Origin of the sequence: Mammaliicoccus sp. B-M6, from assembly GCF_022386965.1 — a bacterium.
Lineage (GTDB): Bacteria > Bacillota > Bacilli > Staphylococcales > Staphylococcaceae > Mammaliicoccus > Mammaliicoccus sciuri_A.
Genome location: NZ_JAJNHJ010000002.1, coordinates 1 through 115,343 on the forward strand (window position 1 = coordinate 1; position 115,343 = coordinate 115,343).

A 115,343-nucleotide genomic window follows, 5' to 3' on the forward strand; every position below is an offset into this window, starting at 1 on the left:
TACTTTCAGTACTCAATTATTGGAATTAACGTTGACATATTGTCATTCAGTTTTCAATGTTCATTTTGTCTCACAAGAAACTATTATACACACTTCTTAATTCGAAGTCAACAACTTTTTAAAATTAATTTTCAAAGTGTTTTGATGTTTTATTTATCTCTCGCTCACAAGATATAACTATACACGCTAAATACCCTTTACTCAAGCATAAAAATTACACCAAAACACTCAATACTCTCAAATAAGCTTAATTCTCAACATATTCTTTTAATTTATCGTATATTTTTTCAGCATCTTTATATCCTTGTTTGTATAAAGCATCTAATTTTCTAGGGTTTTTCTCGATTCTATCAACAGATAATGAATCAGAAGGTCTGATAACAAACAAATTACCTTTCTCTTCTTCCGCTTCTATCCATTCTAAAGTCTGATTATAATGTTTATATCTAATTGCCATTAGGTGATTTATTTTAGGATATGCTTTCAATCTGAATACTTTTGAAAATTTACTTTGTTTTTTGCGATAGCCTTTCGGTCTTGTCAAAATCAAAACATTTTTCTTATAGCCTTCTTCAATTGCTTTATCAATTGGAATAGGATTGACGATACCACCATCTAATAAAGTATGACCTTTATATTGAACTGGGTTGGCCATCATTGGTAAAGAACTTGTTGCCTCTAGAGCAGTCAATATAGAACCTTCTGTTTCTTTCTTATTGAAATAAACCGCTTCTCCTGTGTCACAGTCTGTCGTTACAACAACAAACTCTTCCTCTGCTTGATCAAACTTTTCAAAGTCAAAAGGTTCCAAGTAAGTTGGTATATAATGATACACAAAGTCCATACCAAATATCTCTTTATTTTTTACATAATTTGATAGCGAAATATAGCGCTTATCTTTAATGTATTTAGTTGTGACACGATGATTGCGTCTAAATTGTCGAGATATATAACTTGCAGCCATAGATGCGCCGGCAGAAACGCCAATATTGTATTTAAAATACAAATCTTTCTTAATGAAGAAATCTAGCACACCTGCTGTGTACATACTTCTCATTCCGCCACCTTCTAATATTAATGCTGTGTCTTTTATCATAGTTACACTTCTTTCTATATTATTAGTTGAATGAAAGCGAGGCTGAGACATTCTTCATTGTCCCAGCCTCAATTATAATTATTAAATTTCTGTTCTTCCAGTTATAGCTTTCGAAAGTGTTACTTCATCAGCGTATTCTAAATCCCCACCTACTGGTAGACCATGTGCTAGTCTAGTTGTCTTAATACCAATCGGTTTAACTAGTCTAGATATATACATTGCTGTTGATTCACCTTCTATATTAGGATTAGTCGCTAATATAATTTCTTCGATTTCATCATTCTTCAATCGTTCTAATAATGAAGGAATATTAATATCTTCAGGTCCAATACCTTCCATTGGAGATATCGCTCCATGTAATACATGGTATAACCCTTTATATTCACGCATTTTTTCCATAGCTATGACATCTTTAGAATCTTGAACAACACACACAACTGAACGGTCTCTTTGTTTATCTTGGCATATATGACAAGGCGAAACATCCGTAATGTGTCCGCAAGTTTCACAATAAGTCAGTTCTCTCTTAACATCTACAAGAGATTTGGCAAAAAGTACAACGTCGTCTTCCTTCATATCTAATACGTGGAAAGCTAAACGTTGTGCAGTCTTCGGACCTATTCCCGGCAATTTCATAAAGCTATCGATGAGTTTAGATATTGGTTCTGGGTAGAACATCATTACATCATTCCAGGAATGTTTAGACCTTTTGTATGTTTACCTAAACGATCTGCTGTTACATCATCTGCTTTAGATAAAGCGTCATTTGTTGCTGCTAATACTAAATCTTGTAGCATTTCAATATCTTCAGGGTCTACTACATCTTCTTTAATGATAACGTCTAATACTTCTTTATGACCAGATACAACAACTGTAACCATTCCGCCACCAGCTGTTCCTTCGATTCTTTCTTCTTTTAGTTTTTCTTGTTCCTCAGCCATTTTCTTTTGCATTTTTTGCATTTGTTTCATCATTTGTTGCATATTTCCGCCACCGCGCATAATTTCGTCCTCCTAATTTCTAATTTATACATTTAAGATTATTAATTTTTGTCATATTTATTATACATGCCTTTAGAGGCGATGTCATGTATTACTCATCCGTAACATGTACGGTATCTTCACCAAACAACTCTTGAGCTTTCTTTACAACATCCGCTTCTTCTGGCTTTTCTTCTTGCTCAACTTCACCTTGAGCCGTATTCGCTTTTTTAGATTGAATATACTGTTGACGAACTTGTAACCATTGTGAATTTGGTACGCCAACAACTTTTACATTCTTGTTCACAATCTCGCATACAATCGCTTCGATATGATTTCTTTTTTCATCATTCTTATTCACGATTTCACAATGAATATCCTCGTCAAATTTCACGAGCACATGATCTTCACTTGCTGCAACAGGTTCCGAGTTTAAGAGCAGACTGACTAGCGCTCTTTGTTCTTTCTCTTTAACCGATTCAATTACTGCTTGCCATTTTTCCTTAAGTAAATTCAAGTCATCACGGTTAGCATGGTCAAGCACACGTTCGATTTGTCGAATAGAGAAGACATGCTTAGATTGTTTACGAGAGATATTTTGTTTATTTTCAACTGGTTTAGCCTTTTGACTTACACCGTTTTGAGCTAGCTGCTGAATCGTCGCTTCAAGTTGTTGAATTTTATCCATCACTTCACTAGAGCCAGCGTTTTGGTTTGAACTGACAGATGCTGTTTGTCCACTATTATTCTGATCAATTAATTCTGTTAACTTAACGATTAGTATTTCTATATGAACATTTTGGTTAATTGCAAATCTCATTGAAACTAATGTGTCATTAATACAATCAATCATTTTGTACATTGTATTTAAGTCTACTTGATTCAGTGCGTGGTCGTCTTCAACTTGTTCAGTAGTCTTAGCGACAATTGAATCTCTTATGAAATAAATCATATCATTTACAAGTCTATTCACTTCTTTACCAGCAGATATAAATTCATGATACCTAGTAAAAGCTTGTTTAATATCTTTAGCCACCATGTCATTAAACAAAGCATTTAAAGCCGCTTTATCGACACTACCCGTTACATTCAAAGCATGTTCGAGTGATAAGTGCCCATCTCCAAAAGCGATTGCTTGGTCCATGATACTTAATGCATCTCGCATACCACCTTCTGAAACTTGAGCAATAAATGCCAAAGCTTCTTCTTCGTAGGTAATGTTCTGCTCATCTGCGACAAACGCGAGTCTACTTTCTATTTCACCAGAATGGATGGCTTTAAAATCAAATCTCTGACATCTAGATATAATAGTAGGTGGTATCTTGTGAGGTTCAGTAGTTGCGAGTATAAAAATAGCATGACTTGGTGGTTCTTCAAGTGTCTTTAAAAGTGCATTGAAAGCACCTGTTGTCAGCATATGCACTTCATCTATAATATAGACTTTAAATTTAGATTCACTTGGTGCATATTTTACTTTATCTCTAATATTACGTATTTCATCTACACCGTTATTACTGGCAGCATCAATTTCAATGACATCTGAATTTGTTCCTTGTGTAATGCCTTTACAAATCGCGCATTCATTACAAGGTTCCCCATTCGTATTCTCTGTACAGTTAATTGCTTTAGCGAAGATTTTAGCAATACTTGTCTTACCAGTTCCACGTGGGCCATTAAACAAGTAAGCATGTGATTGCTTTTCTTTTTGGATGGCGTTTCTTAATGTTTTTGTGACATGTTTTTGACCGACAACATCTGCAAATGATTGTGGTCTATACATTCGATACAAAGCCTGGTAGTTCAAAGTGGCACCTCCAAAATTTAATAAGATATTGGCTATATTATATCATGAATCAATAGGTACACCCTATTATTAATTATCAAAAGCTTCTGGGTAGTGAACAGTGCCTTTAATTTCTTTTGTTGGATGATCCCATAAATATTTAAACATGAAATTCTCATCTTGCACTTCAAATGGTGAGTATATATTAAACTCTGAAGCTGCATGATAACCTAATTTATGATAATAAGCTGCATGACCTAGTACGACTACACCGACATAGCCATTTTCATAAGCTCTATATTCTAAAGCTTCTATTAAAGCTTTCCCTATTCCTTTATTTTGATACTCTGGCAAAACCGAAACTGGCGCAAGCGCTAATACTGTATGCGCTTCTTCATCAGAACTAACGGTCACTTCTGACATCATGGCATGCCCCAGAACTTTGCCTGATTCTGTCTTCGCTACAACTTCAAGTTCTGCATTATAATTCATTGATTTTCGTATTTTACCGATTAATTCGTGTTCTGTTCCATCAGAATAACGTTCATTTTCGAATGCTGCTTTAACGACTTCTTTAGCTAATTCATATTCCGATTCTATAATCGTTCCAATTAGTAATTGCGTCATGTATAAAATATCCCCCTGATATTAGAAAAAGGGTGACCGCGGTCACCCTTTTGAATTTATATATAATTTGATAAGTTTATAAAATTTAAAACCGTGCACCTTTGCTTTGAACAAACATCACAAGCGTTACCTCAGTCGTTAGCTAAACTTCGGCTACCCTACGGCACATACAATGATCCACTTAATGCTGCTTCCTTCCGGACCTGACATGATTCATGGGTTTGTATTGCATAGGACCGACGTCTTCAGACACCACGTGCTGAGGGCAGACCTCACAATAATATGTCCGCGGCAAAGGAATTCAGTCTTGCATAAGCGGATTTCAAGTACAGGGAACCGCTACCTCCCCACTTAGCACGGCAATATATATACTACAACAAAATGTTACGATTTGGCAAGAAAAAACTACTTCAATCAAAGTGTTTTATGAATCACTCTGCGAGAAAAATCTACAAACTTGAATTCCGTCGCGATGTGTCTTGAAATATTATATTGAAATTTTTCTGCATTATTAAGATACACAGTACCTCTAACTGTTGCTGTATAAGGCGGATTCAACTTCCCAAAGTATAATATTTCATTCTCCGTCATCTCTTCAAATGTAATAGACTTGTTCGAGTAACTGATTTCTACATTCATTTCTTGTTCAATAAATTTATAGATGGATTCAGCCGCGAGTTCTTTGGTGAGTTGAGGAATAACCTGACATATAAAGTAATCCTCATCCATAATATGCACAGCGTCATCTTTCGTTCTCGTTCTAATGACATGCCACAACTTATCTTGATCTCGTAGTTCAAGGGCATGTTGAACGACAGGAACGTCTTTAGCATCTATAACCTCAAGTAATTCAACTTTAGTTTCATAATCAAGTCCTAAACGTTTATTAATTTCTTGAAAACTCACCATTTCCGATATTGGAAATTGAATAACATCTTCATAAATAACGACAGACCCTTTGCCTCTTAACTTTTGAATATAACCTTTTTCTTGCAATAAATTTAAAGCTTTCCTTACAGTCTCTCTAGAAGTTGAATATATCTTTGTTAATTCATTTTCTGAAGGTAGTTGCTGTAAATGAGCATATTCACCATTTAAAATTTTTTCACAAATAGATTGGTAGATTTTCATATACTTGTTCATGCGTTCACCTCTATACCTTCAACATCAATTAGTCACCACTTACTTTTACGACAAAAGCATCGAATGGTTGCAAAGCATTACCATTTAAATCATTATTTGCAATCATGATTTCACCCTCTAAATCGATATCTTCTGGGATATCAACGATTTGATCAGAGTAGTTTGCAACAACTAACCAAGTTTCATTATTTAAATGTCTCTTGTAAACGAACAACTCTGGATGCTCCATATGAAGTGGTTCAACTTCTCCATACGTTATCACATCGTGTTCATGACGTAATTGTATTAACTTTTGATAAGTATAGAAAATAGAATCTTTATCTTCCAATGCCGCTTCAACATTAATATGCTTATAATTTTCCGGGATACCAATCCATGGTTCTCCAGTTGTAAAGCCTGCCTCAGCATGCGCATTCCATTGAATAGGCGTTCTAGAATTATCTCTAGATTTCTGACCTATTACTTTCATAATCATTTGTTCATCCATACCGCGTTCTTTTAATAATTTGTATGCATTAAGCGATTCGACATCTTTATATTGATCAATATCCGTGAAACCTGGATCTGTCATGCCAATTTCTTCACCTTGATAAATATACGGCGTACCTTGAAGCATGTGTAATGATATCGCAAGCATCTTAGCAGATTTAACTCTTTCCGCTTCTGTATCGTCTTTACCGAATCTCGTTACGACTCTAGGTTGATCATGGTTACACCAGAAAATAGCATTCCATCCGTTACCTTTTGCGATATTCACTTGCCAATCCATTAAGATACGTTTCAGTACAAGAAAATCAAATTTCATATCTGACCACTTTTCACCATCTTTATAATCTACTTTTAAATGATGAAAATTAAACACACTACTTAACTCATTACGTTCTGGATTTGTATATTTAATACAATTATCAATCGTTGTTGATGACATTTCTCCAACCGTCATAATGTCTTTATTGCCAAATGTTTGTTTATTCAGTTCTTGTAAATACTCATGGACTTTTGGTCCATCTGTATAAAATTCTTTACCGATTGCTGTTGAATTTTCGAAAGCACCTTTGGAAATTAAGTTAATGACATCAAATCTGAAACCATCTACGCCAAAATCAATCCAATAATTAATCATTTCATATATTTCAGCCTTTAAATTGTCATTCTCCCAATTTAAATCAGCTTGAGAAACATCAAATAATCTTAAATAATAACTTTCGGTTTGTTCATCATAAGTCCAAGCATTACCACCAAACTTAGACTCCCAGTTAGTTGGGGGCTCTTCTTTAGTGCCTTCTTTCCAAATATAATAATCACGATACGGATTATCTTTAGACTTGCGAGATTCTACAAACCAGTTATGAGATGTCGAAGTGTGATTGATCACAATATCGAGCATCACTTTAATACCTAAACTGTGCGCTTCATCTAGTAATGTTTTGACATCTTCCTTTGTACCAAAATCAGGATTAATTTGATAATAATCACTAATATCGTATCCATTATCGTTCATTGGTGATTGATAAATTGGTGTTAACCAAATGTAATCTACACCTAACGTTTGTAAATAAGGTAATTTTTCTATAATACCTGGTATGTCACCTTGTCCATTTCCAGTCGTATCATTGAATGACTTTGGATAAATTTGATAAACAACGGACTTCTTCCAATCTGAAACTGCCATATAGGTATACTCCTTTATTTATATATATTATTCTTGAACCATTTCTTTAGCTTTTTCATTAGCAAAGTTTGAAAGCACAATCGTTAGTATAGCTGGTAATACTACCGCAATCAATGTCGCAATACCGAACACACCCCAATATTCTCTTTGAATAGAGATAATTGCAGGTACACCGCCTACACCTACGCTACCTAACACTTTATTAGCACCAATAAACGCACCTAGTAAACTAGACGAAATAATTGCTGCAAAGAACGGATATTTCAATGGTAAGTTGACACCGAACATTGCTGGCTCAGTTACACCTAAGAATGCTGAAATACCAGATGTAGCCGCTAAACCTTGTTCTTTAACCATTTTACGTTGTTTGTATACTACCCAAGCGCCGAACGCTGCTGAACCTTGACAAATATTAGATATTGCCACAATTGGCCATAAATACGTGCCGCCTAAAGGACTTCCCATGAGTTGGAAATCTACCGCTAAGAACATATGGTGTAATCCTGTAATAACAAGAGGTGCATAGAATAATCCATACACTGCGCCACCTAACCAGCCAGCAGTTTCGAAAATCGCTTTAATACCATTTGTAATTAACGTACCTAACTCTAACGCCAATGGACCAATAACGATAAATGCTAAAAATCCAGTAATTAATAACGCTACAGGACCTACTACAAGCATTTTAATAGAATCATGTACACGTTTAGCTAAGAATTTCTCAATAATAGATAATATCCATGTTGCGAATAATATCGGTAATACTTGACCTTGATAGTTTAATTGCTTAATTTCTAAACCAAATATGTGCCATACAGGAATTTCACTCGATTTACCGCCACCTAAATCATACTGAGAAGCAAGTTGCGGATGTAACAAGATTAGACCTAATACTAAACCTAGAATTGGGCTACCACCAAATACACGCATAGCTGACCAACCAATTAAAGCTGGCAAGAAGATAAATGCGGTACTTGCGATAACGTTAATGATGTTTGCAAAGTCTGCAAGCCATGCATATTGTTCAACAAGTGGCTTAGCGCCAAATAAATTTTCTGCTGTTAATACATTGTTTAAACCTAATAGTAAACCTGCTGTTACGATTGCAGGTAAGATTGGAATGAATACATCACCCAACAATTTAATTAAACGTTGAAATGGATTCATCTTCTGCTCAGAAGCTTTCTTCACGTCATCTTTCGAACTTTCTTCAACACCTGTTTCTTGTTGGAAAATTTCATAAGCCTCATCAACAGTTCCCGGTCCAATTACAATTTGAAATTGGTTGTTTGCTGAGAAGGACCCCTTCACTAAATCTATTTGATCTAATGCATCTTTATTAACTTTACTTTCATCATTTAATACAAGTCTTAACCGTGTCACACAGTGGGTTGCAGCATTTACATTGTCTTGCCCACCAATAGCATCAATAATCTGCTTTACATCTTCTCTATTCACAGCCATTAAACTCACTCCCCTAACTTTATTTAGTTGAATTATAACTTGTATATACAAGTATGTAAAGGCTTACAATTAATATTATATAAATAATGTAGTATGATTGTGTAAAGGAGGTTTTTCATATGTCTTTTTTAACACATGAATATATCGATCATGACAACGTTGCACTCGATTTTGCAAAAGGAGATTCTATCATTTTCACAAACCATCACCACGAAAAAATATTTGAATCAGCAAGTTTAATTAAATTGCCTATTATGATTTATATTTATGAAAGCACGACTCAAGAAGATAGAAAAGCACTCGTTCAAATCAATCATAAAGTTGGCGGCAGTGGCGTTCTAAAAAATATGACTATCGATCAACTGAGCGTTCAAGATTTAATCTACTTAATGATCGTTGTTTCGGACAATACGGCAACGAATACATTAATCGATCATTTCGGACTTCAACACATTAACTTATTTATTCAGGAAACATTGCAATGTGAACAAACGCAGTTAAATCGATATATGATGGATGCAGAAGCAATAAGTGAAGGCAAACAGAATACAACGTCTTCTCAAGATATGATTCATATACTACGCTTTATTGCAGAGCATAAACATCATCAAGACATGATGAACATCATGAATGACCAACATTTAAACGATAAAGTTTCAATCTATCGATCATTTTACGAAGATACACTTAATTTCCACTCTAAGACAGGTGAGTACGACAACGTTGTAAATGATGTAGGTATTATCCAACATGAAGGCGAGCTATATTATTATTGTTTCTTATCCAACACAAATAAACCCAAAAAGGCGATTGATTTCTCTCACCAATTTGGGTCATATATTATTCAATCTATATTAGATATTTGATAATCGTGCAGCTTTAGCTAATATCTTTTGATAATAACTACCTGATAACTTAATGATTTCGATACTTTTCGGTGTATGCGGCGCATGAATCATCATGTCTTCTCCCATGTATATGCCAACATGTGATAAAAAGCCTTTATCTTCTGGTTTACTGAAGAACAGTAAATCACCTGGCAAAAAGTCATGTGATGCTATTGAAATATCCGTCATTGCTTCATATTGTTCATCAGCATCTCGGGGGATGTGGAAGTTTTGACTTTTGTACATTTGGAAACATAATCCTGAACAATCATAACCATAACTAGACATCCCTCCCCATAAATAAGGCAAGTCTAAAAATCGCTTCGCATTTTCAATGACACCTGCCATTGTGCCAATTTCGAATGCACCAGATTCGTCACTGAATTCTACATCATTCGCACTAATAAGACCCTTGCCTTCAGGTGTATCAACTTCAATAAAAGGCTCATCTTTCTTAATAATAGGTAAAATCGTATTAAATGACAGAATTTGTTTCGTAGTAAAATCTAAATTAAACAATGTCGTCTTAGGTACATTAACACGAAGGCGCGGATGTGTATCGTACGCCTTCATCTCACCTAATTGACTCGTAGGAATAAATCCTGGATATCCTTTTGGATTCTGTTTAGAAGGTTGCTCTAAACAGATAACGTAACTCCAGCCATCTTGTTCTTCTACGACTTCTACTTTTTCGCCATAAAGAATTTGCGTATCTATTCTACTATCTTCCGTAAAAGATAATTTCTGTTCTAAATTAAGTTCAAGTAACCAACGTTGAATATCTGCTGGATACATGATACCGTCTCTATCAATTTCTCTAGCTTTATCAAAGCTTCTCCATATTGTCCCAACATTTACTCTGCAATATTTAATCATGAGCTCACCTTCTTATATAAAGATTCACGATCTATTCCTAACCCTGTACCTTCTGAAACGGTTACTTTAGCACCTTCATAAGTAATACCACCTTCAACTTGTCGCTCAACTACCATTAAAGGCGCATCAAAATCAACACGATTCACTTGTTCTGCTGCCAAACTAAAATGCAAAGCTGACGTAACGGACACATGTGTTTCCATCATACATCCAACCATGCAAGGTATCGCTTCACTTTTAGCAATATCATGTATTTTTAAAGCTTGATGAATACCACCAGTCTTCATCAGTTTAATATTCCATATATTTGTCGCACCAACTTCTACAAGTCTCTCTGCATCATGTATACTAAACAATCCTTCATCTACCATTAAAGGTATTTTGAATTCTTGAGATAGCGCACCTAGTACCTTATACTCATATCTCCCTACAGGTTGTTCAATACTCTCAATATTCAAATCTGCTTCATCAAAATGTTTCAATGCATGACGCGCACCTTTTTCATCCCATGCTTGGTTTGCATCCGCACTTAAAATAACCTCACTTGGTAAAGAAGATCGTAATGCTTGTAATCTATTTAAATCTGTTGAGACATCATCTTTACCCACTTTTATCTTCAAATGGTTAAAGCCATCTTCTACATATCGCAAACCATCTTCTACCATTTCGTCAGCATCATTTAAACTCACGGTATAACACGTTTCTAACGATTTATTTCCCGGGTTATGATTGATATATTGATATAAAGGCAATTCTGCTTCTTGTGCTAATAAGTCATAAAGTGCGATATCTATTGCAGCTTTAGCACTTGTATTACCTACTACGACTTGATGAATTTCATCTAGTAAGTCTTTCGTTAATGGTCGGTTAATTAATAGTGGCTTAAAGACCTCTTCAATCGCAGCTTCTATACCACCTTTTGTATCACCGGTAATAACATATGTAGGTACTGCTTCACCAACACCTATAACATCCTCATAATTCGTTTCAATAAATACATATATACTTTCAATAACCTCTACTGTTCTCAGTGCTGTTTTAAAAGGTTTCTTCAAAGGTGTTTCATATCTATAGTATTTTATATCTGTTATAAACATATAACTTCCCCTTTATTCTATAATTACACCTGACTCTATATTTAATATTTTATTGTCCACATCTAATGTAGCTTCTGTTCCAAACGGTATCGCAAAATGCGGCGTGCAATGCCCAATATCCAAATCATATGCTGCTGGTTTATTTAATGGTGTTATAAAATCATCTAACACTTCTTTCATCGTTAAAGATTTCTTTGGATTTTTAGGCTCGCTATCTGTGAATGGCCCGAAAATAAATCCAGAAGCATCATCTAACTTGCCAGCAGATTTAAGTTGTTGTAAAAATCCATCTACCTTATAAGGCACTTCACCAATATCTTCTATAAATAAAATTTTGCCCTTAGTGTCGATTTCATATGGTGTTCCTAAACTCGAAACAAGTAAAGATAAACATCCACCAACAATTTCTCCTTCAACGTGACCACCAACCAACGATTTAAACGTTAATTGATCTGTAGGATAATACACAGCTTCACCATTAAATAACTGCTCAAAGCTCCCAATAGAAATCTCATTAAAAGTATCTCCTATATCAGACGCGATCATAGGACCTTGAAACGTTACCAATCCCGTTTGCTGTCTAATAGCATTATGTAAGCATGTTATATCACTATATCCCCATATAATTTTAGGATGTGCTTTTACAAGATTATAATCAATACGTTCTACAATTCTTGGTGTACCATAACCACCGCAAGCACATATAATACCTTTCACTTCATCATCTTCTAACATGTCATGCAAACTATCTAATCGTTCATCATCCGTTCCCGCTAAATGACCATGAACGCGGTCTATATTTTTCGCTAGTTTAAACCGAATACCATATTTCTCTTCTAAAAGTTTCAACCCGTTCTTTAAATGCTTTTGGTTTGGCGGACTCGCTAATGCTACAACACCCACCACATCTCCTCTATTTAATCCCTTTGCTTTCATTAAGACACGACCTTTTATCAGAATATTCTTATATTATAGCAAAGTTGTTATCCTTTTGTGAAAACAAAAGAAATTGTTATAAACGCATGACGATATGAGGTTGGACATATGCGCGAGTTAGGTTGGAGTCTGGTCCGAGTAACTTCCATTATTTCGAATTCTGGTAATTAGAATGCGCTAACTATCATTATTCTGGATTCTGGTAGTTAGAACGGTGTAACTTCCATTATTTCGAATTGTGGTAGTTAGGAGGGCGCTCTCTTACGGACACTTCTCGGAATTCTGTCCCTAACAAAAACCCTTATATCGATATCCCCTATATTTCCACCTGCAATATTCCACCCTGCAACTCAATCTCCACTCCGCGCCCAATTCCACATCCAACCTCAATATTTTTTCACAACAAAAAACACTGCCCACAAAAGTGGACAGTGTTCTTTATATATATAGTCTTGGATATTTTAAAAATAATGGCGGAGGAAGAGGGATTCGAACCCCCGCGAGCCGTTAAGCCCCTGTCGGTTTTCAAGACCGATCCCTTCAGCCGGACTTGGGTATTCCTCCAAATAAGACAATATTTATCTTATAACATGCCATTACTGATGTCAACAAAAATCACAAAATTTAAATTGTAATTTTTTTCTTTAAGGATTCATCTACAGCTTTTGCAACTGCACGACCTTCTTTTATTGCCCAAACGACTAAACTTTGACCTTTTCTTGCATCTCCAGCTACAAATACTTTATCTTGATTTGTTCTGAAGTCTTTTTCATTTGCTACGATTTTATTTCGTTCTGTCTTTAAGTTGAATGAATGTGGTACTAAATGTTCTGTACCTTCAAAACCAATTGATAATAGGACTAAATCTGCTGGCCAATGACGTTCTGTACCTTCGACAATCACCATGCCGTCTTCAGTTTCTTCTAACACTTGCGTATAAAGACCGCGAATATTACCATTTTCATCAACATCGTAACGCATTGTTTGAATACCATATGCTCTTGGTTCGAAGCCGAATTTTTCACGATATTCTTTATGCGCATAGTCTAACTTGAAAATTGGCATTGGTAATGGCCATGCTGTATTTTGTTCCATTTTATCTGTTAGTCTTACATATTTATTAAATTGAACGACTGATTTACAGTCATCTCTTAATGCTGTTGCTACGCAGTCAGCACCTGTATCACCCGCACCGATTACAATCACATTTTTACCTTTTGCTGTTATAGTTGGTTCGTCAATTTCTCCCATTTGTAATTGTGTTTGCTCTGTTAAATATTCCATCGCAAAATGTATACCGAAGCTCATACGTCCTTCTAATGGTAGGTCTCGTCCTTTTTGTGAGCCTGTACAAACAATAATTGCATCATACTGTTCATCTAGTTCCTCTTTCGTGATGTCTTTCCCCACATTAACATCTGTTTTAAAGACGATACCCGCTTCTTCCATTAGTTTCACACGGCGTTCGATAACCTCTTTATCTAATTTCATACTTGGGATGCCGTACATAAGCAAACCACCTGGACGATGGTTACGCTCATATACAGTCACATTATAGCCAAGTAAATTTAATTCTTCTGCAGCTGTTAAGCCTGCTGGACCACTACCGATAATGGCAACTTTTTCTTCTAAGCGATGCTCAGGAAACTTAGGTTTCACAAGTCCCATATCATACGCTTCATCTATTATTGTACGTTCTATCCCTTTGATTGCGACTGAATCATTATTAATCGCTAAGACACATGAAGATTCACATGGTGCTGGACATACACGACCTGTAAATTCAGGAAAGTTATTTGTTTCTGATAGTCTTGCATATGCTTCTTCATAATCTTTGCGATACACTAAGTCGTTCCACTCTGGTATATAGTTACCTATTGGACAACCTATTGTATCTCTACCGAATGATGAGCCTGTTTGACAAAATGGTGTTCCGCAATCCATACAACGCGCACCTTGTGTAGCTGCGTCTTCTTTAGTAAAACGTTGTTGGAATGCGTCATATCCTTTAATTCTATCTTTTAACGGCAACTCATCAAGTTGTTGCTTAGGATACTTCATAAAACCTTTAAATTCACCCATAATATGCCCTCCTTCTTAATATACCGAAGCCAGTTCTTCTTCATCACCAATAGATTTTCGATCATCAAAGAATGCATTTAACAGTGCATCTTCTTCGTTTTCTAATTTGTGTAGTGAAATCTTCTGCATCATAAGTTTGTAGTCTTTCGGAATCACTTTAACCACTTTGTCTACAATTGTGTCAAATGACGCTAGCACTGCTTGTGCTTTTTTACTATTTGTATATCGAACATGTTCTTCTAACATATGTCTTAAATTCGCAATTTCATCTGGATCTTTTAATGTTTCAAACTCTAAAGTGTCAAGTTCATTATCTTTTTTAAATGCTTCAACATCTGTTGGCAATGCGTAACATACACCACCACTCATACCTTGACCAAAGTTACGTCCTACATCACCTAAAATGACAACACGTCCACCAGTCATGTATTCTAATCCGTGGTCGCCGACACCTTCAACAACGACGTTAACGCCACTATTTCTTACACAGAAACGTTCACCAGCTCTACCGTTAATATATGATGTTCCACTTGTTGCACCGTAGAAACAAACGTTACCGACAATGATATTGTCTTCTCTATCTTCGTTAGGTGCGTTTAAGATTAATTTACCTCCGGATAAGCCTTTACCAAAGTAATCGTTAGCGTCACCAGTATGATGTAACGTCATACCTTTAGGCGTGAATGCACCATAACTTTGTCCAGCATGTTTAAATGTCTTAACACTTATTGTATCTTCTGGTAAACCAGGTTCACCATGCACTTCTGTAATATAACTACCTGTAATAACACCAACATCTCTTTCAGTATTTCGAACGTTATAACTACCAACAAATTTTTCACCATGATCGATTGATGCTTTTGCATCTTCATATAATTTCGTTAAATCGAAACCGACATCAAGGTGATGATTTTGATTCATAGAGCGGTATCTTTCACCTTCATTTACAAATAAAAGTGCCTCTAAATCAAGTTCTCTCGCTTTAGGATGAGAGTAATATCTGTTTGATACTGATAACAAGTCCGTTCTACCTACAAGTTCATCCATTGTTTTTAAGCCTAATGAAGCTAGAATCTCTCTTATTTCCTCGGCAATAAAATACATGAAGTTTACGATGTGATCTGCTTTACCTGTATATAATTTTCTTAAGTCACCATTTTGAGTCGCAATACCAACCGGGCATGTATCTTTATGACATACTCTCATCATAATACAGCCAAGCACGACTAAAGGTGCTGTCGCAAATGCAAACTCTTCTGCACCTAACGCACAAGCGAGCGCAACATCACGACCAGTCATTAATTTACCGTCAGTTTCTAACGTTACACGTGAACGAAGACCGTTTAACATAAGTGTCTGATGTGTTTCAGATAAACCAATCTCCCATGGTAACCCAGCATGTTGAATACTCGTCTTAGGTGATGCACCTGTACCACCGTCATATCCACTGATGACAATTTTATCGGCAAAAGCTTTTGCAACACCTGCTGCAATTGTACCTACACCAGATTTAGAAACGAGCTTAACACTGATGTCTGCTTTTCTATTTGCATTCTTCAAGTCATGAATTAGTTGTGCTAAGTCCTCAATAGAATATATATCATGGTGAGGTGGTGGTGAAATTAATCCTACACCTGGTGTTGAACCACGTACTTCAGCTACCCACGGATAAACTTTTGTACCAGGTAATTGTCCACCTTCACCAGGTTTAGCACCTTGTGCGACTTTAATTTGAATTTCTTTAGCATGTTGTAAATAATCGCTCGTTACTCCAAAGCGACCTGATGCGACTTGCTTAATGGCACTCATATAATTTGTGCCATCCGGCTTAATAATAAAGCGTTCTGGATTTTCTCCACCTTCACCGCTATTACTACGTCCACCAATTCTATTCATTGCTTCTGCTAAAGTTTGATGCGCTTCTTGAGAAATAGAACCGAAACTCATTGCACCTGTCTTAAAGCGTTTCACAATTTGGTCAGCAGATTCTACATCTTTTAAATCAATTGCGCGATCTGATTTAAAATCAAGTAAGTTTCTTAAGTGACTCATACGTTCACTATCTGCAGCTTCAGAATATTCTTTAAACATTTCAAAATTATTATCTCTACATGCATGTTGTAATAAATGAATTGTTTTAGGGTTGAACGCATGATATTCACCTTGTTGACGCCATTGGAAAGTACTACCTGAATTTAAATATTTAATCTGTTCAGATTGTCTCGCTTTATTCTCTTTATCAATCGTATCAATTGATATACCAGAAAGTTTAGACGGTGTACCTGTAAAGTATTGATCGATAACATCTTTACCTAACCCAATTGCTTCAAAGATTTGTGCACCTTGATAACTTTGAACAGTTGAAATACCCATTTTAGCCATTACTTTAATCACACCAGCTGATAACGTTTGACTAAACGTATCAATATTCTGTTCAACTGTACCTTCAAGACGTCCCGCAGCAGTTAAGTCTTCAATCGTATAATGTGCTAAGTATGGTACAACAGCATTCGCACCATATCCTATTAATGTAGCTAAATGATGTACTTCACGACACTCACCAGAATACGCCACAATACTTGTATCTAAACGTTGACCCGTTCTAATCAAGTGTTGATGAATGTGACTAACCGCTAATAATATCGGCATTGCAAACACCGCTTCTAAATCTTCAACAGACTCATCTTCTAAGACAATAATCTCAGCACCATTTTTAACAGCTTTTGAAACAGTTTGCCCTAAGTCATCTAGAGCTTCTTTAAGTGAACCTGTGTAAGTCGTCGGAATCACCGCAACGTTAAATTCACTATCTTGAATTTGTTCAAGTTGCGCTTTCGATAATACTGGATGATTTAATTGAATTCTTCTCGTGTTATCTTGATGTGGTTGTAGCAAGTTACCTTCTTTACCTAAGTAAACCAATTCACTTGTAACGATTTTCTCTCTATATGAGTCAATAGGTGGGTTTGTTACTTGAGCAAAATGTTGTTTAAAGTAATTAAATAATGATTCTGGTCTCGTACTCAACACGGCAACAGGTGTATCAAAGCCCATCGCACCAATTGGATCTTTCTTCTCACTCACAAGTTCTGACATGTATTTATTAATTTCTTCTTTTGTATATCCGAATCGACGTTGTAATTGGAATAATTTTTCTTCTTCAACATGTGAAGGTGTCGCCACTGTATCATTTACGTTTAACGCTTTATGGCTTACCCATTCATCATAAGGATATTCACTTGCGATTCGTTGTTTTAATTCATCATTTTCGATAACTTTATTCTCTTTAAAATCCACTAATAAAAGTTTACCTGGGTTGAGTTGCCCTTTATAAACAACATGTTCTTCTTCAACGTCAATAACGCCTACTTCTGAAGAAAATATAATTTCATTTGAATCTGTAATTGTGTAACGACCAGGTCTTAAACCATTACGGTCTGTTAATGCGCCAAGTTTATCTCCATCACAGAAACTAATCATTGTTGGACCGTCCCAAGGTTCCATTAAATAACTATAATATTCATAGAATGCTCTAATTTTAGGATCTTGTGTTTCGTTATATAACCATGGTTCAGGAATCAATAACATTGCTGCTTGTTCTGGAGGAATGCTTAAACTTAAGAACTCTAGTGCATTATCAACGATTGATGAGTCACTTCCTGATTCATCTAGCACTGTTCCAATCTTATCTTTCACATCACCAAAGATTGTTTCAATTAATCTGTCTTGTCTTGCACGCATCCAGTTAACATTACCTTTAATCGTGTTAATTTCACCATTATGCATTAATAATCTATTAGGATGCGCTCTTTTCCAACTTGGAAATGTATTCGTACTAAATCTCGAATGTACAGAACCAAATTTAGAAACATAATCTTCATCTAACAAATCAATATATAAACCTTTAATTTGGTCTGAACGCAACCAACCTTTATATACGATTGTGCGTCTAGATAAACTTGCAAAGTATAAATCTAAATCTTGTTCATCGCCATATCTTTCAATTTGTTTACGCGCAATGAATAATGAACGATCAAAGTGTTCACTTGAATGATTTTCAACAAACACTTGTTGAATACAAGGCATTGTCGCTTCAACATGTTCTGCCAATACTGACGTATCTAATGGAACATCTCTGTATCCAATAACTTTTAATCCTTCTTCTTCAAAGTACGCATTAAACTTCTTTTCATGTTCACTGCCAGCTATTTTTTCATCAGTGAAAAACATACCTACTGCGTAATGTTCTTCTTCAGGTAAATTTAATTTTAATTTTTGTTTAAAATAGAGGTGAGGGACTTCTGTCATAATACCAGCGCCATCACCAGTAATTCCGTCAGCTCCAACTCCACCTCTATGATCTAACCTACAAAGCATTTCAATTGATTTTAGTACAATTTCATGTGACCTTTTGTTGTCCATATTGGCGTAAAAGCCAATCCCGCAAGCATCATGCTCGTCCATCGAATCATATAGGCCAAGTTGTCTTCTATCTTTCTTAAATGACATACGACATCACCTCAACAATAAATTTCAGAATCTTCAATAATTGATAGTCTATATCATACTTTACAAGGACTTATCTTAACAATATATAAAATAGATGAAATATATCTAAAAATTAGATAATATAAATAATGAGGTGTTGAATATGGAGATAAAACAATTAATTTATTTTAGAGAAGTTGCTTTAAGAGAGCATATTTCAGAGGCTGCGCTCGAGCTAGAGATTGCCCAATCTGCGGTCAGTAGACAAATCGCAAATTTAGAAAAAGAATTAAACACGACGTTATTTTTAAGAGAAGGCAGAAATGTAAAATTAACGGACAGTGGCGAACTCTTACTTACACAAACAAATAGAATTTTAAATTTAATAGAAGAAACGAAAGATTTATTTATACATCAAGAACATTCAGATAGACGTTCTATTAAACTCGCTTATACAGAAAGTTATGTATCACAAGCATTACCGGCTATTATTAAGACTTACGAGCGAGATTTCAAAATAGAAGTTAGACCTATGATGATGACACCCTTAGAAATCGAAGAAGGTTTATTATCTCACCAAATAGATGTCGCGTTAAGCGAACTCACACCGAAACTTACAAACAATAAACATACTATTAAACATACACTATTCGAAGAAACATATAATTTATACGTTCATAATAACAACGATTTATCAATGAACCCTAAACCGCCTTTATCACAATTGAGCCAGCAATACATTTACCATTTCAACACATTACCTGATCAAATATCACAATTAATACGTAAACATGCATCACAGAAGACTTACCCGATTTCAAATTTTGCATTATTACGACAAACATTACTATCTGAAAAAGGCGTACTCATCGTGCCAGATTATTTAAGTAATGGCATTGAAAATGAACAACTTACAAAAATCCCGTTAACACATACCGAACTTAAAAGAACGATTAACATTGTTTATCAAGACAATAATCAAAACAGTAAATTGAAGACTTTTATTGAACATACACGTTCTTTATTACAAAGACAAGCAACGTATCATTAAGGAGGATATTTTCAAAATGGATTTTATCAATAGAACGACTGAAGAAATTGCTGCTGACTTACTCGGTGTCAAAATCATTCACGAAACAGACGATATCGTATATACAGGTTATATCGTTGAAACGGAAGCTTATGTTGGTAAACACGATCAAGCAGCCCATTCGTTCAATGGCAGAAATACTAAAAGCGTGAAATCTTTGTATTGTGAAGGTGGAACGATTTATGCACACTCTATGCACAAACAACTACTGATTAACTTTGTTACACAAGTTGAAGGTGAACCTCAAGGTGTCTTAATTAGAGCGATAGAACCTGAACATGGCATTGAACAAATGGCACTGAACCGTAACGGCAAAACAGGTATAGAATTAACTAATGGACCTGGCAAATTCACGCAAGCGATGCAAATATCTAAAGCATTAGACGGCACTAAACTCAATAACAATTGCTTAAAAATTGATACAACAAATAGAAGATACCCTAAACAAATCGAACGTTCAGCAAGAATCGGCGTCCCAAATAAGGGTATTTGGACTGACAAACCTTTACGTTTCACAGTAACAAGACATCCGTATGTCTCAAAAGCTAGAAAACGCGATTCACTACCTTGTGCTGAAACATGGAAATAATTGAAGTACACCTCTTATGTACGTATACTATAGTATGTTCAAATCAAAGAAAAATGATGGTGGCAAAACATGAATGACAAAATCAAACAACAATTAACGAAACCATTTAATGTTGCGATACTCATATTTATTGTATGCGTTGTAATAGCCTATATATTCACCCGGCATAATGCTCAATATTACAAAACACCGATTGGTCAAATTACGGATATCACACATCAATCTTCACAAACAACGATTGACCAAAATAAAAATAAAGATACGTTACATAAAGAACAAATCCATTTAGAGATTCAGAACGGTCAGCATAAAGGAGACCGCATTACGGTTCCTCATAAATACACGGACTCTTTAACGGATTCTGAGAAATACCATGTAAACGACCAAGTCCTCTTATCCTATAAAGGTAAAGAAGACACCGCTATTATAAAAGGCTTAAAACGAGATGGCGCTGTCACGTTAATGACTGGTTTGTTCTTATTAACCTTACTTATCGTCGGTAGAAAATCAGGACTATATTCCATTATTTCACTCATTATTAATGTCACAGTCCTACTATTAATGATTGATTATTTCATGAAGCATAATAATCATCACTTCTTTATATTAATGACAGCAACAGTTATATTCTCAACAATCGTATCCTTATTGCTCGTTAGTGGCTTTAAGCGGAGAACTTTTGTTGCGATAATTTCAACTTTATTAGGTACATTTTTAAGTATTGGTATCGCTCAACTTGTCATGATGTTTACGAATGGTGACGGTGTTAAATATGAAACGATGAGTTTCTTAACGATTCAACCGACACAAATATTCCTTGCGTCTGTGCTAATAGGCTCGCTCGGCGCGGTTATGGATGTTGCCATTACGTTAACAAGTTCCTTATATGAAATTAAAGCACAACATCCCGAAATTTCATTGAAACAATTGCGTCAATCTGGCACAAACATTGGTAAAGATATTATGGGTACAATGACGAATATCTTATTCTTCGCTTATTTATCTGGTAGCATTCCGATGATTATTCTTTACTTTAAAAATAGCAATACAATCACGTATACCTTATCCATGAATTGGTCATTAGAAATTACAAGAGCACTCATGGGTGGCATTGGTATTGTGATTACGATACCTATCACAATATTTGTTGCAATGATGTTCATGCAACGAGAGGAGGCTAAATAATGACGACATTTATTTTAGCCAGTATATTACTCGTTATTATGATCATCGTTGGTGGAAAGAAAGGATTTAGATCGTTCGTAACTTTATTTTTAAACTTGCTGACGTTGTTTATTGCGCTATTACTCATCATTTATAAAGCGCCTATATTCATCGTATTAATCATCTTCTGTTTAATTATTACATGCATTAACTTGTTCTATATTAATGCATATAATACTAAGACAGTTGCTGCCTTTTTCGCGACCATTATATCTACGCTTATCTTAATAGGATTAATATATTTCATTGTAGACATTTCAATGTTGCAAGGTTTCACTGAAGAAGAACAAGATGAAACGTATATATTTTCAATGAATGTAGGTATAAACTATGCTGAACTTATGGTATTTACAGTTGTATTAGCTGTAATCGCAGCAGTGATAGATTTAACAATATCCATTAGTTCTCCAATGTACGAACTATATGAAGCACATCCAAAAATATCATTACAACAACTATTCAAGTCTGGCTTAACAATAGGAAGAGACATCCTATCAACAACAACCAATACAATTTATTTCGCCTATATAGGCGGACAAATCACGTTATTTTTCTGGTTTGGTAAATTAAATTACACCTTTGGCGAAATAATCAATGCTAAAATATTTGCAGCTGAAATCATAACCATATTATTAGGCGGTATTGCTGTAAGTATCGCCATTCCAATCACCTCGTTTATCACAGTGAGATTAATAAAGAAACAGCAACGTAAAATATAGATAAAAGCACCTTTTGACCGAGTCAAAAGGTGCTTTTGTTTGTATATATGAACCGCTAACGATCTTGTTTGTGTTTCTTGAGCGTTAGAATTTCTAACGATCTTGTTTTTCACTCTTGAGCGTTAGAACCCCTATATTCTACTATTAAATAGGTTCTAAATTACTTTCAATTTCTGCTCTTCTTGATTCTAAAAATCCTGGTAAGTCCAGCTGTTGTCCAAGTTGCGACACATCATCATATGGCATACCTGGTCCTTCTGTCGCAAATTCGATTAATATATGTGAATGTCTATAATATAAGCTTTTAAAGAAATCTCTATCCACTATTCCAGAATGTACAACGCCTTTTTCGTCTAATAATTCTTTAACTTTATTTAATTCTTCTTCGTCTGCTACAGATAATGCAAGATGGTGAATACTTCCTTTACCAGGTCTTTCTCTTTCACCTTCTACTTCTTTCAATATAATATCGCTATACAATCCTTCAAAATCAATCGTATATAATAGCTCGCTTTCAGAATCTACTAACTCAAAATGCAAATCATTTTCCAGGAAATTTTTCATTTCTGAAACATCATCAATTTTAAATTCTACAGGACCCATACCCATAATTTGATGTTCTTCTGGTACATCTGTGTACCTGTTATGACGCCAACTTTGCGGAACTTTACGTTCACCATTAGGTAATAACACCATTTCCAATCCTTCGTGATCTCTAAAATGTAAAGCTGTCATACCGTTATAAATACCAATAGCGTCATGATCAACATCAAGCTTTTCAAAACGATCTTTCCAATAATTCAAGCTTTCTTCACTTGGTACTAACAAGCCTATTCTTGAAATAGAGTTCGTACCTTTATAAGTTTGTCCCATCGGTTTAAGTTCGAAAAATGTTAAAGAAGTACCAGGCGAACCAACCTCATCACCATAGAACAAATGATACATAGAAGGGTCATCTTGATTCACTGTTTTTAAATATAAACGTAGCCCTAATTTTTCCACATAAAAATCTTTATTCAACTTAGCATCTTTCGTAAGCATCGAAATATGGTGGTGCCCTAAAATTTCTATCATAATCGTACCTCCCATTAATTTAACTACATTATACGCGCATCAGAATCATCTTTTCAAAAATTATACTCACATGTAAATATATAGACACCAGTCATAGTGACGTCACTATGACTGGTGTCTAGCTATGCATATTTTTTATATAAATAGTCGTATATTTTTTCGAATCCTTCAACCCAATATTCCTCAACCATGTCTTTAATATAGTCTTGGTAAAAATTCATATATTGAGCAACCGCTTCTCTATGCTTTATAGAATTATTACAATCATTTATATGATTTAACTTTGAATAAATATCAGCAGGCAGATGATGAGCAGCTTTTTTACCTAGAACTGCTTTCTCAGGATAATATTTATATAACAACACTTTAATTGCATGATTAAGTGCATTATCAATCATTTGAGTCGTCCATAAATATTGCCCTCTTCCAACTATGTGATCATATTGAAAGATAAACCAACAACTATCTAATGCTGAATCTATAAATACTTCTTCAGTTATACTTAAATCTTTTTTATCATATTCCTTCAATTTACCGTTAGGGTCATACATCACTTTTATATCATCTGTTTGAGGATAATCATGTTCATGAACAATATAACAATCTATATGTAACATATCTTCAAATATACCAACAATTTGAGGACAAATAATTTCCACTAATTCTTTAAATAGCAGTGGTTGATATTGCTCAAGTGCATCTACAATACTGTCATATACTTCTTCAACTTGTACATCGCTTTCTAACATGACATAAATATCTAAATCAGAATATGCATCATTTTCCCCTCTAGCAATAGACCCCTTTAAAAATATTGATAAAACTCCATTTACCTTTTTCAAAGCCGGTACAATTTTCTCTAAAGCTATTTCGTATCTCATATTCCCACCCCTTACTTAAAAATTCAGATTATTATAATATATCACAATTACAATTGAATAATATATGCATATTTTTCGAAAAATGATTTTTTTAGCGTTATGATTATTGTTGTAGGGAGAGATACAATATGACAAGTGAACAGAAAAAGAGATCTATTTCATTATTATTAGCAGGATTCATCATTTTTTCTAGCCTTTATGTCACGCAACCGATATTTAATGGGCTTAGTCAATATTTTAACGTGTCGCTATCTGATATCAGTTTAACTTTATCCGTTTCTACTTTTATGCTTGGTATAGGTTTAATTTTAGTACCAATGCTAAACAATATTGAGAAGAAACGTATGATGTCTATTTCTGTATTACTTGTAAGTGTATTATCTATCATCAGTGTTTTCGTAACGAACTTCCATATATTTCTCGTCATTCGTGGTCTGATGGGATTAGCTTTAAGTGGTGTGCCTTCTATCGCAATGACATATATAGCTGATGAAGTACATAAAGATAGAGTCAGTAAAGTAATGGGTTTATATGTAGCTGGAACGACCTTTGGAGGTATGTCTGGTCGTGTAGTTGTTGGTATTCTAACAGATATCGCGAATTGGCAAGTTGCGATCGCATCGCTCAGTATCCTTAATTTAATACTCGCAATATTAATGGTTATTTTATTACCAACTTCAACAGTTCAAACACCACAATGGGTATCACCGAAACAACATTTCATTAAATATGGAAAGCTATTAAAGAACCCAGCCGTTTTAAAAACAATGACACTAGCATTCTTATTAATGGGTACCTTTGTCACAATATACAGTTATATAACGGTACGTTTCGAACATCCACCATTCTCACTTAGTGAGTCTACGATTGCCTTTATATTTATTTTATATTTAATAGGTACGTATAGCTCCATTAACTTTGGGAAACTCAGTTATAAACTTGGTATAAAAAAAGCATATGCAATCGCCATAACAATCATGATTGTAGGTATTATTCTTACATTCATAACATACTTACCAATTGATATATTAGGACTCGCCGCAATGACATTCGGATTCTTTGGTGCACATTCCATTCAAAGTAGTTATATCGCCACATTAACCAAGTCAAGCAAATCACACGCCTCAACTTTATATTTATTAGGTTATTATGTAGGATCAAGTTTATTAACAATATTAGGCGGATACGTATTCGTACAATACGCATGGATAGGTATCGGTATCTTAACACTATTATTAACAGTAATAGCCGCAATAATTAGTAGATCATTATTTAAAAATGTCGCTTAATAAATTGAAAAACGCTTAGCTCGCGAATGAGCTAAGCGTTTTTTTATTCCAATCCTAATTTCTCTAATCCTAATGATTCTACTGTTAAACCTTCTGTATAGAAATCTCGCTCTAATATTGTTGAAGCGATTACGATAATGGCATCTATATTTGGTGTTGGTACGCCGATTACTTTTCCTAAGCTTGACCAGAGTACTAAACCATATGCGATATCTTCTGTTAAGTATCTATTTTCTACTTCGTTTGGCCCGTTGATTTGTGAAAATACTGGACTTGTATTAAATAATTTATTAAGTGGTTCGTCTTCATCATCATTTGACAGGTAACCGCGTTCTATTCGTGCACCTTTTGCTGTATTAAGTTCGAAACCTAATTTTCTACCTAGTGATAATCTTTCCAATTCAACTGCATGCAGTAACTTCACAGTATGAGGTGTAATACCTTCTTTATATAAGGCAAATTCATCTGCATAGTCTATTCTACCTACGTTTAATAATGTTGGACCTGGATGCACTTCTGGATTCCCGTTTTCTAAGTTTGTCTTCCAAAGACTTTCTTCTTTAACGATATAAGGATATAGTTCTTTAATCGTTTTAAAGCTTTCTGTTAAATAGCTTTTATCATATGTTGAGAAGTGTACTTTCTGAACGTTAAGAGATAATTTCACTTCTGCTTTATCATAATCTACACGTGTCCCGTACGTTAATGTATTTAATTCAGCAAACTTTGGCATTGTTTCAATATGTTGCTTCTCTAACACATTAATAAACCTAATAGATCCCATAGCTGCTGCGATATTGAATAAGATCAATTGATCATTGTTAATAAGAGGTGCCATCGTTTTCGCATAATGTTCGATGAATGATGAAGGGATAATCATTTGTATCACTTCTGCATCTTTTAATACATACGACATATCATCACTTATGTCCGTAAACTTAACAAATGTCTTGTCACCTTCATTTATAAAATCAAAGCCACCTCGTTCAAAAGCTTTATCAAATTTATGAATAGATTGATTACGACAATATAATTTTACTTCATGTCCTTTAGATATCATGTCTAGAGCAGCGGTTACGGCACCATTACCTGAACCTACTATTGCTATTTTCATATTATCCTTCCCTTCATTGAAAATGAGTGTATATAAATATATACCCAGGAAATTTTAACATAAAAGAAAAGTGAGTAAGACATCGATTTATGCCTTACTCACTATTTATAAAAATTCTATGATTGATATTGTTTTGATTTTTCTTCTATTGTTTGTGTAATGACATTAACAATAGTATCAATGTCTTGTTCTTCAATAACGAGTGGTGGTGCTAAACGTATAATATTGCCTTGTGTTTCTTTACATAAGACACCTTGTTCATTAATACTTGATACGATTGATTGTGCTTGCTCATTAAGTTCAATACCGATAAACAACCCACGTCCTCTCACTTCTTTTATAATTGGACTATCTATTTTTTTCAAACCATTTAATAATTTTTCACCAAGTTGTTGCGAACGTTCAGGAAGCGACTCATCTATAAGTACATCCAAAGCTGCAATTGAAACAGCACATGCTAAAGGATTTCCGCCAAATGTAGAACCATGTGTACCTGGCGTTAATACTTGCATGACATCATCATTCGCTACGACCGCAGAAATAGGATAGAGACCGCCGCCTAAAGCTTTTCCTAATAAATAAATATCAGGTTCAACGCCTTCCCATTCCATCGCAAACATCTTACCTGTTCGACCTAGTCCTACTTGAATTTCGTCTGCAATCAACAGAATCTGATGTTGCTCACACAAAGCTTTAACATCTTTAATGAAATTTTCAGGTGGGATATGAACGCCACCTTCTCCTTGAATAGGTTCTAAGATGATCGCTGTTGTATTGGGTGTGATAAGAGAAGCAATTTCTTCAGCATTGCCAAATTCACTGTATTTAATATTACCTGCTAGTACACCAAAGCCTTCTTTATAACTATCGTTTGATGATAAGGATAGTGAACCAATTGTTCGACCATGAAAATTACCTTCCATCGCAATAATTTCAGCATCAAGCGCATTGATACCTTTGATATCTTGACCCCATTTCGTTGCTACTTTGATGGCAGTCTCTACCGCTTCAGTTCCAGTATTCATAGGTAAAACTTTATTTTTATTGGCTAACTTACAAATCTTCTCTTCCCAAGCACCTAAATTATCACTATACAAAGCTCTAGAAGTCATTGTAATCTTTTGACTTTGATCTAAAAATGCTTGAATAATTTTAGGATGACCATGCCCTTGGTTTAGAACTGAAAATCCAGAAACACAATCAATATATGTATTGCCATCTGAATCTTTAACATGTGCACCTTTACCTTCAGTCAAAACAATATCTAATGGACTATAATTATTCGGGCTATACTTTTCTGTTAATGCGATAAACTGATTCATTGAGTACCCACCTTTATAATAAATATACTATAATTCGTATTAATATTCATTATCATACATTTATTTTGTATATAAGTCAAAAAAAAAGTGACTGAGACACTACATTATGTCCCAGCCACTTCTTTAATTAATATTTATTTTAATAAATGACTAATGGCATCATCTATATATGGATACTCAAATTCAAAGTTCTGTTCTAGCAACTTTTTAGGGAATACTTTTTGTACATCTAGAATAACGGTAGACTGCTCTCCTAATAACAAGCGCAATGCAAATTTGGGTACTGGCAATAAATGTGGTCTATGAATCGCTTTCCCAATAGATTTGCCCAATTCATCTTGTTGGACTGGATGAGGACTACATAAGTTATAAACACCTTTAAATTGTTCATTTTGAATGAGCGTAGTGATACCTTTTACTAAATCATCAATATGAATCCAACTCATCCATTGCTTACCTGAACCAAGTGGACCGCCAACAAAGAATTGATACGGTTTAACCATTGTAGGTAGTGCACCACCCTCACTGGATAATATAACACCAAATCGACCTATAACGACTCTCGTTCCTAATTTATCAAATAGCCATGCTGTTTGTTCCCATCTTTCTACGACAGTCGATAGAAAGTCATGTGATAGAAACTGATCATACTCATCGTAAGAAACAACTTTAGACGGCGGGTAGTATCCAACTGCACTCGCATTAAATAATACTTTTGGTGCATAATTTTGCTTTTCAAAATAATCGTATAGCCGTTTAGTCGATTCAATACGACTCTTCATAATGGCTTCTTTATGCTCTGGTGTCCAACGGTTGTTGAGACTAGCACCAGCCAGGTTAATCACGATATCAATTTGAGGTAAATACTCTTCCCAACCATCTTCAAACCAATTAATATAATGTATAAATGGTTCATCTGACGTTCTATCACTTCTTGTTAATATATAAATTTCACTATCTGTATTTAAGTAATGTGCAACTAAAGCTGATCCAACTAGACCTGTTCCACCTGTCATTAATATTTTTTTCATTTTATCCCCACTTTAATTTAAGTTGTTGTAAAAAATCATCTATAATAATATATACCCATTTATATAGATATTAAGGAGGCTAAATATGTTTATTAGACAAGCAACCATTTCAGATTTAAGTGAATTAGTCGAATTACGCAAAGCGCAATTAATTGATGAAGGTTCTAACCCAACACCTAATATAGATGTTGAACTAGAACAATTTTTCACGGACATGTTAATGAACAAATCGCTTTATCAATTATTAGCCATTGTTGACGATAAAATTATCGCAAGTGGTGCGATTATCTATTACCCATTTCCACCATCGTTCACAAACCCTTCAGGTGAAAGAGCATACGTTACTAATATTTATACACACCCAGATTTTAGAGGACAAAGCATCGCCAAAAAAATCATTACTGAACTCATTCTTGATGTTGAATCAAGAAATATCAAAAAAATCTTCCTCGCCGCTTCTACTTTAGGTAAACCAGTATACAAAAAGCTTGGTTTCAAAGAAGTCAATGAATGGATGGAAATCAATTATGATTTATAAGCTATTAAATAGTTAACTGATTAACTTCAAACCTATCGTGCTTGCTAGAATAATGCCGATAAATAATATACGTTTAAATTCTTTAGACTCCCCGTAGAATACAATACCTAACAACGCACCGCCGACAGCACCGATACCAGTCCATATTGCATAGCTCGTGCTCATAGGTATTGTATTCATTGCGATGGATAAACAAATAAAGCTTAATACAAAGAATAACCCTAGTCCTAATAACGATGGAATATTATTACGTTTTGCATAAATGTTCATAAACAATACGCCTAACATTTCAAATAAACCTGCCAAAATCAATACAATCCATGCCATGTTATGCACCCTCCTCTTCACGTGTTACAAGTTTCAAGCCAATGACACCTATAATTAACGTCACGATTAAAATAACTTTTCCGATAACAACAGGTTCACCAAATAATGCAAAATCTACAATGGTTACGCCGGTTGCACCTAACCCAACATATACAGCATACGAAGTGCCTACTGGTAAATATTTAGATGCATTAATTAATAAATAGAAACTTACGACAATCGCGATAACTGTCAGAATCCATTCAAATGTATTATTTGCATGTGTTAATCCGACTACCCAACCAACTTCAAATATTGCGCCAATGATAATTTTTATCCAGTTCATTTATATTTTCCTCCTTAAATTAAAAAGCCCGGGAAACTTATTTAATAAGTCTCCCAGGCTTTTATCCCTCCGTGTCACAAGTATCAACTTGCGGCTTTCTCTCGGTCCAGACTAACTGCTCAGTTACGGAACCCTAGAAAGCTTTTATTCGATTAGTTCGAATTATAGCAAATGAATTTTTATTGGTCAATAAGTATCATTCGTATCTGAAAATTACAAATCACAACTTAAATCAGATATAATAGAATTAATAGATCATCATTTGAAGTGATTGAGGTGAAAGCATTGAATCAAACAGGATATCGAATTAAACAAAGAAGAGAAGAACTCGGATTTAGCACGTATAAATTAGCTAAACTGATTAACGTTAATCAGTCGACCATTTCCAGATATGAAACTGGACAAACATCTAAATTAACACCATCAGTAGTTGAAAAATTATCAATCGCACTGTCTACAACACCCGCTTATATTATGGGCTGGGTAAACGTACCAGAGGCATACGAAGATGAAGAAGATTCACAAATTATTAATGATGCCATTCAATTATTACGTGGTTTAAACAAAGAGAAAAAAAGACAAGCATTAGCATATATACAAGAAATATCACAAAAATCATAAAGTTTAAATTAACAAAACGCTAACGAATCAATCTCGTTAGCGTTTTATTATTAATCTATTTGAACAGAGCCAACATCACTTCTAATTTTTACTAAGTTATCACCTGAACCTACTTTTTTATTCTTTAATTCAGGACGGTTAATTTGTGTATTACCTACATCCTGTTCGATATCTAGTAACGTATTTTTCAACGTTTTATTATAAACCAATCTCACAGAACCTGTATCTGTTTCAATGTCTAATGGTGTATCAGCTGGTGCATCATTTAATCTAACGGTTCCTGTATCACTTTGAATTTTTCCATTCTTGAAGTTCGTCTTATTAGTTAAAATTTTTCCTGTATCTGAATATGCTTCAAAATTCCCTAAATCTGAACCATTAACATTTATCATGCCCGTATCTACAACTAAAGATGTGTTATCAGATTTAATATCTTGCATATTAATTTTACCTGTGTCTGTCTTTATATCCAGTTGTTCAAGATTTTTAGGTACAGTTATTTCAATTTCATTATATGCATTCGTAAAGAAATTAAAATTAATCATCAAATTTTGTTCTTTTAAATTAACGTTTAATGTTTCGTCTTCTACTTTAGAAGTTATATCAAATTCATCTTTATTCCCTACAGATGTCACTTTAAATTGATCGCCTTTTTTGATTGTTACAGCAGCATCACGTGCATTAACATTTATATGTTTAATATCTTCTTGATAAGTCTTATTTAAGATCGTTTCTTGTTTCATATTATCTGCTTCTTTTGTCCCGACAGCAAATGTCAATGTACCAAATATGATAAATAGAATAAGTCCTACACTAAATAATATCCATAATAATTTCTTCATGATTTAGCACTCCCTTTCACGATAGAAATATTCCAACGTAAATATTTAACCGTTAATTGATATGACCATTTTGTTAATAAGTAAGTAAACACAAACAGCACGAGCCCTAAACCAAAGCTGGCTAACACAATATATACATCTAATTGATGGACTGCATCAAAGCCATTATAAACACCCTTTACAATCAACATCGCTGGCGTAACGAGTAAAGATAGTGTTGTCGCCATAAAACTAAATAGCACCGAAATCATAATGACAAAAGGAATTAAAATAACAAAGAAATTCAATAAACCTAGTCCCATTACAGATATAATTGCTTGCCACACGTTACCTACTTTATGATGAGATTCTGCTCTATCTATCGCTAAAGTTGCATTTATTTCCTTGGCAATATCTCTCGGATGACCAAGTTCTTTAGCAATATTCTCTTCTGTTTGTCCATCTTTAACACCACTTATAAAATGCGTTTCATATTCAGCTAGAATATCTTGTTTATCTTCTTCAGATATATTCTTTAAATACTTATTTAACAAATTTAAGTATTCTTTCTTACTCATTACTTTCACTCTCCTCTAAAAACAAATTCACCGCATCTGTGAAACTTTGCCATTCTTTTAACAACTGCTCTAATCGCTCATTACCTGAATCTGTGATCTTATAATACTTTCTAGCTGGTCCTTCAGTAGATGGCTCATAATATGTTGTTAAATATGCTTCTTTTACGAGACGTCTTAACAAAGGATAAACCGTACCTTCAGAAATCGTGATTCTAGGTGTGATTTTTTGAATTAATGAATAACCGTATTGATCTTCGCCTTTAATAATAAGCAATACAATAAATTCGAGTGCGCCTTTTTTAAATTGTATATTCATATTTTTTCCTCCACTTAACCCAGTACTATACAATGTATAATAGCTCTTGATGAAAATATAACACACACTATTATACATTGCAAGGTACTAAATGATGCTATAATTTTTTATATTTGGCCAAGTTATTGGTATATTAAGTACAACTAACAATAAGGGGGATTAGAATGAACGTAAATTACAGAACTGACGAAACGCACGCTTATCAAACGATTGATGTATCCATACATTCTCATAAGTCACATGTATTCAAACTTTTAAGAACAACTGAAGGCATTAAACAATGGTTTCCTGAATTATCTTTTGAAGAAGAACGAGCAGGTAGCCAACTAATCTTCGACCTCGGTAATAATGAATATGAATATGCGAAGATTACAGACTATCATCCAAACGATCATATTGGATATGACTGGGATCAAGGTCATGTAGATTTTTCATTAGAAGAAAATGGGGACACTGTGACGTTAACATTTAAAGAATCGTTACCATTCACTTTCGAAACCATTGCGAATGATTTTACAGGTTGGTATTTTCAAATACAAAGTGTAAAAAAATTAGCCGAAACAGGACAACCATTATCGAAAGATGCATTTGATTTTAAATCAAAAACCGACGAAATAGAATAAACTTTAAACTTAAATTAGAATCAAAAAAGCCAAACCACATGAGCAAACATGTGATTTGGCTTTTTTTGATCAATCTATTAATTTCATTCCATAATAAGCAACTATAAATGCGATAAGCGCGAATATAATTGGTGTTACAATAGCAACGACTCTATCTTTAAATTTATCTTTCCTTGTTCTTTCACGAATTGTTTTTACATCTTTACCATTCATATAGTCCATAATTTGACTATATGCTTTAATATTATGGACTTCTTTAAATTTATCTACTTTATAAGCAAAGTACATACCGATTAGCCAAAGAACAAAAGGCACAAACAATCCATATATGCCCATTAACATCATACTCGGTATAAGTAGAATAGCTGCAAGTCCCAGAAAAATCATCATTAACCACGACCACTTATCAAATACTTTTCTATCCATTTCTCTTTTCATCATGTTCACATCTCCTTTTACTAAATGATCTAAGGAGACATCAAATATATTACTTAGTAGCAATAAAGATTCAATATCGGGGTAACTCTTACCTCTTTCCCAATTAGAAATAGACTGCCTACTCACAAAGACTTTTTCAGCTAGATCTTCTTGAGATAAGTTATACTCTTTTCTTAAATGAATAATTTGCTTACTTAAATTCATATTGATGTCCTCCTTGTCATCACCTTAATAAAAGATTCAAAAACAGTGTATCAAACATCGTTGTCATTGCATTAAAAATCCAGAAAAAATTTGCCAAAGATATTTTGCATCGTTGATATGAAGGGATTTATAAAAAGAAGCTTACACATAAACAATCGTGTAAGCTTCTTTAACATCATATGTTATCTACTATTCATGGAGCTTTGAATACCTTCTACAAATCCAACAAAGAAATCTGATAATGCATGCAGAAATATTCCAAATACAACAGTAAAAAATAATGTCTTAGCATTAACAGGAACTTCCTTCTTATACATGTATATGCCAACTAATAATGCCACGATTAATTTGATTATAAAGTGCATGTTGAACTCCCCTTTCACATAACAACAATGTTAATATTTGTCATTATTATAAAATATTGTAACAATTTTGGCAATATTCCGCCTGCACTTGATTTATTCCACAAAAAAGAAACCAGCAAAATTTCACAAGTCGTGTGTAATTTCTGCTGGTTTTATTATTCACTCATAATATTCTTTCAACATATTTAAATACTTTTTCTTTCTTCCTGGTGAAACATGAAACTGAAATTGATGGTCTTTTTCTGTTACTTCATACTTTGTTAATCCTGTTATTTCAAACAAATGCTCTTTTGAAACACCATGCTTTTTTATGATTTGGTTAAGTTCATCACCTAACACTTCATGCGATGCATTCATATTGAAATTGACAAATACCATGATTGACATTCCGATTCCTATTATTATAAATGACTCTATTTTTATATTATCCCATAATAGTAGTAATGGCCATAAACATGGAATCCCTACACATAATATAAATTGCTTAGGTCTTTGCTTAATATTTTTAATAATCGTGTTCATAAATATCAACCCTCAAATATAATATTCAATGCTAATTATATTATATAGTTATACCTATCGTATTTCAAATTATTGTATTATATAAAATACCTTATTTTACTCAATTCTATTTTTGTAATTGCTTTTCTATATATGCGCGTTTCTCTTCTAAATGTTCAGGTAAGTATAACGGGATGTCTTGAAATGCTTTATCTTCAAAGACAATTTCTTTCATATTAAGCTTTAAAGTCGCAACTTCAAATAGCAATTGATTCGGATCTCTATAGTAAATGGATTTAAAGAATCCTCGATTTTTAATTGGTGAATGAACCATATTTAATTTATTTAAAGCTGTTTCTACTTCTTGCAATTCACCTTCGTCTTCAGCTGAAATTGCAACGTGATGTATCCCACCAAATCCTTGACCTTCAATTGAATTAAATGTGTCATAAATAAAATGTATTTCATGATACATATCTTGATTACGATTATGCAAAATCTCAACCGTTAAATCTGTATCAAAGAAAGTCTGCTGACCTGCTGATGCCCAATTATATAATGATTGGAAATGCTCTATGCTTGCTTTAGGATATCTGACACGTGCATGTATAGAATCTAGACCAAGTATTTGATATTCTACTGGCACGGTACTTTTTTCATCTGTATTAAATTGATGGATATCTTCTTGATCAGAAATAACGATAAAACCGAGTGGCGTATTATCCGGTCCTTCAAAGCGAATTAGACTGCGGTCAGTGTAAACTTCAATACCGTAATAACATACTTCATATTCATCAAACCGCGCTTCCCAATATTTCAACGATTCTACAGAAGGCACTTTAAAAAGTAATCGATCAAATGCATTAGCACCAAACTGATTATCTTTACCTTCTTTCATTTCAAAAAGCGTCACTTCTGTACCTGGTCGTCCATATTTATCCGCAAAGAAAACATGATACATTTCATAGTTTTCTGATTAACAGTCTTCATGAGTAAATTAAGACCTAATATATTACGATAAAAATTGAATGATTCTTCTGCATCATGATTTATAATAGATACATGATGTATAATTGAATTGTGATTCATAAACAACAGCCCTTTCACATTTATGGAGGAGATAAAATGGAATATTTCTTACAAGAAAATCCCAATAACAATACTTTAATTGTACTTTTTCATGGAACAGGTGGCAATCAATACCAACTTCTTCCTTTTTCAAGTATATTAAACCCTGAAGCTAACATTTTAGGCATACAAGGTAGTGTTGGCGAAGGACAAGAAAGACGTTTCTTTGCACCGCTTCAGAACAACACATTAGACCGACATGACTTCGAAGAACAAGCCAAATCTTTTATAGATTTTTGGAATACATTTATCGAAGAACACGATTATGAAAAAGTCATATTTTTAGGTTATTCAAACGGTGCGAATTTCATATTAGGATTACTGGAACAACACCTTATTAAAGTTGACCATATCTTATTGCTGCACCCATCAGACCTCGACTATCATATTACCGAAACCTATAAAGAAACATCCGTCATTATCACGACAGGTTCAAATGATTATTTAACAATACCCGGTATAGTAAAAGCACTATCAGAACAACTCAAACCATTATTTAAAAGCGTTCAATTCGAACTACTCGACGGCGCACACGAACTAGAAGAACCAGAAATTGAACATATTAAAACGATGCTCTAATTTAACTTCCTAGAGCATCGTTTTTTATATCAATATTCTTATTATCTACACTTATTTCAAAATCATCCAAAGTTAATAAATCAATAGGTCTTAGTTTATTAAGTTTTGGATGAACTAGCCAAATAGTCCCCAAAACAATAAAAAAGCAACCTGTTATACTGATTAAAGCAATTGGGTTCATTAATTCTAGTAAAAAACCACCTATTAGACTTCCTAAAGGTAAACCAAGGACACCTAAACTACTTGTAATTGAAGTTATTCTTCCTAAGATGTACTCTGGAATAACTGCTTGGCCAGCTGATAGGAATAAAATATTCGCCAATCCTACAGATAACCAACTCAAGCCAAACAAAATAATAAATATATAAATAGGTGTTACAAAACCTAACAATAGAAAAACACCTGATAAAATAAAAGTTACTACCATCAATTTACCAAATGGATATTTCTTAACATATCCAACAACTAGCGTTGATAATACCATACCTAATGATATAGCAGATAAAAACAATCCATAATATATTGGTTGATTAAGGTAGTGAGATAAAACAGGTAGTGCTGTATAAACCATACCAATTCCAAAGTTAACTGCAAATGCGCCAATCTGGAATATCCACAATAATGAATGTCTCACTGTATATAAGCCTTCACTTAATGAATTCATATATGTTCTAAAATCCAATGTACTACCAGTAGATTTTTGAGATTGAACTTTTATCATCGCATATATAACTGCTGCGCTTATAAAAATAATTGTATTCATAACGTATAAAGTATATATACTGACTAAAGAAATCAATATCGTAATGACAGTATTTAATACTAAATCCATACTTTGATTAGAAAATGACATCATTGCGTTACCTGACACAATTTTATCTTTAGGTAATAACACTGGCACTAGCTTATTACTAATTGGATAAGAAATTTCACCAACCATTGCTGCTGTCACAACAAGAATGATAATAAGTATAGCATTTTCATAGTGAAAGAATAGTAGAACAGCAATTATACCCACTAAAACTGCTTGTATCGTTTGAGAATGTATCAAAATTTTCTTCAAACTGAAATGATCAATAATTGGCCCATAAAACATCTGTAAACATTTCGGTACTAATATCAAACTACTTAAAAGCCCTGTAAGTGCAGAGCTTTTTGTTATATCATAAATTAACCACATAGTCGTAATAAAATAAATACTATCTGCTGTATTGGTTAATATTCGTCCAAAAATGAGTTGCATAAAGTCAGTATGTTTTAAGAGTGCTCTCATTAATCATCATTCTCCTCACGATTAAAGACCTTATCACTCATTTCAAATCCAATTATATTCAAATAATAATACGTTTCATCTTCATCATTGGATTGTTGATCTACTTCATCAATTAATGCATCAAGTTTTTGCTTAAATGTATCGAACTGATTCTGAGACCACTTCGCTTGTACAGTCTTAGATATTAGCTGTTCATCATCCGTGATTAAACCATATTGATTTAACACATCAATTGTTCGATTAATCTGCGAAGTTACCATATCTTTTGTTGAATCTGACACTTCATCTCGATATTCATTTAATAGTTGTGGATTCACTTTAAATCCGTTATGAGTTGCTACATAATATTTGTAAACATTACTTCCTTTAACCTCAGTACGATTGATTTTTACCATTCCATATTTCTCAAGTTCTTTCAAATGGTAAAATATCTTAGCCTTTGGAATATTCAAATGTTTCCCAATTTCCGTTGCAGTCATTTCTCGTTCTATCAATAGCATAGATATTTTCATTCGTAATTGATCAGATATACACTTCAGTTCCTCAAATGTATTTATTTCAAATCGATTTGGTTGCATGAAACCTCTCCTTCTATTTAGGGTTAATTTATTTTAACCGATTAATAAAAATAAATCAAAAACATTAAAACAATCCTCTACACTAAACGTTTAGAGGATTGTCTATTCTTTATATATAATCAGTCACATCGTCATACACTATTGACCAATACGGATATGTGTTAAATAACCATCTTTATCAAAGTAGGCCTTATAAGCGCCGTTATTCGTATTATAAGGTATGAATGTACCACCATCTTCAGATTTTCCTTCTGCTGTACTATCATTTGATGCGTGCGCTTTTTTAAACTGTGCTTTAGTGACTGCGTGTGGTTTAGTATTGAACTCCATTTGGATGACTTGGTCTTTCTCATTAAAATCTATTTGAGAACCATAAGAATCTATTGTATAAGCATGATTTTGGTTAGCTTTTGGATTTGCTTTATAGCCATTGAGCGTAAAATTATCATATTTCATTGCGCGAACAAAATTATAATCTAATGTAAATGTTGGATCATATGTTGTATAGCCTTCATAGTTATACCACGGTATTTGCGATTGTGTATTTGAAGTACTTTCTGTACTAACGCCACTTCCACCTTCACCATGACCCCATTCTTGAACTTTTTCTGCTGCTTGAACATCTGAACTACTATTTGTGATAGGCACCGCTGAAGACCCTACTACAAGTGTTGATAAGACGACCGTTGCTGAAAGTACTTTACTTACTTTACGCATAATCAATCACTCCTTAAATTTTGAGTACTTACTTGCGATAACTTCTCGTTTAAACACTCAATCTACGCAAATATGACAATCTCCAACCCTAGCTTTATCATTATCACCCCCTCAAATTTATATTAAAAATTCTCGAGTGTAATTATTCACCTTTATGATACAACACACATATATAATTTCAAGTGATAATAGTTCTATATCCTAATATATTAAATAAGGATCTAAGACATATTCTAATGCCTTAGATCCTAAACTATATTGATTAAATTAGATATCTGTATAATCTTTAATTTTTAAGTCAGAGAATGTTGAGTCATAATCTAATACGTATTTAGATTTAATACTTTTACCATTTTGGTCTTTCTTTTCTACTTCAATTGTAATAGTGTCACCTTTTTTATCATACTTTGTCACTTTAGGTGTAGAAAATTCTGTACTACCGCCTTCTTCAACAACATTTTCTATATGATCTGCTGTATCTGTACCGCTCTTAATATAACTTGATACATACATATAGTCTTCTTCCTCGTATGCTTCATTTAATGCGTCCGTATAATCTTCCATAAATGTTTGTACATCATCTTTTAATTCTTCATTTTCTTTATAATCTTTGATAGTATCATCATCAAATGAAAGATCTACCGTTATTTCATCTTCACCTTCATCGGCTTTTGTGACATTAACAGTATTTGTCTTAAATACTTTACCATTTACTTTAGTTTGTGCATATATGGCTACTTTTTCATCTGGTAAGAACGGGCCATATGTTGTTTCATCATATGTTTGATAAGTACCTCGTTTCTTTCCATTGATATAAATATCTACATCTTCCTCACCATAGCTATACTCTGAGTCGATATTTACTTTAACATTCTTCTGTTTGAAATTCTCTACTACTTCAGATGAATCCACCATGTTAACAATAACTTCACCTTTAAATTTCTTATCATCTATCGCTTTAGTAGCATCTAAATGGTAATTACCTATTGGCAGTGTTGCAAATACTTTATCGTTATCTTTAGATAATTTGATGTTTTTCTTTTTACCATTGTAGTCATACGTAATTGTACTATCTGAATCTGATTGTATTGAAACACTTTCTTTTACAACTTCAAATTCATAGTTATCAAAGATGCCATATTTCTTACCATTCTTCTTAACTTGAATGACAGGCTGTTCTCCAGCACTTATAGAAGTGCTTTCCGCATCACTATCTTTCATATCTTTCACTTGGCTTTCAACCTCATCAGCAAATCTATCCGAACTATCCGCTTCAACTACATAATCATAAAAAGCTCTACTTTCTGTTTGGCTTAAATCACGATTATTAAATTTCAAATGATTTTTTAAAGATTTAGTATTTCCTTTTTTAATATCTGAAGCAATTTCTTCAGCTTCTTTGACAGGAGATAGTTGTGATTCAACGACTTTATAAACGGCAAATATTAATAAGAATAGTAATGCTATGATTGCAATAATAATCAGTGGTTTTTTATTCATTTTCTTATGTTCGACATTCTGATTCGTTTGATTTTCTTGAGCTACAGGCGTACCACAATTTGTACATACCTTTTGTCCATCAGAAAGTTTATTCCCGCAATTTTTACAATATTTCATGACTTACCTCCTAATAATCAGTCAATAACGAATTGACTATATCTAGAGAATCCGAAATTGATTTTTCTACTAATATACGTAATATAATCGATGCAACAACAAAGTAAATAAGAATGCCGTACACCACTTGGAAACGGAAATTGAATTGATTACTATATTTCGTCATTAAGTAGATAGGAGATACTACAAATAATAAAATACTTAACAAAATTAATATCGCTGCGAAACTTGGTACTTTAATGAGTGCAAATAATAATCCAACAAAGAAGAATCCTGTTGAAAATAAATTAAATGAAACAAAGTCTGATAATACTTTATGCACGCTAATATTTGTATTCAACAGTTTAACAATACCTAAAGTTATACCAAACAATAGTGCCAAACTGAAAATGATTGAAATTAAAACACTGAAAACAATGCTTGATTTAGATGGTCCAAAAAAGCTTATATCTGAAGGTACTATAATTAACAAAAAAATTAATAGTAATAGAATACCTGCGCCTACTAAAGAAGCTATAAACTTATAACTATATGTATGCGCACTTGAGATTTCTTGATCTAAATTTGTGAAAATATTTTTAAAGAAACCTTTACTCTCATTTAAGGTTTCATTCTTATATGTATTTAAAGAACTTTTAAATTTCTCAACTTTTTCATTATTAGTTGTTTCTACTGCAGTCGTGTTCCCTTTAGATTGCATTAACTTTTCACCACATTCACCACAGAATCTGTCATCTTGCATAACAGGTGAACCACACTTAGGACAATTCATATTAAACACTCCTTATATATATTTATATATAATTTTAGCATAAATAAATTAAAATTAAGAGGTTAAATTCAAATAAATCTTAAAATTCATAATATTAATTTTAAGTAATACAGCTTCAGTTATATATAAACTCTAGAAACTAATAAATATTTAATATGAATTGGTAATTTTCAATTAATATATTCTCTTAAATATTTCCCATACAGTCCGACTTCTCCATTTGCCAATACATGACTATAATGTTTTAAGACAACCCTCTTTGTTTCCCAGCCTTCTTGAGCATAAAATGCTTCACCTTCTTTACTTGTAAAGAAAGCATCAAATGGGTCATCTTCAGTCTTTCCACCTACGTGATCATTTTCTCCAACAATCCATGTTAGTGGGAATGATCCTTTTACATGTTGTGACTTTTCAATATGAGTGGCAATCCCTTCTTTCTTTGGAGAGCCTCCTCCTCCAAACAATATAGCACCTCCAGATTGAATATTTAGTTCTGGTAATTTATCTAACATCCAATATGCTGTTGTTTCTGCACCACCTGAAAAGCTACCTATCCATAATTTTTCATGATTTGGTAAAGAAGAAATCAATTCAACTAAATATTGCACATTGGCTTCTCCATTTTTCCACCATTGCTCTTCATCATTAACAGACTTCGGTACAACTAAAGTTAAACCTTTTTCTTTAGCAACTTGACGGATGCCATCTTTCCCAGCTAAATAGACTTCTGAATCAGGATGATGAAACTCATAAGCACCATCACCATGTAACCACACTAATATCCCCTTTGCGTCCTTAACAGGATAAATTAAATATTCACCTTTCGTTCCATTTTTAGAAGTGAAATTCCGAACATCACGATCACTATCTCTTCCATTTGATGTAAACAACATCACACAGACCACAACTACGATAAATATACATAACAATACTAGTAACTTTTTAATCGCCACTCCCTCCTAATAAACGGTTTAAATTATAACTTAGGAATGTATTTATATATACTTAAGTTCTCTATTATTATACAAAATTTTACAGAAATAAAAATAACTTCTACAAAAAATCACGAGTGACTAAAGGTACATCTACCTAAAATCACTCGTGATTTTTATTTTATAAGCTCATTAACATAACTTTTGTATTAATCTACAATTTCGTATTTTTTAATTTGCTTTTCGATTTTTGAAACTTTCGCTTCTTCGTTTTCTTTCTTTTCTTTACTCATGTTTTTATGTTCTTCAACATGAGAAGGTCTAGAAATCCAAGCTTGAAAATCTTTCTTATCATTCCATTTAGAAACAATCGCGTACTCTAACTTGCTTCCCGTTTCAGACTTCCAAACTTGTGCATCAATAAAGCCTTCAAAGCCTTCAAAATCTTGTTTAGCATGACTAGCTTTATTATCTAATATAGCCTTAGATGCCTCATCTTTAGTAGAAAAAATTGCTTGTGCAACGAACATTCATAACGCCTCCTTGTCTATATATTCCAATATATCAAAAATAAAAATTACAAACATATGAAACGCTTTATAAAAATATAAACACCCCCCTTAACCATTAAGGTTAAAGGGGGGTGTTTAATATATCTTACTCCCATTCGATTGTGCTTGGGGGCTTAGATGTAATGTCATAGACAACTCTGTTTACGTGGTCTACTTCGTTTACGATACGACTTGATACTTTTTGTAAGACTTCCCAGTCAATTCTTGCGAAGTCACTTGTCATACCGTCTATTGATGTTACTGCACGTACGCCGACTGTGTAGTCATATGTACGGTAGTCTCCCATAACACCTACTGAACGGATATCTGGTAATACTGTGAAGTATTGCCAAATGTCTCTTTCTAGACCTTCTTCACGCACGACTTCTCTTAGAATTGCGTCTGATTCTCTTACGATTTCTAATTTTTCTTCAGTAATTTCACCTAATACACGAATACCTAAACCTGGGCCTGGGAATGGTTGGCGCCATACTAAATGTTCTGGTATGCCTAATTCGATTCCTAGTGCACGTACTTCGTCTTTAAATAGTGTATTAATTGGTTCGATTAATTGGAACTGCATGTCTTCTGGTAATCCACCTACGTTATGGTGTGATTTAATTGTTTGTGCAGTCTTTGTACCTGATTCAATGATATCTGTATAAAGCGTACCTTGTGCAAGGAAATCTACGCCTTCTAATTTTGATGCTTCATCATCAAATACGTATACAAATTCATTACCGATAATTTTACGTTTTTTCTCAGGATCTGAAACGCCAGCTAATTTACTCATGAAACGGTCTTTGGCATCTACTCTAATGATGTTCATATTGAATCCTTCACCAAAGTTCTCCATTACCATGTCGCCTTCACCTTTTCTAAGCAAACCATGGTCTACGAAGATACAAGTTAATTGATCGCCAATTGCTTTATGAAGTAATACTGCTACAACTGATGAATCAACGCCACCACTCATCGCACATAATACTTTACGATCGCCAACTTGTTCTCTAATTTTTTCTACTTCGATTTCAACAAAGTTCTCCATTGTCCAGTTCCCTGTACATTCACAAACACGACGAATGAAGTTTCTTAATAAGTCATTTCCGTATTCAGTATGTCTTACTTCTGGATGGAATTGTACACCGTATAATTTTCTTGATTTATCTTCAATTGCTGCATTTTGACAACTTGGGCTGTCTGCAATGATTTCAAAGTTCTCAGGAATATCGATTACTTTGTCACTGTGACTCATCCAAACTGTTTGACTATTAGGTAAGCTGAAGAATAACTCATCATCTGATTTAACGTTTAATGTTGCTTTACCGTATTCACGTTCGTTAGCTCTTTCTACAGAACCACCTAATAATTTAGTCATTAATTGCATACCGTAACAAATACCTAAAACAGGAATACCTAGTTCGAAGATTTCAGGATCAACTGTGAATGATCCTTCTTCGTATACTGAATTAGGTCCACCTGAAAGTATAATACCTTTAGGATTCATTTTTTTAATTTCTTCGATTGAGATTTCATGGTCGTGTAACTCACTGTATACGCCCATTTCTCTTATACGACGTGTAATCAATTGATTATATTGACTACCAAAATCCAATACAAGAATTAACTCTTGTTCAAAAGCCATTTCCATAATTGTAGTTCTCCTTTAATTAAAATGAGTAGTTTGGTGCTTCTTTAGTAATTTGAACATCATGTGGATGTGATTCTTTAAGGCCTGCGCCAGTCATTCTAATAAACTGAGCTTCTTCTCTTAATTGTTCTAGGTTAGCTGATCCTGTGTAACCCATACCGCTCTTAATACCGCCAATTAATTGATAAATTGTATCTTGTAATGGGCCTTTAAAGTCAATTCTACCTTCTATGCCTTCTGGTACAAATTTCTTAGCTGCAGTATCTTCTTGGAAGTAACGGTCTTTAGAACCTTGTTCCATCGCACCAAGTGATCCCATACCACGATAAACTTTATATTGACGACCTTGGAAGATTTCTGTTTGTCCAGGGCTTTCTTCTGTACCAGCAAGTAAGCTACCTAACATAACTGCATTTCCGCCTGCTGCTAAAGCTTTCGCGATATCACCAGAGAATTTAATACCACCGTCAGCAATAATTGCTTTACCATAGTTACGTGCTTCTGTTGCACAATCATAAATAGCTGTAATTTGAGGTACACCTACACCTGCAACGACACGAGTTGTACAGATTGAACCTGGTCCAATACCAACTTTAACGACATCTGCTCCCGCTTCAAACAATGCTTTAGTACCTTCACCTGTAGCAACGTTACCTGCGATAATTGTAACGTCTGGGTATGATTCACTAATATGTTTAACGACATCTAAGACACCTTTAGAGTGACCATGTGCAGTATCAATAACAAGTGCATCTGCTCCCGCTTCAACTAATTTTTGAGCACGAATTGGTGTATCTTTAGCAATACCTAATGCTGCTGCAACAAGTAGACGTCCTTCACTGTCTTTTGCTGCATATGGGAATTCGATTACTTTTTCAATATCTTTAATTGTAATTAATCCTTTAAGTTTACCCTCTTCAGAAATTAATGGAAGTTTTTCGATTTTATATTTTTGTAAAATTTCTTCTGCTTGTTCTAACGTTGTGCCAACTGGTGCTGTTACTAAATCTTCTTTAGTCATCACATCAGAAATTTTAATTGAGAAGTTTTCGATAAATCTTAAGTCACGGTTAGTAATAATACCGATAAGTTCCATATCTTCTTCGTTATTAACGATTGGAACACCAGAAATACGGTATTTACTCATCAATGCTTCTGCTGCGTACACTTGCTCTTCAGGTGTTAAGAAGAATGGGTTCGTAATAACGCCATTTTCTGAACGTTTAACTTTTTGTACTTCATCTGCTTGATGTTCTATAGACATGTTCTTATGAATAACACCTAAGCCACCTTGTCTTGCCATAGCAATCGCCATTTTAGCTTCAGTAACTGTATCCATACCAGCTGAAATGATTGGAATATTTAACTTAATATTTTTTGAAAGAGATACGCTTAAGTCTACATCACTTGGTAATACCTCTGATTTTGCTGGTACTAATAATACATCATCGAACGTTAAGCCTTCTTTTTGAAATTTGTTTTCCCACATGAATATAACCTCCACTAATTTATTTTCATATTTATTATTTCACATTTTCACTGTTTTGTTGATTGTTTAATCCATTAAAACATAAATTTAATATAATAGCTGAGAAAGTACCTAATACGATACCGTTTTGTGTTAACCAAGCATATTCTTCTCCAAATGTTTCAAGCGCTTGAGGTACTGCTGTAATACCTGCACCAATCCCGACCGATACGGCAATCACGAGTAAATTGTTTTGTTTGTTAAAGTCTATGCCACCAAGCATTTTCACACCGTATGCCATAACCATTCCAAACATCGCAATCATCGCACCACCTAATACTGGAAATGGAATCATGCTTGCCAATGCACCGAGTTTAGGTATTGAGCCACAAACGATTAATAATGCAACCATCATATACATGATTTGATTCTTTTTAGCGCCAGATAATGAAACTAGCCCGACGTTTTGAGAATAAGCTGTGTAAGGAAATGCATTAAAGATTGAACCAATTATAATCGCAATTCCTTCAGCTCTATAACCTTTTGATAAGTCTTTTCTTGATATAGGTTGTTTCGTAATTTCACTTAAAGCATGGTACACGCCTGTTGATTCAATCAAACTAACGATTGCAATAATGACAAAGACGATCGTTGTACCAAATTCAAATTCAAACCCGCTAAATCTAAATGGTCTAGGTAGTTCCAACCAATTCGACGTTCTTAAATTCGATGTATCCACTAATCCATAGAAAGAAGCGACGGTTGTACCTATTAATAAACCGAGTAATATCGCTATAGATTTAATGAACCCTTTAGATAATCTTTGTATTAATAAGATGATCACTAATGTAAATAAACCTAAGAATATATTTTTACTGTCTCCGTAGTTCTTTTCACCTTGACCACCTGCTAAATAATTCATGGCAACTGGCATTAACGTAATACCGATTATTGTAACAACACTTCCTGTAACAACAGGTGGAAATAATTTTACTAAATATGAGAAAAATGGAGAAATTAAGACTACAATAATCCCTGAAAGAAATATAGAACCGTACAGCACACCGATACCGTGTGTGTTACCAACTAGAATCATTGGTGCTACAGCTGTAAATGTACATCCTAAGACTACCGGCAGTCCAATTCCTATTCCTTTATATACTTGTAAAAATGTTGCTACACCACACATAAAGATATCAATAGCGACTAAGTAAGCCACTTCTTCAGGTGTGAATTTTAAAGCAGATCCGACGATAATAGGTACCATTATGGCACCCGCATACATAGCAAGTAAATGTTGAACACTTAAGATGAAATTTTTCATGTTATTCTCCTACCAGTTTGACTGTATTTCCTAATAATGAAGCAACTTGGCATAGAGATAAGACTTCTAATCCTTCAGATTCCAACTTCTCTCTGCCCGGTTGGAAACTTTTTTCTATAACAATTCCAATTCCAGATGTTGTTGCGTTTGCTGCTTGAACTAAACGATGTAATCCTAATGATGCTTCGCCATTCGCTAAAAAGTCATCAATAATTAATACATGATCGTCTTCATTTAAAAATTGTTTCGCAATAACCACTGTACTCGTTGTATTTTTAGTAAATGAGTGAATATCTGTTTGATAAAATTCAGATGTCATTGTAGATGGTTTTGCTTTTTTCGCAAATAAACATGGCACGTCTAAATGTAAAGATGCCATAATTGCAGGTGCGATACCTGACGCTTCAATCGTAAGTACTTTCGTGATTTTCTTGTCTTTAAAATGTTCCGTAATAACTTGACCAACTTCATACATTAACTTTGCATCAATTTGGTGATTTAAAAATGAATCAACCTTAAGAATCTTTTCATCGATGACTACACCATCTTCTTTAACCCTATCTTGTAGTGTCCTCACACTACTCGCCTCCTCATTTAGATTAAAAAAAACACACCTTAATCCTAAAAAATAGGTAAGATGAGTAAAAAATAATATAAAACCACACCATTTTGGATAGTCTGATTCCAGTGTTATTCATTTACTCATAGTCGTGTCGTTTAAGGCAACACGGTAGAAACTTCCAAAGCCATATTCTTCAGATTATATGAGTTTTTAGTAATAAATTATTCATTGATAATAACAAAATATCAGTATTTTTACAATAGGCAAAACCTTATGTTAGCGCTATTTTAAGAGGTTTTAAATAAACTGAAAAATCTAAATAATTAGAAAGTTGATTGAATATTGTTTGATTCTCCTCCATAAGGGTATTTGAGAATTATATTGTATTAACGTAGACAATATTTATTAAGTATTTAAACACCTAGAGAATAATCACTGTTGATAAGATTTTTACACATTACAAATTTATGGAGGTTTTAGTATGGGTAAAATAGAAAAGTTTAGTAACGAAAGTGATTTACTGCAACGTATTGATCAATTGAAAGAAGAAGGTGTCGGAGAAAGTGACTTACAAGTTATTTCCGAAGACAAGTTAGATGATAACTCTTTAGACTACACGGATGTTAAAGTGAAGAACTCTAGAGGTTCATTTAGCGACAAAATTACTGCACTATTCTCAGGTGAAAGTGCTGAAGAACGTGTATTATCTAGTTTAAATGTTCCAGAAGAAGAATTAGATAGCTATAAACAAGAACTTAATAACGGAAAAATACTATTATATGTTGATAATGACAATATAAGTGATACTGAAAACTATGATTCAGATCATCCTAAAGACTCTCAAACAGGAAATGAGCATTACGATAATACAAAACCATTTTCTAGTGAAGAGAGCGAAGATAGTGGTGTATCTAAAGGTACAGCTGCTGGTGCTGGATTAGGTGCAGGTGCTGCGGGCGCTGGTGCTGCTGCTGCGCATTCATCTTCAGATCAAGAGGAAGATGTGAATGAAACTTCTGATTTTGATAAAGCTGAAAGAGAAGAAGAATTTAATCAGCAAGATGAAGTATCTGAAAATGATCTAACTCAAGATGTGGATAATACAGATACAGAAAAAACAGATGCACCATCATTCGATAACGAAGCTGAAACGGACCGAGATGTAAATACAAATCGATATGGCAATAATATTAATGAAGAAGATGTAGCGCATGATGATGTGGATGATTCAAACATCGACCATCAAAAAACATCAACTTCAGCTAATTTAGCAGGTGCTTCTGGTCTTGGCGCAGCTGGATATGCAAATGAACATAGAGAACAACAAGAAACAGAAGATGACGTACAGGACGATAGAAGAGTCTACTCTAGCGATAATGAAAGAGACTTAGAAGACTTAAATAATCGTGAAACGACAAATACGACTGCTCAATATGGTGAAACAGATAATGTTAAAGATCAACAAGATTTAACAAGAGAAGATGAATCATCATTCTCAAGAGTGCATGATGACGACGTAGAAATAGAACGTTCTAGCTTAAACTACGATAACCCAAATGAAAGTGTTGAACCACCAACATCAGATGAAACAACAACACGTGAATCTAACTTCTCTACTATCCAAGATGAACAAGATACAAATGTTCACACTTCTGAGCAGTCATACAACAACGACACACAAGATAATAATGTAGGTGAAACATCTTACAATAATGAAACACAAAATAACAACGTAGATGAAGAATCTGTTCAACTTCATGAAGAACGTCTAAATGTAGACAAAGAGAACGTTGAAACAGGTGATGCATCTGTAGATAAACATGTTGTTGAAGAAGAACAAGAATTTGACGTACCGGTTGAGCGTGAAGAAGTAACAATCGAACGTAGACCAGTTAATGAGAAAGTAGACGAAGACTTTAACGCTAATGATGATGATTCTGTGCACATTCCATTACACGAAGAACGTGTAAAAGTAGACAAAGAAAATGTCGTATCTGAAGAAATCGTCATTAAGAAAAATAAAGTTCAAGATACTGAACATGTCTCTGAAAAAGTGAGACATGAAGAAGCAGATATCAATAATCCTACAGATGATAAACCTAAATAAGACAATATAATAACTTAAGAGGCTGGGACATAATGTCATGTCCTGGTCTCTCTTTTTATTTCCTCAATACGATAGTACTACCATTAAAATCTTATGTTATAATATTATAAAATATTGATTATGAGGGGTTCATAACTATGAATTTTGAAGTTGTCACATCTATCGATGATCCATTATTCAAAAAAGCATTAGAAATGTATGAAGATATTTTCAAAGCAGAGGTGCGAGAAGACCGCCACGTCTTCATCCATTCGCTTACATCTGATTACATAAAGAAACATTATATATTTTTAGTTGGTTTAATTGATGACACGGTCGTAAGTTTGTCTACAGGTCATTATGAACCTACAACAAATTCAGCTTTTATTATTTATTTAATGACGCATCCTGAATACCGCAATCAGCGTGTTGGCGGACAAACGTTGGAAAGAATTGAAGCAGAACTTCATAAACATGCTCAAGATGTTCATGGAAGAGATGCTAACATGATTATGTTGGAATCGTTTGGAGAAGAATCATACGAGAACAACAGTGATAAAGAAGAAGCGATTCTGCGTAAGAACTTCTTTAATAGACATGGTTATGAAGTTCAACAAGACATCCCTTATATACAACCGAATCCACAAAAATCATTAGCACCTACACCTATAGATTTATATATTAAGCAATACTTGCCGCTTCAAAAAGACGTTATCTCACCGAGCATTCGTTCTTGTTACATCAACAAGTACATACATGGAAATGAAAACGATCGAGAATTTGTATACGAATTATTAGAATCTATGGATTTATAAATTAGAAAAGCTGACATCGATTGCGATGTCAGCTTTTTATTGCTTTATGATACCTTTCCATTAATGCACGGACACTTTCATCTTTAGCGCCTTCTGGATTTGTACCACACCATAAATTCATATAATCTGGATTATTTAATTTTTTAGACTGCCCTCTTAAAGATTGTGTTAATATATTTTGAATCGGATACGGACAAATATCATCTTTAAATTGTTCCATGTACTGTATAAACGGATTTATAATACCATTTGCATAACGCCCACTAAACGTATTCGTTAATATAATATCATCAGGATGTGCTTTTAATATATGCGCTTTATGCACATCTGGTGCACCACTTTCATGCGTTGTTAAGAATGCTGTCCCAAGTTGAACTGCATGAGCACCTTTTTGAATATAACTTTTCGCTAATTCTGGTGTCGTGATACCGCCCGCTACTATTAATGGAACGTTAATCAAAGGATAAGTTTGATTAAACAATTGCTCAGTTGTGAGACGATTTTCTGGCAATGATTGTTCAAATGAACCTCTATGACCACCCGCTTCACTACCTTGAATCACTATCGCATCTAAACCTATGGATTCCAAAGCTTGAGCTTCATTTAAATCTGTTGCTGTACCTATTATGTTAATATGACGGCCATGTAATTTGCGAACGAGACTTTCTGAAGGCTTACCAAATGTAAAGCTTACATATTTAACATGTTTATCTATAATCACGTTTAACATGTCCTCAAAATTCACATCTATTGAAACATCTTGTATTTGTTTACTGTTTAATTTTTCAGTTATTGGATGTAATATTTTATTCATAAAATTAACTTTTTCTTGATCAATAGCCGGATACTCTGGCACAAATAAATTGACGCCAAACGGTTCAGAAGTCATTTGTCTAATTTGGTCTATATCTTTAGCTAAAGCATCAGGTGTCATATATCCAGCACCAATTTGTCCAAAGCCGCCTTCATTACAAACTGAAGCCACTAAATCAGGTGTTGTAATACCTCCAGCCATACCCGCTAGAAAAATCGGTTTATCCAGTTCTGATATTAATATTTTCGATTCCAATGACAATCCCTCCTAAAAAAATTTAATTCGTAAGCTAATCATTTTATTTTTTTAGTTAATTGGTGCATTATAATGACATCATACTAAAAGGAGAAATAAAATGACACACTCAAAGCTTTCATTAACTGAAATTATTAATAAAAGAAAATCAGTTAAAGAGTTCGATTCAAACTTCAAAATTCCAAGAGAAGAAATGAAAGAAATGATAGCACTTGCTACTAAAGCACCTTCATCAATCAACCTACAACCATGGCGCTTTGTTATCATCGATTCTGAAGAAACAAAACAAAAATTAGACCATCTTGTACAGTTCAACCAAAGACAATTACATTCATCAAGTGCGATTATTCTTGTACTTGCAGATTTAAAACACGCTGAATATGTGAGCGATATTTACGAGAAGAACGTTGAACTTGGCTATATGGATGAAAATTCAAAAGATTACTTTATTGAAACAATCTCAAATTTAATTAGCAGTGCTGATGAAAGTTACTTTAATGCACAAGGTTTAATGGATGCTAACTTAGCTTCTATGCAATTAATGCTTATTGCGACTGATCACGGTTATGATACAAACCCTATCGGTGGATTCGATAAAACAGCTGTATTAGAAGCATTAAACATTGATACTTCTAGATATGTACCAGCTCATTTAATCGCTATTGGTAAAGGTGTTAAACCACCACATGATTCTAGTAGATTACCAGTAGATAGAATCATCGCTTGGAATGATGAAAGTAACGGTTCAATCGGCGAATAAGGTTTTTATTCGTTCTATTAATTATAATACCCTATCGGCAACTAACTTATGTTGCCGATATTTTTTAATATTGCATTATCCCAAAATATAGTGTAAAATTCATTGCTGTGAGTTTTATTTTTTTACTTAAAAGCTTTACCGCTTTAAAGTGAATATCAAATTAAAAGAAGGAATATATATGAAAAATTTATCTCAATGGTCGTCCAGTATCGGCTTCGTTCTAGCAAGTGCCGGGTCAGCTATAGGAATTGGTGCTGTATGGAAATTCCCATACATGGCTGGAACATACGGTGGTGGCGCATTTTTACTAATATTTATTATTTTCACATTGCTTGTCGGCTTACCACTACTTTTAAGTGATTTTGTATTGGGACGTTATGGTAGAACATATTCTACTAACATCTTCAAAAAAGTATCCGGTAAATCATCTTGGAATTTAGTAGGATGGCTTGGAAATCTAACAGTCTTTGTACTATTTTCTTTCTATAGTGTTATCGGTGGTTGGATCATTTTATATATTATACGTACTCTTTTAGACAGCTTTGGATTAACGCAATCACATAATTACGGCAATATCTTTAATGATTATATATCTAACCCATTCTATTCATTAGCGAGTCAGTTTGCCTTTATACTGTTCACTGTAGTCATTGTCAGTAAAGGTGTAGAAAAAGGTATCGAGAAAGCTTCAAAAGTCATGATGCCACTTTTATTTATATCATTTGTAATTGTCATTATTAGGTCAATCACTTTAGACGGTGCTTTAGACGGAATTCAATATTTCCTACAACCAAAAGTTTCAGATTTAAGTGCTGAAGGTATACTATATGCCCTAGGTCAATCGTTCTTCGCATTATCACTTGGAACATGCGGTATGATGACATACGCTTCATATTTAGACCGTAAAACAAATATCGTCAAAAGTGCGAATGCTATTGTGTGGATGAACATAGCTGTATCAATAGCAGCCGGGTTAGCCATCTTCCCAGCTATTTTCGCATTTGGATTAGAACCTAACCAAGGACCAGGATTATTATTTATCGTCCTTCCACAAGTATTTGATCAAATGTTTGTCGGTCAATTGTTCTATTTACTATTTTTAATATTATTTTTATTCGCAGCCATTACATCTTCAATTTCGTTATTAGAATTGAACATCTCAAATATTACTAAAAATAATAATGATAATAGAAAGAAATGGTCATATATCATTGGTATATTAGTCTTTATATTCGGGATACCATCAGCACTTTCAAACGGATTACTCCAGGACTTTACATTCGGTGTCGGAACATTCTTCGATAATATGGATTACTTAGTCGCGAATATCTTAATGCCAATAGGTGCATTAGGCGTAACCATCTTCGTTGGTCATATATTCAATAAAGAAATCATTATGAAAGAATTAAATATGAGCGATACTAAAAAAGGAAGACTCTTTGTGAATACATGGTATTTCTTAGTTAAATTTGTACTTCCAATTATCATCATCGCCGTATTTATTGGACAATTAATTTAAATAGAGAAAAGAAGAAGCCGTTCAATTTTTTGGGAATTGAACGGCTTTTTTATGTAGTTCGGATGGATTTGGATGATCTCTTGGCTTTATTTAGTCGTTAAGCCATGACTTACACGATCTCTTGGCTTTATTTAGTCGTTAAGCCATGACTTAGGCGATCTCTTGGCTTTATTTAGACGTTAAGCCATGACTTGGGCAATCTCTTGGCTTAATTCAGTCGTTAAGCCACGACGACTTGAGTGATCTCTTGGCTTTACTCTGACATTAAGCCACGACTTCAATGATTTCTTATCTCAGCAGCCTGTTTAAACCTCCTTTATATCAATCCTATCCACTTCCAATATGTCATGCTGAACAAGATAATTAATAAGTATCCAATAACTGTGAGTGGTACACCTGTTTTAATAAAGTCTTTAACGGTAAATGTTTCTGTACCGTAAGCCAGCATATTTTGTGGTGAACTAACTGGCAATAAGAAACCAAAACTAATCACGAATTGTTGTATAAGTACAAATCCGATTGATTGATCTCCTAAATTTAATGTTTGTGTTAAGGCTATAAACACAGGGATTAAGGCTGAAGATAAACTCGTTGCACTCGCAAATCCTAAATGTATTAAAATATTAAATATTGAAATGAGTGCAATGGTTGCGATTAGTGGCATATGATTAAGTCCCATCAATCCAAATGTTTTATCACTTAACCATTGTGCCGCTGTTGTTTCCAACAATACTGTTCCTAATGAGATACCAATTCCAAATACGATAACTGTACCCCACGGAATTTTCTTCTCAACATCTTCCCAAGTAAAGACACCGATTTTAGGTGTTAACATAATTGCTAATGCGATGATTGTTATAGAAGATGAATCAATAGGATGGATCACTTTTTCGGTAGACCAGAAAAATAATAATAAGACAGAAATCGTAATGAGTCGCCACTCTCTTGCTGAAACTGGTCCTAATTCTTTTAATTGTGCTTTAACTAATTCATTTCCACCTTCTATTTCTTTCTCCTCAGGTTTAATGACAGTAATCATCACAAAGTATAAGACGACTGACATGATAATCGCCCATGGTGCTGCATATAAGAACCACTCACCCCAAGACACATCTTGTCCCATTGATTTATTAATAAATCCTATCGCAACGATATTTTGAGCGGCGGCAGTCTTAATACCTATATTCCATATTGAGACGGCATGCACGGCAGTAATAATCAATAATGCTGCTAATTTACTGTTCTTAGATGTATTAAATGCAGCAATCATACCTAATAATATGGGTACAACAGCACCTGCTCTTGCTGTAGCTGAAGGTACAAAGAATGCTAAAATAATAGAAACGACAATTGCACCAATAACAATTCGATTTGTTTTGTTTCCTACAATAGAAAGTACTTGTAATGCTAACCGTTTATGTAGATTGGTTACTTGCATCGCTGTAGCTAAGAATAATGCTGCTGCAACGAGTGCCACTGCAGACCCTGAAAATCCGCTTAAAGCCATTTGTAATGCATTGCCTGTACCTAGTAACGCATCCCCTTCTAAAGCTTTTCCATTTGCTGACGGATTGCCTAACGCATCTCCTAAATTTTGAACTGGACTAAATCCAATTAGTACAACGATCAGGCCAACAATCATGACCGCTGATACAGGATAACTTACGGCTTCTGTTACCCACATAATAACTGCAAAAGCTAAAATCGCTAGCGCACATTTTGCCATAACAGGTAAATCATTTGAAGTTGGTAATAACAATATTCCAATTAATACAACAAAACTAACAATAATCCAAATTGGTTTAAAAGCTTTTTTCTCAGTATTATTAGACATATCTAACAGCTCCAATATTAATTTTTATTGTTCTAATTTCCTAAATAATAACATATTTCTTTTTTGCATATAATACTTTTCACAATTAATACAATAAACACTTGAACTTTCTGTTATTTACATGTAATGTATAAAGGGAAGTGTGACGGTTGTCTGCCGACAGACAACCCTACCTATTAAATTACTGTCAAATAAAGGATGATTTATAATATGTTAACTAAAGAATTCGCAACTAAAGTAGGTCTTAGTGAAAAGCAAGTTAGAAAAATTGTACAGCACTTAGAAGACAGAGGATATCAACTTTCTAAGACAGAATATCGTGGAAGAGAAGCGACAGACTTCCAAGAAGAAGATATTGAACTTTTCCAAGAAATAGCGCAAAAGGTTAAAGAAACTAATAGTTATGACCAAGCATTCGAAACACTTGAACAAGAGAAAGACTTTTTACAAGTTCTTGTTAAAGACGAACCTGCTAATCAAACACCTGAACTACAACATTTAATTGAAGAATTAAGATTAGAAGTTCAACATATGCGTAGAGAAAGACAAATGCTTGGTGAAATGTTGCAACAAGTACATATTCAACAACAGAAACTAGAACAAACTTTAGCATTACAAGCACCTCAACAATCAGAGGCTACTGCTCAAGAGAATGATACTAAAGTTGAAACGAAACAAGCTGAACAACCACAAAGTTCTAAAGTAGTTTCAGAAGATAAGACTTCTAGTGAATCAGTTGAAACGAACAAACAAGAAGATAAAGAAGAAACAAAAGTTGCTGCAGCTGAAGAGCCAGCTAAATCAGAATCTCAAACTGAAGTGAAATCAGAAGATAAAGAAACTGCTGTTAAACCAGAAGCGACTACTGATAAAGCAGTAGAAGCGAAAGAAGAAGATGCAACTACATCTAAAGAAGAAACGACTGACAAAGCAGCATCTACTGAAGAAAAAGCACCCGAAACGACAGTAGACGAAACTTCAACGCCTTCAGAAAACAAAGAAGAAGAAGTAAAAGTAGAAATCAAATCAGAAACTGAAGAAGAACCTAAGAAAAAAGGATTCTTCCAAAGATTATTTAATATTTAATCCCTTTAAGAAGAGGTTGGGCATGATGCCTAGCCTCTTTTTTGTTAAGTTTTTGTAAATTTCCACTATATAATTGTTAATTGCTAGAGTACTTTGTTATATTGAATTTTATATTAAGTATTTGTAATGAATATTAACCATTAGGAGTGTTTCACATCATGGAAACATTAAATTACGAAGATTTGAACAATGACCTTTTATGGACGCATAATAATCAAGTTGTGAAAATCATGAAAGATGATTTAGACATCTATATCAAATTAAATCTTAAAGTAGATAATCATAAATTAGTTGTATTTTCAAATGGCGCGTTTGATCCGTCTAAAAGTAAACCGCCTGTCTTTATGAGAAGTAAATGGCATGAAGATTTCAATGCGAATTGTCTATATATAGATGATAGAACTATCCATTATAAACAATTACGTATAGGTTGGGGTGTCGGAAGAGAAGAACGTCATTTCTTAAAAGACTATTCTGAGATTGCACAACAAGTCACGCAAGCACTCCAAATAGAATCGCAAAATGTTGTCTATTGTGGTTCATCAGCGGGTGGATTTATGTCTATGTATTTAGCAACATTACATAAAGGAACAACCGCTGTAGTGAACAATCCACAATGTTACGTAGATCGTTACGATAAAGTGAACGTCGAAAAATTATACAACAAAATATTTCCCAACCGTTCACGCGATTATATCAAAAAACAATACGCACTGAGACTATCGATTACAAGCTTATTCCGCAAACAAAAATATGTGCCTAAAATTTACTACATCCAAAACAGATTATGTGAGACTGATATGTCTAGACACTTCGATCCATTTTGTAGTTTCTTAGATAAATATGAAATAAACAGTTCAAACATAAAGTTCATATTATACAACAATAAAAAGCTCGGACATAATCCTATATCAAGAGAAGCAACCGTAAACTTTGTAAACCAAGTCCTTGAAGATAAACTTGTCATAGCAGAATTTTAAATGTGTTACCTTATATAAGACTTTTTCAAAATTAATAAAGCACTTTCATGACTATTTATGTTACCCTATACGAGTACTGTAAAAAGTGAAAAATTCTTAAGTAAAGGAACTCATTATGAAATTCACAAAAGAAGAATGGCAAAACACAAATTTTAAATTAGATATGGATACAAGTCATTTAAACTTAGAAGAAATTATCAGTTTAAATGATAACTTAACAAATTCAGAAATTAATGAACTCTATTTGCCACTCATTAATTTTTTGACAAACAAAGTTAAGTTCCATAAAGATTATTCATCTAACATTAACAACAAATTACATAACAAAAATAATACACCACCTTTTATTATTGGAATATCAGGTGGGGTTTCTGTAGGGAAAAGCACTGTCTCAAGACTGCTTTTAAACTTACTACAAGAATATAATGCGGACTGGAAAGTTGATCTAATTACAACTGATGGTTATATCATGCCTAAACAAGAACTCATCGATAAAGACCTACTTTCTAAAAAAGGTTTTCCTGAAAGTTATGATACAAAAACATTAATCAGTCACTTAAAACAAATTAAAAACAACGAGCCTAACATACCAACATACACGTATTCACATATCACATACGACCGTCTTAAAGACCAATATCACAACATAGACTGTCCGGACATTCTTATTATAGAAGGTGTGAACATCTTCCAAGTAAGTCCACATGAAGAAGAACTCGTTAGTGATTATATTGATTACAAAATATACTTACACACAACAATAGAAAATATGAAGAAATGGTATCTTAACCGCTTCTTACTACTTCAAGAAGAAGCCTTCCAAAAGCCAGACTCACATTTCTATAAATATCGAGACATCCCAAAAGACGAAGCCTTAAAAATAGCAACAGATCTATGGGACAATATTAACGAAGTCAATTTAATCAAAAACATCTTGCCAACTAAAAACAGAGCAGATCTCGTACTATATAAAAATCACGACCATGTTATAGAAAAACTGAAATTTAATAAATTTTAAGTTATTAGAATTGAGGTATAGTTATGAAAATATATCCAACTGAACAAATACTTAAATATTGGTCTGAAAATTATTTTAATAATTTTGATTTGTTTTTTGTTAAAGATATCCCTTTTGAAAATGAAGATGTAGTTATCACTTTTAAAGATTCATTTAAGACAACAAGTTCATTTAATATTGATACAAATAACTTATATGAGTTTTGGAATTTAGGTGACTACAATTATGTAATCCAAGCTTCTAAAGGATGGTTTGAAAATCTCAATGGAGATTCAAAAGCTTATATACTTCAAGAACAAGAAAGAGTTAACAATCCACTATTCATAGAAGGTAATCTCATTACTTCACAAAAATGGAACCAATTAACAACAAATAAACAGAGACACTTTTTCCAAAATAGAGTAGATATATATTGTGATAATCACGTAACGCATCATTCAACATTGCAATTACCCAATCATTTAAGTTCAATCGTTTCTACTTTTCCAATACATCAAGGATCAAACTGTCTTTCAACAGTACTTTATGCTATTACAAGTGATAAAAATATTTTACATCAGTGGATAAAAGAAGATGCTTTTCTAACTAACCTTAAAACTTTAAACTACGAATTAGTTTCAGAAGGAAATCAGAATGAGGATGTAATTGTCTATTTTAATAATAACACCGTAGTACATGGAGCATATCAAATTGATGATGGTTTATTCATAAATAAAAATGGACAAACCATTTTTAATCCTTATAAAATTGTAACTAAATCAGAGCTTGATAATGAATGGGGAAATTATCAAGAACTCTACTACAGAAAAAAACCTCTCTAGTCCTTGTCTAGAGAGGTTTTTAGTGTTCCGGCAGTCTAAATAATTATAATTCGATTTTTAATTCTTTAACATATACTGCACTACCTGTAATTTCAATATTAAGCGGATTGTTTATATTATTCACATGCACATACACTTGTCCATCTTTTCCTATTTCTTGTCCTTGTTCAACGATTAGTTCAAGCGGATATTTAGCAGATGTATTTATATATTGAGCATAGTATGCGCCCATCACGCCAGAAGCTGTCCCTGTAACTGGATCTTCAGTTGTCCCTGAAAATGGTGAGGAAAAATGTCTTGCATGCATATGTAAGTCTTCTTTGTAAGTTTCCATACAGAAAGGATGAATTGAAGTGTTGGGTCTTTCTTTTAAAATTTCTGGAAATAATTTATTTTGAGGAGTCATTCTTTTACAAACTTCTAGATTCCTAACAGGTACTAATAATGTCCATGCTCCTGTACTACCGTAAACAATCGGATATTCTTCTACAATATCTGCCTCATCAATTCCAATAGCATGAGCCAAATCTACTTTCGATCCATTGAACGCTTCAAATTGAGGGCTAGCTTGTTGCATCGTTATATAGATATTATCATTTTCAACATTTAAAGTAATTGGTAAAATTCCTGCATTCGTCTCTATTGTAAATTCATTATTATCTTCTAATAATCCATGTTGCTTCATTGCTGCGATTGTTCCAATAGTAGCATGTCCACACAAATCCATTTCATGACCTGGCGTAAAATATCGTATCCTAAAATCAGCACGGTTTGATTTTAAAGGGAACGCTGTTTCATTAAATCCAATTTGTTTCGCAACTTCTTGCATATCTTCATCTGTTAATCCTTCACTATCTAATACCACACCAGCAGGATTTCCTTTATTCGCTTCTAAACTAAATGCATCATAATGATATACACTAACCGACTTCATGAAACATCATCCTTTATTTATATTTAAGATATGACCATATTATTTCACAGATTCAATGATACCTACAACTTCTTCATATACATTAACCCTATCAAGTTGCTTTCGATAAACATTTTCCAGGAAATAAAATGTAGCTGCATTATCGTATTTATTCTCCTTGTTGTGTTAATTCTAAATATAACTTATTAAGGATTTCTTCTATTTTATCTTGAGTTACCTGACATTTTTGATTAAATTTTAGTCTAAAATACAATGTCTTCAAGAAACCTTTTATATTTTTCCTTATTCTAAAATAACTGAAATATGCTTCTTCAGATTGATTTAAATCTGTTTGATTAACTGTCACGAATAACTTGCTTACCCAATTACTCAATTCTTGATCTGTTAGTCTTTTTTCAAGTAATGCTTCAATGATAAATGCTTGTCGCTCATCTTCATCATCTATATAACAAGATAAATCAGTATTTAACTGATAAAGTTTTTTAGCGATGACATTTAAGATCACTTTATTACATTCACCTGAATAATATTTAGATCTAACACAAGTTGTGAGTAAATCTGATCCATGCGCAACACTATGCATCCATCCTGTCCCTTGCACATATCCTCTAACATCAGTTTCCTTATCCATGTAATCAATCGCTAAGTTTATAATTTTCTCGTAATCATCCTGAGGTAACTGATCATGTTCATCTAAATATTCAACTATGATTCCGATAATAAGTGCACTGAAACTTCTATCCAGCACAAGATGTTCAGTGTCACTTTCGTTAACACTACTTAAAACAAATTCACAATGCTCAAGTAACTGTAGCATTTGATAATCTTCCAATTTCCCACTTATAATTAAACGCGCAATTAAATCAAAATTATCTTCACGAATATTGGCATTAGGATTTCCAATATTGGACATCATTAATTTAAATTCTTCTTCTGTTACTTGTTGATCTGGAAATTTATTTTTATATCTTTCAATTAATTCTTTGATAGTCATTAAGAACACATCCTTTAGACTCTATTACTCATTATTATATTGTATTTTTACAATGAATGAAATGAGACATATTTATTTCAATTGCATAGTATAATAAACTGTACATACTAAACTTACATTTTTGGAGTGATTATATGGAAATATTTCAAGAGTTTAAAAAGCAATTTATTAACTTTTTAAATAGCGATAATCGAATAGTGTTAACGAAAGGTATGTTTCATGAGATAAAATTATTATCTATTTTAGCTGCAATAGAAACTCAATCCCAATATTCAAAAGGAACATTAAATGCTCATTCTAAAGAAGTTTTCAAAGATCTGACAGAACAAGGCATGCTTACAAAAGAAATACCATTAAACACAACTTTCACATTAAATGATTTATCATTACAGTTAAATTTATATACCGCAAATACTCCTAACTTTGGCGAATTTGCAATATATTATCCAGTGAATCCAAAAACAATAAAAGGAAAAAACATTGAAATATTAGTTAATCATATAAAAGATAATCCCGCTTCAAAAGTATTTATTATTACAGCAAATGACTGGGAGTTTAATAGCAAAGTGTCTAAAACATTAGAGGAAATGTCCGACATAGTTGTAGGAGAAGATTTAAAACAAGGAATTCATGAAATATTTAATTCTGGTTTCAATAATGGTAATTAAAGTTCATCAATAATATTAATAATTATCTAAATATAGATTAAAATTATATTCAAATAGCGGTACATATGTGCGGAGTGTACTTGAGGTTGACTGTTACTGACGGTCGCCTCTTTTTTTATGATCAGTGTTCTAGAATCATTCATTCTCCACGAAAAAATTGCGAAATTTTTATAAAACTAAACATATTACGTCAAGAACAATTAACATTATGTATAAGGAATGAGGCATGTGCCTCCAAGAGATACCTTTTATCTCTTGTTTATTATGAAAGAACAATAGTTCTTTCCGTTTTAAGAGGTTGACCGAGAGGTTGCCTCTTTTTTTATCTTACAATGAATCATACTTAGTATACACTACAGGTATTGGGGAAGATGTTATACTTGATTATATTGATATTATAAACAATAAGAAAGATGCACCTGCTAGCTTTCAAAACGCAGTAAAAATCAATTAATTTATTGGAGCTTTTTTTATGTATAGAAAAACAAATTTATTCATCGTATTTCTCATTTTATTATTATCTATAATAACGACGTTCTTGGATCAAAAGGCATCTTTTTTTAATAATTTATCGTCTTTGCTATTTTTACAATTTATTTTCTCTATTTCAGTAAACATATTTTTACTAAAATACATCTTTGACTTTGAATTTATTAGAAGATTATTAGATAAAATAAACATTCTTTTCCAATACTTTATTTATACAATAATTTTATTTCTGGCTATGTTTATGATTATGTCTATTGATTTAACAAATATTAATTTATTAAATCTAATCTTTAGTTTATTATTCTTGTTTGTATTTAGCTTTTTAACTCAATTATTAATTTGTGAAACAATATCTAAAGTATATATAAGAAATAAGACGTCTATTTACTTCAGCGCACTAGCAATGTTTATACTATTTATGCTTTTAATAATTCCAAATTATTTACAATAATATCGTTGTTATTATAAATAACAACTTTTCTATAATTCTAAACACAAAAAACCCTCTAGCCTGATTGCTAGAGGGTTATATTATACGCTAATTCTTATTGTTCTTCTTTAACGTATGGTAATAAAGCCATGTGACGTGAACGTTTGATAGCTACAGTAAGCATACGTTGGTATTTTGCTGAAGTACCTGTTACACGACGTGGTAAGATTTTACCTCTTTCTGAGATAAACTTTTTAAGTAAATCTGTATCTTTGTAGTCGATATGTGTAATACCGTTTGCTGTGAAGTAACAAACTTTTTTACGACGACGACCACCTCTTCTTGGTCCACCTGCCATGATTGTGTTCCTCCCTTCTCGTTAAATGTTTATCAATTTATATTCGTTTCAATCAACTATTAGAACGGCAAATCATCATCACTGATATCAATTGGGCCATTAGCGTTTGCAAATGGATTACTTGATTGTTGATTATTTGACTGTTGATTTGAAGGTGCTTTTTGTCCTTGTTGTTGGTTACCACCAAAGTCTTGTCCATAATTTTGGAATTCGTTATTATTTTGGTTATATGATTGATTATCATTACCAGATTGACGTTGATTTGCGCCTTTTGGTTCAAGGAATTGAACACTGTCACAAACAACTTCAGTTACATAAACACGACGACCTTCTTGGTTCTCGTAGCTACGAGATTGTAGACGACCTTCAACTCCTGCCAGACTACCTTTAGATAAGTAATTGTTTACATTCTCTGCGGGACGTCTAAATACAACACAGTTGATAAAGTCAGCTTCTCTTTCACCTTGCTGATTCGTATAAGTACGATTAATAGCTAAAGTAAAAGTAGCAACTTGAACGCCTGAGGGTGTTACTCTGTATTCCGGATCTTTAGTTAATCGACCGACTAATACAACACGATTAATCATTTAATCTCCCCCATTTTATAAGTTAAATTATTTTTCTTCTTCGCGTACTACGATGTGACGAATGATATCATCAGAGATTTTTGCTAAACGATCAAATTCACTGATAGCTTCGTCATTTTCAGACTTAACTCTAACGATGTTGTAGAAACCTTCTGTGAAGTCTTGGATTTCATAAGCTAAACGACGTTTACCCCAATCCTTTTCTTCGATGATTTCTGAACCGTTTGAAGATAAGATTCCTTTAAAACGCTCAACGACAGCTTTTCTAGCTTCGTCTTCGATATTTGGACGTACTACGTACATTACTTCATATGTTCTCATCAATTTACACCTCCTTGTGGTCTATGCGGCCTAATAACTCAGTATTAAGCAAGGAATAATTTTCATTACTCACAATCAAGAATTATAGCATAGAGTATTACTTTTTACAATCTTTTTCTCATTGATATCAAAGAAAAAGCCAATAGTGCATAAACACTACTGGCCTTTATCTTACACATTAAATCTAAAGTGTACAACGTCTCCGTCTTTCATTAGGTATTCTTTACCTTCTAATCTTACTTTACCCGCTTCTTTAGCACCGTTCATGCCGTTATTTGCTAATAAATCATCATAACTTACGGTTTCTGCTCTTATAAAGCCTCTTTCGAAGTCTGTATGGATGATACCGGCACATTGTGGTGCTGTCATGCCTTCTTTAAATGTCCAAGCTCTTACTTCTTGTTCACCTGCTGTAAAGTATGTTGCTAATCCTAATAAGTTATATGATGCGCGGATTAATTTGTCTAATCCTGCTTCTTCTACGCCTAAATCTTCTAAGAACATTTCGCGGTCTTCGTCATCTAATGTTGCTAATTCTTCTTCGATTTTTGCTGAAATAACGATAACTTGTGAACCTTCGTTACTTGCATATTCTTCGATTTTTTGTACGTATTCGTTATCTTCTGGGCTTGCTACTTCGTCTTCTGCTACGTTTGCTACATATAACATTGGTTTAGAAGTGAGTAAGCTTAAATGTTTCACGATTGCTTTTTCTTCTAGTGTGAATTCTAAACTTCTTACTGGATTATTGTTTTCTAATGTTTCTTTAATTTTTGCTAATACTTTTTCTTCTGCTACGGCATCTTTATCTTTTTGTTTTGCCATTTTTGCTACTCTTTCATAGCGTTTTTCAACTGATTCTAAGTCTGCTAATACTAATTCCATATTAATAACTTCGATATCATCTATTGGATCTACTTTTCCTGATACGTGTGTAACATTTTCATCAACAAATGCACGTACGACTTGGCAAATCGCATCTACTTCACGGATATGTGATAAGAATTTATTTCCTAATCCTTCACCTTTAGATGCACCTTTAACAATACCTGCAATATCTGTAAATTCGAATGCTGTTGGTACAGTTTTCTTAGGTTTTACTAATTTCGTTAATTCTTGTAAACGATGGTCTGGTACTTCTACAATCCCTACATTAGGGTCGATTGTTGCGAAAGGATAGTTCGCTGCAAGTGCTCCTGCTTTCGTAATTGCGTTAAATAATGTTGATTTACCTACGTTTGGTAATCCTACTATGCCAGCTGTTAATGCCATATTTTATTCACCTTGTCCTTTTACTAATATTTTTTTAATTTTTTTATTAAACTCTTGTCTTGGTAGCATGATACTACGAGAACATTCTTCACATTTTATTCTAACATCTGCACCAAGTCTGATAATTTTAAATCTATTATACCCACATGCGTGTTGTTTTTTCATTTCAACGATATCATTTAACTCATATGATTTGATCATATTTTTGCCTCCCGATTAGATGATTATTGAATGTTATTTGGATTATAAGAAACCATTGTTGGAATTGGCGCTTGAATACCTTCTTTATCAAAGAATGATTTCACTTCTCTTCTTAAGATTCTAGCACCTGATGCATGTTCATTTGGTTCTGTTTCCCCTGCTATTTTAATCGTTGCTTCCCCTGCTGTCACAGTTTCTACACCTAAAATTTCAGGATCTTTAATGAAAATTTCATATCTTTCTTTAACTGTTGGTAAAAATTCATTTAACTTATTTTCAACTTCATCTAAATCTTCTTTAATAGATACAGGTATTTCTACGATAGCCATACCGTTGTGAATTGAGAAGTTTACGATCTCATTCATTGTACCATTAGGAAGAATCGTTAAATCACCAGCAAATGATAAAATTCTTGTAGATCTCATTCCTATTGATTGTACAGTACCTTCCGCAACAGTGGTACCTGTTGTATTAATTTTTACATAGTCGCCAACATCAAATTGATTTTCGAAAATAATAAAGAAGCCCGTAATGACATCTTTTACTAAAGTTTGTGCACCGAAACCAATTGCTAAGCCTACCACACCGGCACCAGCGATAATACTTTCAACTCTTATGCCTAAATTGCTTAAAATGGTTGTCGCAACTATAAACCATACGACATAGGAAATAACATTTTGTAGTAAGTTAACCATTGTTTTAGCGCGCTTGTTAGACTTCCCTACCCTCTTAGTTCCGTATTTCGTTGTAAAGAATTTCTCTACGACTTTATGAAGGACTTTAATAATGACGTAAGCTAATACAATGTAGAATATGCCAATTAATATTTGTTCTATCCACTTCTGCCAATTTTCTGGATCCATAAACGGGTCTATCAATTTATGGATGATGTTCATAATCTTATTCACTTTTACACCTCTTATTCATCTAGCAATAATTCTAATATTCTCTTATATTCATCTTCAGAATTAAATTCAAGAGAAATTTTACCTGCTTTTTTAGTCTTAGAAATATCAATATTTGTTCCAAATTTTTCTTTTAATCGATATTCATGTTTAACTAAGAAATTAGGTTTCGGTTGTTTCGTTTTCTTTTTCTTGTCTTGGCCTTGAGCATTTAACTGTTTAATATATTCTTCTAATGCTCTAACACTCATATGTTCTTTTACAACTTTTTTAGCCACTTGATCTAATTGATGTTTCTTATCTAAACCAAGTAATGTTCTACCATGTGCACTCGATATTTTTTCTTCGTTGATTAATTTTTTTACACTTGGTGGTAAGTTCAGCAACCTTAAAACATTTGCAATGTATGATCTTGATTTCCCTAATCTATCTGCTACGTCTTGTTGTTTTAAGTTCAGTTCTTCCATCATCGTTGCATAACTTTTTGCTTCTTCTAGAGGTTTTAAATTTTCACGTTGAAGATTCTCTATAATAGCAAGTTCTAACATTTCTTCATCAGTTAAATTTTTTATGATTGCCGGTACTGAATCTTTGTTAGCTAATTGACTTGCTCTAAATCTTCTTTCACCTACAACGATGTCGTAACCCTTTATCGTTTCTCTTACGACGATAGGTTGTAACACACCATGCTGTGAAATCGACTGCGTTAAATCTCTCAAAGCTTCTTCATCAAAATAATCTCTCGGTTGATACGGATTCCTTCTTAATTTTTCTAAAGGAAGTTCAACAATTTTATCATGACTATGGTTATAAGAAATCTTATCTGTTAAGGCTTGATTTCTTTCTTTCATTTCATCACCACGTTATTTATTCTCGTATGTTTCACGTAAAACATCCAAATTAGATTATAACAATTTTGAAAGATATATGCACAAAAGAAAAGTTGAGTGATAAATTAAAATATTCAGAAAAGTTGTTGACAAAAAAATATACGCATAGTATTGTGTAATATATCAACAACGAAAACAAATAAAATCACGATAAAAAGGAAAGTAAATCTTACACTGCAATCATCAGAGAGTTCCCATTTGCTGAAAGGGAACATTGAAAGAAAGATTGAAAATGGCCTTGGAGTGGTGGCATCGATATTGAGGTGTCAACGGGATCGCCCGTTATAGCGATACAGTATTAAAGTCTCTTTAGCGATGATGGCGTACTGGAATTTGTTCACCAATTTTACTGCCATTATATCTTCTTGTAAGAGACTCGTACTTATAGAGGTAATGTCAGTAATGTCATTGCGAACAAAGGTGGTACCGCGAGCTAAGCTTTCGTCCTTTACATCCGATTTATTTCGGGTTTAAAGGACGGAAGCTTTTTTTATTTTTATTTTTTAATTCATTAGGGAGGAAGGCTATTATGAAATCTACTCAACTCGCTCAAATTTCATTAACTAAAGACCATACCGGGGCAACTACAAACCCAATTTATCTTTCAACAGCCTATCAACATGAAAAATTAGGGTGTTCAACTGGCTTTGATTATACAAGAACGAAAAATCCAACTCGCTCAAACTTTGAAGAGGCATTTGCCAAACTTGAAGGTGGTAAATACTCATTTGCAACTTCAAGCGGTATGGCTAGTATCCAATTAGTTTGTAACTTATTTAAACCAAATGATGAAATCTTAGTGTCATTCGACTTATATGGCGGCACATTTAGACTATTTGAATTTTACGAAAAACAATACAACATCAAATTTAAGTACATTGATTTTTCAAATATTGATGAAGTAAACGCATCGATTAATGAACATACACGCGCATTCTTTATTGAACCCATTTCAAATCCGTTAATGTTCTCAGTAGACTTAAATCCTTTATATGAAATTGCACAAGCAAGAAATATATTAACGATTATCGATAACACATTCTTAACACCATACTTATCAACACCATTAAAAGATGGTGCTGACATCGTCTTACATTCTGCTACAAAGTACATAAGTGGTCATAATGATGTGTTAGCAGGCATTGTCACTGTATCAGATGATTACTTAGGTGAAGTACTTGGCCAATTTCATAATATGATCGGTGCAACACTCTCACCATTCGATAGTTATTTATTACTGAGAGGCTTAAAGACATTACATTTACGACTTGACCGTTCTACTGAAAATGCTCAAAAGTTAGCACAATCACTACAATCTGTTGAAAGCATTGATGAAGTCCTTTACTCAGGTCAAACCGGAATGTTAAGTATCCGTTTAAACAATGCATATAGCGTTGATAGCTTCTTACAAAATATTAAATTATGTATATTTGCTGAAAGTCTTGGCGGGACTGAAACATTTATCACATTCCCATATACACAAACACATGTAGATATGGCAGATGAAGAAAAAGATAAACGCGGTATAGATGAATATTTACTCCGTTTATCTATTGGAATAGAAGATTATGAAGATATTTACGAAGACATACTACAAGCCTTAAAAAATTCAAGAAAAGAAGGAGTGTCAATATGAGCTATTCAAAAGAAACGTCTTTAATATTGGATTCCACTAGAGGTAACGAACACTTATCAAGCAATCAACCATTATATTATTCATCCACTTATCATCAAGAAACTTTAGGTGGCAATCAAGAATTTGATTATGCACGCAGTGGTAACCCTAATAGAAAGTTACTTGAAGAAAAGTTAGCAGATTTAGAAGGCGGTAATTATGGATTTGCATTTAGTTCAGGAATTGCTGCAATAACAGCTGTCTTCTTAACATTGAAACCTGGAGACCACGTGATTCTTCCAGATGATGTTTACGGTGGAACGTTCAGACTAACAGAGCAAATTCTTAAGAAATTCGAAATAGAATTTACAACTGTCGATCAAACAGACTTACAAAATATCAAAGAAGCTGTTCAAGAAAATACGAAACTGATCTATGTTGAAACACCTTCTAACCCACTCTTTAAAGTGACAGATATTGATGGTGTTAGCCAAATTGCACGTAAACACGACGCACTATTAGCTGTCGATAATACATTTATGACACCGTTAGGACAATCACCATTGAAACTAGGTGCTGACATCGTCGTTCATTCAGCTACAAAATTCTTAGGCGGTCACAGTGACCTCATAGCTGGCGCAGTAGTTGTGAATGATCCAGAACTTAAAAATGAAATTTATCTTATTCAGAATGGTACAGGTTCAGGATTAAGCGTTTATGATTCTTGGACACTTGCTAAACATTTAAAGACATTACCAATTAGATTTAAACAATCTGTTTATAATACAGAACAAATTTATAGATATTTAATCGATAATGAAGCAATTGAAACAGTCTATTATCCAATCACAAATGACACACATTTAAGACAAGCTAAAAATGGCGGTGCCGTGCTCGGATTCAGACTTAAAGATGAATCAAAAGCACAAGCATTTGTTGACCATCTTAATATCCCACTTGTATCTGTAAGCTTAGGTGGTGTAGAAACGATTCTTTCTCACCCAGCTACAATGAGTCACGCAGCCATCCCTGAAGAAGTGAGAGCTGAACGTGGTATCACTAACGGATTATTTAGATTGTCAGTCGGCTTAGAAGATGTCAAAGAATTGATCACAGATATCGATTGGGCATTAAAGGAGGCTACATATGAGTCTAAAAGAAGCGTTAAAGAACCAAATTTTAGTAGCTGACGGAGCAATTGGAACCATCCTCTACTCTGAAGGATTGGATACTTGTCCAGAAAGTTATAATTTGACACACCCTAACAAGATAGAACAAATTCACCGTTCTTATATTGAAGCTGGTGCAGATATTATTCAAACAAACACGTACGGTGCAAATTTTGAGAAGCTTCAAGATTTTAATTTAGAACATCGCGTAAAAGAAATTCATCGTGAAGCTGTTCAAATCGCTAAAAGAGCGAGCAACGATCATACGTTTATTCTAGGTACGGTAGGCGGTTTTCGTAATATCAAAAAGAGTAACTTATCAATTGAAGCCATTCAATATCACACAGAGATTCAAATTGAAACACTTGTTAATGAAGGTGTAGATGGTATTTTATTTGAAACATACTACGATTTAGAAGAATTACTTGCTGTCTTAAAAGATACAAAAGCAAGATACGACATTCCGATTATTGCTCAACTAACAGCTAGTAACACAAATTATTTGAGAAATGGCACACCTATACCAGATGCATTAGAAACATTAGTAAAAGCCGGTGCAGATGTCGTTGGTTTAAATTGTCATCACGGTCCATACCATATGATTAAGACATTTAAACATATTGACTTACCTGATCATGCTTACCTTTCATGTTATCCAAATGCAAGTTTGCTGGATTTAGAAGACAACGACTTGAAATACAATAACAACTCAGATTACTTTTCAGATGCAGCTAAAGAGCTCGTTAACCAAGGCGTAAGATTAATAGGTGGATGTTGTGGTACAACACCAGAACATATTAAAAAAATAAAGAATGTCGTCAAAGATTTAAAGCCTATCAAGCACAAAAATGTTATACCAATCGAAACAAAACAGTACAAAAGGCAAAATAAAGAAGAACCTAGTATTAAAGAGCTTGTTCAACAAAGACCAACCGTCATTGTTGAATTAGATACACCTAAACATTTAGATACGAATAAATTTTTCGATGGGATACAAGCACTTGAAGATGCAGGTGTAGATGCGGTCACACTTGCTGACAATTCACTAGCGAGCGTGAGGATTTCTAACATTGCCGCAGCAAGTATCATTAAACAAAAGTATAAAATTAGACCACTCGTACACTTAGCTTGCCGTGATAGAAACTTAATCGGCTTGCAATCTCACCTAATGGGACTTTCGTTACTTGGCATTAATGACATATTAACGATTACGGGTGACCCTTCTAAAGTGGGGAATTTCCCAGGCGCAACAAGTGTATTCGACGTTAATTCTAGCGGATTAGCTGAAATCATTACTCAGTTCAATCAAGGTATAAACGCCGATGGAGATACATTGAGAAGCAATACCAACTTCTCTGTTGCAGGTGCATTCAATCCAAATGTAAGACGACTAGAACCAGCAGTCAAAAGATTAGAAAAAAAGATTGAATCTGGCATGGAATACTTTATTACACAACCGATTTATGAACCTGAAAAAGTTAAAGAAATATATGAAGCAACTAAACATATAGACGCCCCGATTTTCATTGGTATTATGCCAATTACGAATTACAATAACGCACTCTTCTTACACAACGAAGTACCTGGTATTAAACTATCAGATACAGTGCTAAACGCCTTTGAAAAAGTCAAAGACGACAGTGATGCAACAAGAGAACTCAGTATTAATTTGAGTAAACAATTGATTGATGCAGTACACCAATATTTTAATGGCCTGTACTTAGTTACACCATTTTTAAAATATGATTTAACAGTTGAATTAGCAAATTATTCAAAACTAAAAACTGGAACACAAACCAAGGAGGCAATATTATGACAATTAAAACATCAAATTTAGGATTCCCAAGACTAGGTAAGAAAAGAGAATGGAAAAAAGCCATCGAAAGTTACTGGGCTAAAAAAATAGATAAAGCCGAATTAGATCAAACGTTGCAGGATTTACACAAAGAAATTTTAACAATTCAGAAAGACCATCACGTTGATCATATCCCTACTGGTGATTTCTCACTATATGATCACGTGTTAGATACATCATTACTATTTAACATCATTCCAGAACGTTTCCAAGGACGTCCTGTAGATGACGATTTATTATTCGATATTGCACGTGGTAACAAAGATCATGTTGCAAGTGCGTTAATCAAATGGTTCAACACAAACTATCACTACATCGTACCTGAATGGGACAACGTGTCACCTCAATTAAATAACAATGTATTACTTGAGAAATTCAATTTCTCTAAAGAAGTTGGTGTAACATCTCACCCAGTTATTCTTGGTCCTGTTACCTACGTAGCATTATCTAAAGGTGGAGACCAAAGTTTCGATGAAAAAGTAAGAACACTTTTACCATTATATAAAGAAGTATTCGAGCAATTAACTGAAGCAGGCGCTGAATACATCCAAGTAGATGAGCCAATTCTCGTAACAGACGGTGCAGCTGATCTTCAAGATATTACGAAAGAAGCATATGAATTCTTTAACGAAGCGGCACCTACTGCGAAACTTGTCTTACAAACATATTTCGAACGTGTAGATTTAAACTTTGTTGGTCAATTACCAGTCTATGGATTCGGTTTAGACTTTGTACATGACAATGGATTTAACTTACAACAAATCAAAGATGGCTTATTCCCTAAAGAAAAAGCTTTATTCGCTGGTATCGTTGATGGTAGAAACGTTTGGTCTACTAATATTGAAGAGAAGAAAGCTTTAATCGAAACATTACAATCTTATACAGATGAATTAGTGATTCAACCATCTTCTTCATTATTACATGTACCAGTTACTTTAGAAGAAGAAACATTAGACGACTCAGTTCGTGAAGGCTTAAGCTTTGCGACTGAAAAATTAGACGAACTATATGCTTTAAAACAATTATTTAACGAAAATGATGACACTTTATATAACGAATTAAAAGCACAATATGAACGCTTTGAAAGTCAGTCATTCAAACAATTAGAATATGACTATGATTCAGTTAAATCAGAACGTACTACACCATTTAAAGAAAGAAAAGTCTTACAAGATCAAGTATTAAATTTACCAGACTTACCAACAACAACGATTGGTTCATTCCCTCAATCAAGAGAAGTACGTAAATACCGTGCTGATTGGAAAAACAATCGTATTTCAGATGAAAAATACGAAGAGTTCGTACAAAATGAAATTAAACGTTGGATTGAAATTCAAGAAGAAATTGGATTAGACGTATTAGTACACGGTGAATTTGAACGTAATGACATGGTTGAATTCTTCGGTGAAAAGCTAAACGGATTCTTAGTAACTAAGTTTGGTTGGGTTCAATCATATGGTTCTCGTGCCGTTAAGCCACCAATCATTTACGGAGATGTTAAATGGACAGCACCATTAACAGTTAAAGAGACATTATATGCTCAAAGTTTAACTGACAAACCTGTTAAAGGTATGCTTACAGGTCCAGTTACGATCTTAAACTGGTCATTCGAACGTGTAGATATCCCACGTAGCGAAGTTCAAGATCAAATCGCATTAGCAATTAATGAAGAAGTTCTAGCACTTGAAGAAGCGGGTATTAAAGTCATCCAAGTAGACGAACCTGCATTGCGCGAAGGCTTACCATTACGTTCTGAATACCATGAAGATTATTTGAATAAAGCTGTACATTCATTCAGATTATCAACTTCTTCAGTACAAGATTCAACACAAATTCATACACATATGTGCTACTCACAATTTGGTCAAATCATCCATGCGATCAAATCATTAGATGCTGATGTTATCTCAATCGAAACTTCAAGAAGTCATGGTGACTTAATCAAAGACTTTGAAGATATCACATATGACTTAGGTATTGGTTTAGGTGTATATGATATTCATAGCCCTCGTATACCTACAGAAGAAGAAATTACAGTCGCAATCGATAGAGCACTTCAAGAAATTGACCGTTCTCTATTCTGGGTAAACCCTGACTGCGGATTGAAGACAAGACAAGAAGAAGAAGTAAAACAAGCTTTAACTGTATTAGTTAATTCAGTAGAAAAATTACGTCAAGACAATACAGTTAAACAACCTAACTAATAAATGAGGTGATGTTATGTCATATCCATTATGGAACACGCTAAATCAACTGAAAGAATATAAATGGGTAGATTTAACGCATACATTTGATTCAGAATCTCCACATTTTTCAGCTTTTGAAAATGCAGAAACAAAAACATTGTATAAAGTTAAAGACGACGGTTTCTTTGCCCAATCATGGCAATTTCCTACACAATATGGCACGCATATAGATGCACCGATACATTTTGTAGAGCATAAACGATATCTTCATGAACTCGGTTTACAAGAAACAGTCTTACCTTTAATCGTGTTAGATTTTTCAAAAGAAGTAGCCCAAGATTCAGATTTCAGACTAACTAAAGAACACATCCTTCAATGGGAATCTGAAAATGGACCAATTGAAAGTGGAACGTTTGTCGCATTTAGAAGTGACTGGTCAAAGAAATGGCCAGATAAAGAGCAATTTGAGAACAAAGACAAAGATGGTCATGAACATCTCCCAGGATGGTCATTAGACGCACTTAAATACTTGTTTGAAGAGAGAAAGATCAAGTCAATCGGACATGAAACATTTGATACTGATGCTTCAGTAGACATCCGTAAAAACAATGACATTGTCGGTGAACGATACGTACTTGGTTTAGATACTTTTCAAATAGAACTGTTAACCGGATTAGATGAACTACCGACACGTGGTTCAGTTATATTAGCCATTAGCCCTAAACCTAAAAATGCACCCGGATTCCCTGTCCGAGCATTTGCTATTACCCCTAAATAATAGCACTGCCATATGATATTTTTGAGCGAGTATCGTATGGCAGACTACCTTCCCTATATTAAATATATAAAAAGCACCTTTCGATGGAGATCGAAAGGTGCTTTTACTGTTTAATATTTAGATACGGGTGATCCTCCGATTTGATAATCTATTTCTATCGCATTTTCACTATTTTTACGATATAAATAATAGAAATACATAGACCATAAAATCGTCAAACCAGCTGATAACCAATAACTAAGCGATAAATCCATCCCAAATCCTATTGGTTGGCTTAATATATATGTGAATATATTCCACGTCATGAATAAAGCAGGTATTAAAGCGACATAGAAATTCTTTTTAGATAGTAATAAATACATAGCGCCTATCCATAGAGCGATAACAGCTGTTGTTTGGTTTGCCCATGAGAAGTATCTCCATAGTATTGTGAAGTCTACTCTCGTTAAAATAAAACTAATAACAAACATCGGTATCGCAATTGCGAAGCGATTCATTACTTTCTTCTGACCGAAATTAAAGTAGTCAGCCAAAATCATTCTCGCACTTCTAAATGAAGTATCACCACTTGTTATTGGTAATACAATAACACCTAATATCGCTAATGTTCCAAATACAGAACCTAATAACATAGTAGATGCCTCACTCACTACAAGCGCCGCTTCACCTTTCGCTAACACTTCTTGTAGACCACCATAGCCACCAAATAAACTCATAGCAGCTGCAGCCCAAATCATCGCAATAATACCTTCAGCAATCATCATGCCGTAAAATATTTTACGACCATTTTTCTCATTATTTGTCGTTCTAGAAATAATCGGTGATTGTGTCGCATGGAAACCAGATAAAGCACCACAAGTAATCGTAAAGAATAATAAAGGAAAAATAGGCGCCGAATCAGGATGCATATTTTTCAAAGTTAGTTCAGGAATTTCTGCACCAGTCATAATTAATCTTACAAAGATGCCTACTGCAGAAATCATCAAGATGAAACCAAATATCGGATAAACTTTACCAATAATTTTGTCGATAGGTAACACTGTAGATAAGAAATAATATAAGAAAATAACAAAGACAATAATACCTAAAGCCACTCTACCATCCATTAAAGAATGTAATAGTAATGCCGGACTGGTAACAAATACCGTACCTGTTAACAATAATAGTAATAGTGTAAAGACGTTCACGAGATGTCTCATCACATTACCTAAGAACTTACCAGCTAATTCAGGTAAATGAGCACCCTTATTACGTATAGAAATCATACCTGTTAAATAATCATGAACAGCACCAGCAAATATAGACCCTAATACTATCCAAATAAACGCAACAGGTCCATATAAAGCACCCATAATCGGTCCAAATATCGGTCCAACACCTGCAATATTTAACAATTGAATCAATGAGTTCTTATTTGTCGACATCGGAACAAAATCAATATTATCCCTTTGATCATGAGCAGGCGTCGGACGTTCATCCTTAACACCAAACATTTTTTCAATATACTTGCCATATGTAAAATAACCTATAACTAATAAAACGATAGAAACTAAAAATGTAATCATTAAAATCCCCCTTTTTAAATGAAAACGTTTACAGAAAAGTATAAATGAGTTTTTTACAAATAACAATAATATATCGGAAATTTACAGAAATTCTGTATGTAAACATAAAAAAAGAGTTTGGGATATAGTATATTATCCCAAACTCTATATATTATTTCTTCTTATAAACTTTAATTGTAATTTCATAGAAGTCTTTATGTTCTTCATCAATTCGCTTGATTTTAATACCCTCTTTTTCAACATTTTTAATGCTTTGCCCGAGTGTATCAAGTGCTTCTGTGATGTCTTGTTCGAATTGAAATTGTTTTGCTTTTACTTTTTCAGAGCCGCGTATTTTCTTAACGCGATCTTCTGTTTGTTTAACATTTAAGTTCTGAGATTGTATGGATGTTAAGACTTCTTGCTGCCCTTCATCATCTAAACCTAACAATGCTCTTGCATGTCTTTCTGTTATTTCACCTTTTTGTAATGAAATAATTATAGGCTCTGATAATTTTAACAGTCTTAATTTATTGGCTATAAATGATTGGCTCTTACCCATACTAACCGCTAAGTCATGTTGTGTAATGTCTTCTAAATCCAACAATTTCTTATAGGCTTCCGCTTCTTCTATAGCTGATAAATTTTCTCTTTGTATATTTTCAATCAGCGCAACGGCTGCTGTTTCTTTGTCATTTAATGGTTTAATAATAACTTCAGTTTCTGGTAAATCGTTATATTTCATTGCACGAAATCTTCGCTCACCTGCTATGATTTCATACATACCTTCTTCAATTGGACGAACAACAATAGGTTGTAATAATCCATGTTCTTTTATAGATTGTGCGAGTTCTTTAATTTTAGATTCATCGAATACTTTTCTCGGTTGATAACGGTTTGGCACTATTCTTTCTGTTGATACGACTGCCACATTACCTTCAGCTCGTGCTTCTTCTATGTGTTCTAATTCTTTGTCTTTAAGTCCAAATAATTTAGAAAAAGGCTTTTTCATCTCAATATACCTACTTTCGTTCATACATATTTCCCAGGAATTATTTTGTTAAAGGTTCTTTGTTTGGTGTTCCTGGCTTTCTTGGATACTTCTTAGGTGTTTGTCTTAATTTATCTATCGTAATGATCTGTCTCATACTTTCTTCAAGAGGTAGCGTAAATTCATGTACTGTTTTTACTTCTCCACCTAATACAGAAATTGCAAATTGTGCATCTTCTAACTCTTCATTACCTTGTGAGCCTTTTAATGCGACAAATTGACCGCCCTTTTCCACTAAAGGTAGACATAATTCACTTAATACAGATAATCGTGCTACTGCTCTTGCAGTTACAAGATCAAAGCTTTCACGATACTGTTGTGATTTACCGAATGTTTCTGCTCTATCATGTACAAAGTTTACTTGATCTAAGTCTAATGATGCAGCTAATTCATTTAAAAATTTAATTCTTTTATTTAATGAATCTACTATTGTAATTTGCAAGTGTGGATATACGATTTTTAAAGGGATGCTCGGAAATCCAGCGCCTGCTCCTACATCACAGATCGTTTCAATTTCATTAAAATCTATATAAAAGCTTGGTGTCACTGAATCAAAGAAGTGTTTCAAGTACACTTCTTCTTTTTCAGTAACTGCTGTTAAGTTAATTTTTTCGTTCCACTCTACTAACATCTCAAAGTATGTTTCGAATTGCTTAATTTGTTTATCTGTTAATGTTATACCAGATTCTTTTAACGTATCAATAAAAGTTTGTTCATTCATGTTAGTTCACCTTCTGAATTTTACCTTGTTCAATGTACACAAGTAAAATTGAAATATCTGCAGGGTTTACACCTGAAATACGAGAAGCTTGTGCAATATCAAGTGGTTTAACTTCTTTAAGTTTTTGACGAGCTTCAGTCGCTAAACTATTGATTGCATCATAATCGATATTTTCAGGAATTTTTTTATCTTCCATACGTTTCATTTTTTCAACTTGTGCTAATGATTTTTGGATATAACCTTCGTATTTCGTTTGAATTTCTACTTGTTCTTGTACATCTTCATCTACTGGTGAAGTTTCTTGTAAGATTTCCATAATAGCTGCGTAATCCATTTCTGGTCTACGTAATAAATCTAAAGCTAATATACCATCTTTAAGCGCTGTTCCACCGCGACTTTCGATAACACTTTGTGTATGTGCATTCGGTTTAATACGAATACCTCTTAATCTTTCTTGTTCAGCTGAAATTGCTTCACGTTTTTGATTAAATTTAGCGTAACGTTCTTCAGAAATCATACCAATTTCATAACCGATATCTGTCAGTCTTAAGTCTGCATTATCATGTCTTAATAATAGACGATGTTCCGCTCTAGAAGTTAATAAACGATATGGTTCGTTCGTACCTTTTGTAACTAAATCATCAATTAACACACCAATATAAGCATCTGAACGACGTAAAATAACGTTTTCTTTACCTAATACTTTACCAGCAGCGTTGATACCTGCCATTAAACCTTGTCCAGCCGCTTCTTCATATCCTGAAGTACCATTGATTTGACCAGCAGTAAATAAGTTTTTAACGACTTTCGTTTCAAGTGTTGGCCATAATTGTGTTGGTACAATTGCATCATATTCAATTGCGTAACCTGCACGCATCATGTCTGCTTTTTCAAGACCTGGAATTGTTTCTAACATTTTACGTTGAACATGTTCAGGTAAACTTGTTGATAGACCTTGTACATATACTTCTTGTGTCTTACGTCCTTCTGGCTCTAAGAACAATTGGTGTCTTGGTTTATCATTGAATCTTACAAATTTGTCTTCAATTGAAGGACAATATCTTGGACCTGTACCTTTAATCATACCTGAGTACATAGCAGATAAATGTAAGTTGTCATCGATTACTTTATGCGTTTGTTCATTTGTATATGTTAACCAACAAGGTAATTGATCTAAAATGTATTCTGTCGTTTCATAACTGAATGCACGCCCTACTTCATCACCTGGTTGAATTTCTGTTTTGCTGTAATCTATTGTATTACCATTCACACGTGGAGGTGTACCAGTCTTGAATCTCACGATATCAAAGCCTAATTCTTTCAAGTGTTCAGCTAATTTAATAGATGGCATTTGGTGGTTTGGACCACTTGAATATTTCAAGTTACCTAAAATAATTTCACCACGTAAAAATGTACCTGTCGTTAATACAACAGCATCCGCTTCATAAGTTGAGCCGATAACCATTTCTACACCTTTAACTTTATTATCTTCTATAATTAAACGTTCAACCATACCTTGCATAATATCAAGATTTGGTTCATCTTCAATCACACGTTTCATTTCTTCTTGATACAATACTTTATCTGCTTGTGCACGTAACGCTCTTACAGCTGGACCTTTACCAGTGTTTAACATACGCATTTGAATGTGTGTCTTATCGATTGTCTTAGCCATTTGACCACCAAGTGCATCGATTTCTCTTACAACAATCCCTTTAGCTGGACCACCAACTGATGGATTACATGGCATAAATGCTACACTATCAAGGTTAATTGTAAGCATTAATGTTTTTGCACCACGTCTTGCAGAAGCTAAACCAGCTTCTACACCTGCATGTCCAGCGCCGACAACAATAACGTCATATTTTTGTGTCAAAATTTTTCCTCCTTTTTATTTTCCGAGACAGAATTGACTAAACAGTTGGTCAATTAGTGAATCACTCGCTTCTTCACCAATTACTTCACCGAGCAATTCCCAAGTTTTGATTAAATCTATTTGTACGATATCTATAGGTACACCGTCTTCAGCAGATTGTATTGCATCATTTATAGATGTCTTAGCGTCTTTTAATAATGCAATATGTCTTGAATTTGAGACATATGTCATATCTTGTGCTTGTACTTGTCCACCAAAGAATAACTCTGAAATCTTCTGTTCAAGTTCTTCGATACCTTGTTGTTCAACCATAGAAGTTTGAACTAAAGGATGGTCACCTATCATTGCTTTTAATTCATCAATATCTAACTTTTGTTCTAAGTCCATTTTGTTAATAATTACAATCACATCTTCATCTTTAATGACATCAAATAGCTGATAGTCATTTTCCGTTAATGCTTCATTATAATTAAGAACAAATAAAATTAAATCTGCTTCTGATAAAGCTTTTCTCGATCTTTCTACACCTATTTTTTCTACGATGTCTTCTGTTTCACGAATTCCTGCAGTATCCACTAACCTTAATGGTACACCACGAACATTGACGTATTCTTCTAATACATCTCTTGTTGTACCAGCTACTTCAGTAACAATCGCTTTATTATCTTGAATCAAGTTGTTAAGCATGGAACTCTTACCTACATTCGGTTTCCCAACAATGACCGTTGATAGACCTTCTCGCATAATTTTACCTTGCTGGCCAGTTCTTAATAACTGATCAATTTCATTTTCAATATGCCTTGATTCTTTTAATAAGAATTTAGTCGTCGCTTCTTCTACGTCATCGTATTCAGGATAATCAATATTCACTTCTACTTGAGCGAGTATTTCTAATATAGACTGTCTTAAGCCTTTAATAAGACTGCTTAGACGTCCTTCCATCTGACCTAAGGCTACCTTCGATGCGCGTTCCGTCTTAGAACGGATGAAATCCATAACCGCTTCTGCTTGAGACAAGTCAATACGTCCGTGTAAGAATGCTCGTTTCGTAAACTCACCTGGTTCTGCCATTCTAGCACCGTTAGATAACGTTAACTCAAGTACGCGATTAACCGTTACTAAACCACCATGACAATTTATTTCAACGATGTCTTCTCTCGTAAAAGTCTTAGGTGCTTTCATGACAGCTACCATAACTTCTTCTACGACTTCATCAGTCTCAGGATCAATAATATGACCATAATTAATTGTATGTGATGCTACTTCAGTAATTTGTTTTTTACCTTTATATATACGATTAGCAATATTTAAGGCATCCGGACCACTTAATCGTACGATTGCTATTGCACCTTCACCCATAGGCGTTGAGATACTTGTAATTGTATCTAAATCCATGATATTCTCCTCCACCATTAATAACTATTCTATTGATTGTAAATGGTTTTGTAATATTTTTCGAATATATTGTTCGAAAAAATGCGGAGCGAGATGACTCACTCCGACTATTTTTATTTATTCTTAATGACTAAATATCGATGAGGTTCTCTTCCTTCAGAGTATGTTTCGATATTTTCAATTTTACTGACTGCTTGATGCATAATTTTACGTTCAAAGTTTGGCATAGGTTCTAATTTAACCGGTCTCTTTGTCTGAGTTGCTTTCTTAGCCATATTAACCGCCAACTTCTCTAACGTTTCTTTACGCTTTTCTCTATACGATTCGATATCTAATATAAGCGTATAATAACCTTTAACAAATTGATGCATATAATTTTGACCTACTATTTGTAAGGCGTTTAAAATTTGACCACGCTTACCTATTATATAAGCAGCATTGTTGGAAGTCATATTAATATAAATTGTATTAGACTTAATTTCATATGAACCATCTACATCAATATCCATTTCTCTTATGATATTAAGTACATAATCTAAAGTGTTTTGTGCCACTTCATTTAATGAATCTTTTTTCTGATTGCGATCTTCACGTATACCTGTTTCTGACTGAATATCTTTTTCTTCTATTATTGTGTCTTCTTGATGTGTCACTTCATCTGTTATTGGGCTATTATCCTCTTCGACCGACGCGTGACGATTTTTTAATGCTTCAATTGATTCAAACTGCTTAAGTTCTGGATCGATTACAGTTAATTCAATTTGTGCATCTTGTTTCATAAATCCAAAAATACCTTTTTTACCTTCATTAATAACATCAATTCTTACTTGTTGTTCTTGAACATTCAAATCTTCTAAACCTTGTTGTAGTGCTTGTTCTACTGATTGTCCTTCATAGCGCGATTTAAGCATGCTGCAACCTCCTAGTAATATATCAATACTTAGGGAATACGTTTATTAAAAACTTTAGCAATCTTCAATACATGCTCTAAACTCTTCTGTGTTTCGATGACTTTTAAATCAACAGCTTGGTTTCGAGCGATAACAATGATGTCTTTAGGAATAATATTTTCTTTATGATTCTTAAAACATTCTCTAATGGACCTTTTAATTCTATTTCTTGTCACAGCATTACCCATTTTCTTTGAAACACTTATACCTAATCTAAAGTGATCAAGATCATTTTCAGCTGTGTAAATAACAAATTGTCTATTAGCGACTGACTTACCTTTTTTATAAATTCTTTGAAAATCATTATTTTTCTTTATTCGATAAGCCTTTTCCACAAACATCCACTCCACAATACATCACTTAATTATTGTTTATTATACAAAACAATTCCTTCAATTAAAACAAAAAAAAGACCACTGCTCTTCAGTGATCTTAAGCTGATAATACTTTTCTACCTTTACGACGACGGCGAGCTAACACTTTACGGCCGTTTTTAGAACTCATACGTGCACGGAAACCGTGTACTTTACTATGTTTACGTTTATTTGGTTGATACGTACGTTTTACCATTTAAGAACACCTCCATTAATTATTCTTAACATCTAATTCTACATTAGATTATCATTTGTATGATATTCATTTATATTTATCAGAAGATTAGTTTCAAAATTATTTATACCATACGTGTGATTTGTCACAATTTCAATAACTACTAAACTATAACAAATCAGATTTTAAAAATCAAGAAGAAATTTACAACTTCTATTTATTAAGTTATCCACTTATTCACAATGCATAACCAACTTTTTGTGGATAAATTGATTAAGATTTATTCTTATTCACAATATAATCTCATCAAACTGCACATATTCACAGGTATTTGACAACTCGATTTGTTTAAAAGTATAATTGTGTGGATAAGTTATACAAAGCATTGATATTACTGTGATTATTTCATAAATATTTACGTGTAAAGATTGTGGACAAGAGAATTATAAAGTGTAGTTATCCACCGTTTGTGTGTAAGTTGTGGATAATAATTCACAGCCTGTGATTTTCTTTATCAACAATCTTATTTTATGTGTATAACTCAATAAATTTAAATGAGAAAGAGGACTTTTATGAATTCAAAAGAAGAAATTTGGGAGCAAGTGTTATCTATTGCTGAAGATCAAATCGCTTCTGCTGGTTATAATACATGGTTCAAAGGGACTTACTTACATCAAATTGATAGTAAGCGCGCAATAGTTGTTGCACAAAGTCCTTTTGTCGCTGAGTGGTTAACCAATAAATATCATGAACACGTCACAAACTTTATCTATGAAGTGATTGGAGACAAAGTTCAAGTTAAATTTATATCAGAAGAAGATTTACAAAGTGAAGATTTCACTGAACAGCCAGAAAAACCTAAAGAAACTGAAGCATATGAAGAAGTTACAAATAGTCAGCTGAACAGTAATAACACTTTTGATACATTCGTTATTGGACCTGGTAACCAGTTCCCGCATGCTGCTTCACTTGCAGTAGCTGAAGAACCAGCCAATGCTTATAATCCGCTTTTCATATATGGAGGCGTCGGTTTAGGAAAGACACATTTAATGCATGCAATTGGTCATTATGTGCTTGAACAAAATCCAAATGCTAACGTTCTATATACATCAAGCGAAAAATTCACAAATGAATTTATTAAGTCTATACGTATGAACGATACGGAAAGCTTTAGAGACAAGTATCGAAACATCGATGTGCTCTTAATAGATGACATTCAATTCATTCAAAAGAAAGAACAAACGCAAGAAGAATTCTTCCATACTTTTAATGATTTACATCAAAATAAAAAGCAAATTGTCATCTCAAGTGACCGTCCGCCTAAAGAAATTCCAACTTTAGAAGATCGTTTAAGAACACGTTTCGAATGGGGATTAATAGTAGATATTACGCCTCCTGACTTTGAGACGAGAATGGCTATTTTACAAAAGAAAATCGAAGAAGAAAACTTAGATATACCTGTTGAAGCTTTAACTTATATCGCTAATTCTATTCAATCTAATATACGTGAATTAGAAGGTGCTTTAACGAGAGTATTAGCATACTCCAAACTTAGAAATAAACCGATCAACACAGATTTAGTAGCAGAAGCGCTTAAAGATATTATTTCATCACCAAGATCAACTAAAATCACGATTCAAGACATTCAACAAGCGGTTAGTAAAATGTATAACGTTAGAATCGAAGACTTTGCTGCTAAGAAACGTACAAAATCAATTGCATATCCTAGACAAATCGCTATGTATCTATCAAGAGAACTTACTGATTTTTCATTACCTAAAATTGGTGAAGAATTTGGTGGACGAGATCATACAACTGTCATCCATGCACATGATAAAATTAAAAAAGATTTAGAAAATAATCAAGAACTTAAAAATGATTTAGAACAACTAGAAAAACAAATCCGTGGATAATGTGGATAAGTTGTGCACAGTCATACACAGTTTATCAACATGTGAATAACTTTTATATCGCTATTTAAAGCGGGTTATCCACCAATCCACAGCCCCTATGACTATTACTATGATTTTAAAAGATATATAATTAAATATATAACGACTGGAAGGAGTTTTATAAGTTATGAAATTTACAATTCAACGAGATTACTTTCTTAATCAATTGAATGATACATTAAAAGCAATTTCACCAAGAACTACATTACCGATACTTACAGGAATCAAGATAGATGCGACAGATAAAGGCATCATCTTAACAGGATCAGACTCTGAAATATCGATAGAAATAACAATAAATCAAAATATTGATGGTGAAAAAATTGTAGATATTGAAGAAAAAGGTTCTGTAGTACTTCCAGGACGATTCTTTGTAGATATCGTTAAAAAATTACCAGGTAAAACCGTTAATTTATCAACGAATGATCAATTTAAAACACTTATCACATCAGGACATTCTGAATTTAACGTAAGTGGTTTAGATCCAGATCAATATCCATTATTACCACAAGTATCTGAAGAAGATGCGATTAAATTACCAATCAAAGTATTAAAGAACATTATCGCACAAACGAACTTCGCAGTGTCCACGTCAGAAACACGTCCTGTATTAACAGGTGTTAACTGGCTTATTCAAAACAATGAACTGATCTGTACTGCAACAGATTCACACAGACTTGCATTAAGAAAATTAAAATTAGAAGACGAAGAAATCGATGATAAAAATGTGATTATCCCAGGTAAAGCTTTATCTGAATTAAACAAAATCGTTTCTGATTCTGAAGAAGACATCAATATCTTCTTTGCAAGTAACCAAGTATTATTTAAAGTTGGTCACATTAACTTTATTTCAAGATTACTTGAAGGGAACTATCCAGATACAACAAGATTATTCCCAGAGAACTATGAAACTAAAATCATCTTAGATAACAGTGAGTTCTATCATGCAATAGACCGTGCATCATTATTAGCACGTGAAGGTGGTAACAATGTCATTAAATTATCTACAGATGTTGGTAAAGTTGAATTATCATCTACTTCACCAGAAATCGGTACAGTTAAAGAAGATGTATCTACAGACAATGTTGAAGGTGAGTCATTAAAAATCTCATTCAACTCTAAATACATGATGGATGCATTAAAAGCTATCGACAACGATGAAGTACAAGTAGAATTCTTTGGTACAATGAGACCATTTATTCTTAAACCTAAAGACGACGAAACAGTTGTACAACTTATCTTACCGATCAGAACATATTAATAAACATGTCATGGCTGGGACCCGATTTGGGTCTCAGCTTTTTTGTGTCAAGTTTACTTGACATAGTGTAAAAATTTATATAATGTAAAGTTAACTTGACAGGAAGTGATGAATTGAAAAACAAAGTTTATGAATATCGTACTCAGAAAAACATGACGCAAAGTGAACTCTCTCGATTGGTTAAAGTGTCTAGACAAACCATCAATTCTATTGAGCGTTACAAATTCAATCCCACGTTAGTATTAGCGCATAAGCTTTCTCAAGTGTTCGAAGTATCTATTGATGAATTATTTATTTTTGAAGAAGATGAGAATATAGATATTTCAGAATTAGAATCCAAAGAAAAGGAGTAAACATTATGACATTACTAATTAAAGATGTTTCCAAGAAATTCAATGACTTTACGGCAGTACATGATGTTAATTTGGAAGTTCCTAAAGGTACGATGTATGGATTTTTAGGTGGAAATGGTGCAGGTAAAACAACAACATTTCGTATGATTTTAGGTTTATTACCAAAGACAACAGGTGTTGTGACGTTTAACGATAAGCCAATTGACTATAGTATGACGAATACGATTGGTTATTTACCTGAAGAAAGAGGATTGCATCCAAAATTAAAAGTTTGGGAGCAAGTGCAATATTTAGCTGAACTAAAAGGCATGAAAAGAAAAGATATTTCCGAAGCATTAGATTATTGGTTAAAACGATTTGATGCATTCGAAAATAAAGAAAAAAAGATCGAAGCATTATCGAAAGGTAATCAACAAAAAGTACAACTGATTGCAGCAATCATTCATAAACCCGAATTATTAATTCTTGATGAACCATTCAGTGGACTTGATCCAGTCAATGTTGAATTGCTAAAAGCTGCTGTTAAAGATTTAAAAGAACAAGGCACAACGATTATATTTAGCTCGCATAGAATGGAACATGTAGAAGAACTTTGTGACTATATTTGCATTATGAATAAAGGTAAAGCAGTCGTTGCTGGTTCTCTTGATCAAGTTAAAGACGACTTTGGTAAGAAAGATGTATTTATCGAAGGCGACTACGATTTAGGATTCTTAAAAGACTTTGAAGGTGTAGAAGCATTTAAAACGACTAAAAAAGGCGTTAAAATCACAATTTCTGATGAAAAATATGCAGAAAATATTTATCAAAATGTGACGAAGTTAGGTTACCTCAAACGATTCCAAGTTGCTGAACCATCTCTAAACGATATCTTTATAGCTAAGGTAGGTGATAAGCATGAATAAATTCTGGCCGACATTTAATTTAACGTATATGCAAAAAGTGAAAAGTAAATCTTTTATCATCATGACTGCAATTTTTATGATTTTAATCTTTGCATTAAGTAACATCGACAAAATTATTGATTTCTTTGATAACGATAGTAAAGTTGTCGCGATACAAACAGATAACGACATGATCTATAAAGTATTAGAAAAGCAATATAAACAAAACGACGATATTGAAAAAGTAGAAAAAGTTTCACTCGAAAAAGGTAAAAAAGGTGTTAAAGACGAAAAGTATAAACGTTTAATTCAAGTAAACGTGAACGGTGAAAAAGTAGATGGCACAATTTATGAAAAAGGCAACGTCAGTGAAAGTGAGAAAATGACTTTACAATCAACGCTTAGCCAAATGCAATCATCATTAACAGCTCAAAAATTAAATCTGTCAGAAAAAGATTTAAGTACGTTAAATACACCGAGTGATGTGAAGACAGAAGAAATTAAAACGAATGATGAAAAACAATCTAGTGATATTGACCCGAAAGTTCAAGCATTAAACTCAGCAGTTGTTTACATCATCATTTTCTTATCATTCTTTATCACAATCAATTACGCTAACCAGATTGGTTCAGAAATTGCGACTGAAAAAACAACACGTGTGATTGAAATGATTGTTACAAGTGTGAAACCGTCGATTCATGTGTCCGCGAAAATTCTTGCAATCATCGCAGTAGCCTTTACACAAATATTCTTTATCATACTGGCAATTGTAATTAGTATATTCGCATTTGATTTGAAAGGATTATTTGAGTCAGCTGGCGTTGAATATGGCCCTGAGACGACGAGAATCATTATTTATGGCGCAGTTTACTTAATTTTGGGTGTTGTATCCTATATTTCATTAGCGGCTATTCTAGGTGCGTTAACGAGCCGTATAGAAGATCTTGCTCAATCTATGATGCCAGTTACATTTATTTCATTAGCGGCATTCTATATTGCGATATTTAGTATTTCAAACCCGGATACGATGCTTGTAAAAGTGACAAGCTTCATTCCGATGTTATCGCCAATGGTCATGTTATTAAGAACTACATCAGAATCAACACCTGAATGGCATTTACTTTTAGGAATTGTCATTTCAATTGTTACATGTATCATTCTACTGGTGTTTGCAGCGAAAACATATCGTGGTAGTGTGCTCACTTATGAAAAAGGCGTTATCAAAAATTTAAAAAATGCATTAAATATTACTAAATAATTTTTACGAAAATATTAATCACCATTTTGTCACAAAACCTTAATGAATTTTTAGTGAATGATATAGAATTTCTTTAAGTGATAGTATAAAATTTATATTATCAACAAAAGAGATTGAGGGATTAATATGGCGAATAAAAATAGTAACAGTAATATTATGTTTTTAATGATAGCAATACTTGTTGTTGTCGTAGGTATCGTATTGCTTGTTGTGTTTGGTGGAAGCGGAAGTGACAACAAAGAAGATAGTCTATTTGATAGAACTGTTAAAGCCACAGACTTATCAAAAGATACAAAAGATAATCCAACACATAAAAAAGACAAAGCTAAAGTTCAAATAGTTGAATTTGGAGATTTTAAATGTCCAGCATGTAAAGCATTTGAAACGAATTACATGGATCAAATTGAAAAAGATTATATCGATAAAGACAAAGTGGAATATAGATTTGTGAACGCACCATTCCACGGTGAAGGATCTGAAGTTGGTGGTGCATCAGCACATGCTGTTTATAAAATCGCACCTGATGCATATTGGGATTTCCACAGAGCATTATTTGAAGCTCAACCAGATGACCATAATGCAGAAACAGATGACGAATGGTTAGATCTTAAAGTAGTCCAAAAAGCAGTAGACGGATTAGATATTGATAAATCTAAAAAAGATCAAATCATGAAATTAGTGAAAGATAGAAATTCAGAGTCTTATAAACAAATGAAAAATGATTCAGATTTAACAAATAAATACGATGTAGATGTTACACCTACAATTGTGGTAGACGGTAAAGTATTATCAGATCCAATGGATTACGACAAAGTTTCTAAAGCAATCGATCAAGCGATAGAAAAGAAAAATAAATAAAAATAGGTGATATATTTGAAGCAACAATATGCACTATTTATTTCCTGGGTAATAGCTTTAGTAGCTATGTTAGGTAGTTTATACTTTAGTGAGATACGACAATTTGTTCCTTGTACAATGTGCTGGTATCAAAGAATCTGTATGTATCCACTCGTGTTAATACTCGGAATAGGCTCATTCCAAAATGATTTTAATGTTAAAAAAATAGCACTACCGTTATCAATCATTGGACTATTGATATCCACATGGCATTACTTAGAGCAAAAAGTACCAGGATTTGCTGAAATCAAACCATGTACACAAGGTGTTCCATGTTCATCAGAATATATCAATGTATTTGGATTCATCACAATTCCATTTTTAGCAGGAACAGCATTCCTGTTAATCAGTTTGATTTTAATTTTTACAAAGAAAGATAAAGCAATATAAATATTTAGAAGGGCTGAGACAAAGAACATTGTCTCAGCTTTTTTGTGGAGAAGTGTAAGGATAGGGCGTCATAGTATCTCACTATGTTCGTTAGCTATACTTTTTTGATTTTATTATGAAAATAATGTTTAAGTTCCGGACTTAATTTTTCACTTAGAATATAAATATTTTGAAGATTAATTTATCTTAAAATGAATTGTGCGTAAAAGCATGATTTTTTGGTAAAAAAAAGGTATAATATAGAGATGACTAATTAAGATTGGAGTGAAGATAGTGGTACAAGATATCTCAGTAAAAGACGATATTACTTTAGGACAATTCCTAAAAAATGAAGGCGTCATTGGAACGGGTGGTCAGGCTAAATGGTTCCTCCAAGATGAAGAAGTATTAATAAATGGTGAACGTGAAACTCGTCGTGGCAAAAAATTACATGATGGTGATTTAGTCGAAATTCCTTCTGAAGGTCAATTTCGTATTAACCATCTCAATGAATAGATTATGATATTACAGAAACTTACTTTAACTCATTATAGAAATTATGATAAATGTACACTTGAATTTAATTCCAATGTTAATATATTAATTGGTGAGAATGCGCAAGGTAAGACGAATTTATTAGAATCTATCTATACTTTAGCATTGGCTAAAAGTCATAGGACTTCGAATGATAAAGAACTCATACAGTTTGGTGAAGAGTATGGTAAAATAGAAGGTGAACTAAGTTATCGTCATGGCTCAATGCCTATTTCTTTAATCATTACGAAAAAAGGCAAAAAGGCGAGAGTTAATCATCTAGAACAGAGCCGATTAACGCAGTATATTGGTCACTTAAACGTGGTGTTGTTCGCACCAGAAGATTTAAATATTGTAAAAGGTAGCCCGCAAATCAGACGACGTTTTATTGATATGGAACTCGGTCAGATGTCTGCGGTCTATTTAAATCATTTATCTAGTTATCAAAGATTACTTAAACAAAAAAATCATTACCTCAAACAATTACAAATTGGGAAAATGAAAGATCGAACGATGTTAGAAGTATTCAATGAGCAATTTTCAGAAGCGGCAGCCAATGTGACTTTGAAACGTGCGCACTTTATTCGTGAATTAGAAAAGATTGCCGAAGTGATCCATCAAGGCATTACGAGCGAAAAAGAAAGTTTAAAGGTTCAATATGAGCCGAATATTAAACTATCAGAAACATATCAAGATGTAACTGAACTGAAAGAGGCTTTTTGTTCGTTGCTTAATGATTCAATGGATAAAGAGATTGAACGTGGAAGTGCACGCTTTGGACCGCATAGAGACGACATTAGTTTTCATGTTAATGATATGAATGTACAAATTTATGGTTCTCAAGGACAGCAACGTACGACAGCATTATCCATAAAGCTTGCTGAGATTGAGTTGATTAATCAAGTCGTTGGTGAATATCCAATTCTACTGTTAGACGATGTGCTAAGTGAACTTGATGATAATCGACAAACCCATTTATTAAGTACAATTCAAGAGAAGGTACAAACGTTTGTAACAACAACATCTGTTGATGGAATAGAGCATGAGATTATGAAAGATGCCAAGGTATTTAATGTATCTAAAGGCAATATTATTGAGTAGATGAAAGTGAAGGTGGAAATACGTGTCAGAACAAAATAACGCTTCAAGTTATGGTGCAGATCAGATACAAGTATTAGAAGGTTTAGAGGCAGTCCGTAAACGCCCTGGTATGTATATAGGTTCTACATCTGCAAGAGGATTACATCATCTCGTTTGGGAAATTGTAGATAACAGTATCGATGAAGCATTAGCTGGATATGCAGATCATGTTGAACTTGTAATAGAAAAGGACAATTGGATTAAAGTAACAGATAACGGTAGAGGTATACCTGTTGATATTCAAGAGAAAATGGGACGTCCTGCTGTAGAAGTTATCTTAACAGTACTTCATGCCGGTGGTAAATTTGGCGGTGGCGGATACAAAGTATCTGGTGGTTTACATGGTGTAGGTTCATCTGTCGTAAATGCGCTATCTTCTAATTTAGAAGTTTACGTTCACCTTAACAATAAAATTTATCATCAAGCGTATGAAAGAGGTGTACCAGCATTTGATTTGAAAGTCATTGGTGACACAGATCATACAGGTACAACAATACGCTTTAAAGCTGACGGTGAAATCTTTACTGAAACAACTGAATATGACTATGAAACATTACAAAAACGTATTCGTGAATTAGCATTCTTAAATAAAGGTATCCAAATTTCATTGAGAGATGAAAGAGATGACGAAAACATTCAAGAAGATTCATACCACTATGAAGGCGGTATTAAATCTTATGTTGAAATGTTAAATAAATCTAAAGAAGTACTTTATGATGAGCCAATCTATATTCATGATACTAAAGATGACGTAGAAGTTGAGATTGCCATTCAATATAACAATGGTTTTGCGACGAATTTATTAACTTATGCGAACAACATTCATACTTATGAAGGTGGTACGCATGAGGATGGATTTAAACGTGCATTAACGCGTGTTATTAACAGCTATGGTATTAAGAACAAGCTTCTTAAAGAAGGCGAAGAAAAGCTATCTGGTGAAGACGTACGTGAAGGTATGACAGCTGTTGTATCTGTTAAACACGGTGATCCTCAATTCGAAGGTCAAACAAAGACTAAATTAGGTAACTCAGAAGTACGTCAAATCGTTGATAAATTATTCTCTGAACTCTTTGAACGCTTCTTATTAGAGAATCCAAACGTGGCAAGAATCATTGTAGATAAAGGTGTGATGGCTTCTAGAGCACGTCTTGCCGCTAAAAAAGCGAGAGAAGTTACAAGACGTAAATCAGCATTAGAAGTATCAAGCTTACCTGGTAAACTTGCAGACTGTTCAAGTAAGAAACCTGAAGAATGTGAATTATACATCGTTGAGGGTGACTCTGCCGGGGGGTCTGCTAAATTAGGTCGTGACTCTAAGACACAAGCGATTCTACCGTTACGTGGTAAGATTTTAAACGTTGAAAAAGCACGTTTAGATAGAATTTTAGGTAATAACGAAATTCGTGCCATGATTACAGGTCTAGGAACAGGTATTGGTGGAGAGTTTGATATTAGTAAAGCGAGATATCATAAATTAGTTATTATGACAGATGCCGATGTCGATGGTGCACATATTAGAACGTTATTATTAACATTCTTCTATAGATTTATGAGACCACTTATTGAAGCGGGTTATGTATACATTGCACAACCACCTTTATACAAAGTAGAACAAGGTAAGAAAAAATATTATGTATTTAACGATAGAGAATTAGATAAATTAAAAGAAGAACTTAGCTCAACACCGAAATTGTCTATAGCACGTTATAAAGGTCTTGGAGAGATGAATGCTGATCAATTGTGGGAAACAACAATGAATCCTGAACATCGTTCAATGCTTCAAGTAACACTAACAGATGCGATAGAAGCTGACGAAACTTTTGAAATGCTTATGGGAGATGTTGTTGAGTTTCGTCGTCAATTTATTGAAGAAAATGCCGAATACGCAACGTTAGATATATAAAGCATCATTTACGATTTAAGGAGGATATGATTAATGGCTGAAATACCACAATCAAGAGTTAGTGAACGTAACATCAGTAAAGAAATGAAAGAATCATTCTTAGACTATGCAATGAGTGTAATTGTATCTCGTGCATTACCCGATGTTAGAGACGGTTTAAAACCAGTTCATAGACGTATTTTATATGGTATGAATGATCAAGGTATGACTTCAGACAAACCTTACAAGAAGTCTGCACGTATTGTTGGTGACGTAATGGGTAAATATCACCCACACGGTGACTTATCTATTTATGAAGCAATGGTACGTATGGCACAAGACTTTAGTTATAGATATCCATTAGTAGATGGCCAAGGGAACTTTGGTTCTATGGATGGTGATGGTGCTGCTGCAATGCGTTATACAGAAGCACGTATGGCTAAAATTACAAGTGAATTATTAAGAGATATCAATAAAGATACAATTGATTTTCAAGACAACTATGATGGTAACGAAAGAGAGCCGGTAGTCTTACCTGCAAGATTCCCTAATTTATTGGTGAATGGTACATCAGGTATCGCAGTTGGTATGGCAACAAATATTCCACCTCATAACTTAAATGAAGTTATAGACGGCGTATTAGCGCTTAGTCATAACCCAGAAATTACGACAAATGAGTTAATGGATATCGTTCATGGTCCTGACTTCCCAACAGCTGGTTTAATTATGGGTAGAAGTGGCATTAGACGTGCATACGAAACTGGTCGTGGATCAATCTTAATGAGAGCACGTTCTGAAATCGAAGTTATGAAAAATGGTAAAGAACGTATCGTCATTTCTGAAATACCTTACCAAGTTAATAAAGCAAGATTAATCGAGAAAATTGCTGAATTAGCACGCGATAAGAAAATTGAAGGTATTACAGACTTAAGAGATGAAACAAGCTTAAAAGTCGGTGTACGTATAGTTATAGAAGTTAGAAAAGATGCGAATGCTAATGTTATTCTTAACAATCTATACAAACAAACACCATTACAAACATCATTTGGTGTGAATATGATTGCATTAGTCGATGGTAAACCTAAATTATTAGGCTTACGTGCAGTTCTATATCATTATTTAGAACACCAAAAAGATGTCGTAACAAGACGTACGAAATATAACTTGAAAAAAGCTCAAGATAGAGCGCATATTCTAGAAGGTTTAAGAATCGCATTAGATCATATCGATGAAATCATTACATTAATTCGTGAATCACAAAGTGACTCAGAAGCGATGGAAGGTTTACAAAATCGTTTCAACCTTTCTGAAAGACAAGCGCAAGCGATTTTAGATATGCGTTTACGTCGTTTAACTGGTTTAGAACGCGACAAAATCGAAAAAGAATATCAAGATTTACTTAAACTTATTGAAGAATTAAAAGAGATTTTACGTGATGAAGAAAAATTACTAGAAATCATTCGAGAAGAAATTACTGAAATAAGAGATAAATATGGTGATGAGCGTCGTACAGAAATTACGGCAGCAGGTCTTGATCAAATTGAAGATGAAGACTTAATCCCAGAAGAACAAATCGTTATTTCATTAAGTCATAACAACTATATTAAACGATTACCAGTATCTACATATCGTTCACAAAATAGAGGTGGACGTGGTGTACAAGGTATGAATACGATAGAAGATGACTTTGTTAGCCAACTCGTAACATTAAGTACACATGATAACGTCTTATTCTTTACGAATAAAGGTCGTGTCTACAAACTTAAAGGTTACGAAATTCCTGAAATGTCTAGACAATCTAAAGGCTTACCAATCGTTAATGCATTAGAAATCGAAAAAGATGAAATGATTAGTACGATGATAGCTGTTAAAGACTTATCAAGTGAAGAAGATTACTTAGTCTTTGCTACTAAACATGGTACAGTTAAACGTTCTAAATTATCTAATTTCTCACGTATTAACAAAAATGGTAAAATCGCGATCAACTTTAAAGAAGGCGACGAGCTTATTGCGGTTAGACTGACAGATGGTACGAAAGAAATCATTATTGGTACGAAACATGCATCATTAATACGCTTTGATGAATCTAAATTACGCCCATTAGGAAGAACAGCAGCGGGTGTGAAAGGTATTACATTAAGAGAAGATGATGAAGTTATCGGATTAGATGTTACAGATGAAGATCAACAAGATGAAATACTTATCGTAACTGAAAAAGGTTATGGTAAACGTACGTCAGCTGATCAATATCGTATCTCTAATAGAGGTGGTAAAGGTATTAAGACTGCCACTCTAACTGAGAAGAATGGTAACCTTGTTTGTATCACAACAGTCAACGGTGACGAAGACTTAATGATTGTTACAAATTCAGGTGTCATCATTAGATTACACGTAGCAGATATCTCTCAAAATGGTAGAAGTGCTCAAGGTGTAAGATTAATCCGTTTAGGTGATAATCAACATGTTGCAACAGTAGCTAAAGTTGAGCCAGACGAAGATGAAATTGCAGAATCACCTGTTGAAGGAGTGTTAGAAGAAACAACAGAAACTGAAGCTGTTGAAACTGACGCACAAGAAGGTAAAGAAGATTTAAGAGAAGACTTCATGGAACGTGTAAATGAAGACATCGAAGAACAAGATAACGACGAAGAATAATATATAAAGAAGCATATCACAAGCTTACTGATGAGCATCAGTAGCGTGATATGCTTTTTTATTTTGAATATTTAAGCTTCGAATGATTTCATAGCATATGGAATTTCATCTATAAGTTTTGATGGTGGTACGATATACATATCTTTAGAAAGCTTTTCACCAATATAACTGTGAATATACGTTGCGTTAATAACCGCTTCTTCTAAATCAAATTGTCCAACGAAACTTGTGATCATTCCTGCTAACGTATCTCCCATTCCACCTGTTGCCATAGCAGGTGTACCAATAGATAATTTATATTCATGATCTTTAAAGAATAATTCAGTACCATGTTTTTTCAATACGACTGTTGCATTTAACGCATCAACCGCTTCTTTATTGTTTTCATATGTTTGTTCTTCAATCGGGATATTACTCAGTCTTTCCCATTCTTTTTGGTGAGGCGTAAAGATAATCTCACATTCAGGTAAAGTATGCTTTAACTTACTTAAAATCGTAATAGCATCTCCATCAATAATTAATGTTTGGTGTGGCTGAATATTTTGGAATAGAAATGTTAATGTGTTATTCCCTTTAAAATCTAAACCGAGACCTGGACCTATTAAAATACAATCCGATTGCTCAATTAATTTAGAAAGCTTTTTTAAATCCGTGATATCTGAAACCATTGCTTCAGGACATCTTGAATGCAATGCAGCAAAATTGGATGAATGTGTAGAAACAGTTATAAGTCCACTACCACTAAATACACATGCCCTCGCTGCTAAAATAATTGCGCCACCTAAATTAGCGTTACCTCCGATTAATAATATCCTACCATAATCCCCTTTATGAGATTCTTGTTCTCTTTTTGGAATTGTGACAGATGAAATAGTCTTCATATTAACCCACCTTCAAATAATTGTACGATTTATTATGCCACTTAAAGTTGAAATTGAACAGAGAATTTTCCAAAACGTAACAAATAAATTACTTTAACAGGCTAATATATTAATCAATCACTGAGTTATGGATGTGCTAAAAAGTATTGTCAGAAAATTTCTGAAAGCGTATACTTAATATAAATATAGACATTAGTTATTAGATGAGATAGGAGCTTTCACATGACTGAACAAATATCAATTGGGAAGTACGCTACGTTATTAACGATCACAGATGAGCAAACGGCAAAGCAATTAATGCCTCAATGTCATGATATGCAATTTATTGTAGGCAAAATTGGCACAATGTCATTAAATAAAATCATTGCATCTGTTGAAACAGCGGCTAGAAGACAAGGGATTATTTCGGAAAGTCAGTATAGAGAAACACACGCGTTATACCATGCGATTTTAGAAGCGGTGAATGGTATTACAAGAGGTGAATTATCTATTGGTGAAATTATGCGAACGGTTGGCTTAAAGTTTTCAATAGTTAGAGGTTATCCTTACCGAGATAAAGCAGAAGGTGAATGGATAGCTGTGAGTTTGTACGGTACAATCGGAGCGCCTATAAAAGGTAAAGAACATGAAACAATTGGGTTAGGTATCAATCATATATAAGACATAGAAACACCTACTAGATACTAGATATAAGAAAGGTGCAACAAATTTTGATTTGTTGTATTTTTTTGTGTCTTAAAAAGGAGTGTTTTCAGTGAACTTAGTATTGAATGGTAAAGATTTAACAATTCAAGACATTAAACAATTTTTGAAAGAAGGTGGTCAAATATCCATTTCAGAAGAAGCATTAGTTAATGTCAGAAAAAGTCGTGAAACAGTAGAAAAAATCATTAAAAATAAAGAAACGATTTATGGTATTACGACTGGTTTCGGATTATTTAGTGATGTATTAATAGAAAAAGAAAAATACAACGATTTACAAGTCAATTTAATACGTTCTCATTCATGTGGTACGGGTAAACCTTTTCCAGATAATGTGTCATTAATCATGATGGTCTTAAGGTTAAATACAATGTTAAAAGGCCATTCAGGTGTTACAGAAAAACTTGTTTCGTTATTAGTAGAATTTATTAATAGAAGAATCATTCCTGTCATACCTGAGCAAGGATCGTTAGGTGCTTCAGGAGATTTAGCACCATTATCTCACTTAGCTTTAGCGTTAATTGGTGAAGGAGACGTCCATTATAAAGGTGAAACTAGAAATGCGAAAGAAGTCTTACACGAAGTAGGATTGGAACCACATTCGTTACAAGCGAAAGAAGGATTAGCCCTTATAAACGGTACACAAGCGATGACATCTCAAGGTGTGATTGCATATATTGAAGCTGAAAATATTGCATATCATGCAGAATGGATTGCTGCATTAACACATCAAGCATTAAACGGTATCGTAGATGCATATGATGAACATGTGCATATCGTCAGAAACTTTAATGAACAAGTTGAAGTAGCAGAGCGTATGAGAAATTGGTTAGAAGGTTCTAAATTAACAACTAGACAAGGTGAAGTACGCGTACAAGATGCATATACATTGAGATGTATACCGCAAATACACGGCGCAAGCTTCCAAGTATTAAATTATGTAAAAGAAAAATTAGAATTAGAAATGAACGCAGCAAATGATAATCCATTAATATTTGATAACGATGATGAAACACTCGTAATCTCAGGTGGTAACTTCCATGGACAACCAATAGCATTTGCCGTAGATTTCTTGAAAATTGGTGTCGCTGAGTTAGCGAATGTATCAGAAAGAAGACTTGAAAGATTAGTTAATCCACAACTCAATGGCGGATTACCAGCATTCTTAAGTCCTGAGCCAGGCTTACAAAGTGGTGCAATGATCATGCAATACGCAGCAGCATCACTCGTATCAGAGAATAAGACATTAGCACATCCAGCAAGTGTGGATTCAATCCCATCATCTGCAAACCAAGAAGACCATGTATCAATGGGAACAATAGGCGCAAGACATGCGTATCAAATTATACAGAACGTACGAAGAGTTATATCTATAGAATGTATTATCGCGCTGCAAGCAGTAGAAATTAAAGGTGTAGACAAACTATCACCGAAGACAAAAGCAAAATACGAAGAACTAAGATCAATCGTACCTTCAATCACACAAGATAGAGTATTCCATCATGATATAGAGAAAGTTTGTGAATATTTAAGATAGTTATTATACAAACAAAGGGGTGTTGTGATGAGAAATCAGCATCAAAACAACAAAGGTAAGGATATGTGGAGATTTTATGTATTTAGTCTGTTAGGTATTGTATTGTTCTTTGTACCTATAACGATTGGTAAAAATAATACGATACTAGTAGATCACATACATTTGGGCATACGTTCATTATTAGGTGAATACACTGCTTATTACGCACTAATCATTATATTGATTGGCGCAATATTACCTGTCATAAGAATGGATTTTAAAAAGTCAGTTACAGATTTAATTTTAGTATTAGTCAAAATTATCGGCGCAATTATTGGGTGTATGTATGTCTTTAAAATTGGTCCGAAACTATTATTTGAGCCTAACTACGGTCCGTTCTTATTTGAAAAGTTAATGTTACCACTCAGTATATTGATTCCAGTAGGTGCTATTGCATTATCATTTTTAGTTGGTTATGGGCTCTTAGAATTTATTGGTGTCTTTATGCAACCTGTTATGAGACCGATATTTAAGACGCCTGGTAAGTCTGCTGTTGACGCAGTAGCTTCATTTGTAGGGAGTTATTCATTAGGATTACTGATTACAAATAGAGTTTATAAAGATGATATGTATAACAAGAAAGAAGCGGTCATAATTGCGACTGGGTTTTCTACAGTATCAGCAACATTTATGGTTATTGTCGCAAGAACACTAGATTTAATGGATATGTGGAATTTGTTCTTCTGGTCGGCGTTAGTGATCACATTTGCAGTGACTGCAATTTCTGCACATCTACCGCCGATTTCAAGTGAATCGGAAGCTTATTATCAGAACCAAGAAGGTCAAAAAGAAGTAAAAGTGCAAGGCAATTATTTAAAAACAGCTTATGAAGAAGCAAAGAGACAATCACACCAATCATTATCATTATTTAAAAATATCATGACCAACTTAAAAGACGGTATAGAGATGACGATGGCGATACTACCTTCTATTCTTTCAATCGGATTTCTAGGTTTGGTATTAGCTAATTTCACACCTATTATTGATTGGTTAAGTTATATATTTTATCCATTTATCTATATTTTTCCGATAGATGATAAAGCATTGTTAGCGAAAGCTTCAACAATTTCAATTATAGAAATGTTCTTACCTTCACTTCTAGTTGTTAAAGCATCAATTGAAGTGAAGTTCGTTACAGCAATTACGAGTATCTCAGCAATTATATTCTTCTCTGCTTTGGTACCTTGTATTTTAGCAACAGATATCAAAATTCCAATATGGAAGTTAGTAGTGATTTGGTTTATCCGTGTCGCACTTACTTTATTAATTGCGATACCGTTTAGTTTATTAATTTTTTAGTAAAGGGGAAATGAAATATGTCTAGAGCGATTAAAGCGAAAAAAGGTTTGGAAATTGAGTGTAAAGGTTGGGAGCAAGAAGCGGTTCTAAGAATGTTATACAACAACCTTGATCCTGAGGTTGCGGAACATCCTGAGAAGTTAGTTGTATATGGTGGTATTGGTAAAGCAGCGCGTAACTGGGAAAGTTTCGACGCGATAGTTGAAACGTTAAGAAGATTAGAAAATGATGAAACGATGCTTGTTCAATCTGGTAAGCCAGTTGCTGTTTTCAAAACACATGAAGAAGCACCGCGTGTATTATTATCAAACTCTGTATTAGTACCTAAATGGGCTAACTGGGAACATTTCCATGAATTAGATAAAAAAGGGCTTATGATGTACGGTCAAATGACTGCTGGTAGCTGGATCTATATTGGTTCTCAAGGTATTGTTCAAGGTACTTACGAAACATTTGCTGAATGTGCGAACCAGCATTTTGGAGGATCATTAGAAGGTACGATTACGTTAACAGCTGGATTAGGCGGTATGGGTGGTGCGCAACCATTAGCTGTAACGATGAATGGTGGGGTCGCTATCTGTGTAGACGTCGATCCGTCTAGAATTGAAAAACGTATCGAAACAAGATATTGTGATGTTATGACAGATTCATTAGATGAAGCTTTAGAAAAAGCAGAAGAAGCTAAAAAAGCGGGTAAACCTTTATCAATTGGTTTAGTAGGTAATGCTGCTGAAATTCATCATGAAATCTTAAATAGAGGATTTAAAATTGATATTGTGACTGACCAAACTTCTGCACATGATCCATTAAACGGTTATGTGCCTGAAGGATATTCACTTGAAGAAGCGGATAAACTTCGTGAAAGTGACCCTAAAAAATACGTAGAATTGTCTTCAGCATCTATGAAAAAACATGTAGAAGCAATGTTATTATTCCAAAAAAATGGTGCTGTTGCATTTGACTATGGTAATAATATTAGACAAGTAGCATTTGATGAAGGTTTAGAAAATGCATTTGATTTCCCAGGATTCGTACCTGCATATATCCGTCCATTATTCTGTGAAGGTAAAGGACCATTTAGATTTGCTGCTTTAAGTGGTGACCCTAAAGATATTGAAAGAGCAGACGAATTAATGCGCGAACTCTTCCCTGAAGATGAAAAATTAATGCGCTGGTTAGATATGGCAAGTGAAAAAATTGCTTTCCAAGGCTTACCTTCAAGAATTGCATGGCTTGGATATGGCGAACGTGCAAAAATGGGATTAGCATTAAATGAACTTGTAAGAAAAGGTGAAATTTCAGCACCAATCGTTATTGGACGTGACCACTTAGATTCAGGTTCAGTAGCATCACCAAACAGAGAAACAGAATCAATGAAAGATGGATCAGATGCTGTAGGTGACTGGGCAATCTTAAATGCACTTGTAAACACAGCTGCTGGTGGTTCTTGGATTTCAGTTCACCATGGTGGCGGTGTAGGTATGGGTTACTCATTACACGCTGGTATGGTCGTAGTAGCAGACGGTAGTGAACGTGCTGAGAGAAGACTAGGCAGAGTGTTAACAACTGACCCAGGTATGGGTGTAGTAAGACATGCTGATGCAGGGTATGACATTGCAATTGATACTGCAAAAGAAAGAAACGTAGATATTCCAATGTTAAAGGAGAAAGATAACCATGAATGATATCATCATCCAAAATATAGGTGGATTAATTTTGCCGAAGAAGACTGACGGACCTCTTAAAGGAAGAGCATTAAATGAATTAAATATTATCAAGAATGGCACAGTTGTCGTAAATGAAGGTAAAGTCGTTTATGCAGGTGAACATACTGAAGAATTTGAAGCTAAAGAAGTCATTGATGCCACTCATAAAGTCGTATCACCAGGTTTAGTAGATGCACATACACACTTAGTATTTGGCGGGTCTAGAGAACATGAAATGGCACTTAAACAACAAGGGGTAAGTTATCTTGATATCTTGAAACAAGGTGGCGGAATTTTAAGTACGGTTGAAGCTACTCGTGAATCAAGTGAAGAAACACTATACGAAAAATCTAAAAAAGAAATTATTAGAATGATTCAATTCGGTACGACAACTGTAGAAGCTAAAAGTGGTTATGGTTTAGATAAAGCAACTGAATTAAAACAATTAAATGTGGCACACCAATTAGCGCAAGATTTACCGATTCGAATGAAACATACATTTTTAGGACCACACGCAGTGCCTAAAGATGCGAAAGACAATGCAACATTCTTACAAGAAATGATTGATTTATTAGACGATGTGAAAGATAAAGCTGACTTCGCGGATATCTTCTGTGAAACAGGTGTATTCACAATTGAAGAATCAAGACGTTATATGCAAGCGGCAAAAGATAAAGGTTTAAAAGTTAAAATTCATGCTGATGAAATCGATCCACTTGGTGGACTAGGATTAGCGATAGATGAGGGTGCAATATCTGCAGACCATCTCGTAGCTTCTAGTGAAGAAGATAAGGCAGCGTTAAAAGACAGTGACACTGTAGCCGTACTATTGCCAGGCACAACATTCTATTTAGGTAAAGATCAATATGCAGATGCAAGAGGTATGATTGATCATAACGGTGCAGTAGCAATTGCGACTGACTTCAATCCAGGTAGCTGTGTGACGGACAACCTTCAACTTGTAATGAGCATTGCGGCATTAAAGCTTAAACTGACGCCTAATGAAATTTGGAATGCTGTCACTGTTAATGCAGCTAAAGCAATTGATGCAGAAGCAGGTACACTTGAAGTTGGCGATCAAGCTGATGTAGTCGTATGGGATATTCCAAACCATGAATATTTACCATATCATTACGGTGTAAACCATGCTGAAACAGTGATCATTAACGGTAAAAAAGTCTATGAAAATACAGGTCTTTTGACTGAATCATAAGTATAGCTTGAAAATATGATATCAATTTGATATATTTATGTTAATTTAATAACTATATTGTTTAGGAATAAGTAATTTAAGCGTACATGTATAGAGAGCTTGTGGTTGGTGCAAACAAGTCATGAAACTTAAACGAATCTATCCTTTTAAGAAGAACAATCGGTAGAAACCGTTATATGACTTAGAGTGCAGTTTTTAATAACTGTTAAATAGGGTGGCAACGCGTAAGCACCACGTCCCTTGTGTAACAACGAGGAACGTGGTGCTTTTTTCTTAAACAATTATAGTATAAGAGGGAGGAAATATTATGTTAGACATTAGATTAATTAGGTCTGAACCGGAATTTGTTAAAGATAAAGTAGCCAAAAGAGGTGACGATCCAAAGGTCATCGATGAAATTTTAGAATTAGACAAAAAGCGCCGTGAACTCATCGCTCAAACAGAAGAACTTAAATCACGACGTAATAAAGTAAGCGGGGAAATTGCGCAGAAGAAACGCAATAAAGAAAATGCAGACGATGTTATTTTAGAAATGCGTCAAGTTGGCGATCAAATTAAAGAAATCGATCAAAATTTAAATCAATTAAATGAAGATGTTACGTACAGATTAGTAAGAATTCCTAATTTAATTAGTGATGAAACACCAGTTGGTAAAGATGAAGATGATAATGTAGAAGTACGTAAATGGGGTACACCACGTCAATTTGATTTTGAATCTAAAGCGCATTGGGACTTAGTTGAAAGTCTTAAAATGGCAGACTTTGAAAGAGCTGCTAAAGTATCAGGTGCACGCTTCGTATTCTTAACAGGTCAAGGAGCACAACTTGAAAGAGCACTTATGAACTTCATGGTAACGATGCATACAACGCAACATGGTTATACTGAAATGATGGTACCTCAACTTGTAAACGCAGATTCTATGTTTGGTACAAGCCAATTACCTAAATTTGAGGAAGATTTATTCAAAGTAGAAAAAGAAGGCTTATATACAATTCCAACAGCTGAAGTACCTTTAACAAACTTCTATCGTGATGAAGTGTTACAAGATGAACAATTCCCAATTAAATTTACAGGGCAATCTGCATGTTTCAGAAGTGAAGCTGGATCAGCAGGTAGAGATACAAGAGGTTTAATTAGATTACACCAATTTAACAAAGTTGAAATGGTGAGATATGAAAGACCTGAAGATTCATTTAAAGCACTAGAAGAGTTAACTCAACACGCTGAAAATATTTTACAAGCTTTAGAATTACCATACAGAACTGTGAACTTATGTACTGGAGATATTGGATTTGGAAGCTCTAAAACATATGATATAGAAGTATGGCTACCAAGTTACAACGATTATAAAGAAATCAGTTCATGTTCAAATATGACAGATTTCCAAGCACGTAGAGCAAATATTAGATTTAAACGAAACAAAGATGCGAAACCAGAATACGTACACACACTAAACGGAAGTGGTTTAGCAGTAGGTCGTACATTTGCTGCAATCGTTGAAAACTACCAAAATGAAGACGGTACAATCACTGTACCTGAAGTATTAGTACCATTTATGGGCGGCTTAAAAACAATCAAATTATAAATGAGTTAAATCTCTCAAAAAGGGTAATCATATACTGGTTACTCTTTTTTTTGATTTAATGCTTGAATATACTTTTTATATTTGATATACTAAGTATACAAAATAAATAAAGGGAGTTTTGACACATGACAAATTTCAATTTCGACAAAGCACACAGTAGTTTAGAATTTACAGTAAAACATTTAATGGTATCTCGCGTTAAAGGTACTTTTGAAGATTATAACGTAGAAGTATCAGGAGATATCAATGACCTTTCTACATTAAAAGCAACAGTTACAATAAAAGCAGATTCAATCAACACTAAAAACGCTGACCGTGACGCTCACTTAAAATCAGCTGACTTCTTTAGTGCAGATGAAAACCCAAATATTACATTTGAAACAAAATCAATCAGTGAAGATTCAATTACAGGTGATTTAACAATCGCTGGTGTAACACACGAAGAAACATTCGACGTTGATTTCAACGGCGTAAGTAAAAACCCATTAAACGGTGAAACAGTAACAGGTTTCGCAGTAACTGGTAAAATCGACCGTGAAAAATACGGCGTATCATTTAACCAAGCATTAGAAACTGGTGGCGTAATGATCGGTAGAGATGTTAAATTCGAAGCAAGTGCAGAATTCGGTTTAAGTGAATAATTCATATAGATAATCAAACAGTAGAAATTCATTCAATTGAATTTCTGCTGTTTTTTATTTAATTATTTTCCGAATATTTAATCAAGTGTTATTGATAAAGTAATATAGGTATGATAAAACTAATACATATTAAATTTCTTTATAGGTAAGTAAGACTGAGGTTAGACAAACGTTAGACTTACCTGTAACTGTAGTTTGGAGGCAACGTTGTGACAAGTACGAGTATTACGAATAAAGGTTTGTTTCTTCAAGGTGTGAAAGACTGTATACCTACTATGCTTGGGTACTTTAGTGTTGCATTAGCTTTTGGTATTGTCGGTATTTCATCTGATTTATCTATTTTAGAAATTGCATTGTTGTCTATTTTTGTCTATGCGGGTGCTGCTCAATTTATTATATGTGCGTTAGTTGCCATTCACTCCCCTATTTCAGCAATTCTATTGACGGTATTTTTTGTTAACTCAAGAATGTTTCTTCAAAGTTTGGCTTTAGTACCAGCATTTAAAGGTAATGGTTTCTGGTCGAATGTAGGAATAGGTACACTTGTAACGGATGAGTCATTTGGTGTTGCGATTACGAAATATGCGAAAGAGAAATCGCTCAATGCGACTTGGATGCATGGTTTAAATATTTCAGCTTATTTATTATGGATTGTGACATCTATTATTGGCGGTTTAGTCGGAAACTTAATACCTAAACCTGAAATGTTTGGTCTCGATTATGCTTTAACAGCGATGTTTATATTTTTATTGATTGCTCAGTTTGAAACGATACATAAAAGCAAAGTCTTAGTATATCTTTATTTAATTTTATTAACGATTGTATGCATGCTTATTCTGACATTATTTATGCCAACTTATTTATCTATTATTGTGTCGACAATTATTGCTTCTATCGTAGGGGTGGTGTTTGATAAATGAGTATATCGATGTATTTAATTTTAATTACGTTAAGTTGTTTTATTTTAACTTGGATTATCCGTGTTTCTCCATTTGTATTGTTATCAAAAGCGGATTTACCTGAAAGTATGATCAAGTGGTTACAATATGTGCCGGTATGTCTCTTTACGGCATTAATATTAGAAGGCATGTTAAATCAAGAAGGCAATGCTGGATTTACGCTTAATTTTGAGAGCATTATTGTCGCGATACCAACGATTCTAATAGCGCTCATATTTAGAAGTTTAACGATTACAGTTATAGCCGGTATGTTTATTATGGCAATTGTGAGATTAGTCTTTTAATTTCATTCGTTAACTTATTGAAAGAATTGCTCATTTCTAGTATTCTTAATATAAATTACATAGCAAAGCTTATTCAGAGAAGTTGAGGGAATTGGCCCGACGACACTTCAGCAACCGGTCATAACAGATACGGTGCTACTACCAACGAGTATACTCGCATAATAAGGATGATGAGGACTTCTTACTTCTTTGACGAGTAAGAAGTCTTTCAATTTAAATAAGAGGGGGTTTTAATGTGATTATTTCTCGAGAAACAGGCATAGTAGATCTTGGACATTTTGAAACAGAATCTGGTGAAGTGATTGATAACTTAAAACTTCAATATGAGTATGTGGGTTATAAAGGCCAGCCACTCGTTGTAGTTTGTCATGCGTTAACTGGCAACCATTTAACATATGGTGATGATGAGCATGCAGGTTGGTGGCGTGAAATTATAGATGGCGGTTACCTTTCAATTAATGATTATCAATTTATAACATTTAATGTAATTGGCAGTCCTTATGGATCCAGTTCAAGATTAAATACACCAAATTTCCCGGAACATTTGACGATGAGAGATGTTGCGAGAGCAAACATATTAGGATTGAAACAATTTGGTTACGAAAAAATAGATGTATTAATTGGTGGCTCTTTAGGTGGAATGCAAACGTTAGAAATGCTTTATGACGGTTCGTTTGAAGTGAAAAAAGCAGTCATATTAGCTGCGACAGAGAAGACTTCATCATATAGTAGAGCATTTAATGAAATTGCTAGACAAGTTATTCATATGAACGGACAAGACGGTTTAAGCATCGCAAGACAACTTGGCTTTTTAACGTATCGTTCAAGTAAAGATTACGAATCAAGATTCTCTGCAGATGATGTTGTAAGCTACCAAAAATATCAAGGCAATAAATTTAAAGAAGCATTCGATAAAGACTGCTATTTAACATTGTTAGATGTATTAGACAGTCATGACATATCTAGAGGGCGAGATGATGTTGAAGAACGTCTACGTCAATTAGAAACGAAAGTATTGACGTTAGGATTTGCGGATGATTTATTATATCCAGATGACCAAGTGAGAGCTTTAGGCCGATTCTTTAAGTATCATAGACATTTCTATGTTCAAGACAACGTTGGTCATGATGGATTTTTATTGAATTTTGGAGATTGGGCGCCGAACGTTTATCATTTCTTAAAATTATATAAATTTAAAGCACGCTGATATCAACTTAAAAGTCACCTATATTGTTTTAAAGGATAAAAATCTGTAAAATAGAGAAAGATGTTTAATTTAGATTGGGAAGTGAAAAATTTGTCTTTTAAAGTCGATATAAAAGCGACAATCATAGCAACACTTGTACTAGTTCTAAGTGCCGCTATAATAAACTTTGTACCATTATTAGCAATATTGATCATACCATTTATTACGATACCAGGAACGATTCTTTGGTATCGCTCTAAACCGTCCTTTTTTGTGACGGTTGTCATAACTTTATGTGCAACTGTTCTATTTAATCATGTATTCTTATTAACTGCCATGACACTTGTTATTTTTATGAGTGTATTTATTGGGCAGTTACTTATTGAGCATACATCTAAAGAACGTATGTTGTACTTAGTGACAACATTTATGAGTATTTTGACGATAGGTAGTGTGTTAATTTTACAAATTACGGGAAACTTACCTTTAACAAGCAAGTTCTTTAGCCAGTACCATGATGTATTACTGTCATATTTCCAAATGGGTGGCAATATAACAACTGAAATCGAAGAATCATTACAAGTTTCATTAGAAATATTACAAGCGAGCATTCCTGGGTATATAGTATTATGGGTATTCTTATTAGTGCTTGTGAATTTAGTTGTGACGTTTCCGATTTTAAGAAAATTCAAAGTCGCAACACCAGTGTTCAGACCATTATTTATGTGGCAAATCAATAGAAGTGTAGCATTTGTTTTTGTGATCACAGTACTTGTGAGTTTGTTTGTCACGCAAGACAATGTCGTCGCGTATGGCATAGTCACTAACTTACAATTTGTGTTAGAATGGGTTATATTTATACAAGCATTATCGTTGTTCCATTTATTTGTAAAAGTTAAAAAATTACCAATTATAGTAGGTGTCATCATCTTTGTAATGGCATTTATATTTAAACCGTTTGCGTACTTATTCGGATTAATGGACATTTGGTTTAACTTGAAACAACGTATAAAAAAGTAAATTGAGGTGAGTTTATGAACCGTCAATCTGTTAAAAAAGCCCTAATATTTCCGTACATTATTATGATGATATTAGCTTTGGTGCTAGTCGTATTCAGTTTTTTTAATTCAATTTTTTGGGCAATTATTTCGACGGTTGCTACGATAATTCTAATTGCAGTAAGCATATTTTTTGTTAGACAGAGCTTTTTGAAATTAGATTTATATATTGGGAGTTTAGCCGGTAGAATTACGAAAAGTAAAACAAGTGCAGTCAGTGACTTACCAATAGGTGTCATATTATTAGACAAAAATAATCATATCGAATGGATTAATAATTTTGTTAATAAACGATTAGAACGAGACGTTTTAGACGAACCAATTAACGAAGTATTTCCAAATATCTTAAAAAGATTAGAAAATACTTCAGAAGTAGAGATTGAAGAAGGATCATACAAATATAAAGTCACTTATACTGAAGATGAACAGTCTATTTATCTGTTTGATATTACTGAATCTTCCCGTGTATATGAATTATATGAGAATGAAAAACCAATCATAGCAACTATTTTCTTAGATAACTTTGATGAAATTACGCAGAATATGAATGACTCTCAACGTTCAGAAATCAATAGTCTGATTACAAGCGTTATAGATGACTGGTCATCACGTTATCAATTGTTTATTAAACGTTATAGTGCTGATCAATTTATCGCGTTATTAAACAAGAGTATATTAGAAGATATCGAAACGTTGAAGTTCAACTTATTAGATGATTTAAGAGATAAGACAAGAGACATCGGTCACCAATTAACACTAAGTATCGGTATTGGTGAAGGTAGTGAGAACTTAATTGAGCTAGGTGAACTTTCACAATCGAGTTTAGACTTAGCACTCGGCCGTGGTGGTGACCAAGTAGCCATTAAAAATAGTAATGGTAACGTGAGATTCTACGGCGGTAAGACTGACCCGATGGAAAAAAGAACGAGAGTACGTGCGCGTGTGATATCTCATGCGTTACGAGATATCTTAATTGAAGGTGACAAAGTGATCATTATGGGTCATAAATCACCAGATATGGACGCAATCGGTGCAGCAATCGGTGTATCACGCATTGCGAAGATGAACAATCTTGAATCATATATTGTATTAAACGATTCGGATATTGATAGTACATTAGAACGTGTGATGGCTGAAATAGACGAGAAGCCTGATTTGAAAGAAAGATTTATTACATCAGAAGAAGCTTGGCATGAAATGACACCACGTACAACACTCGTTGTCGTGGATACACATAAACCTGAACTTGTAATTGATGAGAACTTGCTTAATAAAGCAAACAGAAAAGTCGTTATTGACCATCATCGTCGAGGCGAAAGTATTATCTCAAGTCCATTACTTGTGTATATGGAGCCTTATGCAAGTTCGACAGCTGAGCTTGTTACAGAGTTGTTAGAATACCAACCAACAGAACATCGTTTAACGAGAATCGAATCAACGATTATGTTAGCCGGTATTATTGTGGATACACGTAACTTTACATTAAGAACAGGATCAAGAACATTTGATGCTGCGAGCTTTTTAAGAAGTCATGGTGCAGATACGATTCTTTGTCAGCATTTCTTAAAAGATGATATCGATACGTATATTAAACGTTCAGACTTAATTAAGACAGTTAAATTATTCCGCGGAGGTGTCGCAATTGCACATGGTGAAGATCATGAAACATATCACCCCGTTACAGTTGCACAAGCAGCAGATGAGTTGCTTGGCTTAGAAGGTGTAGAAGCATCTTATGTAGTAGCACGAAGATCAGAAGATACAATTGGAATTTCTGCCCGTTCGTTAGGAGAAGTAAACGTACAATTAACGATGGAAGCACTCGGTGGAGGCGGCCACTTATCCAATGCTGCAACACAAATTAAAAATACAACAGTAGAAAAAGCAATCGAAGCATTAGTTGAGGTTGTTGAATCAGATGATAAAGGAGTGGAAGAATAATGAAAGTTATTTTCACACAAGATGTTAAAGGTAAAGGTAAAAAAGGTGAAGTGAAAGACGTACCAGTAGGATATGGTCAAAACTATTTAATCAAAAATAATTATGCTGTAGAAGCAACACCTGGAAACCTCAAACAATTAGAACAACAAAACAAACGTCAAGAAGAATTAAAACAACAAGAAATAGAAGATGCTAAAGCACTTGCGGAAAAACTTAAAGAATTAGAAGTTAAAATTCCAGCTAAAACAGGTGAAGGCGGTAAATTATTCGGATCAGTAAGTACGAAACAAATTACGCAAGCATTAGATAAACAACACAAAATCAAAGTTGATAAACGTAAAATGGACTTACCAAATGGTATTCACAGTTTAGGTTATACAAATGTACCAATTAAACTACACAACAAAGTTTCTGGTACATTAAAAGTACATGTTGTTGAAGAATAAAGGCATCAATAAAATGGTCGGTATTTGATTTACCGACCTATTTTAATGCGTTATAATAAAAATTATTAAAAATGGAAAGGAGTAATCAGTATGGATGGTATGGATAATATGATGAACCCAAAACAAATGCCCCATAGTATAGAGGCTGAACAATCTGTTATCGGTGCAATCTTGATTGATCCTGAACTGATTAACTCAACAGGTGAAACATTAATACCTGAAGCTTTCTATCGTGCAAATCATCAACACATATTTAGAGCGATGTTAATGCTAAATGAACAGAATAAAGAAATTGACTCTGTTACATTGATGGACCAGTTAGCAGCAGAATCATTATTAGAAGAAGCGGGCGGTCCAGCCTATTTAGCAGAATTAGCAAATAATGTCCCAACAACAAGAAACATACATTTCTACATAGATATTGTGTTTAAACATGCAGTGAAACGCCAACTCATTCGTGTGGCGGATAGTATTGCTGAAGATGGGTATAATCCTGAGCTTGATTTAGAATCATTGTTAGGAGATGCAGAAAAGAGAATTTTAGAGATTTCTGCTTCAAGAGGTACGGAAGGCTTCAAAGATATTAAAGATGTATTAAGTATTGTGTTTGATAATGCCGAACAGCTCGATCAAAATAATGGACAAACACCAGGTATACCAACTGGTTATCGAGATTTAGACCAAATGACAGCAGGGTTTAACCGAAATGATTTAATCATTATTGCGGCACGTCCATCAGTAGGTAAGACTGCCTTCGCATTAAATATCGCACAACAAGTTGCAACACACCAAGATTTGTATTCAGTCGGTATTTTCTCTTTAGAGATGGGTGCCGATCAGCTTGCTACACGTATGATATGTAGTACGGGAAATGTCGATTCAAATAGATTGCGTACAGGTTCAATGACCGAGGAAGACTGGAGCAGGTTTACAGTTGCAGTAGGTAAACTATCAAGAACGAAAATATTTATCGATGATACACCAGGCATCCGAATTACGGATATTCGTGCTAAATGTCGTAGGCTCAAACAAGAACATGGATTAGATATGATCATGATTGACTACTTACAATTAATTCAAGGTAGTGGTTCTCGTAGCTCAGATAATAGACAACAAGAAGTATCAGAAATCTCTCGTATGCTTAAAGCAATCGCAAGAGAATTAGAATGTCCCGTTATTGCGTTAAGTCAGTTATCTCGTGGTGTTGAACAACGACAAGATAAGAGACCAATGATGAGTGATATTCGTGAATCAGGTTCGATTGAGCAAGATGCGGATATCGTTGCCTTCTTATATAGAGATGACTATTACTCAAGAGGTGGCGAAGATGAAGATGGAGAAGCGGTTGATGCGGGTGCACAAGACGAGAATGGTGAAATTGAAATCATTATCGCTAAACAACGTAACGGCCCAACAGGAACTGTTAAACTACACTTCATGAAACAATATAACAAATTCACCGATATTGACTATCAACATGCCGGAATGGAATTTGGATAAAAAAAGTTTTTAATATAAAAGACGTACATTTATTGTGTATTATGCAAAAATGTACGTCTTTTGTTTTGTGTAAAGTAACACTTATGTGCTTAAGTTTGTGTTTTTGAAAATGGATAAAACGATTATAATCCTTTTAAATACTGTGGTTAAGGTGTTTTTTAGCAATTCCAGCATGAATAAGGAGTGTAATTTAACACTAGTAATCAATGTTCGTTTTTAGTTTGCAATTTAAGGATAGTACTGATAGAATACTTAATGGTTAATGAGAAAAAGCGGAGGTGCTCACATGTCATCAATCGTAGTCGTTGGGACGCAATGGGGAGACGAAGGTAAAGGTAAAATTACAGATTTCTTAGCAGAGGATGCAAACGTTATTGCACGTTTTTCAGGTGGTAACAATGCAGGTCACACAATTAAATTTGATGGAGAAACTTACAAATTGCATTTAGTACCATCAGGTATTTTCTATCAAGAGAAATCAAGTGTTATCGGTAACGGTGTAGTTGTTGATCCAGTAGCTTTATTGAAAGAATTAGATGCTTTAAATGAACGCGGAGTTGCAACTGACAATTTAAGAATTTCAAACCGTGCGCAAGTCATCTTACCATACCATCTTAAACAAGATGAATTAGAAGAAGAAAAACGCGGTGACAACAAAATTGGTACAACTAAAAAAGGTATCGGTCCAGCTTATGTAGATAAAGCACAACGTATCGGTATCCGTATGGCTGATTTATTAGATAAAGAAACTTTTGAAAAACGCTTAAAAGAAAATCTTGAATATAAAAATGAATTATTCGAAAAAATGTTCAACGCTGAAGGTTTCACTTTTGAAGAAATTTTTGAAACTTACTATGCAGCAGGACAACGTTTGAAAGATTATGTAACAGACACAGCTAAATTATTAGATGATGCTTTCGTAAACAATGAAAAAGTATTATTCGAAGGTGCGCAAGGTGTGATGTTAGATATCGACCACGGTACATATCCATTCGTTACTTCAAGTAATCCAATTGCAGGTAACGTTACAGTAGGTGGCGGTGTTGGTCCAACATACGTATCTAAAGTAATTGGTGTATGTAAAGCTTATACATCTCGTGTAGGAGACGGTCCATTCCCAACAGAATTATTTGATGAAGATGGTCACCATATCCGTGAAGTAGGTCGTGAATACGGTAC

109 protein-coding genes, 1 tRNA gene, 1 other RNA gene, 3 riboswitches and 2 other annotated features (1 of these 116 running past the window's edge) are annotated in these 115,343 nt (G+C 33.8%); of the genes, 50 read left to right on the forward strand and 61 right to left on the reverse strand.

What is annotated here, in order from left to right; genetic code table 11:
- Positions 1-247: 247 nt before the first annotated feature.
- From LQ693_RS00870 to treP, 9 genes are all read right to left on the reverse strand, one after another.
- The gene (locus LQ693_RS00870; RefSeq protein WP_107633882.1) at positions 248-1,096 is read right to left on the reverse strand and encodes a patatin-like phospholipase family protein; all 849 of its coding nucleotides are present in this window, start codon (positions 1,094-1,096) and stop codon (positions 248-250) included.
- Between the two features lie 81 nt (positions 1,097-1,177).
- The gene (gene recR, locus LQ693_RS00875; protein ID WP_025906091.1) at positions 1,178-1,774 is read right to left on the reverse strand and encodes a recombination mediator RecR; all 597 of its coding nucleotides are present in this window, start codon (positions 1,772-1,774) and stop codon (positions 1,178-1,180) included.
- A gap of 2 nt (positions 1,775-1,776) precedes the next feature.
- A complete protein-coding gene (locus LQ693_RS00880; protein ID WP_025906093.1) occupies positions 1,777-2,097 on the reverse strand; it encodes a YbaB/EbfC family nucleoid-associated protein in 321 nt (106 codons plus the stop codon).
- A 91-nt stretch (positions 2,098-2,188) separates the two neighbouring features.
- The gene (dnaX, locus tag LQ693_RS00885; RefSeq protein ID WP_025906096.1) at positions 2,189-3,880 is read right to left on the reverse strand and encodes a DNA polymerase III subunit gamma/tau; all 1,692 of its coding nucleotides are present in this window, start codon (positions 3,878-3,880) and stop codon (positions 2,189-2,191) included.
- A 69-nt stretch (positions 3,881-3,949) separates the two neighbouring features.
- Complete coding sequence (locus tag LQ693_RS00890; RefSeq protein ID WP_239702974.1) at positions 3,950-4,486, reverse strand: GNAT family N-acetyltransferase; 537 nt, start codon at positions 4,484-4,486, stop codon at positions 3,950-3,952.
- A 91-nt stretch (positions 4,487-4,577) separates the two neighbouring features.
- Positions 4,578-4,846: signal recognition particle sRNA large type (gene ffs / locus LQ693_RS00895), an RNA gene on the reverse strand.
- A gap of 54 nt (positions 4,847-4,900) precedes the next feature.
- The gene (gene treR / locus LQ693_RS00900) at positions 4,901-5,629 is read right to left on the reverse strand and encodes a trehalose operon repressor (protein ID WP_025906098.1); all 729 of its coding nucleotides are present in this window, start codon (positions 5,627-5,629) and stop codon (positions 4,901-4,903) included.
- A 28-nt stretch (positions 5,630-5,657) separates the two neighbouring features.
- Positions 5,658-7,301 carry an alpha,alpha-phosphotrehalase gene (gene treC, locus LQ693_RS00905; RefSeq protein WP_239702973.1) on the reverse strand — a complete coding sequence of 548 codons (1,644 nt, stop codon included), beginning with the start codon at positions 7,299-7,301 and terminating at the stop codon, positions 5,658-5,660.
- Between the two features lie 27 nt (positions 7,302-7,328).
- Positions 7,329-8,765 carry a PTS system trehalose-specific EIIBC component gene (gene treP, locus LQ693_RS00910; RefSeq protein WP_025906102.1) on the reverse strand — a complete coding sequence of 479 codons (1,437 nt, stop codon included), beginning with the start codon at positions 8,763-8,765 and terminating at the stop codon, positions 7,329-7,331.
- A 119-nt stretch (positions 8,766-8,884) separates the two neighbouring features.
- On the opposite strand from treP, the gene LQ693_RS00915 reads away from it, so the two are divergent.
- Positions 8,885-9,631 (forward strand): serine hydrolase, encoded by a 747-nt coding sequence (locus LQ693_RS00915; RefSeq protein WP_103361484.1) that lies wholly within the window; start codon positions 8,885-8,887, stop codon positions 9,629-9,631.
- Here LQ693_RS00915 and LQ693_RS00920 read toward each other — a convergent pair.
- The 6 genes from LQ693_RS00920 to gltB form a co-directional block, all read right to left on the reverse strand.
- Positions 9,620-10,528, reverse strand: coding sequence for a C40 family peptidase (locus LQ693_RS00920; protein ID WP_103361483.1), 909 nt, complete (start codon positions 10,526-10,528; stop codon positions 9,620-9,622). The genes LQ693_RS00915 and LQ693_RS00920 overlap by 12 nt on opposite strands.
- Positions 10,525-11,625, reverse strand: a complete 1,101-nt coding sequence (locus tag LQ693_RS00925; protein ID WP_107596398.1) for a dipeptide epimerase — start codon at positions 11,623-11,625, stop codon at positions 10,525-10,527. The genes LQ693_RS00920 and LQ693_RS00925 overlap by 4 nt, the downstream gene beginning before the upstream one ends.
- Positions 11,626-11,637: 12 nt before the next feature.
- On the reverse strand, positions 11,638-12,561 hold the full coding sequence (locus LQ693_RS00930) for a S66 peptidase family protein (protein ID WP_107596397.1): 924 nt from the start codon (positions 12,559-12,561) through the stop codon (positions 11,638-11,640).
- Between the two features lie 471 nt (positions 12,562-13,032).
- A tRNA-Ser gene (locus tag LQ693_RS00935) sits at positions 13,033-13,125 on the reverse strand.
- A 60-nt stretch (positions 13,126-13,185) separates the two neighbouring features.
- Positions 13,186-14,643, reverse strand: a complete 1,458-nt coding sequence (locus LQ693_RS00940) for a glutamate synthase subunit beta (RefSeq protein WP_025906111.1) — start codon at positions 14,641-14,643, stop codon at positions 13,186-13,188.
- Positions 14,644-14,658: 15 nt separating this feature from the next.
- Positions 14,659-19,152: a glutamate synthase large subunit gene (gene gltB / locus LQ693_RS00945; RefSeq protein ID WP_239702972.1), complete on the reverse strand. Its 4,494-nt coding sequence runs from the start codon at positions 19,150-19,152 to the stop codon at positions 14,659-14,661.
- A 142-nt stretch (positions 19,153-19,294) separates the two neighbouring features.
- Here gltB and gltC point away from each other — a divergent pair, with 142 nt between their 5' ends.
- From gltC to LQ693_RS00965, 4 genes are all read left to right on the forward strand, one after another.
- Positions 19,295-20,182, forward strand: a complete 888-nt coding sequence (gltC, locus tag LQ693_RS00950) for a glutamate biosynthesis transcriptional regulator GltC (RefSeq protein WP_107565117.1) — start codon at positions 19,295-19,297, stop codon at positions 20,180-20,182.
- Positions 20,183-20,198: 16 nt separating this feature from the next.
- Positions 20,199-20,810 (forward strand): DNA-3-methyladenine glycosylase, encoded by a 612-nt coding sequence (locus tag LQ693_RS00955; RefSeq protein ID WP_107565118.1) that lies wholly within the window; start codon positions 20,199-20,201, stop codon positions 20,808-20,810.
- Positions 20,811-20,879: 69 nt separating this feature from the next.
- Positions 20,880-21,995, forward strand: coding sequence for a YibE/F family protein (locus LQ693_RS00960; protein WP_107565119.1), 1,116 nt, complete (start codon positions 20,880-20,882; stop codon positions 21,993-21,995).
- Entirely contained in the window at positions 21,992-22,753 is a 762-nt protein-coding gene (locus tag LQ693_RS00965) for a YibE/F family protein (RefSeq protein WP_411860938.1), read from the forward strand. The genes LQ693_RS00960 and LQ693_RS00965 overlap by 4 nt, the downstream gene beginning before the upstream one ends.
- Before the next feature lie 144 nt (positions 22,754-22,897).
- Here LQ693_RS00965 and LQ693_RS00970 read toward each other — a convergent pair whose 3' ends face one another.
- Both LQ693_RS00970 and LQ693_RS00975 read right to left on the reverse strand, forming a co-directional pair.
- Positions 22,898-23,827, reverse strand: a complete 930-nt coding sequence (locus tag LQ693_RS00970; protein ID WP_048540291.1) for a VOC family protein — start codon at positions 23,825-23,827, stop codon at positions 22,898-22,900.
- Positions 23,828-23,949: 122 nt separating this feature from the next.
- Positions 23,950-24,708 carry a nucleotidyltransferase domain-containing protein gene (locus tag LQ693_RS00975; protein WP_107596395.1) on the reverse strand — a complete coding sequence of 253 codons (759 nt, stop codon included), beginning with the start codon at positions 24,706-24,708 and terminating at the stop codon, positions 23,950-23,952.
- A gap of 128 nt (positions 24,709-24,836) precedes the next feature.
- On the opposite strand from LQ693_RS00975, the gene LQ693_RS00980 reads away from it, so the two are divergent.
- Complete coding sequence (locus LQ693_RS00980; protein WP_107596394.1) at positions 24,837-25,997, forward strand: MFS transporter; 1,161 nt, start codon at positions 24,837-24,839, stop codon at positions 25,995-25,997.
- A gap of 43 nt (positions 25,998-26,040) precedes the next feature.
- On the opposite strand, the gene LQ693_RS00985 is transcribed toward LQ693_RS00980, so the two are convergent.
- From LQ693_RS00985 to LQ693_RS00995, 3 genes are all read right to left on the reverse strand, one after another.
- Entirely contained in the window at positions 26,041-27,111 is a 1,071-nt protein-coding gene (locus tag LQ693_RS00985) for an NAD/NADP octopine/nopaline dehydrogenase family protein (RefSeq protein ID WP_107565124.1), read from the reverse strand.
- A 116-nt stretch (positions 27,112-27,227) separates the two neighbouring features.
- Complete coding sequence (rocD, locus tag LQ693_RS00990) at positions 27,228-28,433, reverse strand: ornithine--oxo-acid transaminase (protein WP_107565125.1); 1,206 nt, start codon at positions 28,431-28,433, stop codon at positions 27,228-27,230.
- Positions 28,434-28,567: 134 nt separating this feature from the next.
- Entirely contained in the window at positions 28,568-29,464 is an 897-nt protein-coding gene (locus tag LQ693_RS00995; protein WP_107565126.1) for a TIGR01777 family oxidoreductase, read from the reverse strand.
- An 85-nt stretch (positions 29,465-29,549) separates the two neighbouring features.
- Between LQ693_RS00995 and LQ693_RS01000 the strand changes: the two genes are divergently transcribed.
- On the forward strand, positions 29,550-30,002 hold the full coding sequence (locus LQ693_RS01000) for a GNAT family N-acetyltransferase (RefSeq protein WP_107565127.1): 453 nt from the start codon (positions 29,550-29,552) through the stop codon (positions 30,000-30,002).
- A gap of 12 nt (positions 30,003-30,014) precedes the next feature.
- Here the strand turns inward: LQ693_RS01000 and LQ693_RS01005 are convergent, their stop codons facing one another.
- Together LQ693_RS01005 and LQ693_RS01010 are read right to left on the reverse strand one after the other, a co-directional pair.
- Positions 30,015-30,329, reverse strand: a complete 315-nt coding sequence (locus tag LQ693_RS01005; protein WP_025906134.1) for a DMT family transporter — start codon at positions 30,327-30,329, stop codon at positions 30,015-30,017.
- Position 30,330: 1 nt separating this feature from the next.
- A complete protein-coding gene (locus LQ693_RS01010; protein ID WP_025906137.1) occupies positions 30,331-30,654 on the reverse strand; it encodes a DMT family transporter in 324 nt (107 codons plus the stop codon).
- A 48-nt stretch (positions 30,655-30,702) separates the two neighbouring features.
- Positions 30,703-30,802: riboswitch (guanidine-I (ykkC/yxkD leader) on the reverse strand.
- 128 nt (positions 30,803-30,930) lie between these two features.
- Here LQ693_RS01010 and LQ693_RS01015 point away from each other — a divergent pair.
- On the forward strand, positions 30,931-31,275 hold the full coding sequence (locus LQ693_RS01015; protein WP_224658833.1) for a helix-turn-helix domain-containing protein: 345 nt from the start codon (positions 30,931-30,933) through the stop codon (positions 31,273-31,275).
- Positions 31,276-31,325: 50 nt separating this feature from the next.
- On the opposite strand, the gene LQ693_RS01020 is transcribed toward LQ693_RS01015, so the two are convergent.
- From LQ693_RS01020 to LQ693_RS01030, 3 genes are read right to left on the reverse strand one after another with little or no spacing between them, the layout of a single operon-like run.
- Positions 31,326-32,117 carry a DUF4097 family beta strand repeat-containing protein gene (locus tag LQ693_RS01020; RefSeq protein ID WP_103361468.1) on the reverse strand — a complete coding sequence of 264 codons (792 nt, stop codon included), beginning with the start codon at positions 32,115-32,117 and terminating at the stop codon, positions 31,326-31,328.
- Positions 32,114-32,674, reverse strand: coding sequence for a DUF1700 domain-containing protein (locus LQ693_RS01025; RefSeq protein WP_103361467.1), 561 nt, complete (start codon positions 32,672-32,674; stop codon positions 32,114-32,116). Before LQ693_RS01025 ends, LQ693_RS01020 begins: the two co-directional genes overlap by 4 nt.
- Entirely contained in the window at positions 32,667-32,990 is a 324-nt protein-coding gene (locus tag LQ693_RS01030; RefSeq protein WP_025906145.1) for a PadR family transcriptional regulator, read from the reverse strand. Before LQ693_RS01030 ends, LQ693_RS01025 begins: the two co-directional genes overlap by 8 nt.
- A 164-nt stretch (positions 32,991-33,154) precedes the next feature.
- Here LQ693_RS01030 and LQ693_RS01035 point away from each other — a divergent pair, with 164 nt between their 5' ends.
- The gene (locus tag LQ693_RS01035) at positions 33,155-33,613 is read left to right on the forward strand and encodes an SRPBCC domain-containing protein (RefSeq protein ID WP_239702971.1); all 459 of its coding nucleotides are present in this window, start codon (positions 33,155-33,157) and stop codon (positions 33,611-33,613) included.
- 69 nt (positions 33,614-33,682) lie between these two features.
- Here LQ693_RS01035 and LQ693_RS01040 read toward each other — a convergent pair whose 3' ends face one another.
- The 5 genes from LQ693_RS01040 to LQ693_RS13790 form a co-directional block, all read right to left on the reverse strand.
- The gene (locus LQ693_RS01040) at positions 33,683-34,255 is read right to left on the reverse strand and encodes a helix-turn-helix domain-containing protein (RefSeq protein ID WP_025906148.1); all 573 of its coding nucleotides are present in this window, start codon (positions 34,253-34,255) and stop codon (positions 33,683-33,685) included.
- 182 nt (positions 34,256-34,437) lie between these two features.
- Complete coding sequence (locus LQ693_RS01045) at positions 34,438-34,620, reverse strand: hypothetical protein (RefSeq protein ID WP_239702970.1); 183 nt, start codon at positions 34,618-34,620, stop codon at positions 34,438-34,440.
- Between the two features lie 159 nt (positions 34,621-34,779).
- A complete protein-coding gene (locus tag LQ693_RS01050) occupies positions 34,780-35,142 on the reverse strand; it encodes a hypothetical protein (RefSeq protein ID WP_103361464.1) in 363 nt (120 codons plus the stop codon).
- 106 nt (positions 35,143-35,248) lie between these two features.
- Complete coding sequence (locus tag LQ693_RS01055; RefSeq protein WP_239702969.1) at positions 35,249-36,082, reverse strand: VOC family protein; 834 nt, start codon at positions 36,080-36,082, stop codon at positions 35,249-35,251.
- Positions 36,031-36,210: a VOC family protein gene (locus tag LQ693_RS13790; RefSeq protein ID WP_232339619.1), complete on the reverse strand. Its 180-nt coding sequence runs from the start codon at positions 36,208-36,210 to the stop codon at positions 36,031-36,033. The genes LQ693_RS01055 and LQ693_RS13790 overlap by 52 nt, the downstream gene beginning before the upstream one ends.
- A gap of 36 nt (positions 36,211-36,246) precedes the next feature.
- Here LQ693_RS13790 and LQ693_RS01065 point away from each other — a divergent pair, with 36 nt between their 5' ends.
- Positions 36,247-36,828, forward strand: coding sequence for an alpha/beta hydrolase (locus LQ693_RS01065; protein WP_103361463.1), 582 nt, complete (start codon positions 36,247-36,249; stop codon positions 36,826-36,828).
- A gap of 1 nt (position 36,829) precedes the next feature.
- Here the strand turns inward: LQ693_RS01065 and LQ693_RS01070 are convergent, their stop codons facing one another.
- The 11 genes from LQ693_RS01070 to xpt all read right to left on the reverse strand — a co-directional run bounded on the left by LQ693_RS01070 (position 36,830) and on the right by xpt (position 48,288).
- Positions 36,830-38,101, reverse strand: a complete 1,272-nt coding sequence (locus tag LQ693_RS01070) for an MFS transporter (protein ID WP_107596393.1) — start codon at positions 38,099-38,101, stop codon at positions 36,830-36,832.
- Complete coding sequence (locus LQ693_RS01075; RefSeq protein WP_103361461.1) at positions 38,101-38,679, reverse strand: ArsR/SmtB family transcription factor; 579 nt, start codon at positions 38,677-38,679, stop codon at positions 38,101-38,103. The genes LQ693_RS01070 and LQ693_RS01075 overlap by 1 nt, the downstream gene beginning before the upstream one ends.
- 138 nt (positions 38,680-38,817) lie before the next feature.
- Positions 38,818-39,396 carry an immunodominant staphylococcal antigen IsaB family protein gene (isaB, locus tag LQ693_RS01080; RefSeq protein ID WP_103361460.1) on the reverse strand — a complete coding sequence of 193 codons (579 nt, stop codon included), beginning with the start codon at positions 39,394-39,396 and terminating at the stop codon, positions 38,818-38,820.
- A gap of 267 nt (positions 39,397-39,663) precedes the next feature.
- The gene (locus tag LQ693_RS01085) at positions 39,664-41,013 is read right to left on the reverse strand and encodes a TcaA NTF2-like domain-containing protein (protein ID WP_107565131.1); all 1,350 of its coding nucleotides are present in this window, start codon (positions 41,011-41,013) and stop codon (positions 39,664-39,666) included.
- Between the two features lie 10 nt (positions 41,014-41,023).
- Positions 41,024-41,785 (reverse strand): zinc ribbon domain-containing protein, encoded by a 762-nt coding sequence (locus LQ693_RS01090; protein WP_103361458.1) that lies wholly within the window; start codon positions 41,783-41,785, stop codon positions 41,024-41,026.
- Positions 41,786-41,955: 170 nt separating this feature from the next.
- Positions 41,956-42,738 carry a hypothetical protein gene (locus tag LQ693_RS01095; protein ID WP_103361457.1) on the reverse strand — a complete coding sequence of 261 codons (783 nt, stop codon included), beginning with the start codon at positions 42,736-42,738 and terminating at the stop codon, positions 41,956-41,958.
- 188 nt (positions 42,739-42,926) lie between these two features.
- Positions 42,927-43,247 (reverse strand): antibiotic biosynthesis monooxygenase family protein, encoded by a 321-nt coding sequence (locus LQ693_RS01100; RefSeq protein WP_107590962.1) that lies wholly within the window; start codon positions 43,245-43,247, stop codon positions 42,927-42,929.
- Positions 43,248-43,374: 127 nt separating this feature from the next.
- The gene (gene guaA / locus LQ693_RS01105) at positions 43,375-44,919 is read right to left on the reverse strand and encodes a glutamine-hydrolyzing GMP synthase (protein WP_037589419.1); all 1,545 of its coding nucleotides are present in this window, start codon (positions 44,917-44,919) and stop codon (positions 43,375-43,377) included.
- 19 nt (positions 44,920-44,938) lie between these two features.
- A complete protein-coding gene (gene guaB / locus LQ693_RS01110) occupies positions 44,939-46,408 on the reverse strand; it encodes an IMP dehydrogenase (protein WP_103361454.1) in 1,470 nt (489 codons plus the stop codon).
- A gap of 34 nt (positions 46,409-46,442) precedes the next feature.
- Positions 46,443-47,711 carry a nucleobase:cation symporter-2 family protein gene (locus tag LQ693_RS01115; RefSeq protein WP_037589422.1) on the reverse strand — a complete coding sequence of 423 codons (1,269 nt, stop codon included), beginning with the start codon at positions 47,709-47,711 and terminating at the stop codon, positions 46,443-46,445.
- A gap of 1 nt (position 47,712) precedes the next feature.
- Entirely contained in the window at positions 47,713-48,288 is a 576-nt protein-coding gene (xpt, locus tag LQ693_RS01120; RefSeq protein ID WP_037589423.1) for a xanthine phosphoribosyltransferase, read from the reverse strand.
- A gap of 108 nt (positions 48,289-48,396) precedes the next feature.
- A riboswitch (purine riboswitch) is annotated at positions 48,397-48,499 on the reverse strand.
- 255 nt (positions 48,500-48,754) lie between these two features.
- Between xpt and LQ693_RS01125 the strand changes: the two genes are divergently transcribed.
- Both LQ693_RS01125 and LQ693_RS01130 read left to right on the forward strand, forming a co-directional pair.
- Positions 48,755-50,380 (forward strand): DUF2382 domain-containing protein, encoded by a 1,626-nt coding sequence (locus tag LQ693_RS01125; RefSeq protein ID WP_239702968.1) that lies wholly within the window; start codon positions 48,755-48,757, stop codon positions 50,378-50,380.
- Positions 50,381-50,517: 137 nt separating this feature from the next.
- Positions 50,518-51,174: a GNAT family N-acetyltransferase gene (locus LQ693_RS01130; protein WP_107565134.1), complete on the forward strand. Its 657-nt coding sequence runs from the start codon at positions 50,518-50,520 to the stop codon at positions 51,172-51,174.
- A gap of 28 nt (positions 51,175-51,202) precedes the next feature.
- On the opposite strand, the gene LQ693_RS01135 is transcribed toward LQ693_RS01130, so the two are convergent.
- Positions 51,203-52,243 carry an NAD(P)H-dependent flavin oxidoreductase gene (locus LQ693_RS01135; protein WP_239702967.1) on the reverse strand — a complete coding sequence of 347 codons (1,041 nt, stop codon included), beginning with the start codon at positions 52,241-52,243 and terminating at the stop codon, positions 51,203-51,205.
- A gap of 100 nt (positions 52,244-52,343) precedes the next feature.
- On the opposite strand from LQ693_RS01135, the gene LQ693_RS01140 reads away from it, so the two are divergent.
- Positions 52,344-53,003, forward strand: a complete 660-nt coding sequence (locus tag LQ693_RS01140; protein ID WP_103361450.1) for a nitroreductase family protein — start codon at positions 52,344-52,346, stop codon at positions 53,001-53,003.
- A 178-nt stretch (positions 53,004-53,181) separates the two neighbouring features.
- Positions 53,182-54,522 carry a sodium-dependent transporter gene (locus LQ693_RS01145; RefSeq protein ID WP_058590751.1) on the forward strand — a complete coding sequence of 447 codons (1,341 nt, stop codon included), beginning with the start codon at positions 53,182-53,184 and terminating at the stop codon, positions 54,520-54,522.
- A 316-nt stretch (positions 54,523-54,838) separates the two neighbouring features.
- Here the strand turns inward: LQ693_RS01145 and LQ693_RS01150 are convergent, their stop codons facing one another.
- On the reverse strand, positions 54,839-56,356 hold the full coding sequence (locus LQ693_RS01150; RefSeq protein WP_103360506.1) for a DASS family sodium-coupled anion symporter: 1,518 nt from the start codon (positions 56,354-56,356) through the stop codon (positions 54,839-54,841).
- 210 nt (positions 56,357-56,566) lie between these two features.
- Here LQ693_RS01150 and LQ693_RS01155 point away from each other — a divergent pair, with 210 nt between their 5' ends.
- From LQ693_RS01155 to LQ693_RS01170, 4 genes are all read left to right on the forward strand, one after another.
- The gene (locus LQ693_RS01155; protein WP_107565136.1) at positions 56,567-57,442 is read left to right on the forward strand and encodes a prolipoprotein diacylglyceryl transferase; all 876 of its coding nucleotides are present in this window, start codon (positions 56,567-56,569) and stop codon (positions 57,440-57,442) included.
- A 158-nt stretch (positions 57,443-57,600) separates the two neighbouring features.
- Positions 57,601-58,422 carry a YqiA/YcfP family alpha/beta fold hydrolase gene (locus LQ693_RS01160; RefSeq protein WP_107590430.1) on the forward strand — a complete coding sequence of 274 codons (822 nt, stop codon included), beginning with the start codon at positions 57,601-57,603 and terminating at the stop codon, positions 58,420-58,422.
- 115 nt (positions 58,423-58,537) lie between these two features.
- Positions 58,538-59,440, forward strand: a complete 903-nt coding sequence (coaA, locus tag LQ693_RS01165; RefSeq protein ID WP_025906185.1) for a type I pantothenate kinase — start codon at positions 58,538-58,540, stop codon at positions 59,438-59,440.
- A gap of 23 nt (positions 59,441-59,463) precedes the next feature.
- Entirely contained in the window at positions 59,464-60,261 is a 798-nt protein-coding gene (locus LQ693_RS01170) for a hypothetical protein (protein ID WP_210124998.1), read from the forward strand.
- 43 nt (positions 60,262-60,304) lie between these two features.
- Here LQ693_RS01170 and LQ693_RS01175 read toward each other — a convergent pair whose 3' ends face one another.
- The gene (locus LQ693_RS01175; protein WP_107565139.1) at positions 60,305-61,195 is read right to left on the reverse strand and encodes a PhzF family phenazine biosynthesis protein; all 891 of its coding nucleotides are present in this window, start codon (positions 61,193-61,195) and stop codon (positions 60,305-60,307) included.
- A 148-nt stretch (positions 61,196-61,343) separates the two neighbouring features.
- A complete protein-coding gene (locus tag LQ693_RS01180; protein WP_107565140.1) occupies positions 61,344-62,189 on the reverse strand; it encodes a DUF2785 domain-containing protein in 846 nt (281 codons plus the stop codon).
- A gap of 134 nt (positions 62,190-62,323) precedes the next feature.
- Between LQ693_RS01180 and LQ693_RS01185 the strand changes: the two genes are divergently transcribed.
- Positions 62,324-62,857 (forward strand): hypothetical protein, encoded by a 534-nt coding sequence (locus tag LQ693_RS01185; RefSeq protein WP_107565141.1) that lies wholly within the window; start codon positions 62,324-62,326, stop codon positions 62,855-62,857.
- A gap of 1,034 nt (positions 62,858-63,891) precedes the next feature.
- Here LQ693_RS01185 and rpsR read toward each other — a convergent pair.
- The 7 genes from rpsR to LQ693_RS01220 form a co-directional block, all read right to left on the reverse strand.
- On the reverse strand, positions 63,892-64,134 hold the full coding sequence (rpsR, locus tag LQ693_RS01190) for a 30S ribosomal protein S18 (RefSeq protein ID WP_025906198.1): 243 nt from the start codon (positions 64,132-64,134) through the stop codon (positions 63,892-63,894).
- 59 nt (positions 64,135-64,193) lie between these two features.
- Complete coding sequence (ssb, locus tag LQ693_RS01195; RefSeq protein WP_025906200.1) at positions 64,194-64,721, reverse strand: single-stranded DNA-binding protein; 528 nt, start codon at positions 64,719-64,721, stop codon at positions 64,194-64,196.
- 27 nt (positions 64,722-64,748) lie between these two features.
- Complete coding sequence (gene rpsF, locus LQ693_RS01200) at positions 64,749-65,042, reverse strand: 30S ribosomal protein S6 (RefSeq protein ID WP_025906202.1); 294 nt, start codon at positions 65,040-65,042, stop codon at positions 64,749-64,751.
- A 171-nt stretch (positions 65,043-65,213) separates the two neighbouring features.
- Complete coding sequence (gene ychF, locus LQ693_RS01205; RefSeq protein ID WP_119489105.1) at positions 65,214-66,314, reverse strand: redox-regulated ATPase YchF; 1,101 nt, start codon at positions 66,312-66,314, stop codon at positions 65,214-65,216.
- Between the two features lie 3 nt (positions 66,315-66,317).
- The gene (locus LQ693_RS01210; RefSeq protein WP_025906204.1) at positions 66,318-66,515 is read right to left on the reverse strand and encodes a DUF951 domain-containing protein; all 198 of its coding nucleotides are present in this window, start codon (positions 66,513-66,515) and stop codon (positions 66,318-66,320) included.
- Positions 66,516-66,538: 23 nt separating this feature from the next.
- Positions 66,539-67,423 (reverse strand): mechanosensitive ion channel family protein, encoded by an 885-nt coding sequence (locus LQ693_RS01215; RefSeq protein WP_078099956.1) that lies wholly within the window; start codon positions 67,421-67,423, stop codon positions 66,539-66,541.
- 11 nt (positions 67,424-67,434) lie between these two features.
- On the reverse strand, positions 67,435-68,271 hold the full coding sequence (locus LQ693_RS01220; RefSeq protein WP_107565142.1) for a ParB/RepB/Spo0J family partition protein: 837 nt from the start codon (positions 68,269-68,271) through the stop codon (positions 67,435-67,437).
- A 180-nt stretch (positions 68,272-68,451) separates the two neighbouring features.
- Positions 68,452-68,762: a binding site (T-box leader), on the forward strand.
- Between the two features lie 77 nt (positions 68,763-68,839).
- Between LQ693_RS01220 and LQ693_RS01225 the strand changes: the two genes are divergently transcribed.
- The 5 genes from LQ693_RS01225 to LQ693_RS01245 are packed head-to-tail and all read left to right on the forward strand — an operon-like array spanning position 68,840 to position 75,913.
- Complete coding sequence (locus tag LQ693_RS01225) at positions 68,840-69,946, forward strand: PLP-dependent transferase (RefSeq protein ID WP_037589454.1); 1,107 nt, start codon at positions 68,840-68,842, stop codon at positions 69,944-69,946.
- Positions 69,943-71,115 (forward strand): cystathionine beta-lyase MetC, encoded by a 1,173-nt coding sequence (metC, locus tag LQ693_RS01230; RefSeq protein ID WP_037589456.1) that lies wholly within the window; start codon positions 69,943-69,945, stop codon positions 71,113-71,115. The genes LQ693_RS01225 and metC overlap by 4 nt, the downstream gene beginning before the upstream one ends.
- Complete coding sequence (locus LQ693_RS01235) at positions 71,072-72,910, forward strand: bifunctional homocysteine S-methyltransferase/methylenetetrahydrofolate reductase (protein WP_239702944.1); 1,839 nt, start codon at positions 71,072-71,074, stop codon at positions 72,908-72,910. The genes metC and LQ693_RS01235 overlap by 44 nt, the downstream gene beginning before the upstream one ends.
- Entirely contained in the window at positions 72,904-75,153 is a 2,250-nt protein-coding gene (gene metE / locus LQ693_RS01240; protein WP_107565144.1) for a 5-methyltetrahydropteroyltriglutamate--homocysteine S-methyltransferase, read from the forward strand. The genes LQ693_RS01235 and metE overlap by 7 nt, the downstream gene beginning before the upstream one ends.
- 16 nt (positions 75,154-75,169) lie before the next feature.
- Positions 75,170-75,913 (forward strand): cyclase family protein, encoded by a 744-nt coding sequence (locus LQ693_RS01245; RefSeq protein ID WP_025906211.1) that lies wholly within the window; start codon positions 75,170-75,172, stop codon positions 75,911-75,913.
- 110 nt (positions 75,914-76,023) lie between these two features.
- Here the strand turns inward: LQ693_RS01245 and LQ693_RS01250 are convergent, their stop codons facing one another.
- The 8 genes from LQ693_RS01250 to rpmH all read right to left on the reverse strand — a co-directional run bounded on the left by LQ693_RS01250 (position 76,024) and on the right by rpmH (position 84,020).
- A complete protein-coding gene (locus LQ693_RS01250; protein ID WP_025906212.1) occupies positions 76,024-77,478 on the reverse strand; it encodes a carbon starvation CstA family protein in 1,455 nt (484 codons plus the stop codon).
- A gap of 151 nt (positions 77,479-77,629) precedes the next feature.
- The gene (gene noc, locus LQ693_RS01255) at positions 77,630-78,469 is read right to left on the reverse strand and encodes a nucleoid occlusion protein (protein ID WP_025906213.1); all 840 of its coding nucleotides are present in this window, start codon (positions 78,467-78,469) and stop codon (positions 77,630-77,632) included.
- 40 nt (positions 78,470-78,509) lie between these two features.
- Positions 78,510-79,229 (reverse strand): 16S rRNA (guanine(527)-N(7))-methyltransferase RsmG, encoded by a 720-nt coding sequence (gene rsmG / locus LQ693_RS01260; protein WP_107572666.1) that lies wholly within the window; start codon positions 79,227-79,229, stop codon positions 78,510-78,512.
- A gap of 1 nt (position 79,230) precedes the next feature.
- Entirely contained in the window at positions 79,231-81,105 is a 1,875-nt protein-coding gene (gene mnmG, locus LQ693_RS01265) for a tRNA uridine-5-carboxymethylaminomethyl(34) synthesis enzyme MnmG (RefSeq protein ID WP_107572667.1), read from the reverse strand.
- Positions 81,106-81,120: 15 nt separating this feature from the next.
- Entirely contained in the window at positions 81,121-82,500 is a 1,380-nt protein-coding gene (mnmE, locus tag LQ693_RS01270; RefSeq protein WP_025906217.1) for a tRNA uridine-5-carboxymethylaminomethyl(34) synthesis GTPase MnmE, read from the reverse strand.
- A gap of 113 nt (positions 82,501-82,613) precedes the next feature.
- The gene (gene jag / locus LQ693_RS01275) at positions 82,614-83,411 is read right to left on the reverse strand and encodes an RNA-binding cell elongation regulator Jag/EloR (RefSeq protein ID WP_025906219.1); all 798 of its coding nucleotides are present in this window, start codon (positions 83,409-83,411) and stop codon (positions 82,614-82,616) included.
- A gap of 29 nt (positions 83,412-83,440) precedes the next feature.
- The gene (gene rnpA / locus LQ693_RS01280) at positions 83,441-83,785 is read right to left on the reverse strand and encodes a ribonuclease P protein component (protein WP_025906220.1); all 345 of its coding nucleotides are present in this window, start codon (positions 83,783-83,785) and stop codon (positions 83,441-83,443) included.
- A gap of 97 nt (positions 83,786-83,882) precedes the next feature.
- On the reverse strand, positions 83,883-84,020 hold the full coding sequence (gene rpmH, locus LQ693_RS01285; protein ID WP_016999186.1) for a 50S ribosomal protein L34: 138 nt from the start codon (positions 84,018-84,020) through the stop codon (positions 83,883-83,885).
- A gap of 551 nt (positions 84,021-84,571) precedes the next feature.
- On the opposite strand from rpmH, the gene dnaA reads away from it, so the two are divergent.
- The 11 genes from dnaA to gyrA all read left to right on the forward strand — a co-directional run bounded on the left by dnaA (position 84,572) and on the right by gyrA (position 97,187).
- Positions 84,572-85,912 (forward strand): chromosomal replication initiator protein DnaA, encoded by a 1,341-nt coding sequence (gene dnaA / locus LQ693_RS01290; RefSeq protein WP_025906224.1) that lies wholly within the window; start codon positions 84,572-84,574, stop codon positions 85,910-85,912.
- 166 nt (positions 85,913-86,078) lie between these two features.
- Positions 86,079-87,212 carry a DNA polymerase III subunit beta gene (gene dnaN / locus LQ693_RS01295; RefSeq protein WP_107565148.1) on the forward strand — a complete coding sequence of 378 codons (1,134 nt, stop codon included), beginning with the start codon at positions 86,079-86,081 and terminating at the stop codon, positions 87,210-87,212.
- A 113-nt stretch (positions 87,213-87,325) separates the two neighbouring features.
- Positions 87,326-87,565, forward strand: a complete 240-nt coding sequence (locus tag LQ693_RS01300; RefSeq protein WP_025906228.1) for a helix-turn-helix transcriptional regulator — start codon at positions 87,326-87,328, stop codon at positions 87,563-87,565.
- 5 nt (positions 87,566-87,570) lie between these two features.
- Complete coding sequence (locus LQ693_RS01305; protein ID WP_103360489.1) at positions 87,571-88,470, forward strand: ABC transporter ATP-binding protein; 900 nt, start codon at positions 87,571-87,573, stop codon at positions 88,468-88,470.
- A complete protein-coding gene (locus LQ693_RS01310) occupies positions 88,463-89,707 on the forward strand; it encodes an ABC transporter permease (protein ID WP_107572670.1) in 1,245 nt (414 codons plus the stop codon). The genes LQ693_RS01305 and LQ693_RS01310 overlap by 8 nt, the downstream gene beginning before the upstream one ends.
- Before the next feature lie 126 nt (positions 89,708-89,833).
- Positions 89,834-90,565 (forward strand): DsbA family protein, encoded by a 732-nt coding sequence (locus LQ693_RS01315; protein WP_025906233.1) that lies wholly within the window; start codon positions 89,834-89,836, stop codon positions 90,563-90,565.
- 15 nt (positions 90,566-90,580) lie between these two features.
- The gene (locus LQ693_RS01320) at positions 90,581-90,994 is read left to right on the forward strand and encodes a disulfide oxidoreductase (RefSeq protein ID WP_025906234.1); all 414 of its coding nucleotides are present in this window, start codon (positions 90,581-90,583) and stop codon (positions 90,992-90,994) included.
- Between the two features lie 264 nt (positions 90,995-91,258).
- A complete protein-coding gene (gene yaaA / locus LQ693_RS01325; RefSeq protein WP_269749922.1) occupies positions 91,259-91,489 on the forward strand; it encodes a S4 domain-containing protein YaaA in 231 nt (76 codons plus the stop codon).
- Between the two features lie 3 nt (positions 91,490-91,492).
- Positions 91,493-92,608, forward strand: coding sequence for a DNA replication/repair protein RecF (gene recF, locus LQ693_RS01330; protein WP_025906236.1), 1,116 nt, complete (start codon positions 91,493-91,495; stop codon positions 92,606-92,608).
- 22 nt (positions 92,609-92,630) lie between these two features.
- Positions 92,631-94,553 (forward strand): DNA topoisomerase (ATP-hydrolyzing) subunit B, encoded by a 1,923-nt coding sequence (gyrB, locus tag LQ693_RS01335; RefSeq protein ID WP_025906237.1) that lies wholly within the window; start codon positions 92,631-92,633, stop codon positions 94,551-94,553.
- Positions 94,554-94,586: 33 nt separating this feature from the next.
- Entirely contained in the window at positions 94,587-97,187 is a 2,601-nt protein-coding gene (gene gyrA, locus LQ693_RS01340) for a DNA gyrase subunit A (protein WP_129407084.1), read from the forward strand.
- Between the two features lie 71 nt (positions 97,188-97,258).
- Here the strand turns inward: gyrA and LQ693_RS01345 are convergent, their stop codons facing one another.
- Entirely contained in the window at positions 97,259-98,068 is an 810-nt protein-coding gene (locus LQ693_RS01345; protein WP_025906240.1) for an NAD(P)H-hydrate dehydratase, read from the reverse strand.
- Between the two features lie 222 nt (positions 98,069-98,290).
- On the opposite strand from LQ693_RS01345, the gene hutP reads away from it, so the two are divergent.
- The 15 genes from hutP to LQ693_RS01420 all read left to right on the forward strand — a co-directional run.
- Complete coding sequence (gene hutP / locus LQ693_RS01350; protein WP_025906241.1) at positions 98,291-98,728, forward strand: hut operon transcriptional regulator HutP; 438 nt, start codon at positions 98,291-98,293, stop codon at positions 98,726-98,728.
- 94 nt (positions 98,729-98,822) lie between these two features.
- Positions 98,823-100,307: a histidine ammonia-lyase gene (hutH, locus tag LQ693_RS01355; protein ID WP_107572671.1), complete on the forward strand. Its 1,485-nt coding sequence runs from the start codon at positions 98,823-98,825 to the stop codon at positions 100,305-100,307.
- A 27-nt stretch (positions 100,308-100,334) separates the two neighbouring features.
- Positions 100,335-101,645: a YjiH family protein gene (locus tag LQ693_RS01360; protein WP_107572672.1), complete on the forward strand. Its 1,311-nt coding sequence runs from the start codon at positions 100,335-100,337 to the stop codon at positions 101,643-101,645.
- A 17-nt stretch (positions 101,646-101,662) separates the two neighbouring features.
- Positions 101,663-103,330: a urocanate hydratase gene (gene hutU / locus LQ693_RS01365; RefSeq protein ID WP_107565154.1), complete on the forward strand. Its 1,668-nt coding sequence runs from the start codon at positions 101,663-101,665 to the stop codon at positions 103,328-103,330.
- A complete protein-coding gene (gene hutI / locus LQ693_RS01370) occupies positions 103,323-104,564 on the forward strand; it encodes an imidazolonepropionase (protein ID WP_107565155.1) in 1,242 nt (413 codons plus the stop codon). The genes hutU and hutI overlap by 8 nt, the downstream gene beginning before the upstream one ends.
- 48 nt (positions 104,565-104,612) lie before the next feature.
- Positions 104,613-104,808 (forward strand) — a binding site (T-box leader).
- A gap of 63 nt (positions 104,809-104,871) precedes the next feature.
- Positions 104,872-106,149 carry a serine--tRNA ligase gene (gene serS, locus LQ693_RS01375; RefSeq protein ID WP_025906247.1) on the forward strand — a complete coding sequence of 426 codons (1,278 nt, stop codon included), beginning with the start codon at positions 104,872-104,874 and terminating at the stop codon, positions 106,147-106,149.
- 125 nt (positions 106,150-106,274) lie between these two features.
- A complete protein-coding gene (locus LQ693_RS01380) occupies positions 106,275-106,790 on the forward strand; it encodes a YceI family protein (protein ID WP_025906249.1) in 516 nt (171 codons plus the stop codon).
- 275 nt (positions 106,791-107,065) lie between these two features.
- Entirely contained in the window at positions 107,066-107,710 is a 645-nt protein-coding gene (locus LQ693_RS01385) for an AzlC family ABC transporter permease (RefSeq protein WP_182461750.1), read from the forward strand.
- A complete protein-coding gene (locus LQ693_RS01390; RefSeq protein WP_103360479.1) occupies positions 107,707-108,033 on the forward strand; it encodes an AzlD domain-containing protein in 327 nt (108 codons plus the stop codon). The genes LQ693_RS01385 and LQ693_RS01390 overlap by 4 nt, the downstream gene beginning before the upstream one ends.
- A gap of 66 nt (positions 108,034-108,099) precedes the next feature.
- A riboswitch (SAM riboswitch) is annotated at positions 108,100-108,201 on the forward strand.
- Between the two features lie 70 nt (positions 108,202-108,271).
- On the forward strand, positions 108,272-109,240 hold the full coding sequence (metX, locus tag LQ693_RS01395) for a homoserine O-acetyltransferase MetX (protein WP_199219729.1): 969 nt from the start codon (positions 108,272-108,274) through the stop codon (positions 109,238-109,240).
- A gap of 81 nt (positions 109,241-109,321) precedes the next feature.
- Positions 109,322-110,239: a DUF2232 domain-containing protein gene (locus LQ693_RS01400; protein ID WP_233678303.1), complete on the forward strand. Its 918-nt coding sequence runs from the start codon at positions 109,322-109,324 to the stop codon at positions 110,237-110,239.
- 14 nt (positions 110,240-110,253) lie between these two features.
- Positions 110,254-112,218: a DHH family phosphoesterase gene (locus LQ693_RS01405; protein WP_107565158.1), complete on the forward strand. Its 1,965-nt coding sequence runs from the start codon at positions 110,254-110,256 to the stop codon at positions 112,216-112,218.
- On the forward strand, positions 112,218-112,664 hold the full coding sequence (rplI, locus tag LQ693_RS01410; RefSeq protein ID WP_037589493.1) for a 50S ribosomal protein L9: 447 nt from the start codon (positions 112,218-112,220) through the stop codon (positions 112,662-112,664). Before LQ693_RS01405 ends, rplI begins: the two co-directional genes overlap by 1 nt.
- Before the next feature lie 99 nt (positions 112,665-112,763).
- Positions 112,764-114,164: a replicative DNA helicase gene (gene dnaB / locus LQ693_RS01415; RefSeq protein WP_025906258.1), complete on the forward strand. Its 1,401-nt coding sequence runs from the start codon at positions 112,764-112,766 to the stop codon at positions 114,162-114,164.
- 286 nt (positions 114,165-114,450) lie between these two features.
- Positions 114,451-115,343: the 5' portion of an adenylosuccinate synthase gene (locus LQ693_RS01420; RefSeq protein ID WP_048542847.1), read on the forward strand. The gene runs 394 nt beyond the window's last position; the window shows 893 of its 1,287 coding nt (coding positions 1-893); its start codon is at positions 114,451-114,453; its stop codon lies off the right edge, out of view.

Bases quoted from the DNA above. Each gene is read 5' to 3' on its own strand.
- LQ693_RS00870 (WP_107633882.1), bottom strand. From the start codon at position 1,096: ATGATAAAAGACACAGCATTAATATTAGAAGGTGGCGGAATGAGAAGT.
- recR (WP_025906091.1), bottom strand. From the start codon at position 1,774: ATGTTCTACCCAGAACCAATATCTAAACTCATCGATAGCTTTATGAAA.
- LQ693_RS00880 (WP_025906093.1), bottom strand. From the start codon at position 2,097: ATGCGCGGTGGCGGAAATATGCAACAAATGATGAAACAAATGCAAAAA.
- LQ693_RS00890 (WP_239702974.1), bottom strand. From the start codon at position 4,486: ATGACGCAATTACTAATTGGAACGATTATAGAATCGGAATATGAATTA.
- treR (WP_025906098.1), bottom strand. From the start codon at position 5,629: ATGAACAAGTATATGAAAATCTACCAATCTATTTGTGAAAAAATTTTA.
- treC (WP_239702973.1), bottom strand. From the start codon at position 7,301: ATGGCAGTTTCAGATTGGAAGAAGTCCGTTGTTTATCAAATTTATCCA.
- treP (WP_025906102.1), bottom strand. From the start codon at position 8,765: ATGGCTGTGAATAGAGAAGATGTAAAGCAGATTATTGATGCTATTGGT.
- LQ693_RS00915 (WP_103361484.1), top strand. From the start codon at position 8,885: ATGTCTTTTTTAACACATGAATATATCGATCATGACAACGTTGCACTC.
- LQ693_RS00920 (WP_103361483.1), bottom strand. From the start codon at position 10,528: ATGATTAAATATTGCAGAGTAAATGTTGGGACAATATGGAGAAGCTTT.
- LQ693_RS00925 (WP_107596398.1), bottom strand. From the start codon at position 11,625: ATGTTTATAACAGATATAAAATACTATAGATATGAAACACCTTTGAAG.
- LQ693_RS00930 (WP_107596397.1), bottom strand. From the start codon at position 12,561: ATGAAAGCAAAGGGATTAAATAGAGGAGATGTGGTGGGTGTTGTAGCA.
- LQ693_RS00940 (WP_025906111.1), bottom strand. From the start codon at position 14,643: ATGGGTGAATTTAAAGGTTTTATGAAGTATCCTAAGCAACAACTTGAT.
- gltB (WP_239702972.1), bottom strand. From the start codon at position 19,152: ATGTCATTTAAGAAAGATAGAAGACAACTTGGCCTATATGATTCGATG.
- gltC (WP_107565117.1), top strand. From the start codon at position 19,295: ATGGAGATAAAACAATTAATTTATTTTAGAGAAGTTGCTTTAAGAGAG.
- LQ693_RS00955 (WP_107565118.1), top strand. From the start codon at position 20,199: ATGGATTTTATCAATAGAACGACTGAAGAAATTGCTGCTGACTTACTC.
- LQ693_RS00960 (WP_107565119.1), top strand. From the start codon at position 20,880: ATGAATGACAAAATCAAACAACAATTAACGAAACCATTTAATGTTGCG.
- LQ693_RS00970 (WP_048540291.1), bottom strand. From the start codon at position 23,827: ATGATAGAAATTTTAGGGCACCACCATATTTCGATGCTTACGAAAGAT.
- LQ693_RS00975 (WP_107596395.1), bottom strand. From the start codon at position 24,708: ATGAGATACGAAATAGCTTTAGAGAAAATTGTACCGGCTTTGAAAAAG.
- LQ693_RS00980 (WP_107596394.1), top strand. From the start codon at position 24,837: ATGACAAGTGAACAGAAAAAGAGATCTATTTCATTATTATTAGCAGGA.
- LQ693_RS00985 (WP_107565124.1), bottom strand. From the start codon at position 27,111: ATGAAAATAGCAATAGTAGGTTCAGGTAATGGTGCCGTAACCGCTGCT.
- rocD (WP_107565125.1), bottom strand. From the start codon at position 28,433: ATGAATCAGTTTATCGCATTAACAGAAAAGTATAGCCCGAATAATTAT.
- LQ693_RS00995 (WP_107565126.1), bottom strand. From the start codon at position 29,464: ATGAAAAAAATATTAATGACAGGTGGAACAGGTCTAGTTGGATCAGCT.
- LQ693_RS01000 (WP_107565127.1), top strand. From the start codon at position 29,550: ATGTTTATTAGACAAGCAACCATTTCAGATTTAAGTGAATTAGTCGAA.
- LQ693_RS01005 (WP_025906134.1), bottom strand. From the start codon at position 30,329: ATGGCATGGATTGTATTGATTTTGGCAGGTTTATTTGAAATGTTAGGC.
- LQ693_RS01010 (WP_025906137.1), bottom strand. From the start codon at position 30,654: ATGAACTGGATAAAAATTATCATTGGCGCAATATTTGAAGTTGGTTGG.
- LQ693_RS01020 (WP_103361468.1), bottom strand. From the start codon at position 32,117: ATGAAGAAATTATTATGGATATTATTTAGTGTAGGACTTATTCTATTT.
- LQ693_RS01025 (WP_103361467.1), bottom strand. From the start codon at position 32,674: ATGAGTAAGAAAGAATACTTAAATTTGTTAAATAAGTATTTAAAGAAT.
- LQ693_RS01030 (WP_025906145.1), bottom strand. From the start codon at position 32,990: ATGAATATACAATTTAAAAAAGGCGCACTCGAATTTATTGTATTGCTT.
- LQ693_RS01035 (WP_239702971.1), top strand. From the start codon at position 33,155: ATGAACGTAAATTACAGAACTGACGAAACGCACGCTTATCAAACGATT.
- LQ693_RS01040 (WP_025906148.1), bottom strand. From the start codon at position 34,255: ATGAATTTAAGTAAGCAAATTATTCATTTAAGAAAAGAGTATAACTTA.
- LQ693_RS01045 (WP_239702970.1), bottom strand. From the start codon at position 34,620: ATGCACTTTATAATCAAATTAATCGTGGCATTATTAGTTGGCATATAC.
- LQ693_RS01050 (WP_103361464.1), bottom strand. From the start codon at position 35,142: ATGAACACGATTATTAAAAATATTAAGCAAAGACCTAAGCAATTTATA.
- LQ693_RS01055 (WP_239702969.1), bottom strand. From the start codon at position 36,082: ATGTATCATGTTTTCTTTGCGGATAAATATGGACGACCAGGTACAGAA.
- LQ693_RS13790 (WP_232339619.1), bottom strand. From the start codon at position 36,210: ATGAATCACAATTCAATTATACATCATGTATCTATTATAAATCATGAT.
- LQ693_RS01065 (WP_103361463.1), top strand. From the start codon at position 36,247: ATGGAATATTTCTTACAAGAAAATCCCAATAACAATACTTTAATTGTA.
- LQ693_RS01070 (WP_107596393.1), bottom strand. From the start codon at position 38,101: ATGAGAGCACTCTTAAAACATACTGACTTTATGCAACTCATTTTTGGA.
- LQ693_RS01075 (WP_103361461.1), bottom strand. From the start codon at position 38,679: ATGCAACCAAATCGATTTGAAATAAATACATTTGAGGAACTGAAGTGT.
- isaB (WP_103361460.1), bottom strand. From the start codon at position 39,396: ATGCGTAAAGTAAGTAAAGTACTTTCAGCAACGGTCGTCTTATCAACA.
- LQ693_RS01085 (WP_107565131.1), bottom strand. From the start codon at position 41,013: ATGAAATATTGTAAAAATTGCGGGAATAAACTTTCTGATGGACAAAAG.
- LQ693_RS01090 (WP_103361458.1), bottom strand. From the start codon at position 41,785: ATGAATTGTCCTAAGTGTGGTTCACCTGTTATGCAAGATGACAGATTC.
- LQ693_RS01100 (WP_107590962.1), bottom strand. From the start codon at position 43,247: ATGTTCGTTGCACAAGCAATTTTTTCTACTAAAGATGAGGCATCTAAG.
- guaA (WP_037589419.1), bottom strand. From the start codon at position 44,919: ATGGAAATGGCTTTTGAACAAGAGTTAATTCTTGTATTGGATTTTGGT.
- guaB (WP_103361454.1), bottom strand. From the start codon at position 46,408: ATGTGGGAAAACAAATTTCAAAAAGAAGGCTTAACGTTCGATGATGTA.
- LQ693_RS01115 (WP_037589422.1), bottom strand. From the start codon at position 47,711: ATGAAAAATTTCATCTTAAGTGTTCAACATTTACTTGCTATGTATGCG.
- LQ693_RS01125 (WP_239702968.1), top strand. From the start codon at position 48,755: ATGGGTAAAATAGAAAAGTTTAGTAACGAAAGTGATTTACTGCAACGT.
- LQ693_RS01130 (WP_107565134.1), top strand. From the start codon at position 50,518: ATGAATTTTGAAGTTGTCACATCTATCGATGATCCATTATTCAAAAAA.
- LQ693_RS01140 (WP_103361450.1), top strand. From the start codon at position 52,344: ATGACACACTCAAAGCTTTCATTAACTGAAATTATTAATAAAAGAAAA.
- LQ693_RS01145 (WP_058590751.1), top strand. From the start codon at position 53,182: ATGAAAAATTTATCTCAATGGTCGTCCAGTATCGGCTTCGTTCTAGCA.
- LQ693_RS01150 (WP_103360506.1), bottom strand. From the start codon at position 56,356: ATGTCTAATAATACTGAGAAAAAAGCTTTTAAACCAATTTGGATTATT.
- LQ693_RS01155 (WP_107565136.1), top strand. From the start codon at position 56,567: ATGTTAACTAAAGAATTCGCAACTAAAGTAGGTCTTAGTGAAAAGCAA.
- LQ693_RS01160 (WP_107590430.1), top strand. From the start codon at position 57,601: ATGGAAACATTAAATTACGAAGATTTGAACAATGACCTTTTATGGACG.
- coaA (WP_025906185.1), top strand. From the start codon at position 58,538: ATGAAATTCACAAAAGAAGAATGGCAAAACACAAATTTTAAATTAGAT.
- LQ693_RS01170 (WP_210124998.1), top strand. From the start codon at position 59,464: ATGAAAATATATCCAACTGAACAAATACTTAAATATTGGTCTGAAAAT.
- LQ693_RS01175 (WP_107565139.1), bottom strand. From the start codon at position 61,195: ATGAAGTCGGTTAGTGTATATCATTATGATGCATTTAGTTTAGAAGCG.
- LQ693_RS01180 (WP_107565140.1), bottom strand. From the start codon at position 62,189: ATGACTATCAAAGAATTAATTGAAAGATATAAAAATAAATTTCCAGAT.
- LQ693_RS01185 (WP_107565141.1), top strand. From the start codon at position 62,324: ATGGAAATATTTCAAGAGTTTAAAAAGCAATTTATTAACTTTTTAAAT.
- rpsR (WP_025906198.1), bottom strand. From the start codon at position 64,134: ATGGCAGGTGGACCAAGAAGAGGTGGTCGTCGTCGTAAAAAAGTTTGT.
- ssb (WP_025906200.1), bottom strand. From the start codon at position 64,721: ATGATTAATCGTGTTGTATTAGTCGGTCGATTAACTAAAGATCCGGAA.
- rpsF (WP_025906202.1), bottom strand. From the start codon at position 65,042: ATGAGAACATATGAAGTAATGTACGTAGTACGTCCAAATATCGAAGAC.
- ychF (WP_119489105.1), bottom strand. From the start codon at position 66,314: ATGGCATTAACAGCTGGCATAGTAGGATTACCAAACGTAGGTAAATCA.
- LQ693_RS01210 (WP_025906204.1), bottom strand. From the start codon at position 66,515: ATGATCAAATCATATGAGTTAAATGATATCGTTGAAATGAAAAAACAA.
- LQ693_RS01220 (WP_107565142.1), bottom strand. From the start codon at position 68,271: ATGAAAGAAAGAAATCAAGCCTTAACAGATAAGATTTCTTATAACCAT.
- LQ693_RS01225 (WP_037589454.1), top strand. From the start codon at position 68,840: ATGAAATCTACTCAACTCGCTCAAATTTCATTAACTAAAGACCATACC.
- metC (WP_037589456.1), top strand. From the start codon at position 69,943: ATGAGCTATTCAAAAGAAACGTCTTTAATATTGGATTCCACTAGAGGT.
- LQ693_RS01235 (WP_239702944.1), top strand. From the start codon at position 71,072: ATGAGTCTAAAAGAAGCGTTAAAGAACCAAATTTTAGTAGCTGACGGA.
- LQ693_RS01245 (WP_025906211.1), top strand. From the start codon at position 75,170: ATGTCATATCCATTATGGAACACGCTAAATCAACTGAAAGAATATAAA.
- LQ693_RS01250 (WP_025906212.1), bottom strand. From the start codon at position 77,478: ATGATTACATTTTTAGTTTCTATCGTTTTATTAGTTATAGGTTATTTT.
- noc (WP_025906213.1), bottom strand. From the start codon at position 78,469: ATGAAAAAGCCTTTTTCTAAATTATTTGGACTTAAAGACAAAGAATTA.
- rsmG (WP_107572666.1), bottom strand. From the start codon at position 79,229: ATGAATGAACAAACTTTTATTGATACGTTAAAAGAATCTGGTATAACA.
- mnmE (WP_025906217.1), bottom strand. From the start codon at position 82,500: ATGGATTTAGATACAATTACAAGTATCTCAACGCCTATGGGTGAAGGT.
- jag (WP_025906219.1), bottom strand. From the start codon at position 83,411: ATGCTTAAATCGCGCTATGAAGGACAATCAGTAGAACAAGCACTACAA.
- rpmH (WP_016999186.1), bottom strand. From the start codon at position 84,020: ATGGTAAAACGTACGTATCAACCAAATAAACGTAAACATAGTAAAGTA.
- dnaA (WP_025906224.1), top strand. From the start codon at position 84,572: ATGAATTCAAAAGAAGAAATTTGGGAGCAAGTGTTATCTATTGCTGAA.
- dnaN (WP_107565148.1), top strand. From the start codon at position 86,079: ATGAAATTTACAATTCAACGAGATTACTTTCTTAATCAATTGAATGAT.
- LQ693_RS01305 (WP_103360489.1), top strand. From the start codon at position 87,571: ATGACATTACTAATTAAAGATGTTTCCAAGAAATTCAATGACTTTACG.
- LQ693_RS01310 (WP_107572670.1), top strand. From the start codon at position 88,463: ATGAATAAATTCTGGCCGACATTTAATTTAACGTATATGCAAAAAGTG.
- LQ693_RS01315 (WP_025906233.1), top strand. From the start codon at position 89,834: ATGGCGAATAAAAATAGTAACAGTAATATTATGTTTTTAATGATAGCA.
- recF (WP_025906236.1), top strand. From the start codon at position 91,493: ATGATATTACAGAAACTTACTTTAACTCATTATAGAAATTATGATAAA.
- gyrA (WP_129407084.1), top strand. From the start codon at position 94,587: ATGGCTGAAATACCACAATCAAGAGTTAGTGAACGTAACATCAGTAAA.
- LQ693_RS01345 (WP_025906240.1), bottom strand. From the start codon at position 98,068: ATGAAGACTATTTCATCTGTCACAATTCCAAAAAGAGAACAAGAATCT.
- hutP (WP_025906241.1), top strand. From the start codon at position 98,291: ATGACTGAACAAATATCAATTGGGAAGTACGCTACGTTATTAACGATC.
- LQ693_RS01360 (WP_107572672.1), top strand. From the start codon at position 100,335: ATGAGAAATCAGCATCAAAACAACAAAGGTAAGGATATGTGGAGATTT.
- hutU (WP_107565154.1), top strand. From the start codon at position 101,663: ATGTCTAGAGCGATTAAAGCGAAAAAAGGTTTGGAAATTGAGTGTAAA.
- hutI (WP_107565155.1), top strand. From the start codon at position 103,323: ATGAATGATATCATCATCCAAAATATAGGTGGATTAATTTTGCCGAAG.
- serS (WP_025906247.1), top strand. From the start codon at position 104,872: ATGTTAGACATTAGATTAATTAGGTCTGAACCGGAATTTGTTAAAGAT.
- LQ693_RS01380 (WP_025906249.1), top strand. From the start codon at position 106,275: ATGACAAATTTCAATTTCGACAAAGCACACAGTAGTTTAGAATTTACA.
- LQ693_RS01385 (WP_182461750.1), top strand. From the start codon at position 107,066: ATGCTTGGGTACTTTAGTGTTGCATTAGCTTTTGGTATTGTCGGTATT.
- LQ693_RS01390 (WP_103360479.1), top strand. From the start codon at position 107,707: ATGAGTATATCGATGTATTTAATTTTAATTACGTTAAGTTGTTTTATT.
- LQ693_RS01405 (WP_107565158.1), top strand. From the start codon at position 110,254: ATGAACCGTCAATCTGTTAAAAAAGCCCTAATATTTCCGTACATTATT.
- rplI (WP_037589493.1), top strand. From the start codon at position 112,218: ATGAAAGTTATTTTCACACAAGATGTTAAAGGTAAAGGTAAAAAAGGT.
- dnaB (WP_025906258.1), top strand. From the start codon at position 112,764: ATGGATAATATGATGAACCCAAAACAAATGCCCCATAGTATAGAGGCT.